This window comes from Actinokineospora globicatena (assembly GCF_024171945.1).
In the GTDB taxonomy this organism is placed as follows: Bacteria; Actinomycetota; Actinomycetes; order Mycobacteriales; family Pseudonocardiaceae; genus Actinokineospora; species Actinokineospora globicatena.
The window spans coordinates 424,211-538,329 of record NZ_JAMTCR010000003.1 but is presented as its reverse complement, the minus strand read 5'-3'; the positions used below and the strand labels follow the sequence as shown (position 1 = coordinate 538,329).

Genomic DNA, 114,119 nt, shown 5'->3' with positions numbered 1-114,119 from the left:
TGCCGCGGGCCCGGATGACCTCCTGGTTGGCCAGGGTGGCGCGGGTGACCGTGGTGCCGCCGACGAACACCGGCGCCAAGTGCGCGACCGGGGCGATCTTGCCGGTCTTGCCCACGTCCCAGACCACGTCCTCCAGGATCGTGGTGCGCTCCTCGGCGGCGAACTTGTACGCCAGCGCTCCGCGCGGGGAGTTCGACCTGGTCCCGGCGGCGGCGTAGGCGACGCGGTCGGCCAGCCGCAGCACGGCGCCGTCGAGGTCGTAGTCCAGCTCGTCGCGCCGCTGCTCGATCCCGGCGATGACCTGCGCGGCGGCGTCGGCGTCCTGGCAGTGCCGCATGTCGGCGCCGCTGAAGCCCAGCGTCCGCAGCGCGCGCTCGAGGTCGGCGTCCGCGCTGTCGGGGGTGGAGGTGTCGAGGTCGAAGGCGAAGAAGAACAGGCGCCGCTCGGCGACCGTGGCCGGGTCCTTGGCGCGCAGGGTGCCCGCGGCGGCGTTGCGCGGGTTGATCAACGGCTTGTCCGCGTGTGCCTGGTTGTAGGCGGCGAAGGTGGACCGCAACATGACCGCCTCGCCGCGCACCTCCACCCGGCCCGGCGCGTCGATCCGCTCGGGCAGCCCGTCGGTCAGCGCCCGGACCAGGGGGGTCACGTCGTCACCCGTCGTGCCGTCACCGCGGGTGACCGCGCGGACCAGCCGCCCGTCCTCGTAGACCAGCGCCAGCGACAGCCCGTCCAGCTTCGGCATCACCACGACCGACTGGCCGGGGAACCGCCCGAAGAACGCCGCGACCTGCTCCGCCGTGGTCGCCTTCTCCAGCGACAGCATCGGCCGCGAGTGCCGGACCGGGGCGTGCAGCACTGTGGGCGCGCCCACCTGGTCCAGCGGGTTCGGGTCCGGCGCCAGCTCCGGGTTGGTCGCGACCAGCTCCCGCAGCTCGTCCTCGACGGCGTCGTACTCGGCGTCGGCCACCCTCGGTGAGCCCCGGTAGTAGGCGTCGCGCAACGCCACGACCTGGTCGGCGAGCTCCCGGATGCGTTCCTCCACGTTCACGACGCGGACGTTACCCGCAGCCACTGACAGTGCGATCGCTCGCGCGGCGGCGCATGACCGGCGCGGGCCCGGGGTATCCCTCCGGGCGAGTGGACCGAGCAGAGCGGAGGACGGCGATGCCGCAGGCGTGGAGCAACAAGCGGGAACGGCAGTACGAGCACATCAAGGACTCCGCCGAGGACCAAGGCGCCTCCGAGAAGGAGGCCAAGGAGATCGCCGCACGGACGGTCAACAAGAACCGCGCCCAGGCGGGTGAGGCGAAGCAGGCCAGCCGGTCCTCCGTGAACGACATGTCCCCGCAGCGCCGTGGCGGATTGCGGTCCGGCCGCAAGGGACCCAAGGGGCCGACCAAGGACCAGCTGTACAACGAGGCGAGGCAGCGCGGCGTCAAGGGGCGCTCGACCATGACCAAGAAGGAGCTGGAGAAGGCCCTCGGCAGGTGAGTGCGAGCTGGGCCCGGTGGACGAGATCGCGGTAGCTTGGGCTGACTCGACGGAGTGGAGGGCGTGACCGTGAGCCAGCAGGGGTTCGTCATCGTCGGCGCGGGGATGGCGGGCGCGAAAGCCGCCGAGGGGCTGCGGGGGAGTGGCTTCGACGGGACGATCACGGTGCTCGGGGACGAGGCGCACCGGCCGTACGAGCGACCGCCGTTGTCCAAGGACCTCCTGCTGGGCAAGGGGGAACGCGACGACATCTTCGTGCACGCCGAGGAGTGGTATCGCGAGCACGATGTCGACCTGCAGCTGGGGACCGAGGTCACCGCCATCGACCGTGGCGGCAGGCTGGTCGAGATCGCGGGCGGCGGGGTCCGGTACGACAAGCTGCTGCTGACCACCGGCGCGCGCCCCCGGACACTCCACATCCCCGGCGCCACGGCGGACGGAGTGCTCTACCTGCGGCAGCTCGCCGACTCCGAGCGCGTCAAGGAGACGCTTGACCGCGTGTCCCGGCTGGTGGTGATCGGCTCGGGCTGGATCGGCCTGGAGGTCGCCGCGGCGGCGAGGCAGGCGGATGTGGCCGTCACCGTGCTGGGCACGTCCGAACTCCCCTTGCTGCGTGCGCTCGGCCCCGAACTCGGCGCGATCTTCGCCGACCTGCACCGCTCGCACGACGTCGACCTGCGGGGTGGCGTGTCCGTCAGCGAGATCACCACCGCCGACGGGAAGGTCACCGGCGTCCGCTTGGCCGACGGCACGGAGATCGCCGCCGAGGCCGTCCTCGTGGCCGTCGGGGCCGAACCCAACACGCGGCTCGCCGAGCAAGCGGGGCTGCGGGTGGACAACGGCATCGTGGTCGACGCCGGTTTGCGCACCGACGACCCGAACGTGTTCGCCGCGGGGGACGTCGCCAGCGCCTTCCACCCGTTGCTGGGCAAGCACATCCGGGTCGAACACTGGGCCAACGCCCTCAACCAGCCCACCGTCGCCGCCGCGAACATGCTCGGCAACCAGACCGAGTACGACGAGTTGCCGTACTTCTTCACCGACCAGTACGACCTCGGCATGGAGTACCACGGCTACGTCGACCCCGGCCGCCCACACGAGGTCGTCTTCCGAGGCGACGTAGCCGCCCGCGAGTTCATCGCCTTCTGGCTGGCCGACGGCAAGGTCAACGCCGCCATCAACGTCAACACCTGGGACGTCGGCGACCCCATCAAGTCCCTCATCCGCTCCACCGGGCCGATCGACCCCGCAGTCCTGGCCGACCCCGACCACCCGTTGGACAGCCTCGCCTGACGGCCCAGGCCTTCGTTGCGACGAGGCGCTGGGTCAGTCTTCGTCTTCGAGGATCCAGGGGCCGTCGGGGTGTTGGTCGCGGGGGAGCCAGAGTTGGGGCTGGAGGTGGGCCAGGTGCTCGGCGAACTCGGCGTGCCCGGGGTGGTGGCCGTCGGGGTCGGGCCAGGTCAGTTGGAGGAAGGGGACGTCGGGGGTGGCTCGGTAGAAGCCGAGGGCGGTGCCGAAGAAGTCGCCGTGCCAGATCGGGTCGGTGGGGTGGACCGCCACGACGTGGTCGTCGATGACCTGGTCGAGTTCGTCGCCGGGCTTGAGCTGCTGGCCCGCGGCCACCAGGGCGCCGACGGAGTTGAGGAAGGTGATCGAGTCCTCGACGTCGAGGCCGAAGAGGGCGAGTTCGGGGGAGCGGTAGCTGTGCCACAGGCCGACGGTGAACGCCCAGCCCGCGCTGATCTCGTCCTCCGGGATCGCCAGGACGCCCCAGCCCGGGTCGGCCACGTGGCCGATCAAGCCGGTGTCGATGCTGTCGAGCTGGTCGCGGTCGCCGTAGTCCCGGCACACGAAGCACAGGCAGGCGGTGTCATCGGAGGACATGGGGCGAGACGGTACTGGGCGGGTCAGGCACCGTCCTTGTCGGCGTCGACGGCGAGGACCTTCGCGGCCAGGTAGGAGTCGCCCGCCTGCTGGACGGTGAGGAGCATCGAGTCGTTGTAGATGGTGTCGTCGCCGTTGGTGGTGTCGCGGCCGGTGTGCGTCGCGTAGGGCGCGGTGGTGAAGACCTCGTCGTTGAGGGCCTCGTCGAACATGAGCTGGGTGGTGAGGGCCTTGGTGTTGGCGAGGTGCACCATCGCGTGGACGTGGACGGTGCGGCCCCGGTACCAGCCGGGCCAGACGGTCGTGAAGCGGACGAGGCCCTGCGCGTCGGTGACCTGGGCGCCGCGCAGGTAGCGCTTGTCGTCGGTCGGCACGAGGTCGGCCACGTTGCCCGCCCCGCCACCACCCGGCGGGCCACCCCCACCAGGCCTACCACCGCTGGGCGGGGCGAGACCGGCCGGAGGCGCCCCGCTGGGCATGCCCTCACCGCCACCACCGGTCGACTGCGACTCCGCGCCGGAGTACAGACCCGCCGCGTCGCAGTGCCAGATCTCGACCACGACGTCCTTGAGCGGCCCGCACCCCTCGCTGTCGACCACCTTCAGCGCGAGGTCCAGCCGCATGCCCTGCCGGTTTTCACGGATGTCGCCGCGCACCTTGTCGGCGTCGAAGTAGTACGGCCCCTGCGTCGTGGTCGGCGACAGCGTGCACGTCGTCGCCTCCGTCAGCAGCACGGCCGGATCAGCGCCCGCGGCCGCCGTGGTCGACGCGCCGCTCGTCGACGACTCCTCGCCCCCGCACGCCGCGACCACCCCGGCCAGCGTCAGGCTCCCGAACACCAGCGTCCGCCTGCTGACCCGCTTGCCCTCTTCGTGATCCAGCGCCTGGGAACCCATTGCCACCCTCCTGGCAGTCGACCCAGCCGATGCTACGGCCGTGCCGACGAACCAGCAGTCCAGAATGGAGTGTCACCGGATAGCGTGAGCCTCGTCGGGAAACGCCCTTGTGGAGGCAGCCCGCGAAAGCCACCTCCACGAGGACTCATGCCGAGAACAGCCGACCGTAGCCTGCGACATCGCGCGGAGACGTACCCGCGGTGCGGAGGCTGTGCCACAGGCAGGCCTGGTTGGACGTCACCACCGGCACGCCCAGGTCCGCCTCCAGCGACTCCACCGCGTCGGCGCAGCGGAAACCGTTGCCCGCCAACAGGACACCATCGGCGGACGAGGGGAAGTCGGCGCGCACCTGGCGGTACACGTCAGCGGGGCGGACCTCCCACTGCGCGCCCGCGTCCCAGGTCTCCCAGGGCTTGAGCGCGTCCCACCCCCGACCGAGGCGGAACCGCTGGATGTCCACCGGGGGGTGGCCCGCCGCGGTGAAGTACGACTGGCCCACGGCGACGATCTCGTCCTTGAACCACGGCGGCACCACCACATAGGGCCGCGAAACGCCCACAGCGGACAAAGCGGCGGCCGAGGACTGCGCGGCCGTCACCACCGGGATGCCACCCGCCGCCGCACTCGCCCTGGCGGCGAACGACACGTCGAAATCGGGCCCGCCGAACAGGCTCGACGTCGTGAAGCACACGCAGATCGCGTCCAGCTGCATGCCGCCGAAGAACTCAAGGCCACGGGCCACATCCGGGGACGACGCGACCAGTTCGGCCGGGTCGTCGCCGTAGTCCGAGGTGCCCGGCTTGCGCGGGCTCTCGAACCGGGCAGCCACGATGGACACCCCTGGTGGGGCCATGGACCAGAACTCCGACTCCGCCACCGGGTCCTTGTCGATCACCAGGACGCCGATCGCCGCGCGCCACCCCCACCGGTCCGACCGCATGTCAGGTCCTGGCCGGGGCGAGGGCGGGCACCCGGTTCTCCGCGAAGGCGAGCGCCGCCAGCACCACCAGGGTGCCGACGATCATGTTCCAGGTGATCGACTCGCCCAGGGTGATCAGGCTGACCAGCACCGCGGTGATCGGCACCAGGTAGTTCACCGCGGACGCGTTCGCCGCGCCCATGTCGCCGATCAGCCGGAAGTAGATGAGGTACGCCAGGCCGGTGCCGACGATGCCCAGCAGCAGCATGCTGACCACCACGCCGACGCCGAAGTGCGGGGTCTTCCAGGTGAAGAACGGGGTGACGATCGCCTGCAGCACCGTCGCGGTGATGACCTGCGTCGTCGCCGACACCAGCGGCGGCACGCCCTTGGACGCCAGCATCTTCTTCACGTACACCGTCTGCAGGGCGTAGCACAGCGCCGCGCCGAGCACCGCGAGCTGACCGGCCAGCGAGCCCGACGAGGCCGACCACGGGCCGATCACCAGCACCACGCCGACGAAGCCGACCGCGAAGCCGACGCCCTTGCGCCAGGTCGCGCGTTCGGCGGGCAGCGCGGTGGTCACCGCGGCCAGGGTGAGCAGCGGGGTCGCGGCGATCAGCACACCGGCCATCGCCGCGCTGGTCCGCTGCTCACCCCAGGCCAGCAGCAGGAACGGCACGACCATGCCGAGCAACGCCGTCACGACGGTGTGGCCCCACACCGCCGCGTTCCGTGGCAGCTTGCCCTTGGTGGCGGTCAGCACCGCGAACAGCACGATCGCGCCCAGCACGACCCGCCCCAGCACCAGTTGCGCCGGGGTGAGGCCGTCGACGGCGATCTTGATGAACGTGTAGCTGCTGCCCCAGATGAAGGCCAACAGGATGAACAGGGCGACGTTGACTCGACTCATGAGCGTGCGGTTTCCCTAACGGGTGTCAGACGAGAACGGGGGAGGGGATGCTGTCGAGGCCATCTTGCAGTGCCTCGTCGGAGAGCGCGTCGTCCGACAGGGTGCCCGCCAGGTACTTCTGGTAGGCCACCAGGTCGAAGTCGCCGTGCCCGGACAGGCCGAGCAGGATCGTCTTGCCGACCCCCTCCTCCCGGCAGCGCAGTGCCTCGTTGACCGCGCCCCGGATGGCGTGGGTCGACTCCGGGGCGGGCACGATGCCCTCGGCCCGCGCGAACAGCACGCCCGCCTCGAAGCAGTCATTCTGTCGGACCGCGACCGCTTCCATAAGACCGTCCTCCACCGCGCGGCTGACCACCTGGGCGATGTTGTGCGCGCGCAGGCCACCGGCGTGCACGGCGGGCGGGATGAACTTGTGCCCGAGGGTGTGCATCCGGAACAGCGGGGTCAGCCCGGCGGAGTCGGCGTGGTCGTAGGCGATCCGGCCCCTGGTCAGCGTCGGGCACGCGGCGGGTTCGACCGCGATCAACCGGACATCCCGCCCACCGGCCAGCTTCTTGCGCAGGAACGGGAACGCCAACCCGGCCAGGTTGGACCCACCGCCCGCGGCACCGACCACGATGTCGGGGTAGTCGTCGGCCAGTTCGAACTGCTTGACCGCCTCCTGCCCGATGACGCTCTGGTGCGCGCACACGTGGTTGAGACCGCTGCCCCGGGTGTAGCCGTACTCCGGGTTGGCGAAGGCGAACTGCAGCGCCTCGGACTTGGCCACGCCCAGGCTGCCCGGGTGGTCCGGCCGCTCGGCCAGCACGGCAAGCCCGGACTCGGTCTCGGTGCTCGGCGACGCGGTGCAGACCGACCCGTAGGTCTCCATCAGCGTGCGGCGGTAGGGCTTCTGCTCGAAGCTGACCCGCACCATGAACACCTTGGTCTTCATGTCGAACAGCGCGCCTGCCAACGCGACCGCGCTGCCCCACTGGCCCGCGCCGGTCTCCCCGACCAGCCCGGTCTTGCCCGCCAGCTTGTTGTAGTACGCCTGCGCGAGTGCGGTGTTGGGCTTGAAGCTGCCCGTCGGGGCGACGCCCTCGAACTTGTAGTAGATGCGCGCCGGGGTGTCGAGCGCCTTCTCCAGCCGCCGCGCCCGGAACAGCGGGGTGGACCGCCACTGCGCGTAGAGCTGGCGGACCGGTTCGGGGATCTCGAACTCCGGCTCCTGGCTCAGCTCCTGCTCGACCAGCGCGGGCGGCATCGAGCGCGCCAGCGCCTCGCGGCTGACCGGCTCGCGGGTCGCCGCGTCCAGGATCGGCGCGATGCCGCCGACGTCGTAGGCCGGGTTGTACCAGGTGTGCGGGATGTCGGACTCGGTCAGCTCGTACTTGATGTTGTCCATGCTCTGGCGCTCCTAGCTGGCCTCGCCGGTGAGGGAACCCTCGGCCAGCTCGTCGTCGGATCGGAACAGCTTCGGGTGCGCGGCGCGGATGCCGTCCACCACGGTCTCGTACGGGAAGTCGTCGAACTCGCCGCGCATCCGCAGGAACTCCATGTGCCTGCGGCCGTTCTCGTCGTAGGGGTGGTACAGGCTGTCGGCGCTGCCGTCGAACTCGAGCGGCGCGATCTTGTACAGCTTGCACAGCAGCTTGTTGAACACCGGGGTCGCTTTCACCCACTTGCCGTCCAGGTGCACGGAGGTGAGGCTGTGGAAGCAGAACACGTCCCCGCCGACCAGCTCGCGCAGCCGCTCGGAGGACAGGTGGTTGCGCACGTCGCCGTAGACGATCCGGCTCGGCACGCCGACGGCGCGCACGGCCGCCGCGTACACAATGGACTTGTGCACGCAGAACCCGCGCTTGTGCTTGATGATCGCGCTCGCGGTGAACTCCCCGCGCGTCATCCGGCTGCCGTAGACCTCGTAGTTGATGCCGTCGCGCACGGCGTAGTAGAGCCGCACGGCCTTCTCGGTGTCGGTCAGCCCCTCGCCTGCTTGCCCCTCGCCGGGCAGCGCCTTGGCGACGAACTCCCGCACAGTGTCCGAGTTGTAGTCCAAGAACTCGGTCTCCGCGGTCAGTGCCTTCAGGTCGGCTGGCTCAACGGCCTGCTCTGAACTCATCCCAGTCCCATCATGGCGGCAACCCGTTGCCGTTGGATCTCCGTGGTGCCTGAGTAGATCGTCCCGGCCACCGCGTTGCGCACGTCCTTCTCGACTCCGTACTCGGTCATGTACCCGTACCCGCCGAACACCTGGACCGCGGCCAGCGCCGAGGCCACGTTGGCCTCGCTGACCACGAGCTTGGTGATGGCGATGTCCGTGGTGACGGCCTTGCGCGCCACCAGCTTCTCGGCGGTGTCGTAGAGCCACTTGCGCGAGGTCTCCACCCCGATCCGCATGTCCACGAGCTTGTTCGACACCGACTGGTAGGAGCCGATCGGCCGGCCGAACTGCTTGCGCGAGCGCGCGTGCCGCACGCACTCGGCCAGCCGGTGCTCCATCTCGCCGAGGTTGACCACGAAGGAGAGCAGGATCTCCCACTTCATCACGTGGTCGAGCACCAGGAACCCGGCGCCGACCTTGCCGACCACGCGGGAGGTGGGCACCCGGACCCCGTCGAGGAACAACTCGCTGAGCGGGGAGGTCTTGAGGCCCATCTTGCCCATCGGCTGCCCGACGTGCAGGCCGGGGGAGTCCCGCTCCACCAGGAACGTGGTGATGGCGTCCGGCGCGCCCGACTTGCCGGTGCGGGCGTACACCATGAACGTGTCGGCGATCGGCCCGTTGCTGACGAACGACTTCGACCCGCTCAGGACGTAGTCGTCGCCGTCGAGCACCGCCGTCGTGCGCATCGCCATCATGTCCGAGCCCGCGTCCGGCTCGCTGATCGCGTGCGCCCCGATGGCCGAACCCGAGCAGACCCCCGGCAGGTACCGCTGCTTGAGCTCGTCAGACCCGAAGCGCTGCAGCGGGACCCCGGTGCTGACCACGTGCGTGGTCACCGAGAACGGGAAACCACCGTCCCGGCAGGACTCGCCCAACCCCTCCAGCACGTACATCGTGGTCAACAGGTCCGCGTCGAGCCCGCCGTACTCGGCCCCGAAGGGCAACCCGAGCAGACCGGACTCGCGCACCAGCGCCCACCCCTGCTCGGAGAACGTGCCGGTGGCATCGCGCTCCAGGTGGTCCTTGCCCACCACGGCGCCGAGTTCGGCCGCCGCGGCGCGCAGGGTGCGCTGCTCGTCGGTCCACTTGATCACGGTGCGGACTCGTAGTGGGAGAAGCCGTCGACGTCGAGGTTGTGCCGCTCGTCGCCGCGCAGCGCCGGGGAGAAGATGGAGACCAGCTCCAGGTCCTGGTCGGGACCGGCGATCAGGAAGTGCGCGTCGTTCTGGTCGAGCGCGTAGAGCACCCCCGGTTCGAGCCGGTGCACCGCCCCGTCCGGGGTCTGGACCTCACCGGACCCGGCGATGCAGTAGCACGCCTCCAGGTGCTGGCGGTACTGCAAACGGGACTTGGTCCCCGCGCGCACGGTGGTGTGCGCGACGGAGAACCCCATGTTGTCCGGTCTCAACAGGAAGCGGTAGCTCAACCCGTTGCCCCAGTCGACGCAGGCGACCTCGGAGCGGCTGCGGACGATCATAACGCGGGCCCTTTCACGAGAGCGGACTCAACGAAGGCGTCGACGGCCCGCACCGACCGGAACTGCTCCGGGGCCAGGTCGATGTCGTCGACGGGCAGGTCGTAGCGCTCGCCGAGCCAGCCGATCAGCCGCAACAGGCCGAGGCTGTCGACGACGCCGTTGTCCAGCAGGTCGTAGTCGGCGTCGAGCTCGTCGGCCCGGATGTCCGGCGCGAACTCGGCGACGATGTAGCGGGTGATCTCATCGATGCGGGACATCCGCTCCAGATCCCTTCCGTGCTAGACCCGTTCGGCCAGCAGCTTCTTGCGGTCGACCTTGCCGGTGGTGGTGCGGGGGAACTCGTCGGCGGTGAGCTCGAGCGAGGACGGGACGGCGGTGCGCGGCAGCAACCGCGCGCAGTGCGAACGCAGGGTGAGGCTGTTGGGCCGGGTGCCGTCGACCGCCCGGACCACCGCGTGCAGCCGGTACCCGGCCTCGTCGTCGGGCACCGCGAGCACCACGACGTCGGCGACCTCGGCGTGCGATTGCAGCGCTTGCTCCACTTGCTGCACGTTGGTCCGAACGCCGCGGACCTTGACCTGGTAGTCCGCGCGGCCGTCCAGGTGGAAGACGCCGTCGGCGTCCTGGCGGACCAGGTCGCCGGTGCGCAGCCACGTCTCGCCGTCGACCTCGACCCACTTGTCGGCGATCGCGGTGTCGAGGTAGCGGCCCGCCTGGAACGGGGTCCGCACCAGGAGTTCACCGCCGTCCAGCCGCACCTGGACGCCGTCGATGGGGCGGCCGATGGGCACCGGGTCGGCGCTGGTGGGGTCCGAGTCGTGGATGAGGCTGTCGTTGGTCTCGGTGCAGCCGTACACGTTGCGCAGCCGGGCGTTCGGGAAGAACTCGGGCAGCCTGGCCAGCAACGCGGGCGGCATGGCGTCGCCGGTGTGCACGAGCTCGCGCACGTCGGGGAACGGGCCGTCGGCGACCTCCAGCAACCGCCGGTAGAACAGCGGCACCGCCTGCACGACCTCCACCCGGGCGTGGGTGAAGGCGCGCAGCAGGTAGCGGGCGTCCACGGCGCGCTCCTGGTCGGCGAGCACCACGTGGCCACCGCGGCGCAGCGTGGTCCAGATGTCGAGCAGGCACAGGTCGAAGTTCAGCGGCGCGTAGTTGAACACCACGCTGCCCCCGGTGATGCCGAACGCCCCGGCCGCCCAGTCGGTGAACCGGTCGATGCCGTCGTGGGGGAGCGGCACGACCTTGGGCAGCCCGGTGGACCCCGAGGTGGTGAGCATGGGGCCGACGCCGTCGAGCTCGGGCACCTCGTCGGCAGGCTCCCCGGTGTCCACCGTGGTCAGGTCGGCGTGCAGGACGTGCCCGCAGCCAGCTTGCCGGTACAGCGCCGCCCTGGCGTCGGTGCCCAGGTCCGCCGGGGGCAGCAGGAACGGCCGCCGCTGCGCCCAGCAGGCGAGCACCAGCGCGACCGACTCGGGGGACTTGCGCACGTGCAGCGCGACCGGACGGCCCGCGGGCAGCCCGTCGAGCACCCGCAGCGCGTCCGCCACCAGCGCGCGCAGCTCGCGATAGGACACATCGGCCCCATTGAACGACACCGCGGTGCCTTTAGCGTGGCTGTCGATGAGACCGGATAAATGGTCTCCCATAAAGGCCCCCGATTGATAAGCATTCTGCCTTTCCGAGACGCTAGCGACGACCGGTCGGACCACGCAAACCGCCGAACGGGTGACGGGCTCGTGTATCCGATCCCAGATTGAACTACCTCGGGCTAGTGGCCACTGCTCCATACGTGCCAACGCAACCACCCGCACCGCGCAACCCCGTTTGGCAACAGTGTTCTGTTCACTGTGGAATTAGGGGCAGGGTGTTAACGCATTGGTGCGCTTCGCGGCTATACGCACGCCGCCGCGTGGTGTAGACCCGATTCCGTTCTCATCGGCCGGGAGGTATTGACACCCCACGACCGTCCCCCGTGGATGGTCCGCAGTGTGGCGATCGGACTACCACGACGCGTCCAGCCCGGTGCTCCGGTGGCTCAAGGCACCTGGGCGGCGGGTGGGCGCACTGCTCCCGCTTCGCAGGCGCGCGGTCGGACCAGTGGGGTTGCGAGATCCTCTCGCGTGTCAGGGCGCTCGCGACGTTCGCATGTGCGGAGTACCGTCCGCGGGCGATCGCTCAGCACCAGCGTCCGCGAGTGCGCCGCGTGGTCCTCAGTGGACCGGGCAGCTCACTTGGCGGCGGCCTGCCCCGACGCGAACTCGCTCCCAGGCGATTGCTCGCCCTCGCCGACCGGGTCCTCGGAGCGCTGGGCGATCCAGTCCAGCGTCTCCGGCGAGATCACGCCGTGCTCGGCGTCCGCGTTGCGCGTGGCCAGCCTGCGCGACAGCTCGGACCGCTCGACCTGGAAGTGCACCAACCGCCAGTGGCCGCCGTGCTCGACGACCAGGCGCTTGTACGCGTCCCGTTCGGCCTTGGTGCCGAGGCCGTGGTCCAGGACCACCGACACCCCGTCGCGGACGAGCTCGACCAACCGGGCCCGGACCTCGTCGGTGACCGGGCCCAAGAGGGCGAGGTGGTCCGACTCGGGGTAGTCCTTGCCGAGCCTGCCGTGCCGAGCGGTCATGACCTCGTCCACCGACAACCGGACGACACCACGGGCTTCGAGGGCCTTGGCGAAGGTGGTCTTGCCCGCGCCGGGAAGCCCGACGAGCAGGTGGACAGCTGGCCGCTGATCTAGCACGCCGACCACCGTACGGTCCGTCGACCTCGTTCCACAAAGGGCTAGTCCGCGGTCGGGTCGGTTCGGCCGAGGGAGCGGTGGACGCGGGCGATGTCGGCGTGGCTGGGGTTGTTCTGGGTGGGGCGGGAGCGGCGGCCCCGGGTGAGGTGGGCGAGGATGACCCCGGCCATCACCTCGGCCTCGCGTTCCTCGGTGGCGGTGTAGCTCTGGCGGGCGAGCAGAGCGGTGGGGTCGATGTCGGGGAAGAGCAGTTCCAGCGCCGTGCCGTCGAGGTTGTCGCCGATGTGGCCGCACAGCAGGTGCCCGAGTTCGTGGGCGATGATGTGCTCCTGGTGCGGTGTACTGGTTTCCGATTCGTATACGATGTAATCACCGCCGCGGGTGGAGAGCCAGACGCCGGTGGGGTCGGTGCTGCGCAGGGCCATCGGGATCAGGTCGATGTCGCGGCCGAGGCGGGCGCCGACCTGGGCGCAGAAGTGGTGGATGTCGCCGTCGGCGGGGATGTCGAAGTCGGCGAGCAGCCGGGCGCAGTCCCGGCGCAGCCGCTTGAGCGGAACCGGGCCGAGGCGTCTCAGGCGGAGCCAGTCCGGGACCGGGATTCCCACGTCGTCTCTCCCGCGAGTTCGGTCGACCAGGGCGTGGCGGCCGGACCACCTGGCCAAGGGTAACCGACGAAGCACTCGCTGACGCGGACCAACCAGGCGATCTCACTGTGCAGACTGTCGATGCTGGGGCTGTAGAAGGACAGGTCCTCGGTGCCGACCGGGGCGCGCAGCGCGGCCCGGATCTGGCTCGCGGCGACGACCCCCTCCGCGTCCCCGCCCAATGCCCGCACCTCGTCTCCCGTCCGCGTGGCCTGGGTGAGCGCCACGCTGGTCAACCGGGACCGCAGCACCAGCAGGCCGTCGCGGATCTCGATGACCCGGCGGTAGAGGCGGTGGCTCAACTCGGTGGTCTGCACGAGGTCATGTGCTGCGGACCGCGGCGGTGGCTCTAGAGCGATGTGCGGGACCGCGCGATAGATGGCTACCCACAACGGGTAGAGCGTCCGGTAGGTCCGATAAGAGCGCACCCATACCGCCAACCGAGGTCCCCACGAAGGCAGCGTAAGACCCACCGCGATGAACAGGATCGCGCTGCCGCACCCGGCGGGAGTGAGCCATTCCCACCGCAGTGGATCGAGCCCGAGGTGCGCCAGGACAATCCCACTGATCCGGTTGACGCACATGCTCAGGTAGCACAACGCCCCCAGCGCCGTAAGACGCAATCCCCGCCGTAGCCACGGTTCCTCGGTGCGGCGGGCGCAGGACACGCACATCCGGAAGATCTCGATGAGTCCCGCGCCGAACGTGACAACGTAGACCAGCGTGTAGAGGGCGACCGGCGGCCGGGTGTAGTTCTGTGGCAGGTACGTTTCCGCGTGCTGCTCGACCGCCGCATAGACCCACAGGGCGACAAGAGCCGCAGACACCGCTACCGCGTAAGCGATGCGTCGGCGCGCGCGTGGCCATGCCTGCTCCGGTGGGTGCGACCAGTACACGAGCAACACCAGCATGCTCGGCGTGAACAGACCCACCGCGAGGACGTGCATCAACAGCACCGCGAGGTTGGGGACCCCGGTGGCGTCGTCGAACGCGGCGGCGACATTGGGCACCGCCAAGACCCAGCCCAGGCCCTCGGCCAGCAACGCCACGATGAGCGCTACGACGGCTGGGTCACGGCGGTTGCGCCAAGAGGCGGTGATCCGGTAGCCGAGCGCGGTGAAGCACAGCACCGCGCACGACGAGTAGACCACCGTCTTGACGACGAACATGTTCACGCCGTGACTGTGTTCGGCGTTCGCTCCACGCGGTAAGACAACCACCCGGATGCCACCGCTAGAACCCCTACCAGCCCGCCGACCACACCCAGCCAGACAGGGCCAACGAGAGAGAGGGTCGCCCCACCCAGCGCGCCACCCACCGCGATACCCAGGTACAGCGCGGAAGAGTTGAGCGACACTGTGAACGGCCCGGACGCGGTAGACAGCTCCAACAGGCGATGCTGCTGCGGCACCAGGTACATCCACGAGGCGATACCCCACACCAGGACCGCGACCACGGCGGCAGGGAGCGTGTGTGTGGTGAGCGGTAGCAGCAACAGATCAGCCGCCATCACCGCGAGGGCTATGAACAGCACGGACTTGTTCCCCCACCGGTCGACGGCAGGGCCGGCGATGGCGTTACCGATCACGGCGCCGATACCGAAGATGAGCAGCAGCACCGACAACGTCTTCCCGTTGCCGCCAGTGGCCTCGTCGAACACCGCGCTGATGTAGGTGTAAACCAGGTGCTCTGACACCAACGCCAAGAACGTCGTGGCCAGCACTAGAGCGACAATCCCACTGCGCAACGGGGCAAGCCGTTCGCGCAAGGTGTGCCGTGCGGGCGCCTTGACCTCTCCGAGCAGCAACGGTGCCAGCAGCGCGAACACGCCCAGCACCACGACCAGCCACAGCGTCGCGCGCCACCCCAGCGTCGAGCCGACGAAGGTCCCGATCGGCACACCCAGCGCGGTCGCGACGGTCAACCCGCCGACGACGATGGACAACGCCGTGCCGCGGCGGCCCTCCGGCGCGTTCTCCGAGGCGATCGCGATGGCGTGCGGGGTGAACGACGACGCCCCGGCCGCCGCGATGATCCGCCCGAGCACCATGACCTCGAACGACCCCGACAGCGCCGACACCACGTTGCCCGCGATGAAGGTGAGCAGCGCGAGGGTGATGATCCGCTTGCGCGGCCACGACGAGGTGATGCTCGCGCTGATCGGCGCCAGCACCGCGTAGGCGAAGGAGAACACGGTCACCAGTTGGCCCGCGGTCTCGACCTCGATCCCCAGATCCGAGCTGACCTCGGGCAACAGCCCCGCGAAGATGAACGCGTCCGTGCCGATGGCGAACGTCCCCACGGCGAGCAGATAGAGCACAACGGGCATGACAGTCCCCTCCCCGATCCCCTTGACCCACCTGCCGCCGGGTGCCTCGTCCATCTCGGCTGACGGCAGGGGTTGGCGCAACCCGGCCCACCATGTGGGCCCCACGCGGTGCGTGGTGGAACTCTCACCCGCTGCTGTCAGCGCCCGGTTCGCCGGTGTCCGGCTCGCTGTCGCTCGAGCGCGCCCGCTGCAGCCTGCTGACCTCTTGCATGATCCGCACGATCGAGCGCCGCGCGTCCGGGTCGAGGTGGCTGGCGCGCAGGGCGATGTCGCGCACGTCGGCGTCGCGCATGGCGGCGGCCAGCGCGAGCTGGGAGTCGACCCGCTCGGTCGTCTCCTCTTCGAAGAAGTAGCTGACCGGGACCTGGAAGAACGCCGCGATGGCTTCCAGGTGCCGCTTGGTCGGGTTGTCCCGCTGGCCGGTGCGCAGCTGCCAGACGTAGGTCTTGGAGAACGTCCCGCCAGCGACCTCGGCGCACCCCCTGGCGACCTCGTCGTAGCTGTACTCGCGGCCCCCGGGGCGGATGGTCTTGAACAGGTGGTCGATCTTCGCCGCGAGGGTCGACGACGGGGGCATCGACGCACCTCCGTTCGCTGTCGTGGACGTTCGCTGGGATGAACGTTCGTGAGATCCGGGCCCAGTCTAGTTGACGGTCAACTCGCGGTCTCCCTACGATCGCGTTAGCTCAGATGGACGCGGTGCCCTTCTTTTCGTTGTTTCAGCTAACACGGAGAACCATGACGACCATCGGCGAGTTCGTCGACCTGTCCGCGCGGGCCACCGGCCTGCCGACCGGCACCGTCGCGGTGCTCGGCGCCGGTGCGATGGGGCAGGGGATCGCCCAGCTCGCGCTCGCCGCCGGGCACCGGGTGCTGTGGCACAACCGCACCGCCGACCGGCTCGACCGCTCGGGCGATGTCGTGCGCGGGCGGCTGGAGCGCCTGGTGCACAAGGGGAAGCTGACCGAGGCGGTCTACCAGGACGCCGTCACCGCGCTGGAGCTGACCACCGACCTCGGCGCGCTCGCCGACGCCGACCTGGTGATCGAGTCGATCGCCGAGGACTTCGACCTCAAGTCCGAGGTGTTCGCCGAGCTGGAGCGGGTGCTGCGCGCCGACGCGGTCCTGGCGACCAACACCTCGTCGCTGTCGGTCAACGCGCTCTCGGCCCGGCTGACCCACCCCGGGCGCTTCCTGGGGCTGCACTTCTTCAACCCCGCCCCGCTGCTGCCGCTCGTCGAGGTCGTCCCGGGTGCGCGGACGGCGAGGGAGACCACCGACGCCGCGTTCGCCCTGATGCGGGCCTGGGGGCGGCGTCCCGTGGTGTCCCGGCCGACGCCCGGGTTCATCGTCAACCGCGTGGCGCGGCCGTTCTACACCGAGGGGCTGCGGATCGTCGACGAGATCGGGGCCGACCCGAGGGTGGTCGACGCCGCGATCACCGGCAGCGGCGGGTTCCGGATGGGGCCGCTGGAGCTCACCGACCTGATCGGGCAGGACGTCAACATCGAGGTCACCCGCCAGATCTGGAGCGCTATGGGGTTCGACCCGCGCTACAGCCCGTCCGCCGCGCAACAGGCGCTGGTCGACTCCGGGCTGCTGGGACGTAAGACCGGGCAGGGGTTCTATAGCTACCCGGACGACAAGCCCGAGGTCGGCACCGCGGTTGAGACGACTCCTGGGCAGGTGACCGCGTACGGCGATCTAGGACCGGCCGAGCCCGTTGTCGGGTTGCTGGAGGCGGCTGGTTGGACTGTCACGCGCGCTGAGGGTCCTGGCCATCTAGCGCTACCCAGCGGTGTAGTGCTCGCGCTGACCGATGGCCGCACCGCGGCGGTGCAGGAACGGGAACTAGACGCGCCGGTGGTGCTGTTCGACCTCGCGCTGGACTTCGCCCGCGTCGCGCACACCGTGGTCGCCGCAGGCCCCAGGGCTCGGGCGGCTGGCCTCGATGAGGCGCTGTCGCTGGTGGCCGCGTTCAGCTCGCGGGTCAGCGTGTTCGCCGACTCGCCGGGCCTGGTCGTGGCGCGGACGGTGAGCATGCTGGTCAACCAGGCGGTGGAGGTCGTCGCCGAGGGGGTGTGCGCGGCCGCTGACGTCGAGGTCGCCGTGCGGACCGGGGTGAACTACCCGCGCGGCCTGCTGGAGTGGGGGGACAGCGTCGGGCCGGACTGGTTGTGCCGCGTGCTGGACAACATCGCCGCGGTCATCCACCCGACCCGGTACCGGGTCACGCCGTCGTTGCGGTTGGCCTCGGCGGCCGGGAGTGCGTTGTCGGAGACGGTGTAGGGCGGGGAGGACGGTCATGGACATCTTGGGCAAGCTCGCGAACGACCTGGAGCTGGTGCGGGCACAGGGGCGCTACCGGGAGTACCTGAACCTGGAGCGGCGTGTGGACCTCGCTCCAGGCGCTATCGCGCACGGGGAGGACGGTCCGAGCGACCTGGTTGTGTGGTGCTCTAACGACTACCTGTCGATGAGCCACCACCCGGTGGTCTTATCCGCGGTGGTAGAGGCTGTCGAGCGCGTTGGGCTCGGCACCGGTGGCGCGCGCAGCATCTCCGGTAACAGCATCTACCACCAGCAGTTGGAGACCGAACTCGCCGACCTGTACGGCAAACCCAAGGCGCTGCTGTTCAGCACCGGGTTCACCGCGAACGACTCGGCGCTGAGCGCGCTCGGGGCCCGGCTGCCCGGGTTGATCTACTTCTCCGACGAGCTCAACCACGCCTCGATCATCCGCGGTGTGCGGACCTCCGGCGCGGTCAAGCGGATCTTCCGGCACAACGACACCGGGCACCTGCGGGAACTGCTGGCCGCCGCCGACCCGGCCGCGCCGAAGATCATCGTGTTCGAGTCGCTGTACTCGATGGAGGGCGACTTCGCGCCGATCGAGGAGATCATCGCGCTGGCGGCGGAGTTCGGCGCGCTGACCTATGTGGACGAGGTGCACGCGGCGGGCAGCTACGGCGCCACCGGGTCCGGGTACGCGGAGGAGCTGGGGCTGGCCGACCAGATCACCGTCTTCCACGGCGGCTTCGGCAAGGGCTACGGCGGTGCGGGCGGCTACCTGGCGGGTCCAGTGGAGATCGTCGACACGGTCCGCTCGTTCGCGGTGCCGTTCGTCTTCAGCACCTCCTCGCCCGCCCCGGTCGTCGCCGGTGCGCTGGCCAGCGTGCGCTACCTGCGCGACAACGCCGACCAGCGCGAGGTCCTGCACGCCCGCTGCCGCCAACTGCGCGAGGCCCTGGCGGAGCTGCGGATCCCGGTGCTGTCGCAGGACAGCCACATCCTCCCGGTGCTGGTCGGCGACCCGCACAAGAACAAGGAGGTCAGCGCCCGCCTCCGGCGCGACCACCAGATCTACGTGCAGCCGGTCAACGCGCCCACCGTCCCGGCAGGCACGGAACGACTGCGGGTCACGCCGACCTCACGGCACACCGAGGACGACGTGGTGGCCTTCGGCAAGGCCATAGACCAGGTCTGGTCCTCAGTCGACCTGCCCCGGCTACCCCGCTGACCCCGCGGCCGGTGCCGTCCACTGGGGGGTGGCGGCACCGGCCACGGGCGTCGTCCCGCTGGGTAGGGTCGCGGGCATGACCGGCTACCTGAGCGGCATCGCCGCGATCACGGTGGACTGCGCGGACCCGGTGTCCCTGGCCCACTTCTGGCGCGGCCTCCTCGGCGGCGAGATCTCCGGCCCGGACGAGGACGGCGTCATCACCGTCGCTGTCGCTGGGGGGCCGAATCTGGATTTCGCGCCGGTGCCTGAGTCGCGGACGGTCAAGAACCGGCTGCATCTTGACCTGCGCAGCACCGATTTCGACGGGGCGGTAGCCCAGGCCATCGCCCTTGGTGCCACACGCGCCCCCGATCTCTACGACGGTGACGACTGGCAGGTCCTCCGCGACCCGGAAGGCAACGAGTTCTGCGTCCTCCGTCCCTGACCCCGTGGCATCCTGGACCGCGAGTGGGTCGGGGAGAACATGTGGGGGCGTGCGGGGTGGAGTGGGCGGTGGAGCTCGTCGAATGTGGTGACCTGGTGCAGGACGCCGACGAGTCGGGTTCGCAGGAAGAGGCTGAGCGGCGCTGGAATCGCTATGTCGAGTTGGTGGACGCGGTGACCGGGGCCGAAGGACCGGCAGGTGCCGCTGCCTTGGTTGCGTCACTGCGGGCCGCCCAGGACTACGGCGCCTATCAAGCCACTTACGCCGCCCTGCAGCAGTTTCCCCCGCAGGTCCTAGGCGAGGGAATCGCCGGTGCGGCGCAACAGCTGCTGACGATTCCGAGTGACAACGCGGGCATCGTCCTGATGCTCCTGGCCAAGACGGGCGAGGGTGCGGTGAGTGCGTTCGACGCGGCACTCGCGGCTGATGTGCGGGAGCGGGTGCGCGATCTGGTGGCCGAGCACGAGGCTGGGGAGTGGCTGAGCGAGGATCGTGGCGTTGTCACGGTTTCGGGAGGTCCGGCATGAGCGGCAAGGGCGAGTTGCACCAGATCGCGCTGAAGGGGACGGCGGAGCAGGCGGCGGCGGTGGTCGCGGCCGGGGGCGACGCCGGGCTGGCCGACTCGCACGGGTTCACGCCGTTGCACCTCGCGGCGCAGGTGCGCAATGTTGCGGTGGCCGAGGTGCTGTTGGCGGCTGGGGCGCCGGTGGACGCGGTGAACGAGTACGGGAACACCCCGTTGTTCGTCGCGGTGTTCAACTCGCGCGGTCACGGTGAGGCGATCGCACTGTTGCGCGCCCACGGCGCCGACCCGGCGAAAGTGAACAACGCGGGCCAGACCCCACTCGGCCTGGCCCGCCTGATCGCGAACTACGACGTCCGGCGGTTCTTCGCCGACATCGACTGAGGGAGACAGTGTGACTGGGGGAGTGCGACCAACATCGAACGGGTTCATCCCACACGGATCGCTCCTGGCGGCGGTGGGTGGGGCGTGAGCGAGGAGATCAGCGAGGCCGTGCTGGCGGCTGAACCGCGGATGGTGGCGGTGTTCGTGGCTGGGTGCGCGGAGCGCGTGTACCGGCGGTTCACCATGTCGCGCGGGGATCGGGCGAGGGATGTGGGGGTTCTCGTCGAGGCGGTAGACCGGCTGTGGGATCTGGACGCGCCCGCTGAGTCCTTCGCCGGGATGGTGACAGTGCTGAGGGGCTTTCGGGAACTCCGCGGCGACGAGGACATCAAAGACCTCGGCGCGTTCGAGGCGGTCGTGGCGACCCTGCACGCGACCGAGTACCGCGCCACCGGTGATCCGACCGCTGCCCTCGCCTGCGCCCACGCGGTCCGCACCGCGATGTGGCTGGCGGGCAGCGAGGAACTCGGCGACGTCGAGACCGCGCGGCAGCAGAAGGTGCTCGGCCTGGGCGACGTACCGCTGGCGCAGGTCCGCGCGGAGGACGCCGCCCTCGGCCGAGCATGGGCGGCGACATGAGGCGGCGCGCCACGTGGCTGGTTGTGTGCCTGCTGGCCACCCTTGTCGCGTGCGGTCAGGGGCATCGGCCCGAGTGCGACGGGCAGCAGGCGGTCGTGGATGACCTCCGCGCCGATCAGGTGCTCACCAAGGCCCCGCCCGGCGTCACCCGACAGAGCTACTACGACCAGCGGCCCTGCGACGACGAGGACGCGATCGGCACCGTGGGCTGGCACGGCGCGCTGCCCACCGCGGACCGCCCCGCGGTGCTCGACTTCTACCGCACCGAGGTCGTCGCGTCCGGCTGGCGGTTGGTGACGGACACCGAGGGGCCGACCACCTCGATCTCGAGCCTGGTGACCTCCGAGTTGTGCTTCGCCAACAACACCACCACGCCGCTGCGGGTCACCGTCGAGGGCAACCCGCGCGAGTCGACGTCGGAGATCTGGGTGGAGTTCCGGCCGGGCTCGGCGGGCTGCCAGTAGCCGCCACCCGAACGAGGGACTCGCTGCGCGCACCCCGCCAACTCGGGTAACGCTGGGAACAGACCACTGTGGACCCGGTGTGGCCGGGCGGATCCAAGCGCGGTGACCCCCTGGCTGGCGCCACCGCGGGCGAAGGCGCGGGTGGCTGTCATGGCGGTACTGCTCTATCGGCTCGGCTTGTCCTCGGTGCGGCGGCGCGTGCTGGTGGCGCTGGTCTGGCTGCTGGTGTTCGTGGCCACCGGCGTCGGCGCGTTCACCCTGTCCGGGGCGACCGTGTCCACGTTCCGCATCCCGGGCCAGGAGTCCACGACGGCGCTGGAACTGATGGGGGAGCGGTTCGGCGCCGCGTCCAGTGGTGCGTCCGCGCAGGTGGTCGTCGAGGCGCCGCCGGGGCGGACGCTGGTGGAGACCGAGGTCGCCGAGGACGTCAGTGCCGTGGTCGGCGACCTGCGGGCACTACCGGGCGTCGCGGCCGCCACCAATCCGGTGGACCCGTCCACCCCGGTCGTGTCGGCTGACCGGCGCATCGGTTACAGCACGGTGTCCTACCTGGTGCCCGCGCCGGAGATCACCGAGGCGCAGAAGGAAGCCTTGCGCGCCGTGGTCGAGAAGTCCCGGCCGGACGGGCTGACCGTCGAGGTCCGCGGTGACGTGTTGCAACCCACCGGCCAGGTGGGCGGTCCGGCCGAGGCGATCGGCGTGGTGATCGCGATGGTCGTGCTGGCCATCACCTACGGGTCGCTGGTCAGCGCCGGGATGAACCTGCTGACCGCCGTCGTCGGGGTCGGTATCGGCGCGCTGGGGATCGTGACGCTGACCGGGTTCATGGACCTGCAGGCGACCACCCCGGTGCTGGCGGTGATGCTGGGCCTGGCGGTCGGCATCGACTACGCGTTGTTCATCGTCACCCGGTTCCGGCACGAGTTGTTGGCCGGTCGACCAGTGGAGGAGGCCGCCGCGATGGCGGTCGGCACCGCTGGGTCGGCAGTGGTCACCGCCGGGTTGACCGTGGTGATCGCGCTGGCCGGGCTGTCGGTCGCCGGTATCCCGTTCCTGACCGAGATGGGCCTGGCGGCGGCGGGCACGATCGTGGTGGCGGTGCTGATCGCGGTCACCCTCGTACCCGCGATGCTCGGGTTCGTCGGCCGCAGGGCGCTGCCGCGCAAGTCCCGGGAGGAGGGTTCGCCGGTCCACGTCGACCACGGCTTCTACCGGCGGTGGGCGCACGGGGTCACCCGGCACCCGTGGCTGACGCTGGTCGCGGCCGTCGTGGCGCTGCTGGTGATCGCGATCCCCGTGCTGTCGCTGCGCACGTCGCTGGTGCAGCACCCGGACCGCGACAGCACCCAGGCGCGGGCGGAGAAGCTTGTGGAGGCCGGGTTCGGCCCCGGGTTCAGCGCGCCGCTGCTGGTGCTGGTCGATGGTCCCGACGCCGTCACCCGGGCGCCGGTGATCCGGGACGAGGTCGCCGCCCAGGCCGACATCGCCGTGGTGGCCGAGCCCCGCCCGAACCAGGCCGGCACCGCCGCGCTGATCACTGTCATCCCCGCGTCCGGGCCGGACTCGACGGAGACGAACGACCTGGTCCACGCGCTGCGGGACAACATCGCCGACACCCCGGGCGCCACCGTCTACGTCACGGGCACCACGGCGATCAGCATCGACATCTCGCACAAACTCGACCAGGCGCTCCCGCTCTACCTGGCGCTGGTGGTCGGCCTCGCGTTCATCCTGCTGATCCTGGTGTTCCGCTCGATCCTGGTGCCGGTGGTCGGGGTGCTCGGGTTCCTGCTGACCATCGGCGCGGTGCTGGGCGCCACCACGGCGGTCTTCCAGTGGGGCTGGCTGTCGGCGGTGGTCAACAGCAACTCCACCGGGCCGTTGATGAGCTTGTCGCCGATCATCATCGTCGGCATCCTGTTCGGGCTTGCCATGGACTACCAGGTCTTCCTGGTGTCGCGCATGCATGAGGCCTACGCGCACGGCGCTGATCCGCGCCGGGCCATCACCACAGGGTTCGGCCAGTCCGCCCCGGTCGTGGTCGCGGCGGCCACCATCATGTTCGCCGTGTTCGCGGGCTTCGTCCCCGAGGGCGACGCCACGATCAAACCCATCGGCTTCGCCCTGGCCATGGGCATCCTCTTCGACGCCATCATCGTCCGGATGGTCGCCGTCCCCGCCGCCCTGACCCTGCTCGGCCACACGGCGTGGTCCCTCCCGTCCTGGCTGCGCTGGCTCCCCGAACTCGACGTCGAAGGCGCCGCCCTGGAACGCGACATCCCGGCCCAGGCCACGACGTCCCCCACGCCCACCGCCCGGCACCCGCAGCCGCACTGAGTGCCAGGTCGCGTTTGCCGGACGGGTGAGCGAGGCATCCTGCGGGTGACACCGATCCCCGGCGGAGGAGAAGTCCATGGTGGACGTCGAGCGCAGCTTCACTGTCCATGCCGAGCCTGAGGCGGTCGTCGACTACCTCAAGGACTTCGCGCGCACCGAGGAGTGGGACCCGGGCACCGTGTCCTGCCGCCGGGTGGACGAGGGGCCGATCCGGGTGGGCTCGACGTGGCACAACGTGTCGAAGTTCCTCGGGTCGGAGACGGAGCTGACCTACCAGCTGACGGTCTCGGAGCCGAGAAGACTCCAGTTCGTCGGCAAGAACGACACGGCGACCTCCACCGACGACATCCGGGTCGGGCCGGGGGAACGACCCGGGGAGACCCAGCTGGTCTACCACGCGCACATCGAGTTCCACGGCGCGGCGAAGCTCGCGACACCCGTGGCCAAGATCGCGCTCGAGAAGCTGGGCAACGACACCGAGAAGAACCTGGTCCGGCTCTTCGGCGGCGCCCGCGCCTAGCTCGCGATGTCGTCGCTCGGGATCAGGCAGAACGGGTGCCCGGCGGGGTCGAGGAAGACGCGGAAGCCACCCTCCGGGTGCGGGGTGGTGACCCTGACGGCCCCGAGCGCCAGGACCTGGCGTTCCGCGTCGTCGATGTCATCGACCAGCACGTCCAGGTGCACCTGCTGCGAGCCCGTCGAGTCCGGGAACCGGGGCGCCTCGTGCTCGGCGGACAACTGGCACGCGATCCGCCTGCCGTCCGGATCGGTCACGACGTACCAGTCGTGCTCCTCCGTGGTGATCTCCCCGCCGAGCAACCCCGCGTAGAAGGCCGCCAGGCGCTGGGGCTCCCTGGTGTCGAACACAATGCTCCGCAACCGTCCAATCACACCCCCAGTCTGACACCCGTGCGCGTGGACGGCCGGGGCATATCCCGTGATCACGGTAGGCGAGATGGTCTGGGTCGGGTGGTGGTGGCTGTCGGAGTGACGGAGCGGCAGCTTCGTAGGCGTAAGCGGAGAAAGCTTCTGAGGGCGTGTTGTCATCGAGGGGTGGATGCGACTTCGCCCAAGGTGGCGATCACGGGGGTCAGTGCGGTTGTGCCGGGGTACGGGGCGGTGGGGGCTGAATTCGGGGAGCTCGTACCTTCCGAGGAGATCGTGGCGGGGGTGCGGCCTGCGCGGGGAGGGGACCTGCCTGCCACGTTCCTGAGGGACAAGCTGGGGATCGCGTCGGTGGCGACGACACACGCGACCGCGCGGTTCGCCAGGACGGCGATCGACCGGGGGCTGGACTGGGCGAAAGCCGACGAGTTGCCGAGACCGGCGACCAACCCCGACGTGCTGACCATGCTGACCAGGGCGATGGAGATCGCCCTGGTCCGGCACGAGGAGGTCGTCGGGGGACCGGTCGACCGCGCTGGGGCGATCGCAGGCCACCTGCACGTGGCCTCCGGGGCCGACAACGCCGCGGCGTACGGGTTGCCGGTGTGCCGCAGAGCGGTGGGGTGCCACAAACCGGGCCTCCCGATGGAGTTCATGGTCTCCGGCTGCGCGGGCCTGTTCTACGCGCTGCGGCACGCCGGTTTCCTGCTCCAGCACACCGACGCGCGGCACGACCCGGACGCCTACGTGCTGATCACCGCCGCCAACGACATGCTGCCGCTCGCCCACGGCCGGGCCAAGGCACCCGACGAGCGGCGCGAGGAGCTCGACGACTGGCTGTTCCCGACGATCTTCGGTGAGGCGGTCGGCGCCCTGGTGGTCGGGCACGCCACCGACCGCGCCGGGTGGGCCGTGGTGGACATGGCCTGGCAGACCGCCGCCGACGACTGGCGGGTCACCTTCGACCACGCCGACACCCCGCGCATGGTCATCCGCGCCCGCGGCGTCGGGTCCACCTTCCGCGAGAACGTGCCGGACGCGGCCCGCCGGGGATTGCGCGCCCTGGGCCTCACCGAGTTCGACGAGCTGCACCGCCTGTGCGTGCACGAGTCGAACCCCAACCTGGTCGCCGCCGCTGCCCAGGAACTCGACGTCCCGGCCGGACTGGTCCACAGCGTCAGCGCGGAAGTCGGCACCCTGGCGGGCGTTTCGGCGTTCTCCCTCCTGGAAGAGGCGTTCGCCAGCCACCACCCCGACGGGAAGGACGGCGTCGTCGCCGCACTGATCGGAGAGACAGGCCACGCCGTCGTCGTCGGCCACTTGGCCCTGCGCCACCACGCCTAGCCGCCCCCGCGTCCTGTTCGCCGTCGGGTAGCGACCTCGGCGAGCAGAACCGCACCGACAGCCAGGATCGCGGTCTCCAAGGGAGGTCGGTCGACTGGGGTCAGACCCAGACGACGGTGTTGTCGGCGGCTTTGTTGCCCATGACGCTGACGATGCCCGCGCGGCCGTCGGCGAAGAAGCGGGTGAAGATGCCCGCGGGGCGGCCGCCGAAGAGGAGGGGGCCGAGGACGGGGGCTACGTCGACCTCGTGGGGGTCGTCGGAGTCGTCGGAGACCATGGTGACTCGGCAGGTGGCGGGGGTGATGAACCGCTGGACGATGCTGGTGCCCGTGGTGGCTGCGGCGACTACGGCGGTCTCCCACTCGGCCGGGGAGGTCTCCTCGCCGATGAGGACCTGCTTGCCGCTCATCCCGAGGCCTTCCTTGAGCACCAACCGCTCCCGGTTGTCCACAGTGAACCGGAGCAGGTCGACCGGCTCATCGGCGTGGGTCGTCTTGCGGTCCGACAACACGCGGGTCCACGGCAGGTACTTGGCCACCAGGGCGCGCTCGGCCGCGCTCATCCACGGCCGCCCCTCCGACAGCAGACCCATGGTCAGCTTGCTGGCCAGGAACGTCGAGGTCTGGGTGCCCACCAGCAGCACGCCGTTGTCCAGCGCCTCCTGCACCGGCGCGGTGTCGATGCCCAACTCGTCCCAGTCCGGGATCGTGAAGTTCCGCAGCCCCAACGGGTACCGCTCCGGACCGGACCACGCCTCGTGCAGGTCCTCGGGTTCGAAGAACCGCGCGCGCAGGCCGTGGGCGGCGTAGTAGTCGGCCTCGATGTCGAAGTACCTGGTCGACGCGATGCCCTGGTCCCGCGCGCTGCCCACCAACGCCACCCGGGGCGCCACGCCCAACTCCGCCGCCAAGTCCCGGAACATGCGTTCCCGCACCGCGAACGGCGAGTGGAACCCGAACGGCACACGACCGTCGGCGTCGCCGTGCAGCGCCCGCCACACCAGCATCCGGCAGTGCGTCTCCACCGGGCCGCCGAGCGCGCCGCTGACGTTGAACTCCAGGAACTGCGGCCCGTCCGGCCCGATCACCACGTCCGGTCGCACCACGCAGTCGGCGTAGCGCTCCTCGGTGAACTGGTCGGCGACGAACAGCTGGTTCTCGCTCGCAGGCATCCCGTACGCGGCCAGCCGACCCGCCGTCGTGCCCGCGGTCTCCAGCGCGACCCGGCGCACCAGGTCCAGCAGCGCCACCGTCGCCCGGTACAGCTCGGCGTAGGACGCGCGCGGTAAGGCGATCGGCGCGGCGGGCAGCAGCGGCTGGTGCGGCCAGCCGGTGTCGCGGATCTCGTGCCGCAGCATGTCGCGGATCGTCGCGCTGGCGGCCGCGGGGGCGATCCGGTGCGTACCGAACCACGGGTGGTTGCCGGACATCAGAATTCCTTCGAGTCTACTGTGGACAGGGTACGGTTCCAGGCGGGAACACCACGAGAGGGAGACCGATGACGCTGCGCCAGGTGGGGGACAACGAGTTCGTGGAGGAGCACGGGGGTGACTACGAGGACTTCACCCCCGGCATGGTGATCCGGCACTGGCCGGGCCGCACGATCTCCGAGACCGACAACACCTGGCTGACGCTGCTCACCATGAACCAGCACCCGCTGCACTTCGACACCGCCTACGGCGCGCGGGCCGAGTACGGCCAGGTGCTGGTCAACAGCGGCATCACCCTGTGCCTGGTCGGCGGGATGACCGTGCAGGCGCTCTCGGCGCGCGCGGTGGCCAACCTGGGCTGGGACAAGGTGCGGCTCAAGGACCCGGTGTTCGTCGGCGACACCCTCTACGCCACCAGCCGGATCCTGGACAAGCGGCTGTCGAAGTCCCGCCCGGGCAACGGGATCATCACCGTCGAGACCACCGGCACCAAGTCCACCGGCGAGGCGGTGATCACCTTCGAGCGGGCGTTCCTGGTCCGCTGCCGCGAGGGCTGACACCGGTCTACCCGACCACGGCGGCCGCGGCGGCGGTGTCCTCGATGGCCATCCCCACGCCACGGAACACCGTCGTCCGGCCGTCCGGGACGTACCCGCTGTTCACCAGCGCGCCCAACTCGATCAGGTCGCACGGCGCCACCAGCCCGGCGTCGATCGCGACCCGGACCTCACCGGCGTCCTCCACCGCCGCGTCGCGCTCCTCGACGACGACCAGAGCCGACCCGAGCAACGCGGGCTCGACCTCGATGGCCTCCTCGTCGGTCCCGCCGATGATGTTGACGTGCGCGCCCCGCGCCACCCAGTCAGCCGCGACCACCGGGTCCGGGCCACTGGTCGACGTCGCCGTGCAGATCACCGCGGCGTCGGCCACCGCGGACCGAGCCGTGTCGTGCACCGACACCTCGTGCCCGAACTCGGCCCGCACCCACTCGGCGAACTCCTCCGACCGCGCCCGGGTCCGCGAGAACACCCGCACCGCTCGGATCGGCCGCACCGCTGACACGGCCCGCACCAACGCCCTGCCCTGCACGCCCGCGCCCACGATCGCCAACTCCGAGGCGTCCGGCGCCGCGCACAACCGGGTCGCCAGCGCCGCCACCGCGCCCGTGCGGACCGCGGTCAGCTCGGCGCCGTCGAGCAGCGCCGTCACCTGCCCGGTCGCCAGGTCGGTCACCACGACGACGCCGTGGATCAGCGGCAGCCCGCGCCCCGGGTTGTCCGGCGTCAACGTGGTGATCTTGACGCTGCCCACCCCGCGCCGCTCCCAGATCGCGGTCCCGGCCAGCAGCTGCCGCGCGGGCCCGTGCTCGACGATGGTCCGCGACGGCGACTTGACCTCACCGGCCGCCAGGTCGGCGAACACCTCGGCCAGCGCGTCGACCACCCGCACCACGACCTCGGTCCCGGCCATCTCGGCGGCGCTGACGAACCGCATCAGACCGCCACCTCCCGCTGCCCCAACTCCGCCACGACATCGACGATCAGGTCCTCTTGACCCGCGATCGCCTGCCGCCGCCCCAGCTCGAAGAAGACGTCCCGGGGGTCCACCCCGGCGCGGCTGGACGCGTCGAGCACCTGGTGCTTGAACCCGGAGAACACCCCGGCCAGACCGCTGACGATGCTCAGCGTCCCGGTGGTCGGCGGCGCGGGCATCAGCTCCCGCTCCGCGAACTCCGCCGCGTCGAGCAGCCCGTACAGGTCGATCCCGGTGCTGAACCCGGTGCGCTCGAGGACCGGGACCAGCACCTCCAGCTGCGTGTTGCCCGCTCCGGCGCCGAACCCGCGCGCGCAGCCGTCGATGATCGTGGCACCGGCCTGCGCGGCGGCCACCGAGTTCGCCACCGCCATGCCCAGGTTGTTGTGCCCGTGGAAGATCACCGGCACGTCGACGGCCGCGGTGATCGCACCGATGCGCTCGCTGACGTCCTGCGGCAGGAAGTACCCGGCGGAGTCCATCAGCCCGACGGCCTTCGCGCCGTAGCCGACAGCGGCGGCGGCGTGCTCGGCGAGCTGGGCCGCCGTGGCCATGTGGCTCATCATCAGCACGCAGTGCCCGTCGGCGCCCTGTTCGGCCAGCCAACCGAGGTGCCGCTCGGCCAGCGACGGCTCGGTGCAGTGCACCCCGATGCGGATGACGTCCGCGCCGTGCGCGATGGCCTTGCGCAGATCGCTCGACGTGCCCCAGCCGGGCAGCATGAACACGCCCATCTTGCTGCGCCGCAACGCCTCCCGCACGGTCGCCAGCATGAGGTCGTCGCTGACCGCCGCCCGCCCGACCTGCAGCGACGACGCGCCGAGCCCGTTGCCGTGGCCGACCTCCACCACCGGCACCCCGGCGGCGTCGGCGGCCTCGGCGTACCCGCGCAGCGCGGCGACCCCGAGCTGGTGGCGCACCGCGTGCTGGCCGTCGCGCAAGGTCGGGTCGTGGACCACCACCGCTGTCATGCCCGTGCCCCCGTTCCGCCAGCCGGGCTGAGCCGGGCCGCGTGCTGCTCGGCGACCAGGATGGCGGCCGAGTTGATGATGTCGAGGTTGCCCGCGTAGGGCGGTAGGACGTCGCTGGTCGCGGTGACCTCCACCGACACCACGACCCGGTCGCCGTTGACCGCGCAGGCGATGACCTGGTAGCCGGGGGCGAACGCCCGCACCCGCGCGGCGACCTCGTCGACCACGGCGCGCACCGCGCCCGCGTCCGCGCCCGGGATCACCGCGTGCACGGCGGTGCGGAAGGTCGCGGGCGGCACCGCCGGGCTGATGTTGAGGATCGCCTTGGTGTCGGCGACGTCGGTGAACGTGGTGACCGCGTGCTGGGTGGTCGCCACGTACTCGTCGAGGTTGAGCCGGGTCGCCCGACCGGCGATGGTGCTCGCCACGGTGGAGACGACCTCGAGGTAGTCGACCGCGAACCGCTCGGCCAGCGCGTGCGCGACCGGGATGGACGCCTGACCCCCGCAGCTGATCAAGCTCACGTCGCGGCCGGTGGTGCCGTGGGTGCCGGTCACCGTCGGCACCACCATCTGCCCGATCTTGCTCGGGGTCAGGTCGACCAGCAGCGTGGGCTCGTCGGCCAGCAGCCGCCAGTGCTCCAGGTGCGCGGCGGCGCTGGTGGCGTCGAACAGCACGTCGAACGGGCGCTCGGCGGCCAGGACCGCGTCGATCCCGCCGTCGCTGGTCGGGTAGCCCAACCGCGCGGCGTGCGCCAGACCGGCCGACGCGGCGTTGCGGCCGACGGCGAGCGCGAGGTCGAGCACGGGGGAGCGGTGCACCTTGCTGACCAGGTCCTGCCCGATCGCCCCGGTGCCGATCACCGCGACCCGGATCCGCCCGCCGCGACCGGTCTCGGTCGCCATTTCGGAGATGCTCATCGTGTTCCCCCGTTCTGGCCGAACCGCTCGGACCAGGCGTCGCCGAGCGCGACGGTGGCGCGGGCCAGGCGCGCGAACGGCGGGCCGACCATGTTCCCGTCGAGCACGGCGATCCCGCCGTCGGCGGCGCTGACCGCGTCGGTGACCCGGCGCGCGGCCCGCACCTGCTCCGGGTCGGGCCGCAGGGCGCCGTTGATGGTGTCGAGTTCGCTGGGGTGCACGGTGGCCTTGCCGTGGAAGCCCAGTTCGCGGACCCGCTCGATCTCCTCGGCGAGCACGTCGGGCTCGCCGAGGCGGAAGTTCGCGGTGTCCACGCAGCCGCGCTCGTGGCGCGCGCAGGCCAGCGCCATCTCCTGGCGGGCGGCGAGCATCCCGGCCCAGGTGATCGGCACCCCCAGCGTCGCGGCCAGGTCGGCGGAGCCGAGCACCAGCCCGTCGGCGGCGGCCGCGATCGCGTCCAGCTCCCGCAGCGCCGCGACCGTCTCCACGGTGACGTAGATCTGCGGGTGCGCGTCCGCCTCGGCGAGGGTGGCGCGCAGCAGGGCCACCTCCACCGGCGACTCGACCATCGTCATCACCACGAACCCGGGCTTGACCGGAGCCTCGGCCAGCATGACCAGGTCGAGGACGGCGGCGAGGGTGCCGAGCTGGTTGACCCGCACCGCCGCGTTGTCCGGTCGCGGCGCCTGCTCCAGCGCCGCCCGGCACACCAGCCGCGCCGCCGCCTTCTCCGGCGGCGGGACGGCGTCCTCGAGGTCGATCAGGTGCACGTCGGCGTCGTAGGACCACGCCTTGACCACGCGCTCCAGCGACAACGCGGGCGTGTAGAGGATGCTGCGCGGGATGGCTCTCACGGTAACGCCTTAGCGGCTGGGGCTCCCACCTCGACCAGCACCTCGCCGAGCCGCCGGATCTGCGCCTCGGTCTGGCCCGCGCGCAGCATGACCCGCAATCCCGCGGTGCCCCTGGCGACGATCGGGAAGAACACCGGCGAGACGTAGAACCCGGCCTCGTACACCTGTCGCCCGGAGTCGATCACGGTGTCGTCGGTCATCGGCACCACCCGGATCGGGTAGCTCGTCCCGGCCTGCTCGGTGGCGATGAGCGAGTCGAACAGCTCGATGTTGGTGTTGAGCCGCCCCTGCAGCTCCACCAGCTCCGGGCCGCGGTGGATCTCGGCCGAGGCCAGCGACGCGCCGACGGCGGCGGTGTTCATCGGCTGCGAGTAGCACAGCGCGCCCGCGAACCGCTCGATGACGCGGTGCGCGTGCTTGCCGTAGCCGTCGAGCACGATCGCCGCGCCGCTGGTGCCGAACGCCTTGTTCAACGTCGCCACGGTGATGGTGCGCTCGTCGCGGATCGGGTTGTGCGCGCGGATGTAGCCCATGCCGCGCTCGCCGTAGGCCGACACCGAGTGCGAGTCGTCGTAGTAGACGAGCATCCCGTACTTGTCCTGCAGCACCGCCAGCTCCTGCACCGGCGCGTACCCGCCGAGGCTGTCCGCGCCGTCGACGACGTAGCAGACCCGCTCGTACCTGCGGCACAGGTCTTCCAGGTAGTCCACGTCGTGGTGCGGGGCGGTGAGCACCTCGGTCTCGTCCGCGCAGGACGGCTTGGCGCCCGCCATCGACACGTGGCAGTTCTTGTCGAACGCCATCACCGGCCGGGTCCCGTTGCCCAGGTGGCCGGAGGCGATCAGCGGCAGCAGCCCGGCGCTGGCCACCCCGGCGGAGATCGCGGTGACCACGTCGCCGCCCCACAGCTCGCCCAGCGAGGCCTCCAGCTCCAGCAGCGCCGGGATCTGCACCCGGCTGCGCGGGATGCAGTGGTCGAGCACCCCGAAGCGGCGCAGCGCGGTCACCGCGCCCTCGATGACCTCGGCGTGGGAGTCGAGGTCGAGATAGGAGCAGCAGGTGAAGTTGATGAACTCGTGGCCCTCGGCGGTGCGCAGCACCCCGTTGTCGAGCTCGGCGACGATCCCGGCGACCCCCTCCTGCTCGGAGCGGTCCCAGAACGCGTTGCCGACCCCGACGGCCTTGTCGTTGTTGCGGTACCGGTGCGTCGGGGTGATGGCCTGGCGCGCGGGCACGTCCGCGATGTCGGTCATGACGCGCTCCCGGCGGCGGGCTGGTAGTTGTAGACGCCCTTGAGCTTGCGGAACAGCATCGTGTACAGCGCGACGCCGAGCACGTACGGGCGGCGCAGGATCTTGGGGTCCTTGAGCCAGAAGTTCATGTTGATGTTCATGTCCTCCAGCGACTCCGCCTGGTGCCACCAGCCCAGCGGCAGGTACAGCATCTGGCCCGGCTCCAGGATCAGCTCGCGGCGCTCGGCGAGCTTGGCGACCAGCCGCGGGAACTTCTTGGCGTCGACGTTGTCGAAGTCGAAGGCCTGCGACTTGTCGCCGAAGCCCTGGCGGACCGAGCGCGGGTAGTACTCCCAGAACCCGGGCGGGGCCAGCACGAACCGCTTGCGGCCCTGCAGCGCGATGTTGAAGTTCTCCAGCTCGTCGAAGTGGCTCTGGGTGAACACGCCCTTGTGGCTGATCCACAGGTTGGCCGCGTTGAGCGAGCGCCGGTAGTCGAACAGGTCCTCGGCGTCGAAGCCGAGGATGGCGTTGACGTCGGCCGGGCTGTCGCGGATGTTGGACACGATCCGGTTCCAGGCGCCCGGGTCGGTCAGGTACCTCTCGTCGGCGAAGAACTCGCTGAGCTGGATCTCCGTGGTGGTCCAGCGCTCGGAGTTCTGCTTGTTGCTCGGCTCGGTGAACAGCGTCACCCGCATCCCGCCGAGCCGCTCGGCGACCCCCTCGCGGCCGAGGCCGCGCACGCTGTCCGGGAGGTTGATGATGACCGGGACGTCGGCGCGGATCAGCGCCTCCCGCCCGAAGGCGAGGAACTCGTCGAAGTCCATCCGGGGGACCGGCAGGCCCCCGAGCTCGACCGGTTGTGTGCTCACTGGTTCCCTCACTGTTCTCGTGCCGCCATTCCCGGTTCCCGCACCGGCCGCCTCCTGCGCAGCGCGGGCTGCCCGGCGGCGCTCAGCGCCACCGCGACCGCCCCGCCACCCACCGCGGCCCACGCCGCCGCGTCGAACCCACCGGACTCCGCGAGCCAGCCGCCCGCGCCGGTGCCCAGCGCGATGCCCAACGCGCCCGCGCTGGAGAGCCAGGAGAACCCCTCCGACAGCGACCCCTTGGGCGCCAACGCCTCCAGCAGCGTGCTGCCCGCGATCAGCCCCGGCGCGATGGCGATCCCGGCGACCACCGCGAGCCCGGCCATCACCAGCGACGACCCGGCGAACGCCAGCGGGACCGCGCCGAGCACCAGCACGGTGGTCGTGGCCACCAGCAACTTCTCCTGGGGCAGCTTCCAGTCCACCGCGCCGAACACCGCGCCCGCCGCGAGGCTGCCCACCGCCGTCAGCGACAGGAACACCCCGCCCATGCCGGGCGTCCCCTGCTCGCGGGCGAACGCCACCATGGTCACGTCGATGGCGCCGAGCAGGAACCCCATGCCCGCGTACGCCACCATCAGCACCTGGACCCCGGTCACCGAGATCGCCCGCTGACCGCCACCCTCGTCCAGCGGTTCGACGACCGGCTCGGAGCGGGTGTGCAGGGCGACCGCGATCGAGCCGACCGTGGTGAACGCGACGCACGCGACCAGCCCGGCGGCCGGGTGCACGGCGGTCGCGAGCACGGTGACCAGCAGCGGGCCCAGCAAGAAGATCGTCTCGTCGAGCACCGACTCCAGCGCGTACGCGGTGCGCAGCGTGCCCTGCTCGACCAGCGCGGCCCAGCGGGCGCGCATGAACGAGGTGAACGACACCGACGCGCAGCCGGTGGCCACGGCGGCCAGCACGAGCAGCGGCAGCGGGGCGCCCAGCATGATCGCGGTGACCAGCGTGCTCAGCGCGACGGCGTGCACGGCGCAGGTGGTCAGCAGCACCTTGCGCTGCCCGACCCGGTCGGCGAGCCTGCCCAGGACCGGGCTGGCCAGTCCCTGCGAGATCAGCATCGCCGCGGCGACGACCCCGGCACCGGCCAGCGACCCGCTGATCGCGGCGACCAGCAGCAGGCAGCCCAGCGAGCGCATCGCGATCGGGAACCGACCGACCACCCCGTAGAGGCCCAGGGTGAGCGCCCCCGGCTCCCTCAGCAGTCGCGGATACGCCCCGAACCCGGATTTAGCGGGCACTGACACAATGCTCCTGTCGGTCTGAATGAGCCCGTGGAATGTGATCGCCGACGGAAATACCCGGATCGGAGAATACCGTCGAACACCGGTCCCCGCCGAAATGCGCACCCCGGCCACCGGCGCCCGACAACCGGGCCCCGGGTGGCGATTGGCCATGTTAGGTGGGCCATCACCGGGTGTCAATTCCGCCGAACGCGACCGGATATGCGGCTGAACGGCCCAAGCCGACTCACCCGCACCGGGGATTTCCGGCCGGTACCCGAAACCGATTTCCTGGGGAAAGTCCGGTCTTGTCCACGCCCATTCCCTTTCCGTTCGCCCGCCCGTCGCGCGCACCCCACCCGGGTAGGAGATCGCACCCACCGTGACGGCCGTTAGGGGGACACCCGCGGTCGTGGTCGACGACCTGCGCCGGAGCGGAGGTGGCCGGGCGCACGCCGGATATCCGTTGACGCCGCCGGTCGCGGTGGGTGACGATGGCGCCATCGCACGACCGAGCCGAGAGGAGCCGCCATGTCGGCCGTCACCCACCGCCGCGGGCGCGGCGAACGCCGGTCGCGGCGATTCGACGGACGGGGCCTCCTGTGCTGACCTGAGCGGTCGCACACCTGGAGCCACCCGTCGGCGCGCCGACCCGGGTGGCTTTTGTTTTTCCCCCGCCCCGATACCCCTAGTGGTTCACTTAACGGTTCACCCCGGCTCCCATAGCTCAGTGGAGAGAGCGCCGCGCTACGAACGCGGAGGTCCCAGGTTCAAGTCCTGGTGGGAGCACTCCAGAAAACGGCAAGAGGACACCGATGACCAGCGAGACCACCCTGCGAACCCGCCTCATCCAGCGGACCCTGCGCGTCGCGCGGGCGGGCGGACCCGGCGGCGACAGCTCCCCGGTCGCCCGCCAGCTCGACATCGCCCTGATGAGCGCCGGGTTCAAGGCGTCGCGGGAGCTCGTCGAGCACGTCTCGTCGTTGGCGAAAGAGCAGGCCGTGTCCCTGTCGACGGGGGTCGTCGTCGCCGTGCGCGCGTTGGTCGGTGACCAGGTCGCGCACAACCCGTACTTCCGCCGGTTCCCGCGCGGGGTCCCCGACACCGTGGAGTTCTGGCTGCGCGAGCTGCGCTCGGCCGCGGGCTCCGGCGAGCAGCCAGAGGTCCGGTTCGGCGTGATCAACCTGCTCTCGCTGCCCCGCTACGGCCGCGTCCAGCACACCTACGAGGAGATGCTGGCCGAGCACGACGAGTTGCTGCCGTCCCTCAAGGACCGCGTCACCGTCGTGCACCTGGGCGGCGACTTGGACGAGGAGATCACCACGACCTTCCTCGCGCTGGCCGGGTCGACCACGCCGCTGGAGTCCTCGGACCTGCGGCTGTTCGCTACGCTCGCCGCGCTGCGGGTCGACCTGGTGCCCGAGTCCATCCCGGTGCGGGAGAGCCGCGGGGTGCTGAACGCGGCCCGACTGGCGGCGGGCCTGCCGCTGGTGGCGGTCGACACCGTTGTCGACGTGCTGCGGGTGGCGTGCCAGGCCAGCGGCGGTGACGTGACCCTGCTAGAGCCCACCCGGTTCCGCGGGTTCCGCCGTGCCGAGCGACGCGTGCTGATGGGCGCGCTCGACCAGGTCATCGCGGGCAACGAGGGCAAGCTCGGCGACGTCAACCGCTACTCCGGCCGCTTCAAGCGCCTGGGGGAGCGGCTGCACCCGCACGAGTACCCGGCGTTCCCGCACGCCCAGGACGTGTTCGCTGTCGCGCGTGGTGAGCGGGTCGCTCGGACCATGGCTGGTCGCGCGGAGGTCGCGCTGGCCGCGGGCGAGGTCGCGCAGGCGGCACGGGTGCTCGCGGCCGCGCCGGGTCTGCTGTTCCGGTCGTTGGACCGGCTGCTGCGGTCGGCGAGCGGTCCCGAGGAGGCTGACAAGGTGTTGGCCACCGCGGGTTCCGTGGTGGAGTCGGTGTCGGGCCGAGTGCTGTGCTCGGTTCGCGAACACCTCGGCAACCGGACGCAGCACGACTTCGCGCGCTTGTTCGTCAACCGTTCCGGCCGTCCGTGGATCACGGCGGACACGCGGCGCAGGCTGGCCCCGGAGGTCGTGTACTCGGCCACCACGATGCTGGACGAGGAACTGCTCAGGCGCCTGCCCGCCTACGACCGACTGGTGGTCGACCCGGAAGTGCTCCCGGTAGCGCTGCCGTTGTCGGGTAAGGCAACCGCAGATGGTCTCGATGTCCTCCCGCGTGGTACTCGCACACCGGTCGACGGTGACCTGCTGAGGTTCTTCACCTATTGGCGGCAGAGCAAGCAGCGCACCGACTACGACCTGTCCGTTTCGCTGCTGGACGAGAACTTCGACCTGCAAGACCAGGTGTCGTGGACGAACTACCACGCTGACGGCGCTGTCTACTCCGGTGACCTCACCGGTGCGCCTGACGGCGCCACCGAGTTCATCGACCTCCCGCTGCGCGCTGTCTCCGCCCGCTATGTCGTCCCCCAGGTCGACATCTACTCGGGGGAGGGCTTCACGGAGGTCGTGGAGTCGATGTTCGGCTGGATGGTGCGTGACGGGGAGCAGCAGGGCGCGCCGTTCGAGCCGCGCACGGTCCGCATGCGCTCCGAGTTGCGCGGTACCGGCCGGGTGGCGCTACCGGTGATGTTCGAACGTGACCACACGGGGAAGTGGACCGCGATCTGGCTGCACGTGTACCTGTCCGGGTCGCCCAAGTTCAACCAGGTGGCGGCCACCACGTCCACGGTCGGCACGGTGGCGGCGACGATCGGCCAGCGCCACTACCTGACCGTGGAGCACGTGGTGGACATGCTGGCTGGCAAGGCGGGATCGGTCACCACCTGGGTGCCGGGCCTGCGCCTCGACGGTCCGGTGACCTTCATCGGCCTGCACCGCCCGGACGGATTGCCCGAGGGCTCGACCGCCATCACGCTGGACCGGTTGTCGGACCTGGTTCCGAACTGACTAAGATGCTGACCGCGAGGCCATGAAGGCGCTTCCTCCTCACTCGCTCAGGACGAACCAGCGCGTTCCCCCTCCTCGTGCCCGGCAGGCCATGAGCGGACTTCCTTCTCCACTGGTCGTAGTCCGCTCCCTTTCCTGGCCGGACCCCAGGTGCGTGTAGCCTCGATCGCGGAGGACCACGCCCTGGGGGGACGCCTTGGATTCCAACACCTCGGATTCCGCTGCCTTGGATTCGACCGCATGTGATTCCACTGTGGACTCGACGGTGATCGGTGCCTACCTCGATCGCCTCGGGATCACCGGTTCGCGCGCGCCGGACGCCGAGTTCCTGCGTGAGCTGCAGGAACGGCACCTGCTCGTGATCCCGTTCGAGAACATCGACGTGCACCTGGGCGTGCCGATCCGGGTCGGCCCGGCGGCGGTCGCGAAGGTCGCAGGCGGGCGGGGTGGCACCTGCCGCGAACTCAACGGCTCGGCGTTCCCCGCGCTGCTCACCGCCCTGGGCTACCGGCCGGTCCTGCTGGGCAGCCAGGTGTTCGTCGACGGCACCCCCAACTTCCCGTTGGCGCACACCGTGATCCGCGTCGACTGCCCCGACCCGTGGCTGGTGGACGTGGGTTTCGGCCGCGACGCCCCGCGTTTCCCGCTGCGGCTGAACGTGCGCGGCCCGCGGACCGACCCGAACGGCGTGTACGAGTTCGTCGACGGCCCCGACGGCCAGGTGGACCTGCTGCGCGACTCCGCGCCCATGCTGCGCGTCGACCCACGTCCGCGCGCGTTGGCCGAGTTCCTGCCGGTGCTGCGGTGGTTCGAGACCGCGCCGCAATCGCCGTTCCGCACGAGCCTGTTCTGCACCCGGCTGACCGAACACGGCCGGGTCACCCTGCGCGGCGACCGCCTGTCGTGGACCGACGGCGAACACCGCGACTCGGTGACCCTCGGCTCCGACGCGGAGATCACGGCCGCGTACGCCGAGCACTTCGGCATCACCCTGGAGCGACTACCACGCATCCCCGACCGACCGGAGGACACATGAGCACGCCGGTACCCGAGTCCCACCACGACATCCTCGCCGCCAAGGGCCTGGCGTTCCTGGCGACGGTCCGCGACCAACGGCCCAACGTGAGCCCCACCTGGTACCTGTGGGACGCCGAACAGGGCCACCTGCTGATCAGCCTCACCGACCGCAGGCAGAAGTACCGCAACCTGGTTCGCGAACCGCACGTCGCGGCCTGCCTCATCCCGCCGGACGACCAGTACCGCTACATCGAGATCCGCGGCCGCGTCGAGTTCACCCCCGACACCGACCACGAGGTGGTCGACGCGCTCGCCCTGAAGTACCTGGGCCGCGAGTCCTACGAGCACAACCCCGAGGAGGGCAACCGCGTGGTGGCCAGGGTGGTGCCCGACTACGTGCGTTGCCGCTAGGCGGCACAGGAACGCCACAGCGACCGCACAGCTGTCTCATCTGGTCCGACCCGCGCCGACGCCGATGCACCGGACGTCAGCCGAGCCGGAAGGACCACACCATGTCGCAGACCCCCGAGCAGCAGCCCGAGTCGACCCCCGAGACCGTCGCCTCCGACGCCGCCACCCCTGAGACTGTCGCTCCTGAGGCCGTCGCCCCAGTGGCGGAGCAGGCCACCAGCGGGTGGACGCCCGTCGTGCCACAGGAGCGGGCGCCGCGCCGGTTCGGTCGTGCGGTGGTCGCCGCTGTCGCCGCAGGTCTCCTCGTGGTGGGTGGCGCCGCCGGGTTCGCCCTCGGTCACGGCACCGCCGACCGTGGCCCGAACACCGCCATCAGCCGTGAACTCCCGAACGACGGCCAGCGGCCCGACACCGGTGAGCGGGGCTCTGCCGGTGACCAGGGCCGTGGGACGCCGCCGGGCATGACCGATGGCGAACATGGCCGCCCGGGTCGCGGTCAGGGCGAGCGGACGCGCCAGGACGACAGCGGTAACTGAGCGGGTGACAAACGAGCGCGGTGGGACCACCTGGACGCCAGGGGGCCCGCCGCCCCGGTGATCTAGCCGCGTTGGAACACCTTGCGGCCCGCGAACCAGGTCTCGACGACGCCGGTGTTGGCGACCTCGGAGATCGGGGACTTGAACGGGTCGCGGTCCAGCACGATGAAGTCAGCGGACTTGCCCGGGGTAAGAGACCCGGTGACGTCGTCGACGCCCATCGCGCGGGCGCCGGAGAGGGTGAACGCCTCGATGGCCTCGCCGAGGGAGATGGCCTGCTCGGCCCACAGCGAGCCGCCGAACACCCCGTTCGGGTCCTGCCGGGTCACCAGGCCCTGGATGCCCTCCCAGGCGTTGGGCGACTCGCTGACCGGCCAGTCCGACCCGCCCGCGACCAGCGCCCCCGTGTCCAGCAGGGACCGGTTGGGCTGCATCCGGGCGGCGCGCTCGGCGGGCAGCACGTTGGCGATCGCGGTCGGGATGACCCCGGGCACCCACAGGAACGGCGAGATGTCGGCCGACACCCCGAGCGCGCCGAAGCGGGCCAGGTCGTCGGCGTGCACGAACTGCCCGTGCGCGACCTGGAACTTCGTGTCGGCGAACCCGGCGGCGCGCACCTCGGCCACCGCGTCCAGGGTGGCCCGCACGGCCGCGTCCCCGGTGCAGTGGATCTTCGCGGACAGGCCTGCCTCGGCCGCCGTGCGCAGCCAGCCCGCGAGTTCGGCGGGCGGCATCGTGGTCGTGCCGTGGAAGCACGCGCCGTGGGCCTCGTCGGGCAGGTAGGGCTCGAGGAACGCGGCGGTGCGGGTGGGCGGCACCCCGTCGAGGAAGATCTTGACGAAGTCCGGCCGGTGGTGCTCGCTGCGGTAGCGCTGGGCCAGCTCGATCAGCGGCAGGCCGATCGGGTCGAACCCGAAGATCGGGTCGTTGATCAGCAGCGACGACACCACCCAGGCGTCGAGCTGCCCGGCGTCGTCCAGGGTCTTGAGCGCGGTCAGGATGTCGACCGACACCCCGGCGTCCTGGAACGCGGTGATCCCGTAGGAGTGCAGGATCTCGATCCCGTGCCGCGACGCGCGCGCGTGCTGCTCGCCGGTGAGCTTGCGGCTGTCCTGCGTCGCGCGCTCCACCAGCACGCCCGCGGCCTCTAGGAGCACTCCGGTAAGAGCGCCGGTGGCTGGGTCACGCACGATGACGCCACCGTCGGGGTCCGGTGTGTTCTCGGTGATCCCGGCCAGCTCCAGCGCGCGGGTGTTGACCCACTTGTTGTGCCTGCTGTCGTCCGACAGCGACACCGGCCGCCCACCTGCTGCCTCGTCCAGCGCCTGCCGGGCCGACTCCCGGGACAGCGCGTCGACCAGCGTGGACGCCCACGCGCCGCCGACGACCCACTCGTCCGCTCCGAGCCCGCGCGCCCAGCGGCGGACGGCGTCGAGGATGCCCGCGAAGTCCAGCTCGCCGCCGAAGGTCAGCTCGAACAGCTCGGCGCGACCGGCCAGCGCGTGGTGGTTGTGCACGTCGACCAGGCCCGGCATGACGAACGCGCCGCCGAGGTCCCTGACCTCGGTGTCCGGTCCCCGCTCGGCGTCGTCGAAGCCGGTGACCCGCCCGCCGGTGATGGCCAGGGCGGTCGCCAGCGGCCGCGTCGCGTCCACCGTGTGGACGGTCGCGTTCGTCAGGATCAGGTCAGCGGCCAAGGTGTGCACTCCTGGTCAGCGGTTCCACGGGTCCCGCCAGTGTTCGGGTGGCCGGACCCGGGCAGAACGCCTGCGTGCGTGGTCGTGCCGCACCGGACAACAAGGGTGCGCTGAGGGCCAACTGCCTGCCCACCCGGTCCACACTGGACTTGATTGGCCCCGCGCGCCCGTCGCGGGCATGCTTCTGCGCCGTGGAGCACCTGGATGTGGTGATCGTCGGCGCCGGGCTGTCAGGGATCGGGATGGCCTGCCACCTGCGGGTCCGGCGGCCGGGGACGACCTACGCGCTGCTGGAGGCGCGGGCGGAGACGGGCGGCACGTGGAGCCTGTTCCGCTACCCGGGCGTGCGGTCGGACTCGGACATGCACACCCTGGGCTACCGGTTCCGGCCGTGGGCGCGGGCGGAGACGATGCCCGGGGGAGCGGAGATCCTGGACTACCTGCGTGACACCGCGCGCGAGTACGGGGTGCTCGACCACGTCCGGCTGCGGCACCGGGTGATCGCGGCGAACTGGGACTCCGCGCGGTCCCGCTGGGAACTACGGGTGTCGCGCGGCGGCGACGAGGTAGAGCTGACCTGCTCGTTCCTGCTGATGTGCGGCGGCTACTACCGCAACGACGGTGGGTTCCGGCCTGAGCTGCCCGGCGTCGAGTCGTTCGACGGACCGGTCGTGCACCCGCAGGACTGGCCCCAGGACCTCGACTACACGGGTAAGCGCGTCGTGGTGCTGGGCAGCGGCGCGACCGCGGTGACCCTGGTGCCCGCGCTGGCCCGCGACGCCGCGCACGTGACGATGGTGCAGCGCTCACCCAGCTACGTCCTGTCCCTGCCCTCGGCCGACGCGCTGGCCCCGAAGCTCGCCCGGCTACCCGGCGGGATCGGCCACCGGCTCACCCGGTGGCGCAACATCGCCACCGCCATGGCGTTCTACCAGCTCAGCCAGCGGTATCCCCGGCTCGTGCGGCGGGTCCTGCGCAAGGCGACCGCGGCCGCGCTGCCGCCGGGCTATCCGGTGGACGTGCACTTCAACCCGCGCTACGGGCCGTGGGACCAGCGGATGTGCATGGTCCCCGACGGCGACTTCTTCACGGCCGTGAGCTCCGGCCGGGCCAGCGTGGTGACCGACACGATCGCCGGGTTCACCGCCGACGCGGTCCGGCTGACCTCCGGCGAGTCGGTGCCCGCCGACATCCTGGTGACCGCGACCGGGTTCAACCTGGGCCTGTTCGGCGGGGCGGAACTGTCGGTGGACGGCAGGCCGGTGCGCACCACGGAGACGATGACCTACCTGGGCATGATGCTGGCCGGGGTGCCGAACATGGTCTACGTGCTGGGGTACACCAACGCCACCTGGACGCTGAAGCTCGACCTGGTCGCCAACTACCTGGTCCGGCTGCTGCGGCACATGTCCGACAAGGGGTTCGACGTCGCCACGCCCGCCGCGCCGCCGCCGGAGGTCACCGAGGAGCCGTTCGTGAACCTGACCGCCGGGTACGTCCAGCGCGGGGCCGCCGAGCTGCCCAGGCAGGGATCGCGGCTGCCGTGGCGGCCGACGATGAACTACGTGCTCGACACCATCACGCTGCGCCGCACGCCGATCACCCGGGCGATGACCTTCAGCCGCGCCCGGACGCCGGATCAGGCGCTGCCGCCACCAGTTCCTCGGGGGCGGTGAGGCGCCACGCCTCGAAGACCAGCTCGGCCAGCTCGTCGTGGTCGATCCCGGCGAGGTCGACCACGACCCAGCCGAAGCCCCCGGCGGTGAACTGGACCTCGAACACCTCCGGGCGTTCGGCGACCAGGGCCAACTGCTCGGACAGGGTCTGCTTGAGGCCGACGGTCTGGGTGCGCGGCCAGTGGTAGCCGAACTTGCGACCCACCACGCCGAACGAGCTGTAGGTCGACCCCTCCGACCTGGTCACCTCGGGCAGGGCACCGACGATCGCGAAGAACTCCTCCCCGGTGACGCCCGTGCGGCGGGTCTTCCTGCCGCGCTGCGGCGATGTACCGCCTTGTGCCGATGTCTTGCGCTGTGCCGATGTACCGCGCTGTGCCGACGTACCTTGCTGTGCTGACGTACCGCGTGCCGCCATGGACCACTCCCTCACTCGCGGGCGGGAGTATAGGGAGGCGCACCGACAGCCAAGGCCCGCTCGAGCCCGTCGAGGATGAGGTCGAGGCCGAAGGTGAACTCCTGGACGTAGGCGTAACCGGTGTCCTCGGCGTAGCGGGCGGTCAGCTCGGCCAGGTACGGGTACTGGTTGGTGGGGAACTGGGCGAGGATCGCGGTGGCCAGCTCGGTGGGTGCTTCCTCGCTGTCGAAGGGCAGTGCCTGCTCCTGCACCGCGAAGCCGTAGATGTAGGCGTCGAGCACCGAGAACGCGTGCGCGGCCAGGGCCAGCGGGAAGCCTGCGCGACGCAGGGTTCCGAGGACGGCGTCGTGGTGGCGCACGGTGGCGTCGCCGGGGGAGGTGCGCGAGCCGACCAGGCGCAGCGCCCAGGGGTGGCGGTTGAGGGTGTCGCGCAGCGAGTGGGCGCGGACCTGCATCGCGGTGCGCCAGTCGGTGTCCTGGGGGAGCTGGATCTCGGTGTAGACGAGGTCGGTCATGCCGTCGAGGAGTTGCTCTTTGTTGGCCACGTGGTGGTAGAGCGACATGGCCTCCACGCAGAGCGCCTGGCCGAGCTTGCGCATGGTCACGCCGTCGATGCCGACCGCGTCCGCGAGCTCGACACCCGCGGCCAGTACCTGCTCACGGGTGAGCCTTGTCCGTTTGTCTGCCACCGTCGCACTCACTTCCGGGTGTCACCGCTGGTCACGCTTGACATTCTTACACCGTAAGGCGCACTCTTACATCGTAAGTTTACAACGTAAGGGTTCGCGGCGGTGTGCTGTGAGGTGCGGTTCCGCGGTGAGGAGAGAGTCATGCGAGCGGTCGTCCAGGACGAGTACGGCGAGGCCCACGACGTCCTGCGCGTCGCCGAGATCGAGCCACCCGCCATCGGCGATGACGAGGTGCTGCTGCGGGTGCACGCGGCGGGGGTGGAGCGTGGCACCTGGCACCTGATGGCGGGGTTGCCGTACCCGGTGCGCGCCGCGACTGGTCTGCGCGCGCCCAAGACGCCGGTGCGCGGTCGCGAGGTCGCGGGCCGGGTCGAGTCGGTCGGGGCTCGGGTGGAGACGTTAAAGCCAGGCGACGAGGTGTTCGGCATCTGCGAGGGCGCCTTCGCCGAGTTCGCCCCGGCCAAGGCGGCCAAGGTGGTGCTGCGCCCGGACAACGTGACCCCGGTGCGGGCCGCCGCGACGACGATCTCGGCCCTGACCGCCCTGCAGGGCTTGCGTGACAGCGCGAAGCTCGAGTCGGGTCAGCACGTCCTGGTCATCGGCGCCTCGGGTGGGGTGGGCAGCTTCGCGGTGCAGATCGCCAAGGCCTGGGGCGCGCACGTCACCGGCATGTGCACCACCGGCAAGGTCGACCTCGTCCGCGACCTGGGCGCCGACGACGTCCTCGACCACACCAAACAGGACATCACCGACGGCGGCCGCCACTACGACGCCATCATCGACACCGGCGGCCACCGCACCCTCCGCCACCTCCGCCGCGCCCTCACCCCCCGAGGCTGCGCCGTCATCGTCGGCAGCGAAACCGGCGGCCGCCTCCTCGGCGGCTTCCAACGCGCCCTGTGGACCCCCTTCATGTCCCTGATCACCTCCCAGCGCTTCACCGGCCTCATCAGCTCCGAGAACACCGCCGACCTCCAGGAACTAGCCACCCTGCTGTCCGCGGGCACCATCACCCCCACCATCGACCAAACCTTCCCCCTGGACCGCACCGCCGACGCCATCCAGCACCTCCAAGACGGCCGAGCCCGCGGAAAGGTCGTGGTAGTCATCTGACTCCCCACCCACCCCGCACCCGCGCGCTCACGGCCCAGGGGTCGCCGCAGTACCCGAAAATCGGGCAGATATCCCTGACCTGCGGGTTCCGTGTCAGCCGTGACCGGGCTGGTGCTCGCCGTCTGCCGGATCCGGCTGGGATGGTGTGCCGAAGACGAGTTCGTCGTGGCGTCCGCACAGAAGGCGGATCTTGTGGCGGCGGCCGGGGAGCTTCTCGCCGCTGACGGCGGTCATGCCGCAGATCCAGCACCGTCCGCCGCCTCCGATGACTCGTACGACTCCGGCCACTGGTCCCTCCTTGCGCGCGGCTGACTCTCGTGTCGATCGTGACCTGCGGCCGGGCGGCGGTGCACGCCGAGTACTCGGCGCGGACGGGTGACAGGCTGGGCTTTTTGTGGGCATCGTGCTTCACTCGACCCATGCCCACAAAAAGCCCACTTGAGGACGAGGTTGTGGACGCAGTCGCGCGGCTGCTGCGACGCGGGTTGCCGGTAACCCTGGCGGTGGTGGATCCGGTGCTGCTGGAGCTGCGCGGCGTGCTCGCGCGAGCGGCGGATCCCGGTGACGAGGCCAGCCGGATCGCGGCGCTGGACGGCACGCTGCGGGGTCTGCTGGCCCGGTTCCCGGATGCCCGGTACGCGGCAGCGGCGCGGGCGTTGTTCGGCCTGCCGCCTGCCATCGCGGGGATGAACCTGACGGTGCGGCGCGCGCTGGCGGCAAAGCAGGCCGGGCACGAGGTGCACCACTTCCGCAAGCGGGTCGAGCCCAAGCTGCTCACGACGCTGGCCGCGGAACTGCTGGCCGATGCGGACCGGTTCACCCGCTCGCCACTGATCGCGCCCCGGCTCGCGCCCGTCTTGGCCCGACAGCCGGTGCTCGCCGACCCGTTCGCTTGGGAAGTCGCCGAGCAGGAGGAACAGCTCAGCCTGTTGTGGTCGGCGGTCTACGCTGCCCGCGCCGAACTGCTCGCGGTGGAACGGCTGATCAGCCTGCGCGCGGAACACGTTGACGTCATCCGCGCGGCAGTGACCGCCGCCTGGCGCTGGGCAGGCGCCCGCGCGGAGGCGATCAGCTACACCACGGCGTTCGCCCCGGACCTCGCCGTCGACGAGCTGGTGGCGCTGGCCGGGTGGACCCCGGTGCTGACCCCCGCGCAGGCCTCGCGGCTGACCGAGGCCGCCGCCGGTGGCATGAGTCGCGAGGAGTTCGTCGCGCACCTGCACGGCGAGACCGGCCTGGGCAACACCTGGACCGAAGGCTTCCTGGCCGAACTCCCATCCCCCGGGCAGGCCAGGACTGTCGCACGCACCTCCTGTTCCGACTGAACCCGACCAGAACGGATGACCGTGACCAGCATCATTCCCGACCTGTCCCACGCGCTCGCCGCCGCGGCGGCCGGGCCACCGCGCCGCTACGTCATCACCGGCGGCCCGTCCTCGGGCAAGGACGACCTGATCACCGCGGTGCACGCCGCTGGAATCCCGTGCATGGTCGACGAGCCGGGCCGCGAGATCTACCGCAAGCACCGCGAGCGCCTCGGCCGCCACTTGCTCCGCGAGGACCGGCACGAGTACTCGCTGGAGGTACTGGAGGCGTTCGTCGCCGAGTACACCGCGCACGTCCACGGGATCCGCTTCTACAACCGGGGTATCCCGGACGGCTACGGCTGGGAGGGTTTTTTCGGCCTCAAGCCCACCCCGGAGCTGGAGGAGGCCACGGCGCGCTTCCGCTACAACGCGATCTTCGTGCTGGACCCGTTGGACACCTTTGAGGACCCGGACGACATTGTGTGGGCCAAGGACCGGGAAATCCGCCGGGTGCACGAATTGGTCGTGCAGGGCTACTACGACGCAGGGTACGAGCCGGTGTTCGTCGCCGCTGACGCGGCGGCGGCGCGGCTGGACTTCATCTGCGCCAACCTGCGTTTGCCCAAACCCGGCCGAGGGGTGTGAACCCTCTGTCGCGCAACGGAAATCCCGCGCTGCTCGTCTCTCCGAACAGCATCCTGGCGAACGCGCTGCTGCGCTCGATCGACTTGCTCCGGCCGCGTGTGCTCGCCGCCCGGCCGAAGCGGATCGAGTTCGTAGTGGGCACGCAGATCAACGGCGCCCCGCACCTCGGGACGAACCTCGTCCAGACCGCCGCGTTCCTGCTCGCCAAGATTGCCCGCCGGGAGTTCTCCATCGACACCGTGGTGCGGTTCGGCGCGCTGGACAACGCCCCGCACACCGTCGACCTGGACCCGGAAACCCACCACGCCTATCAGAAGACCTACTTCCATGCCCTGGGCGAAGACCAGATCGGCGAGCTGATCGAGGGCTACTACCAGGCGTTCTTCCGCTCGCTGTCAGACGCCACCGACACCGAGTACGCGGTGGAGACCTACACCGACCAGCAGGCCAGGCCCGGCTTCCGGGCGGAGTTCCTGCGCACGCTGGAACGGCTGGAGGACATCCGCTGGTGGATGGCACCGTCGCACGGGGTGGTGCACATCCGGGTGCCGTGCCCGGACTGCGGATGGGCCGAGAAACGCGCCGACCGCACCAAGCTCGCCCACCTCGACGAGGATGGCGCCACCTTCACCGCGGTGTGCATGGACCACGGCGGCTACGAGGTGCACATCGACCCCGAGGACGACGCGCCCTACCTCGACCTGGCCACGCTGTACCGGAATCTGGTCAAGGAACGCGCGTTCGGCCGGGATACCGATGTGCTGCACGTGATGCTCAAGGGCGGTGACTGGGCGTTTGGCTGCCAGCTCGTCGACGGAGCCCTTGGCGCGCTTGGGACGCCAGCCGCGCAGATGCCGATCCGGGTGTTCACCCCGCAGGTGCTCGCTCCGACCGGCGCGAAGCTGTCAAAATCGCTGCTGCGCGAGCAGGGGCGAGCGGCGCTGCCGCCCGACGTCGAACCGTGGATGCTCGACACCACCGCCTGGCCCGGCAGCGTGGACGACTACGCCGACACGCTGGTGTGGCTGGTCGGTGAACTTCTCAAGGACCCCAAGCACTTCTTCCGCTCGTTCACCGTCAAGGAACTCGGCCGACTCATGACCCAGCGCCCCGCCGAACCCCTCGTCCGCGCCCACGAGATGGGCATCTACAAGCGGTACTTCGACCTCATCGCCACCGGCCGCAAGACCACCGAGATCCGCGTCAACGACTCCAGTCGCCGCAACATCAAACCCGGCTCGTTGATCCGCTTCAACTGCCAGGGCGACAACGTGTTGACCCGTGTCACCAAGGTCGCCCGCTACACCTCGTTCGAGGAGATGTTCGACTACGAGCCGGTCACCGCGGTCAACCCCACCGCTACCCGTGAGGACCAGCTCGCCAACATCCGCCAGATCTACCCGCCCGAACGCGAAGCACTCGGCGTCGTCGCGATCGGCATCGAGCTCGTCGATCCCCCACGGCCCGCCTGACCAGCATCAGGTGCCACCGATCACCGACCCTGCGAGGCACGTAGGTGCCGTTGGGGTGATCTGTCCAGTGTGGACTGCGGGATGCCGCAGGATCGTGGTGCCGAGTCGTTCGATGCGGCCGACACCGGCCGTTTGGGCATCTCTGGGTGAGGCTCCGATGGCCACACCTCGCGGGGGTGGGGGTTGCGCTTCGGGTGGGTCGTGGCTAACGTACAACCGTGTGGTTGTAGATCAGTTCGGTGGGGATGCGGCGGATCGGGTGTTTCACGGTTTGGCCGATGCCACGCGGCGGGACATCGTCGAGCGGGTGCTCCGGGAGGAGCAGTCGGTGTCGGCGTTGGCTCGTCGGTACGCGATGAGCTTCGCGGCGGTGCAGAAGCACGTCGCCGTGCTTGAGCGGGCCGGGCTGGTGAGCAAGACGCGGCGTGGGAGGGAGCAACTCGTGCGGGGTAACCCGGACATCCTGCGCACGGTGGCCAGGCTGCTGGAGTCCTACGAGCAGATCTGGCGGCACCGTGCCCGGGCCATCGACGACATCCTGGCCGAAGACGACGATCCCGAGAGGACCTGACAATGGCTGTGATCAGCACCAACAAGGACACCGAGGCGTTGACGATGACCTTCGTCGCGGAGTTCGGCGCGCCGGTGAAGCGGGTTTGGCAGGTGTGGGCGGACCCGCGTCAGCTGGAGCGCTGGTGGGGGCCGCCGACGTGGCCCGCGACGTTCACCGAGCACGAGTTCACCGAGGGCGGCCGCTCGGCGTACTTCATGACCGGCCCCGAAGGTGAGAAGGCCGCGGGCTGGTGGCGCATCACCACCCTGGACGCGCCGAACCGCCTGGAGTTCGAGGACGGCTTCGCTGACGACGACGGCAACCCGGTCTCCGCCATGCCGTCCACCACCTCGGCCATCACCCTGGAGGCCATCGACTCCGGCACCCGGATGACCTCGGTGACCACCTTCGCCACCCTGGCCGACCTGCAGAAGCTCTCCGAGATGGGCATGGAGGAGGGCATGCGCTCGGCCATGGCCCAGATCGACACCCTGCTCGCCGAGGACTGACCCGGGCCGCGGGTCCCTCCCTGCCACGCGGGGAGGGACCCGGCCAGCAGGGCGGGCGATCAGTCGCCGCCGCCACCACCGCCGCAGGACGAGCCGCTGCTGCACGAGGACCCGCCGCCGCTGCTGCACGAACTGCCACCGCCGCACGAGGAACCGCTCCCGCACGACGAGCCGCTGCCGCAGGACGAGCCACCGCAGGACAGGCCCGCGCCGCAGCCGCCACCACAACTTGACCCCGAGCGGGTGCGGGATCGGCGCGGACGCTGCTTCAACGTCGAGATCACCGTCCCCGGCAGACCCAGGACCTTCCACACGCGACGGCCGCTCAGGGTCCCCAGGAGGCCGTGCCGCGCCACCAGTTCGATCCGGTTCGACTTCGTCGCCATCGCGTCCAGCTCGCGCAGCGCCAGCCGACCGGTGCTCGTCAACGGCCGGGCCCGGCGTCCCAACCAGACCGCCAGCCCGATCCCGGCCACGACCCCGACCGCGCCCAGCCAGAACGGCAGCCATCCGGCCACGGCCGCGACGAACACGGCGACCACCCCCGCCAGCGCCAGCAGCCGGGACCACCGAGCCGCCGAGCGTGCCGCCGGTGAACGCAGGTAGCCGCGGGCGATCAACCCGTCCCGCAGGTCCCGCGCCGCCGAGCTGTCCGCTGCCACCGTGATCAAGCCGCGCAAGGGCATCGGCGCGGCCCCCAGCACGACGTCCTCCAGTGCCGTCGCCGGGCGCCGCATACCCGACACCGGGCTCAGCACTCCGTCCCGCGAATCCCGTAGCGCGCCGGACCCGAGCAGTGACACGACCGCTACCTGTACCGCCCGCGCGGGTCCCGCCGCGAGGACGCCCAGCTCCTCGGCCCGCAACTCAGCGACCACCATGCCCCCCTCGGCCGCGAGTCAGCGGCCCGTGCTGCCGTCAATCAGTTCACGGAGGATATCCGCGTGCCCCGCGTGCCGGGCCGTTTCCTCGACCATGTGCGTCAGGGCCCACCGCACGCTGGGGGCAGCACGGCTCGACCGCGGCCGGGGGACCGGTGCGTCGAGGTCGTCGCAGCGGTCGAGCACGGCGTTGGCCTCCTCGATCGACGACCGGTAGCGGGCCACGACGTCGGCCACGGTGTCGGTCGGCGCGGCCTGGAACGTCGCCTGCCAGTCGGTGACCTCCTCGCCGAGGAACAGCGAACGCTCGACGTGGGTCAGGTGGTTGAGCAGGCCGAGCAGGTTCGTCCCCGAGGGCACCAGCGCTGTCCGCACGTGCGGCTCGGGCGCTCCCACGACCTTCGCGGCGACCGAGGTCCGCAGGTAGTCGAGGAAATCGCGCAAGCCCGCGGTCCGGGGTGGTCTGGTGTCGCGGCGGGGCATCTCGGCTCTCCGATCACTTGTGGACGGTCAGTGTCGCCGTCCCCGCGCTGAACCGGCACGGGATCTTGCGGTTCTGGCAAGATGGCCGGGGTGGACCGCACAACGGACGACGTGCTCGGCGCGGTCGGGCCCCGGCTGCGCGCGTTGCGGCGGGATCGCGGGATCACCCTGGTCGACCTCGCGGCGCGGACCGGTGTCTCCGAGAGCACCCTGTCGCGCCTGGAGAGTGGGCAGCGCCGCGCGACCCTGGAGTTGCTGCTGCCGTTGTCGCTCACCTACGACGTCCCGCTCGACGACCTCGTCGGCGCCCCGCGCACCGGTGACCCCCGCATCCACCTCAAACCGATCCACCGCTTCGGCCTCACGTTCATCCCCCTGTCGCGGCGACCCGGCGGCGTGCAGGCGTTCAAGATGCTCATCCCGGCCCACCCGGAACCGCTGGAGCCGACCCCGCAGACCCACGACGGCTTCGAGTGGCTCTACGTCCTCAACGGACAGCTGCGGCTGGTGCACGGCGAACGCGACCTGCGGTTGCCGCCCGGTGAGGCCGCCGAGTTCGACACGTCCCTCCCGCACTGGCTCGGCAGCGCCGATGGTGGAGCCGTCGAACTCCTCATCCTGTTCGGACAGCACGGAGTACGCGCGCACGTGCACCGCTGAACCCCGGGACCGAAGGCCCTGGTCCCCGTAGCCCTCGGGCTCTGTGGGCGTGCGCGGGCGAGGGTCACTGTGGTGGTAGGCAGGAGAGGAGCCGACATGACCACCACATCGCACTGCGAGGACACCGGCCACCGCAGCGACCAGGACATCCTGGACGAGATCGAAGACGTCGCCCTCCCCTCGATCGCGGGCGTGGACACCAGCCTCGTCCGGGCCGCTGTGGACAACGGCAGGGTCCTGCTCGTCGGCAGGCTCGATTGGGACAGCCAGGCACCCCTGGTCGGCCACGTGGTCGCGGGCGTGCCCGGGGTGGTCGCGGTAGCCAATCGGATCCGGTGCACCTGGGACGACGTCACCCGGTTCCCCCGCCACCCCCACCTGCCCCGCCTGTGGCCGTGGCGCTGCTGAAGCCGGTCCCCACCTGCACATCCTTGGCTGTTGCGCCGTTGTCGCGTGCGCACATGAGCACCTATATTCGCCGGGAAGCCAGGGGAGGGAGCGGCCGTGTCCGTGCTGTCGAACCGCACCTACCGGCGGTTGCTCGGCGCCCAGGTGATCGCGCTGGTGGGGACCGGCCTGGCGACCGTCGCGCTGGGGCTGCTGGCCTATGAGCTCGCCGGGGTGGGCGCGGGCGTCGTGCTGGGCGTGGTCCTGGCGGTGAAGATGATCGCCAACGTCCTGGTGGCTCCCTTGGCGGCGGCGGTGGCCGACCGGGTGGGGCGACGGACGTTGCTCGTGTCGATGGACCTGGTGCGGTGCGCGGTCGCGGTCGCGCTGCCGTGGGTGGACGCGGTGTGGCAGGTGGTCGTGCTGGTCGCGGTGCTGCAGGTGGCCGCGGCGACGTTCACCCCGGCGTTCCAGGCCGTCATCCCCACGGTACTGACCGACGAACGCGACTACACCCGCGCGCTGTCCTTCTCGCGGATGGCTTACGACGTCGAGGGCGTGGTCAGCCCGGTCCTCGCGGCCGCCTTGCTGACGATGATTAGCTTCTCGTGGCTGTTCGTCGGGACCGCCGCGGGGTTCCTGATCTCGGCCGCGCTTGTCCTGTCTCTCACGCTGCCCGCTCGCGATGCTGACTCGACCTCGTTCGCCGAGCGCGCGCTCAAGGGCGTCCGCGTCTACCTGCGCACCCCGCGCCTGCGTGCCCAACTCGGCCTCAACCTGGCCGCGGCCGCTGGTGGCGCGATGGTGCTGGTGAACACAGTCGTCCTCGTCCGCGCCGAACTGCACCTGGGGCCGTCCGCCGTCGCGGTCGCCCTCGCGGTCTTCGCCACGGGCTCGATGACCGCCGCACTCGCCCTACCCCGGGTACTCGACCGCCGTCCGGAACGCGCAGTCATGATCCGTGCCTGCGCGGCCCTCGTGGCTCTGATGGCGGTCGGCGCCGCGACGTTCTGGCTGGTCGGCGTGCGCTGGGTGCCACTACTCGGCCTGTGGGCACTGCTCGGTGTCGCGTACTCGGCCGTGCTCACCCCGGTCGGCAGGCTGATCCGGATATCCGCGCACCCCGGCGACCTACCAGCCCTCTTCGCCGCCCAGTACGCCCTGTCCCACGCGCAATGGCTCGGCACCTACCTGCTCGCGGGCCTACTCGGCACCCTGCTCGGCCCCGCCCTCACCCTGGCCACCCTCACAGCCCTAGCCGCCGCAGGTCTCCTCCAAGCCACCCGAACCTGGCATGGCCCCGACACCGTCGAACACACCCACGCCGATCTCCCCGTTCATCACCCCCACCTCACCAACGCCACCCCGTGCTCCACCGGCTGGCGCCACACCCACCGCTTCGTCATCGATCGCACCCACCACCGCTGGCCCACACCCGCCAGGTAGCCCTACCGACCGCAGCACGACGGCCCTGTGGGAGCCGCAGGTCCTGAGTGGACCTGCGGCCTCGCGGTCTACAGGTGGACGGGGGAGTGCGCGGTCGCGGCTTGGGCCGTGCTGCGGGGCATGAACAGGAACGTGAGCACCGCGCCGAGGAGCGAGATGGCGGCGCAGGTGATGAGGACGATGTTCATGCCGTCGATGTAGGCGGTGTTGGCGCTCTCGGCCAGGTTCGGGAGACCGAGGCGTTGGGCGACGGCCAAGGCGCCACCGAGGGAGTCGTGGGCAGCGGTGGCGGCGGCCGGGGGGAGGCCGGTGGTGTTGACCTTGTCGATGTAGATGCCGGACAGGAGGCTGCCGAGGAGGGCCACCCCCAGGGCGCCGCCCGCCTGGCGCAGGGTCATGGTGATGGCCGTTCCCGAGCCCGCGCGTTCCGGCGGGAGTACCGCCAGGACGGCGTCCATAGACGGGGTGAGCGCCGAGCCGATCCCCAGGCCCGCGATGACGAACCAGGTGGCCGCGTGGCCGAAGCCGCTGCCGATGTCCGTGGTGGCGCCGAGGCCGAGGCCGACGGCGGTCAGCGCGAGGCCGACGGTGATGGGGATCCGGTGGCCGATCTTGTTCGCCACCCGGGTGCCGACGCCGACCCCCACCACGAAGCCGCCGATGAGCGGCAGCAGGCGCAGGCCGGTGTTGAACGCGTCGTGCCCGAGGACGAACTGCAGGTACAGCGGGACCACGAACAGCAGACCGAACAGCGCGAAGCTGACCAGCGTGGCGTTGGCGTTGCCCCAGCTGAACTGCCGGTCGCGGAACAGCGCCAGGTCGATCATCGGGTGCTCGACCCGGTTCTCCCACCACAGGAACCCGACCAGCACGACCACGGCGCCCAGCAGCGCGGTCAGCACGAGCGGGTCGGTCCACCCCCGGTCCGGTGCCTCGATCGCGCCCCAGACGAACGCCAGCAGGCCGACGATGGACAGCAGGCCGCCGACCAGGTCGGCGCGGCGCGGTTCGGGGTCGCGCGACTCGGGCAGCAGGACCGCGACCGCGGCGAGCGCGGCGACGATGATCGGGACGTTGACCAGGAAGATCGAGCCCCACCAGAAGTGGTTGAGCAGGTAACCGCCGATGATCGGGCCGAGCGGGATGCCCGCGCCCATGCCCATCACCACGATGGACAGCGCCTTGCCGCGCTCGGCCGGGTCGAACAGCACGGCGATGGCGGCGAGCGTGGTCGGCATGATCATCGCGGCGCCCACGCCGAGCGCGGCCCTGGCGATCACCACCCAGGTGACGTCGTCGGCCCAGGCGGCGAGCAGCGAGGCGCAGGCGAAGACCACCAGGCCCGCCAGCAGCACCGCCTTGCGCCCGTAGCGGTCGGCCACCGCGCCGATGGGCAGCATCAGGCTGGCGAACATCAGGATGTAGGCGTTGACGATCCACTGCAGCCCGTCGGTGCCGGTGGCCAGCGCGGTGCTCAGCGTCGGCAGCGCGACGTTCATGATCGTGATGTCGAACCCGATGGTGAGCACCGCGAGGGTCAGCGCCCCCAACGCCCACCACCGCGCGCCGCTGGCCGATCTGGCCATGGTCGAACCCCTTCCCCTTGGTGCGCGCCGGACGCCGCACAGTCATATCCACGCTAATCGATATGTCGAAACATGCATATGACCCGGTCGGGTCAGCCGGTCTCGAGGTGCGCCTTGAGCCGGTCGAGCGTCACCCGCATGGCCGCCCGGTTGTGCGTCGCGCGGTCGGCGATCCCGGACACGACCACGGCGATGCCGCGCATGAGGGCGCCCCGGTTGTCGTGCCACACCTCGGTGACCACCGTGCCGCGCCCGTCCCGGACCGGCTCGAGCCGGTAGCTCCACGAGGCGATGGGCAGGCCGATGGCGCCGCTGTCGAAGGCGAACGCGGTGTCGGGCACCAGTTCGGTGACCACGCAGTGCGTCGTCCACCGCCGCACGCCGCGCCGGTTGTGCCCGGAGAACCGGCTGCCCGGCGCCAGCGAGCCGTCGCGCAGCACCGTCGCCCCGGTGCACTCCGGGCTGAACCGGCCCCACGCGGCCACATCGATGATGGTGGCGAACACGACCGGTGGTGGTGCGGCGATCTCGACCGTCTCCTCGACGTGGACCTCGCGTGGCATGTCCTTCTCCTGACTCAGAGCAGCGTCCGGTAGCGGCCGGTGTGGCGCACGAGTGGCGGCGCGGTGCCGACCTCGGTGTGCCGCACGGCGCCGATCACGATGGCGTGGTCGCCCTCGTCGTGTCGGCGGTGCGGGGTGCAGGTGATCCAGGCGGACGCGCCCGCGACGACGGGCACGCCGTCGACCTCGGCGGTCAACGCCTCGAGGGACCGTTCGGTGCGGGGGCCCGCGAACAGGTCGGCGAGGTGGTGCTGGTCCGCGCCGAGCACGCTGATGGCGAAGGGCCCGCTGATCATGGCAGGCGCGGTGATCATGGAGGGCGCGGTGAGGTGGCGCAGCATGGGGGAGCCCAGGCGCAGGCAGAACAGCACCAGGGGCGGCTCGAGCGAGAGGGAGGTGAGGGTGCCGATCGTGGTGGCCCAGCGCTGTGCGCCCGAACCGGCGGAGACGATGCTGACGCCGGTGGGCAGCGAGCCGATGGCCGCGCGGAAGGCGGGGGCCGGGGCGGCGTGGGTGGATCTCATCACCACCACCACGGGCAGAGGTCGATCATCCAGTTGAGGGTCAGGGCGAGCGCCGGGATGACCGGGAGGGCGGCGCCGCCGAGCTGGATCGCGCGCGAGCAGAGCTTGTTGCAACATCGGGATGGGCCGCGCAGGGCGGCCAACCGCACCGCGAGCGCGGTACCGCCCGCGGGCATGCCGGTCACCGGTGTGGGGATGTCGCCGAACTCGGTCAGCGCCATCAGCGTGGCGGGCGCCCCGGCCCTGCGCCGGGCGGAGCAGTCCGCGCACAGCTCGAGGAACTCGCTGACGCGGGTGGACAGCACCGCCGCGCAGGTGGTCGGGAACGAGCGGGCCATGGCGGTCCCGAGCTGGGCGACCAGGTGGTGCCGTTCGCGCAGGTGCGCCTGCTCGTGGGCGATCACCGCGCGCAACGAGTGCTCGTCGAGGGCGTCGATGGCGCCCTGCGACATCACGATCCGCCCGGAGAAGACGCACGGGACGCTGTAGGCGAACAGGCGCTGGTCCGGGATGACCGCCACCCCTGGTTGCCCGGCGTGCTCGGTGGCGAACAGGTCGATCAGCATCTCGTGCCGTCGCCGCCGCCGCCGCGCGACCCGGTTGATCGCCCAGAGCTCGCGCCCGACCCGCGCGCTCGCCCACAGCGCCAGCGCCGCGCCCAGCACCGCGGCCGCGGTGACCGGCAGCAGTTCCGCCGTCGACGAGTGCGGGTCGGCCGCGAGCATCACCAGCGCGCCGACGGCGGCCAGCGGGACCGCGAGCACGGCGCCGACCCACAGGGCCAGCGCGCCGCACGGTTCCCGGCGCACCCAGTGCAACCGCGTGGTGATGACCGTTGTCGCCAGGCACGCCACGACCATCGTCGCGGCAACCAGAAGCAGCGCTCCCATATCCCCCTCGGACCCCTCTTCGTTGAGGCGGGCCCCCGCTCCGCCGTGCGCGCTCAGTCGTCCAGCGCCTCCCGCAGCGCCGCCCTGTCGTCCGCCCCGAGCTGGTCGACGAAGCGGACCAGCACTCCCGTGTCGCCCGCCGCCACCCCGAGGGCGTCGGACAGGAGCTCGGCGAACAGTTCGTCCCTGGTGGCGACCGCGCGGAACCGGTGCGCCCGTTCAGCCCGTTCCTGCGTGACCAGCCCCTTGCGGGCCAGTCGTTGCAGGGTGGTGAGCGCGGTGGTGTACGCGATCGTTCTCGCGGTCTCCAGCGCCTCGTGGACCTCGCGGACCGTCAGTGGGCGCCCCGCGTCCCACAGGCAGGTCATCACCGCTCGTTCAAGATCGCCCAGTCGAACCACCCGGTCATCGTAAAACACCACGACGATCTTGACTACCGTGATAGTACTACTGCGGTAGTTGTCGTGGGCCGTTTCGGGGGGTTCCCACGACCGGTGCTCACAACCAGTGCCCGCACGAGGGGGAGATCCATGCAGTTGGCGACGATGCTTGGCGCGCCGGGGACGGCGATGCGCCTGCCGCAGCAGGAGTGGGACAGCGCGGTGACCGCCGCGCTGGTCGACTCGTTCACCGTCCACCATGTGGGCAACCGCTTCTTCCGGGCCCAGTGCGACGCGGTCGGGGTGAGCCCGGGCGACATCCGCTCGCGGGCGGACCTGGCCAAGATCCCGCTGATCCCGGTGAGCATGTTCAAGAGCCCGGACGCGCACGTCCTGCTCACCGCCTCGCTCAACGACATCGAGCTCGACATCCGCTCCACCGGCACCGGCGGGGTCCCCAGCGTCGCCCGCCGCGACACCGCCACGCTGACCCGCGCGGTCACCGGGATCATGGGCACCTACCGGGACCTGTTCGCGGTGTCGCGCGGCGCGGGCCTGTTCCTGTGCCCGTCGACCGCCGAGGCGCCCGAGATGGGCATGGTCAAGGTCTTCAACCTGCTCAACGGCCTGTTCGACGACCACACCTACCTGGTGCGCGACTACGCGTTCGACCCGGAGGAGGCGGTGGCCTACCTCAACCGCTGGGCCGGGGAGACGACCAGGCACGTGGTGGGGCCGCCGTTCCTGGTCAACCGGCTGCTGCGGTTCCTGGAGCTGGAGGAGACGCCGCTCCAGCTCGACCCGGAGTCGCTGGTGATCACCCTGGGCGGCTGGAAGCGCTACACCGGCGAGTCGATCGGCCGCGACGAGTTCGACGCGAAGGTCGGCACCTGGCTCGGGGTCGCCCCGGACCGGGTGCGCGACATGTACGGGATGATCGAGTCGAACATGCTCGCCGTCGAGTGCGAGCACCACCGCAAGCACGTCCCGCCGTGGTGCTACATCTCCATCCGCGACGTCACCGACTCCGCCGTCGAGCTGGCGCCCGGGCAGACCGGCGGCATCGCCATCCTCGACGCCACCAACAGCGGCTACCCCGGGTTCCTGATGTCCGACGACATCGGCGAGGTCGACGAGTCCGGGTGCCCGTGCGGCCGCACCGGCCAGACCGTCACCTTCCGCCGCCGCAGGCAGGGCGCCGAGCTGGGCTGCTGCGCGGTCAGCATCGAGAAGTTCATCGAGTCCAACGAGCTGGTCGCCGAGTGCGCGGTGCCCGAGGCGGTGCGGTGATGGGCCGGTTCAGCCCCACCGTGGTCGACCACTTCACCAACCCCCGCAACAGCGGGCAGGTGGCCGACGCGTCGGTGCGCGCGTTCGTCGGCAACCCCGTCTGCGGTGACCAGATCCTGCTCACCGCCGCGGTGGCCGACGGCGTCGTCACCGACATCCGCTTCCAGGCGTTCGGCTGCTCGGCGTCGCTGGCCGTGGCGAGCCTGCTGACCGAGGTGGTCAAGGGCAAGGGACTCGACGAGGTGGCCGCGCTCGACGCCGACCGCGTCGTCGAGTTGGCCGGTGGCCTCACGCCCGACCAGCGGCACGTGGCGGGACTGGCAGCCGATGTCGCGCACCGGCTCGTCGACAACTTCCACCAGGGGGTGAACGATGATGACCCGATCAGCTGCGGGGCCTGATCCCGCCGAGATCTACCTCGACCACGCCGCGACCACACCGGTCGCACCGGAGGCCGTCGCGGCCCTGGGGCGCGGGGTCGCCCTGCACGGCAACCCGTCGAGCAGGCACAGCGCCGGGCAGGCCGCCCGCGAGGCGGTGGACGGGGCGCGTGCCGCCGTCGCCCGGTTGCTCGGGTGCGCCCACGACGGGGTCGTGTTCACCGGCGGCGGTTCCGAGGCGATCAACCTGGCCCTGCTGGGCACCTTCGCCGCCGCCGAGTGGCGCGGGCACCTGGTGACCACCCGGATCGAGCACGCGGCCGTGCTCGGCGCGGCGGGCGCGGCCGCCACCCACGGGGTCGCGGTCACCGTGGTGCCGCCAGACCCGAGCGGCCACGTCGACCCCGAGCGGATCGCCGAGGCCATCCGACCGGACACGCTGCTGGTGTCGGTGATGCACGCCAACAACGAAACCGGCGCCATCCAGCCGGTCGAGCGGATCACCGAGATCGCCCACGCCGCGGGGGCCCTGGTCCACGTCGACGCGGTGCAGACGGCGGGCAAGCTCCCGATCGCGCCGCTGCGCGCGGACCTCGTCTCGGTGTCGGCGCACAAGTTCGGCGGCGTCAAGGGCGTCGGCGCCCTGCGCGTCCCGGCCGGGCACGAGCTCACCGCGCTGATCCACGGCGGCGGCCAGGAATCCGGCTACCGGGCGGGCACCGAGAACGTCCCCGGCATCCTGGCGATGGCGGCAGCGGCCGAGGTCGCGGTCACCGCCAGCGCCGACCCGGTGGTGCGCGCGCACCGCGAGCACCTGCGCGCCCGGTTGCTCGCGGGATTGGCGGAGCTGGACGGGATCCGGGTGCACGTGGACAGCCGCGTGATGGCCGAGACGGTGAGCGTCGCGTTCCCCGGCGTCCGCGGGGACACCCTCGCCGACCTGCTCGACCTGCGGGGCGTGCACGTGTCCACCGGGTCGGCCTGCCACGCGGGGTCCGAGTCGCCCTCGCACGTGCTCACCGCGATGGGGGTGCCCGCGGACCTGGCCCGCTCGACGGCCCGGTTCTCCTTCGGCTCGACCACCACCGAGCAGGCCGTCGTCGCGGCCGCCGAGGTGACGGTCGACTCGGTGCGGGGCCTGCGCCGGTCGTGGGGCGCCACCCCGGCCGCGGTGGCCGTCGGTGCGGGCTGAGCCCCGCGCCGGGCAGCCGTGCGTGCCCCCGGCGGAACCAGGAACCCGAGCCCAGCACAAGACCGGAGCAGAGCACAGGGTCGCGCTCAACACCCCCGTGCGGTCGATGAAGATGCTGGAGCTCCAGCTCGCCGCGGGCGCCACCGAGGTGTACCTGGCCTTGGCCTCCGGCGCGCCGGTGAGCTGGGACGCGCTACCCGCCAACCGAGACGGTGAACCTACCCAGGTGGCCAGTCGGGCCACGCTCACCGCGCTGGTCTCCGCTGCCCACGACGCGGGTGTGCTGGTGCACTTCTGCGCCGACGCACCGGTCGTTCCCCCCGACATGTCCGACGAGTACCGCCGCCACGTCGACCTGGGCGTCACGGCGGGAGCCGACACGGTCGTCGTCGGGTCGCTCGCCGCGTGCGCGTGGCTGGCGGGATCGGTCCCGGCGCTCGTCGCGGGTGACGCGGTGGGCGTCAGCTCCGTCAGTCTGGCCCGCCACCTGCGCGACCAGTACGGGGTGCGCCGCGTCGTGCTGCCGCACACCCTCGCCCTGGCCGAGATCGCGCTGTTCTGCACTGAACCTCAACTGGAGGTCGAGACTCCGGTGCAGACCGGCGCGGGCCTCGACTGCGGCCGGTGCAGGCTCGCCGACACCGCGGGGATCGGGTTGGGCTGCCGGGCCGGGTACCGCGACACCGACGGCGTCGACCTGGGCGCGTTCCTCGACGGGGCCTCCGACTGCGCCCTGTGCGACGTGCCCGCCCTGGTCGAGATCGGGGTCGCCGCGCTCCGGCTGCCCGGTCGGGAGAGCCCGAACGTCCGGCAGAACGCCAAGGTCACCCAGATGTACCGGCGGGCCCTGGCCGGGCACGCCGCGCGGGTACCGATCACCGAGGTCATCGCCGAGATCGACCGGGTCGAGCTGATGTGGCAGATGGGCTGGTTGCCCCGGCTGTGCGACCAGCAGCGCTGCCGGTTCCGCGACACACCGCAACTGCGCGCCTATGTGTGAGGTGAGGGCATGACCACCGAGATCCGGCTCTCCACAGTGGACGACCTGGCCGAGGTGCTCCGGTTGCCCGTCGACGCCGTCGGTCTCGGCCAGGAGGGGTGCCTGACCAAGGCACCCGACCTCGACGTGCTGCGCCGAGCCGCCGACGCCGTGCGGGACGCGGGCAAGCAGGTCGTCGTCGTGTCGCCGATCGCCTGGCCGCGCACCGCCGACACCGTCGTCGAACGGGCGATGGCGGTGCTAGGCGACGGCCCGACGACGGTCACCGTGAACGACCTCGGCACCGCGATCGCCCTGTCCGGCAGCGGGTGCACGCTCGTCGCGGGACTGGGCCTGACCCGGCAGCGCGCGCACAACGGTGCCGTGGCCGCCACCGGCCCGGTCGCCCCGGTGATCGACGTCGCGCTGGTCGACACCCTCGGCATCGACCAGGTCGAAGTGGACCTGGACATGCAGTTGGCGGGCATCGCGGCCCACCGCGTGCGTCAGGTGCTCGACGCGGTCCCGGTCGCGTTTGGACGGTCCTGCCCGACCGCCCGGCACGCGCGCACCGGTCCACCGGACTGCCGACCGCTGTGCGACGCGCCGCGCACCATCACCGCCGCGTCTCGCTGGAAGCTCGTGCACGGGCACCGCGAACCGCTGCCCACCGGAACGCGCGCACTCGAGCTGACCGTCTGGGGCAACGGCGTATACCAGCGCACGACCGGCTCACCGGTCACCGACTACCAGATCATCGACGCCCGTTGGCACCCCGGCGCGGCGCTCGCCGAGCGGGTCACCGCCCTGCGCGCCGCGCGACCCTAGGAGGGACCCGTGGTCGACTTCACCCTCGACCCCCACCAGCAAGACATCGTCGACCAGGCCCGCGCCGCCGCCAAGCGGATCCTCGCCCCCCGCGCGGCCGAGCACGACCGCACCGGCGAGTTCCCCGCGGCGAACTTCACCGACCTCGCGGACACCGGGCTGCTCGGGTTGCTCATCCCGAGCGAGCACGGCGGAGTCGGCGCGGACATGGTCGGGTACGCGCTGGCCATCGCCGAGTTGGCCGAGGCCTGCGGGTCGACCGCGTTGATCCTCGCCATGCACTGCGGCGCCACCCGGCTGCTGGCTGCGGCGGGCGACGAGACCTCTCGCGAGGTGCTCACCGGTGTGCTCACCCGGGGCGAGCTGATCTCGTGGGGGTTCTCCGAGCCCGGCACCGGCGGCAACATCCTCAACCCCCGGCTGCGCGCCGTCCCGCACGAGGGCGGGTTCGGCCTGATCGGCACCAAGGCGTTCTGCACCGGCGCGGGCCACGTCGACCACTACCTGGTCAACACCAACTCCGGCGAGCCGGACTTCCGCCGCGCCCAGTCGATGTTCCTGCTGCCCGCCGACACCCCGGGTCTCACGGTGAAAGAGACCTGGGACGCCATGGGGATGCGGGCCAACAGCGCCAACACCGTCCTGCTGGACTGCTCGGTGCCCGACCGGCTGTGCGTCGGCGGTCCGGGCGGGGGCATGCCGCTGCTCGGCCACGCCCTGCCCGCGCTGGTGCTCGGTCTCGCCGCCGCGTCCCTCGGTGTCGCCCGCGCCGCCTACGGCTTCGCGACCACGCACGTCGGCGCTCGGGTGCACGCCGACACCGGAGCCAACCTCGCCGCCTACCAAGGGGTCCGCTTCCAGGTCGCGGAGATGACCACGACCGTCCACGCGGCCCACCTGGCCCTGCTGCACGCGGCGGCCACGGCGGAGGCGGACCCGATGGAGGCGCTGCCCGCGATGAACATGGCCAAGTACCTGTGCAACACCGCCGCCATCGCCGTCGCCGACACCGCGATGCAGGTGACCGGCGGGCAGGGGTTCCTGCGCTCGAACCCGATGGAGCGCCACTACCGCGACGCCAGGGCCGGGGCGGTCATGGGCGCCAACCTCGGCGCGCTGCGTGACCTGATCGGCAAGGCCGCGCTCGGCATGGACATCCGCTCGACCTGACACCGGAGGACCACGGACATGACCAGCACGATCCCGACCGCCGAGGCCGTCGTCGACGAACTGCGCGCGGTGCTGCCGCGGGTGCTCGCCCCGGCGGACCTGGCCAAGGTCGACCTGGCCGCGGTGGACCTGACCACGCCGCTGCTGAGCCTGCCGATCGACTCGGCCGCACTGCTGGAGCTGATGACCCGGATCGAGGACCGGTTCCGCGTGTTCATCTCCGACGAGCAGGCCTTCGCGTTCACCACCGTCGGCGAGGTCGTCGACCACGTGCGCGCCAAGGCGCTGGCCAAGCAGGAGCGGAAGCGGGCCGCGGGGTGATCGTCGACTACCGCGCGATCGGCCGCACGACCCGGTCCCGGGTCGGCCTGCTCGACTCGGTCAGCCCACTGGCCGCCACGACCGGGCAGGACCTGTTCGACGACGCCCGCGCGGTCGCCGGTGCCCTGGCGGAGCGGGGGTTGGGGCCGGGGGACCGGGCGGTGCTGGTCGTCCCGACCGGTCTCGACCACCTCGTCGTGCTGGTGGGCTGCCTGCTGGCCGGGGTCGCGCCGTGCACGGTGGCCGCGCCGACCAACCCGGCGGACCCGAACTCGGCCGGGACCCGCCACGTCCGCGCGGCGATCGAGGTGATCCGCCCGGGGCTTGTGGTGGCCACGTCCGCGCACATCGACAACGCGGTCACGGTCGCCGATCTGCGACGTGGACCGACGCCGCGGTGGGACGACTTCCCCGAGCCGGCTCCCGAGCAGACCCACCACATCCAGCTCACCTCGGGATCGACCTCCGCGCCCAAGGCCGTGGTCCTCACCCACGCCAACGTCGCCGCCAACCTGGGGGCGCTGCGCACGACCTCCGGCGCTGAGGCGGGGCGCGACCGGGTCCTGAGCTGGCTCCCGCTGTACCACGACATGGGCCTGGTCCAGGTGCTGCTCGCGCTCAGCACCGATCTCGACCTGGACTTGATGGCGCCGACGGCGTTCCTGCGCGATCCGACGTCGTGGCCGCGCCACATGGCCGCCCGGCGGGCCACCCTCACCGCCGCCCCGCCGTTCGCCTACCGGACCGCGGCCGACCGGCACATCGCGCGGCCTGATCCGGGGCTGGACCTCTCCGCGCTGCGCCAGGCCTACGTGGGTGCGGAACCGATCCCGGTGTCGGCGCTGCGCTCGTTCCGCGACGCGTTCACCGGCGCCGGGTTGGCCGACGACGTGCTGGTCCCGTGCTACGGCATGGCCGAGACCGTGCTGGCCACCACCGTGGCGCTGCGGTCGTCCGAGCGCAACGACTTCGGCCGGGTGCGGACGACCCCGTTCGAGGGCAGGCGGCTCGTCTCGTGCGGGCGCCCGGTGCCGGGGACGGAACTCCGGCTGCTCGACGCGGGAGGCGCACCTGTCGCGCCGGGCGCGGTCGGGACCATCCACGTGCGCGGGGACTCGGTGATGGCCGGGTACCTGACCGTCGAGGGACCACGGGCGCCGGTGGACGGGTGGCACGACACGGGCGACCTCGGCCTGCTCGACGACGGGGACCTGTTCGTGGTCGGCCGGGTCAAGGAACTGCTGATCGTGCGGGGCCGCAACCTGCCGCCCTACGACGTGGAGGAGGTCGTCGAGCAGCACCCGCTCGTCGGTCCCGGCTCCAGCGCCGTCTTCTCCTACGCCACCGACGACGGCGTCACGGAGTCGGTGGTGGCGGTGGTCGAGACCCGCGCCCGGGATGAGCAGTGGCCGGGGTTGCGGACCGAGGTCGCCACCGCTGTCCGGCAGGCGTTCGGGCTCTCGCTCGCCGACGTGGTCATCCGGCGGCGGCTGCCGAGGACGTCGAGCGGGAAACGCCAGCGCTCGGCACTGCGGGCGGCGTACCTGGCCGAACTCGGGTGAGCCCGCGCTGAACCCGCGCGGACATATCAACGCCAGTTAGGATGTTGACATGACTGGCGACTCCTGCGACCTGCTGTGCCTGGACCTCCCGCAAGCCGAGGAGATCCGCGCTGGCCTGCTGCCCCTGCCCGCCGTGGAGACGGCCGCGGTGGGTGCGCGGGCGCTGGGCGACCCGACCCGGTTGACCATCGCCGCCGCTCTCGCGTCCGGGCACGAGCTGTGCGTGTGCGACATCGCGTGGGTGGTGGGGCACGCGCAGAACCTCGTGTCGCACCACCTGCGGCAGCTCAAGGTCGCCGGTCTGGTGGCGTCGCGCCGGGACGGCCGGATGGTGATGTACGCGCTGACCAGCAGGGGCAGTGCGTTGGTCGCCGTTGTGCTCGGCGATTCCGTGCCCGCGGAGGGGTGACGTGGCTGACGAGTGCTGCGGTCCGGAGCGGGACCGAGGCGAGGAGCCGGTACCGGAGCCGAGTCGGTGGTGGCACGTCCGCGACCTCCAGTTCGCGGCGGTGGCGGCGGTGCTGCTCGGGGTCGCCCTGCTCGTAGGGGATGGTCTGGTCGGCGACGGGTTGGGGCTCGCCTCCGCGGCCGTCGGCGCGGCCACGTTCGTACCGGGGGTGTTGCGCGGTCTCGCCCGGGGGCGGATCGGCGTGGGCACCCTGATGACCATCGCGGCCATCGGTGCCGTCGCACTCGGGCAGTACACCGAGGCCGCCATGTTGGGCGTGCTGTTCTCCGTCGCCGAGGGCTTGGAGCACCACGCGGTCGCCAGAACCCGGCGCGGTCTGCGTGCCTTGCTGGATCTCGTCCCGTCGACCGCGTCGGTGTTGCGTGGCGGCGCCGAGGTGGAGATCGCCCCGGCTGACCTGGTCGTGGGGGACCGGCTGGTGCTGCGCCCGGGGGAGCGCGTGGCCACCGACGGGGTGATCCGGGCCGGGCGCACCAGCCTGGACCTGTCCGCGATCACCGGCGAGTCCGTGCCGGTCGAGGCAGGCGTCGGCGCGGTCGTGCACGCGGGCGCCATCAACGGGGGCGGCGCGGTCGAGGTGGAGGTGACCGCGCGGGCCGCGGAGTCGTCGCTGGCGCGGATCGTGCACGTCGTCGAGCAGGCGCAGGAGCGCAAGGGCGTCGGTCAGCGCCTGGCCGACCGGATCGCCCGGCCGCTCGTCCCCGCGATCATGGTGCTGGCCGCCGTTGTCGCGGGTATCGGGTCGCTGCTCGGCGATCCGGCGGTGTGGGTGGAGCGGGCGTTGGTGGTGCTGGTCGCCGCGTCTCCGTGTGCGTTGGCCATCTCGGTGCCGCTGACCGTCGTCGCGGCCGTGGGTGCGGCGAGCAGGCACGGCGCGTTGGTCAAGGGCGGTGCCGCGCTGGGGGAACTGGGCCGGATCGGCGCGATCGCCTTGGACAAGACCGGCACGTTGACCCGCAACGAGCCGCGGGTCATCGAGATCATCGCCGTGGACGGCGCCGACGTGCTGGCCACGGCCGCCGCCCTCGAGGCCCGCAGCGAACACCCGTTGGCGCGGGCCATCCTGGCCGCCGCCGATGGGGCACGGCCTGCCACCGACGTCACCGCGATCCCCGGCCACGGTCTGCGCGGCACGCGCGATGGTCACGCCGTGCGGCTGGGGAAGCCCGGTTGGATCGCGCCGGGCGCGTTGAGTGGAGAGGTCGATCGACTCCAGGCGGCAGGTGCGACCGTCGTCCTCGTCGAACGCGACGACACCCTGCTCGGCGCCATCGCCATCCGCGACGAACTGCGCCCCGAGGCACCCGAGGTCATCACCCGACTCCACGACCTCGGCCTCACCACCACGATGCTCACCGGCGACAACACCCGCACGGCGACAGCACTGGCCAGATCCGCCGGGATCTCCACGGTGCACGCCGATCTGCTGCCCGAGGCCAAGGCAGCCCTGATCACCGACCTCCGCCCCGTGGCCATGGTCGGCGACGGCGTCAACGACGCCCCCGCCCTGGCCACCGCCGACGTCGGCATCGCCATGGGCGCCATGGGCACCGACGTCGCCATCGAGACCGCCGACATCGCCCTCATGGGCACCGACCTGCGCCACCTACCCCAAGTGGTCACCCACGCCCGCCAGGCCCGGCGCATCATGCTGCAGAACATCACCCTCTCCCTGGCGATCATCACCGTCCTCATCCCCATCGCCGCCCTGGGCACCCTCGGCCTGGCCTCAGTCGTCCTCATCCACGAACTGGCCGAAGTCCTGGTCATCCTCAACGCCATCCGCGCCGCCCGAACCACCCCACTCCCTGCCATCACCCCCACCTGCTGCGGCACCTGCTGACCGCCGGTCCGGGACCGCCCGAGCGGCACGCGACGAGCTCGTCGTAGCCCTGCCTTGATTTCCCCGGTTAGCGGAATCCCCGGCGTGCGCGCGCTCCAGCTGTCACATCCGAGGGTGGCGGTGGCTCAAGTCGGTGAGTCGTGACGATGGGACGGTGTGACCGGTGGACGAGAACGAGTGGCTGGCCGAGCGCTTCGAGCGGGAGCGGCCCCGGTTGCGTGCCGTGGCGTATCGAATGCTGGGGTCGGTGACCGAGGCCGATGACGCGGTGCAGGACGCCTGGGTGCGGTTGAGCCGGACCGGATCGTCGGGGATCGACAACCTCGGCGGGTGGTTGACCACCGTCGTCGCGCGGGAGTGCCTGCACCAGTTGAGGTCCCGTCGGCGTCGCCGCGAGGTCCCGTTCGACGCACACCTGCCGGAGCTGATCGTCTCCGACGCCGATCTGGATCCCGAACAGGAAGTGCTGCTCGCCGAGGCGCTCGGGGTGGCGCTGCTGGTGGTGCTGGAGCGGCTCGCGCCTGCTGAGCGGGTGGCGTTCGTGCTGCACGACATGTTCGACCTGCCCTTCGCCGACATCGCCGACGTCGTCGGTCGCACTCCGGCCGCCGCACGGCAGCTCGCCAGCCGTGCGCGGCGCCGCGTGAACGGAGCCGAGGTCCCGCGACCCGATTCGGATCTAGCGCGGCAGCGGAAGGTCGTCGACGCCTTCTACGCGGCCGCTCGACAGGCCGATTTCGACGGCCTGCTCCAGGTCCTCGATCCCGACATCACGCTGCGCACCGAGCACGGCGCAGACCGACCGGCGAGCGTCGTCCGCGGTGCGGCGGCTGTGGCGGACCAGGTGCGGGTCCCCGGCGGCGGCAGGCTGCGTCCCATCCTGGTCAACGGGGCGATCGGCGCGCTGATCACCCGCGACGAGCAGCCCTACTCGGTGCTGGTCTTCACCGTCGCCGACGACCGGATCGCGAGGATCGACGTCCTCCGCGACACCGACCGCGTCCACCAGGTCGCTGCCGCTGTCGTCGGCCAGCCGAACTGATCTACCGGTGGTCCGGGGCCCGGCGCGGACGCACCGGGCCCCATCCCCTCAGTAGTACTTGACCGACGGCCGCACCTCGACCGCGCCACCCATCCGCGCCTGCGGGACGCGGGCGGCGATCGCGATCGCGGCATCCAGGTCCTCGGCCTCGACCACCGCGAACCCGCCGACCGCGTGCCTGAGGCCGAGCCACGGGCCCTCAGTGCGCACGGCCGCACCGTCGGTCACCGTGACCGTCGTCGCGTCCTTCGGCAAACCCAACGGCGGCGCACCAGTCCAGTTCTCCATCTCGTTCAGCGCGACGTAGTCGGCGTAGGCGGCCTTCTTGTCCGCCTCGGACACCCGTCCCGCTTCCGGCGTACCCGGCAACAGGGTCGTGCCGTGGTAGATCACCAACACAAACTGCATCCAGTCCTCCTCATAGACCTGTGCGTCGCTCGCACACACCCATGAGCCCCGACCCGACCCCGATGTGACCACCTCCCACAGGGAGACCCCACTCGACTACCTCGCGGTCAAAGCGGCAGCCAACCGCAGACGCGACCACCGCCCGGCCTGCTACTTCCCGCCAGACCTGGTCACGAGCGCGCCCGGGGCATTTCCCGAGCCCTACGAAGACCCCAGGTACGCCGCTCGAACGCTTCGCAGCAGCCTGACCAGCTCTACACCCGAACCTCAGGTCTCGGACGAGGCCCAGCACCCAGGCCCCGGAACACTTCGCGGCCCCCAACCAAGAACCACACCCCGTGCCCAGGTCTCGGCCGAAGCCCGGAATCCCACTCCCGCCCACCAGACCCCGGATCGCGCCTCCGTCACGCAGACCCAGGACCGCGCTCTTACCCCCACAACCCCGCTTCGCGCCCGCGCGCGGTCCCACCCCTGCCCAGCCCCCACCCTCTCCGGGGGGCGGCCCTGGTCCAGTCTACAAGGACCCCCCGACAGTCGATCTTGAACCGACCCCTGCGGAGATCCACATGTGGATAACTTCTGTCACCCAGAAGACGGAATTTCGACGAGTGCAGCCAAAGTCAGTCCGGAGAAGGCAGCGAGTGCCAGTAGTCCACGGCCCCCTGCAGAACTGTCCTAAATAGAGCGAAGTTCACCGGCTTGTAGATGTAGCTGTCCGCACCAGCCGCGTAGCAGCGTTCGATGTCTGCGGAAGTCGTCGACGAGGTCAGCACGATGATGGTCAGCGCGGCGAAGGCGGGGTCCGCGCGAACAGACGACAGGACGCCGTAGCCGTCCACCCCGGGCATCGACAAGTCCAGGAACATGAGGGCCGGGCGGGGTCGGGTCGGGTCGCGGAGGCGGTCGAGGACGGCGTTGCCGTTGGGGAGGAACTCGAGTTGGAGTTCCGGGTGCGAGCGGGACAGGGCGCGGTCGATGGCCTCGCGGTCGACCTCGCTGTCCTCGACGACCAGGACGAGGTTGGCGTCGGTCACGCTGTCAGTTCGGTCCACGCGGTTCCTCCGTTGGGGTCCACGGCGGTCAGCTCGATCCGCGCCCACGTCGCGTCGCCTGCCACCTTCGCCCGGATGTCGGTCGGGCCCGTGGCGAACCGGGCCAGGTGGTCGGGCAGGGCCGCGCGGTCGAGCAGGGCGCTGCCGTGCGAGAGCTCCCGGAGGGCGAGGTCGACGGCGGGGGACACCTCGTGCGGCGGCAGCACGCGGTCGAGGACCGTGGTGCCGTGGTTGCGGACGACGAGCACCGCGACGTCGTCGTTGACGTGGTACCGGTCGGACCCGCCCAGCAGCGCCCCGACCAGCTCCGCCAGCGGCAGCTCCCGCGACCGGGTCAACGTCCGCGCCAGCTCGACGTCGCCGTAGAAGCCGCCGTCGGCGTCGCGGGCCTCGATCAGGCCGTCGGAGAACATCACCAGCAGCTCACCGGGGAGCAGCCGGTCGGTCGCGGGACGCAGGCCCAGGTCCCGCAGCACACCCACGAGACGCCCCCGGCACCCCGACTCCACCACCGACCCGTCCCGGCGGACGAACAGCGGCGGCGGGTGCCCGGCTGACTGCGTCTCCACCCACCACTCCCCGCCCGCGCCCGGTGTGAGCGTCGCGGTCGCGATCGTCAGGAACCGCGAGATCCGGTCGCGCAGCATCTTGCGGTTGAGGATCCCCAGGGCGTGCGGCGCGGGACCGCCCTCGGCGAGCACGGTCTCCAGCGTGTGCCGCGCCAACCCGGTCAACGCCGTCGCCGGGGCACCTCGACCGCACACGTCACCCACCAGCGCCACCACGGCACCGTCGGGCTGGTCGACCACGCCGTAGAAGTCGCCCCCGACCTCCAGCGCGTGGTCGGCGGCGTTGTACCCGGCCGCGAACTCCAGTCCCGGCACCGTCGGCAGCACCGCGGGCAACAGGTGCTGCTGCAGCGACGCGACGTCGTGGCGGCGCTGCTCGTAGAGCGTCGCGTTGTCGATCGCCAGTGCCGCGCGGCTGGCCAGGTCGTGCAGGACCCGCATGGTGACCCGCTTGCCCGGCTCGCCCCGGTGGAAGAACGTCAGCAGCCCGACGTCACGCCCCCGCGCCCGCAGGACACCCATCGTCATCGTGTCCAGGCCGACCTCGTCGGGCAGCCCCGCCGGCAACGGCCCGTCGACCGCCGTGGACGTGTCCGTGACGACCGGCTCACCAGCCCACCGCCCAGCCCGCAGGTGGTCGGCGAGCACCTGCTCCCGCCGGGCGTCGACGTGCGCGGCGGCGACCTGCACCATGCGCTCGTCGCGCCGGATGTGCACCGCGGCGCCGTCGGCCAACGCGGGCACGACCATCCGCAGCACCGCGCGCAGCGTGTCGGTGATGTCGAGCGAGGCGTCCATCCGCAGCGACGCCTCGGCCAGCAGCGCGTCGACGGCCTGGTGGTCCTCGAGGGCGCGCTGCTCGCTGATCCGGTGGTCCGCCGCCACGACGACCTCGATGACCTGCGTCAACGCCGTGGTGAGCCGCTCGGTGTCACTCGCGTCCGCGACCGTCGCCAGTCCGAGCACGCCCCGGCCGCGCTCGGCGACGCCGAAGGCGATCACCAGCATCCCGTCGCCCCCGGACGCCACCGTCCGCGCCGCGAGACCGGGGGAGCAGCGGGCCAACACCGGTAGCGGCAGCACGGCCCCGTCGTGGGGGAGGTCGGTGACGAGCGCGGCGATGTCGGCGGCCAACCCGTCGGGACCGGTGCGCAGCCCGGCCGCGTCGGCCCACCGGGTGACCATGACCTCGTCCTCGGGCGAGAGCCGGGCGCCGAACACCGCCTGGACGCCGGGCAGGTCGAGCAGGCCGGAGTACAGCTCGTCGGCGAACTGCCTGGTGCTCACCGACGCGAACGCCGACTGCCACAACCGGTGCAGTCGGTCCGGCCAGTGACCGTGTCGGTTCGGGTGCACGCTTCCACTTCGCTCGATCGGGGACGCCGCCCCAACTGTAGGGTCTGCTGCGACGCATGGCCCCACCGCGCGGGTCGACTGGGCGAACGGGGTGGGTCTGTGGGCACCGGCGAGGACGACCTGTGGCAGCCCGACGACCGGTCGCGGGCCGCCGAGGTGGAGTCCGGCACCCCGTTCGACCTGTCGCTCTGCCTCAACGAGCCGATCCACCGGCTGGGCGGCATCCAGTCCTACGGCGCCTTGGTGGCCATCGACGCCGACGGTCGCGTCGCCGTCGCCAGCTCCAACTGCGAGCCGCTGCTGGGCGTCCCGACCGCCTCGGTGATCGGGATGTCCGCCGAGGTGCTGCTCGGGTCGGCCGGGCTGGCCGCCGTGCACGCCACCCTCGACGCGCCGACCGGTGATCGCGGCGTCCTCGCCCTCACCCTGGCCGACCGCGAGTTCGACGCCACCGTCTACCGGGCCGACGGGCACGTCGTCGTCGAGCTGGAACCGGCCACCGCCGAGCGCCCCTTCGTCTTCTCGCACTTCTACCCCGCCGTCCGCGCCGCGCTGGTCAAGCTCCAGCACGGCCGCACCGTGGTCGACGTGTGCGCCGCCGCCGTCGCCGAGATCCGCGCGCTGACCGGCTACGACCGGGTGGTCGCCTACCGCTTCGAGGGATCGACCGGGCCGGGCGAGGTGATCGCCGAGTCCGTCGCCGACGAGCTGGAGCCGTGGCTGGGCCTGTGGTTCCCGGCCACCGACATCCCGCCGCAGGCGCGCAGGCTCTACGAGCGCAACTGGATCCGGGTCATCCACGACGTCGACGACGACACGGCGCTGCTCGCGGGCTCGACCGACCCGCTGGACCTGTCGGACTCGACCCTGCGCACCGTGTCCGGGTTCCACCTGGAGTACCTGCGCAACATCGGCGTCCGCTCGTCGATGTCGGTGTCGCTGCTCAACGGCGGCCGGTTGTGGGGCCTCATCGCCTGCCACGGCCTTGCCCCGCGCAAGCTCAGCGCCGAGGTCCGGGCGGCCTGCGAGTTCTTCGGCGTCACCCTGTCCCTGCAGCTGGCCGCGTTGCAGGAGAGCGAGGCCACCACCGCCCGGCAGCACGCCCGCACAGCACTGTTCAGCCTGCTCATCGGCCCGCACACGGCGGCGCCCGAGACGCTGCTGGCCAGCACCGGCGAGCTGGCCGCCCTGGTCGCCTGCGACGCGGTCGTGGTCAGGCTCGACGGGCAGTCCACCGTCACCGGCGCGCCGCTCGACGAGGTCGCGCTGGCCGAGCTGTGGCAGCACGTGCCCGCGTTGGACAGCGGTCAGGTGTGGAGCTGCGAAAGCCTCGCCGAGCTGGACCCGGCCTTCGCGGCGCACGCGACCGAGTTCAGCGGCGTGCTGGTGTTGGCACTGGACGGCACGGGCAATCAGGTGGCGTGGGTCCGCCGGGAGCGCCGCGCCGCTCGCACGTGGGCGACTGACCCTGACCTGCCGGTACGCCTAGGGCCGCACGGCCAGCGTCTTACCCCGCGCGGGTCGTCGGCGGTGTACCAGGCGGTCGTCCGTGGGCGCTGCCTGCCGTGGATGACCGGGGACGCGACGGTAGCCGAAGAGTTCGGACACGCCGTACGCACTGCTGCGCTGCGCCGCGCTACCCAGCTAACCACCCTCAACGACGAACTGCGCCGCGCCAACGACGACCTCGACACGTTCACCCACGTCGCCGCGCACGAGATGAAGGAACCGCTGCGCGGGATCTCGACCACCGCCGCGTTCATCACCGAGGACGCGCCCGACCTCGACGCCACCACCGCGCGCAGGCTCGGCACCATCCAGAAGCTCGCCCACCGGATGGACGAGCTGATCAACAGCCTGCTGCACTTCGCCCAACTCGGCCAGGGCGCGCTGCACCGCACCGAGGTGGACCTGCGGGAGGCCACCGAACAGGCGCTGGAGGTCGCGGGCATCCGGCTCGCCGAGCACGACGTGGCGGTGACGCTGCCGGAGCCGGGACTGACCGTGTCGGCCGACGCCGAGCGGTTGCAGGAGATCCTGGTGAACCTGCTGGTCAACGCCGCCAAGTACGCCAAACCGTCGCTGCCTCGCACGGTTGTCGTCGGTGTCGTCCCGGGCACGCCGCCGACGGTGTTCGTGCGCGACAACGGCATCGGGATCCCGGAGGCGCACCAGGAGGACGTGTTCCGGCTCTTCCGCCGTCTGCACCCGCGCGACTCCCACGGCGGCGGACACGGCGCGGGCCTGGCGATCGTCGACCGGATCGTCGAGCGCCACGGCGGTCACCTGTGGCTGGAGTCGACTCCGGGGGAGGGCACCACGGTGTGGTTCACGCTCGGCGAGTGAGGTAGGCGTCGAGCTGGGCCGCGCCCGCGAGGAGGGCTCGGCTGCGGGCGGTGATGCGGTCCTGCCAGGCGTCGAGGAAGGCGCTCAACTCGTCCGCGCCGCCTGCTTCCCGTAGCGACTCGACGAACTTCGCGACCTGGCGCAGGGGATACCCGCCCCGGCGAAGCTGACGGGCGACCTCTGCGTCGCGTACGGCAGCGGGCCCGTACTCGCGGTGGCCCGTCGGGCGGTCGGGGCGCAGGATGCCCTCCGTTTCCCAGGTGCGCAGGGTCGCCGGGTGCACGCCGAGCCTGCGGGCGAGTTCGCCGACGGTCAGCGGCTGGCCGGTGACGCGAGTCGGGGTTGTGGCGGAGAGAGCGGCGGCGACCTCGGCTCGAGTGTCGCGCTCGGCGAGCAGGGCGACGTGCGAGGCGTCGATGAGCCGGTAGGCGGATTCGGTGTCGCCGTGGTGGATCGCGCGCATGATCTCGACCGCGTGCTGATGGCCGTGACCGGTGCGCAGTGCGAGGAACGCGCGTAGGGCTTGGGCGTGCAGGGGTGTGTAGTGGCGGTAGCCGGTCTCGCTGCGTTCGGCGGGTGGAAGGGCGCCCGCGTCCTCGTAGTTGCGGATCGCCTGGACGGACAGTCCGTGCTCCCTGGCGAGGTCGACGGGGCGCAGTGCTCTCACCTCCTGTTTGAAGGTTTGACTCGTGGTTGCCTGGTGAGCCTCTTCCAAGTCTCAACCGATTCTTCAACGATAGCGTTGTGGGCGGTTGCTTCTGGAAGGGGAGTTCATGGCACTGCTCGGCCGCCAACTCGAGGACGCGGCAGCGTTGGGGCAGGCGGTCGACGACCTGCTCGTCGACCCGCCGACCTTGCTCGCCCTCGGCGAACCCACCCACGGGATCGCCGCGTTCCCCCTGCTGCGCAACGAACTCCTCGGCCACCTCGTCGACCGCGGGTACCGATCGATCGTGCTGGAGATCGACTTCTTCGCCGCGTCCCTGGTGGACGACTACGTCAACGGAGCCGAGGCCGACCTCGACGTCGTGCTCGCTTCGGGGTTCTCGCACGGCTTCGGCGCCATACCGGGCAACCGCGAGCTCGTCGACTGGCTCCGCGCGCACAACGCTGGGCGGGCGCCCCAGGATCGGGTCCACTTCTATGGCTTCGACGCCCCAGTGGAGTATTCGGGTGCGCCGAGCCCACGCCACTCGCTGTCGACGGCCATCGAGTACCTGCCCGCGGCTCTGCGGCCAGACCTCGATCTTGAGCCACTGCTTGGTGATGACGCTGCCTGGACGAACCCGGCCGCCATGTACGACCCGTCGGCGTCCATCGGCTTGTCCGACCGCGCCCGATCACTACGCGTCGTCGCCGACGATGTAGCCAGCACCTTGCGCCGCGCGGCTCCCCGTCTCCAGCCCGCCGGTTACGCCACCGCGGCCGCCCACGCGCGCACTGCCCTCGGCCTCTTGCGGTTCCACGCGGCGATGGCCACTCCGACCCCCGACCGCATGGCGCTCCTGCTCGGCGTCCGCTCCGAGATGATGGCCGACAACCTGCTGGCCATCGTCGCCCGGGAACAACACCGCGGCCCCAGCCTGGTCTTCGCTCACAACGTCCACCTGCATCGGACCGAGGACACCAGCGCGGGTGCCCTTGTCGCGCTCGCCTTGGGGGATCGCTACGCGGTGATCACATCCGACGCCAACCCCGCGAGCACGCCCGGCACCCTCCAGGCCGTTCTGGCTGAGGCAACCACTCGCCGCGCGCTGTTCCCGGTGCCCGCCCTGCTCGCCGCCCTCGGTCCGGTGGTCGCGGGGGAGCCGATCGTGCCCGGCCACCTGCCCTTGAACCCAGCCGACCTCACCGGCGCCGACGCGGTCATCTTCATCGCCGACACTGACGGTGTCCGCCACCAGTACTGGTGACCCGGCTCCTGCTTGAAGCTGGGCGGCTCCGTTGACGTGCAGCTGTCGCCCTGTGCTCCCTGCTGTTGACCTGATCCCGTGGGCCAGCGGAACTTGACCATCGGATCGATTCTGTTCGCGCGCAGCAGTCTGATTTTGACGGAGAGACCTAGATCAATTTCGTCACGGTGACGTAGTAGTGGGTGGTGGGGTGAGGGCTTCCTGGAGGCGCTGGATGCGGGCGGGGAGGGTCGTGGGGTCGGGGTGGGCGAGGAGGTGGATCAGTTCGGACCGGAGGTGCTGCCGGAGGGCGTCGTGGCTGGTGGTGGCGGTGATCGCCGTGGTGATGTGGCGTTCCAGGGCTTGGGCGTGTTCCCGGTGCAGGGACTGGAGTTGGGTGTCGGCGTGACGCTGGGCTTCGGTGAGGGCGGCCTGGGCTTGGTCATGGGCGGCGCGGGCGGTGGCGAGCTCGGCCTGGAGGGACTCGACGCGGGCCGCGGTGGCTTGAGCGGTCGTTAGTTGGGCTCGGAGGGCGTCGGCTTGGGCGTGGGACTGGTCCAGGTCGTGGCGGGCCTGGTCGCGGGCGCGGGTGGTGTCGCGTTCGGCGGTGTCGGCCCGGGTGGTCTCGGTGGAGAGGCGGTGCCAGAGGTCGCGGCGTTCGGTGGTGAGGGAACGGACGCGGGCGGCGAGCCGGGTCGCGCGGTCGTCAGCTGACTCGGCGCGGGCTCGGTCCTGGGCGGCGGCCGCGTCTGCCCGGTCCGCGCGGGCGGACTCCAGCCGACGGGCCTCCACGGCGGCGGCGAGGTCCCGGCGGGCGGCGACGGACTCGCTCTCGGCGGCGTGCCGGTCCCCGATGGCCTCGCCGGTCACCCGCTCGGCCTCGATCGCCTTCGCGAGGGCGGCGTCGCGTTCGACGACCATCCGGGCGGCGAGGTCCTTGGCCTCCGCGGTCTCGGCCTCGGCTCGTTGGGCGCGGGCCTCGGCGTCGGCTACCCGCGCGGTGGCGGCGGTGTCGAGTTCGGTGAAGCCCGCGACCACGGTGGCGAGCGCGGTGGTCAGTTCGGTCGCCGCTGCCGTGATCTCCGCGGCTCGCGGTTGGAGTGCGGTCAGGGTGTCGTGCCCCAGTTGCCGCAGCGCCCCCAGGTAGTCCTCGACGCCCAGATCCTCCGCGGTCCGCCGCAGCGCCCGACCCTCGGCCGCGTGCTCGGGCGTGCAGTACCGCTGCCGGTTGCTCCGCGGCGTGAACCGGCTGCCGCACCCGGTCAGAGCGCACTCCCGGATCTCCGAACCCATCCCCAGCCCCCTTAAACTTGACGCCTAACCGAACATATTCAGGTTAGCACGCCACTTCTAAGGTTGAATATTAGAGGTTACCGACAGAACACTCCTTTTGTCGGTAACCTAACGGCATGGACCCGAGGACCCTTCCCGCTCGCACCACGGACCTCGCCGAAGGCACCCTCTGGCCTGGGGTGGGGGACCCGATCCGGCTGCTCACCGAGATCACCGCCTGGCTCCGGTCGTACGGCGCGACGTCCACCCGCCGCACCTACGCCGAGGGCTTGGGCCTGCCCACGAGCGTCGCAGACCTGCGCGACTGGCTCAGCCGCGCCGACCACACCTGGGTCCACGCGCTCCGCGCCTACGCCGACACCCTCGACCTCACCGCCGCGCTCCACGCCGACATCACCGACCCCGACCGAAACCGCCCCCCGACCCGCCCCGGTCGTTTCCGCCCCCTGCACTGGCTCCGCTGGTGCGTCTCAAACGGCCTCGACCCCGTCACGGCAGCCTCTATCGACGTCCTGAACTGGCAAGACGCCCTCCGCGCCGCCGGTGCCGCCCCCGCGACCCGCACCCGCATGCTCGCCACCGTCCGTACCCTCTACCAACACCTCGCCGCCGCGGGCCTCGTCACCGCCAACCCCGCCGACCTCGACCGCCGCCGCCTCGGCCTGCGCGACCCTCAACCGGCCAAGACGATCCTCACCCTCACCCCCGCGGAGGTCGCGGCCCTGCTCAACGCCGCCGCCAGGCCCCGCCCCGGCGCATCACCCCGAGACCGCCTCCGCGCCCGCGCCGTCGTCGCCCTGTTCACCCTCGGCCTGCGCGTGTCCGAGCTGTGCGACCTCGACCACCCCGACCTGCACACCACCCGCGGCCGCCGCGCCCTGCGTGTCACCGGCAAGGGCGGCAAGATCCGCACCGTCTACCTCACCGACCTGGCCGAGTCCGCCCTCACCGACTACTTCGACGCCCTACCCACCGGCCCGACCACCACGGTCACCAGGGCAACCGCGTCCGGCCGCGCCCCGCTCCTGATCACCCGAACCGGCACCCGCTGCGACCGCCGCGACATCTGGAGCCTCCTGCGCCGCCTCGCCACCGCCGCCGACCTGCACGAACTCGCGGGCGCCATGCACCCCCACGCCCTGCGCCACTTCTACGTCACCACCGCGATGGAACAGGGCGCCCACATCACCGACGTCCAATCCGACGTCGGCCACGCCCGCGTCGACACCACCCAGCGCGTCTACAACCACGCCACCCGCGACCCCTCCCGCACCGCCGCCACCCACGTCGGCGACACCATCACCCGCCACCTGGAGCAGACCCCGTGACCCCCGACGACCTCGACACCGCCATCACCTGCGTCACGACCGCGCTAACCCCCATGACCAGCCGGAACTGGTCCGAAGCACCCGGCACAGGGGAGTGGACCGCCTGGCACACCGCCGAACACATCGGCGACTGCCTCCTGTCCTACGCCGCCCAGGTGGTCGCCCAACCCACCACCCACTACGTCCGCTTCCTCGCCAAGGCCGACGAGGACGCCACACCCGCCGATCTGCTGGAGTTCGCCACCGCAGGCGCGGGCATCCTCTCCGCCACCCTCCACACCACCTCCCCAACCACCCGCGCCTACCACCCCTCCGGCCTCTCCGACCCCGAAGGCTTCACCGCCATGGCCAGCGTCGAGATCCTGATCCACGGCACAGACATCGCCCGCGGCCTGGGAACCTCGATAACCCCACCCAGCGACCTGTGCACCCGCATCCTCTTGCGACTGTTCCCGCACGTAGACGTAAGAGGCATCGACCCATGGACAGCCCTGTTGTGGGCGACCAACCGGATAGACCTACCAGGCAAGCCCCGCCAAACCGCCTGGCACTGGCAGGGCACTCCTCTCACCTGACCAGCAGCGGAGCCGTAGGTGCGATGCTTCCCGCATGGGCGAGTTGCGTGTGGTGGTGGACGACCTGTCAGGTGCGGAGGTGGCGCGGTTCCTGGAGGAGCACGTCGAGCAACTGCGGGCCGTGACACCGCCGGGGAGTTCGCACGCGTTGGATCTTGAGGGGTTGCGGAAGCCCGAGGTGACGTTCTGGGCGGTCCGCGACGGGGACGTGCTCGCCGGGTGCGGTGCGCTCAAGGAGTTGGCGCCGGGGCATGGGGAGGTCAAGTCGATGCGGACGGCGGGGGAGTACCGCAAGCGCGGGGTGGCGTCGTTGGTGTTGCGGCACATCGTCGGGGTCGCGACCGAGCGCGGGTACGAGCGGCTGAGCCTGGAGACGGGGTCGTTCGAGTTCTTCGCCCCGGCGCGGGCCCTCTACGCGAAGTACGGGTTCACCTTCTGCGGCCCTTTCCCGCCCTACGTGGAAGACCCCAACAGCGTGTTCATGACCAAAGCGCTGGCCTGAGCGACGAACACGAACTCCTTGCCCGGCCGGTCCGGCGCCTCACGGACGTCGAGCACGCGGTACCCGTGCGCGGCGAGATCCCGCGAGATCTCGTCCAGGTCACGGAAGCGCAGGGTTGTGCTCGAGGAGATCACCGCGCCGTCCGGGAACCGATAGGTCGAGCGGAAGGACACCAGCGGCAGCCGCACCTCGGTGACCTCCCGCCGCTGCGAGACCGCCCCGATCCCCGGCACGTCCAGCACCACCTGGCCGTCCCACTCCTCCCACGCCCGCCGCTGCGGCCGCCGGGTCTCGAACACCAGGTACCCGCCCGGCCGCGTCGCCGCCCGACAGCCCGCAAGCACCTCAGTCCACTCCGCGTCTGTCAGGAACACCTGCGCGACGTTGCCCGTCATCACGACCAGGTCAACGTCCAAGCCCGCCGCCGAGCCGACGTCCCCGTGCACCCACCGCACCCGTTCTTCCCTGCCGCGCGCCACCGCCAGCGACGCCTCCGCAGGGTCGACCCCGATCACGTCGATCCCGCGTTCCGCGAGCCGAACGCCCAGGTTGCCGGTGCCGCAGCCCAGGTCGAGCACCCGCCGCGCGTCGAGTTCGGCGACGAGGGCCACGTACGCGTCGAGGTCGTCGCGCGGGGCGTCGAAGGTGTCGTAGACGGCCACCAGGCGCGGGTCGGCGAAGACCGAGTCGGGCGTCAGGGGGCCACGACCTTGTGCAGTGCGCGCAGGCACGAGTCGAGGGCCTGGTGGCGGGACGCGACCCCGGTCCGGGACTGCTGCCAGGCGGCGTAGAGCAGGGCCCAGAGGATGTCGCGGATCCAGGGGCCGGTCAGGGTGGAGTCGATGCTGCCGTCGCGGTGGCCCCGGGTGATGAGGTCGAGGACGGACTGGCTGTCGGGGTCGCAGTCCCAGGTGACGTCGCCGTCGGGGGCGGAGTAGTTGAACACCAGCATCAGCACGTTGCCGAGTTCGAAGTACTCCTGGCAGAGCCGGTCCAGCCCGTCCGCGCCGGTCCCCTCGGTGAGCCGCGCCCGCCGGGTCGCCTGGACCACGTGCTCCCAGCCCATCTGCTGCAGCGCGGTGGTCAGGTCGGCGCGCTCTGGGAAGTACCGGTGCACGGTGGTGCGCCCGACCCCGGCCGCGGCGGCGATGTCGCCCAGGCTCGCGGCCGGATCGGCGGTGAGCACGGTGACCGCGGCGTCGAGGATCGCGCGGCGGGTGCGGGCCTTGGTCCCGGTGTCGGCTGCGGTGCGGAGATCCACCGGCCCAGCCTAGGTCGCCGCGGCCCACAGCGGTATTCCACTTGACCGCTGTGGAACATCGATGTTCCACTATCGAGCATGAGCGTTCCGAAAAGTGGGCGGCTTCGCGTCCTCTGGTCCTTCGCCCGTCCCCACCGCGCCCGACTCGCTCTCGGGCTGGTGCTCGCCCTCGCCGGGTCCGGCGTCGGCCTGGCCACCCCGCTGGCCACCAAGTGGGTCCTCGACTCCCTGGGCGCCGACGGCGGCCTGCGCGGCCCCATCGTGCTGATGGCCGTGCTGCTCGTGGTCGGCGCCGTGATGTGGACCTGGCAGTCGGTCGTGCTGGGCACCCTCGGCGAACGCATCGTCCTCGCCGCCCGCCAGGGCATGGTCGACCGGTTCTTCCGCGCCACCGTCCCCGCCATCAGCACCCGCGCGCCCGGCGAGCTCGTCACCCGGGTCACCTCCGACACCCTCCTGCTGCGCGACGCGGCCGCCGCCAGCGTCATCGGCCTGATCAACGGCGTGGTCATGCTGGTCGGCACGCTCGTGCTGATGGCGGCACTGGACCTGGTCCTATTCCTGACCACGGTCGCCTCCGTGATCGCCATCGCCATCCTGTTCGGACTGCTCATGCCCGCGATCGCCGTCGCCAAGGAGAAGGCGCAGGCCCACGTCGGCGCGCTCGGTGGGACCCTCGAAGGCGCGCTGCGAGCAGTGCGCACAGTCAAGGCCAGCCGCGCCGAGCAGCGGCAGACCGCCACGATCATCACCGACGCACGCGGCGCGGCCGAGCAGGGTATCCGCGCGATCCGGCGGGAGGCGATCGCCTGGGCCATCTCGTGGAGCGGCATCCAGCTCGCGATCATCCTGATCCTCGGGATCGGCGCGTGGCGGGTGTCCGACGGGGACATGGCGGTGTCGACGCTGATCGCGTTCCTGCTCTACTCGTTCGGCCTGATGGGGCCGGTGACCACGCTGAGCCAGAACGTCACCGCGCTGCAGAACGGCATCGCCGCCGCGGGGCGCATCCGGGAGGTCGACGACCTACCGGTCGAGACCTCGGGCGTCAGCACCAACGCCACCGTTCGCACTACCGGGCCGGTGTTGGAACTTCGGGGCATCACCGCCGCCTACGGGCCCGACTCCCCGCCAGCAGTGCGCGGCATCGACTTGGACGTGCCGCGCGTGGGGCATACCGCCATCGTGGGGCCCTCCGGCGCGGGTAAGACCACCTTGTTCTCCCTGATCCTGCGGTTCCTAGAGCCCCAGGAAGGCTCGCTGCTCGTCAACGGTGTTCCTTATCGGGACCTCACCCACGCCGACATCCGAGCCCACCTCGCCTACGTAGAGCAAGAGACACCGGTTGTCCCCGGCACGATCCGCGACAACCTGCTGTTCTCCCACCCCGACGCCACCGACGACCAACTCCAGAGCGCGCTGGCCGCCGTCCGGCTCGACACCCTCGCCGACACGCTGCCCGAGGGCCTGGACACCCCGCTGTCAGGCACGTCTGTCTCGGGCGGTCAACGCCAACGCATCGCCCTTGCCCGCGCAGTGCTGACCGACCCGGACGTCCTGCTGCTGGACGAGGCCACCGCCCAGGTCGACGGCCTGACCGAGGCCGCCCTGCACGACGTCATCCGTGCCCACGCCTTCCACGCCGCCGTGGTCACCATCGCGCACCGGCTCTCCACGGTCGTCGACGCCGACACGATCATCGTCATGGCCGAGGGCCGGATCCGAGCCCGCGGCACCCACGCCGAACTCCTGGCCACCGACTCCCTGTACCGCGACCTGGTCGAGTCCCTCCGCATCCCGGACTCGGTGGCTAAGGTGGGTTCCATGGGCCATTGACCTCGCGCACCGCCGCCGCCTCCTTCGCCTTGTCCACTCACGCGAAGGAGGATCCAGCCGTGCCCATCCCTGTGCCTGACGCCCTTGCCGCGTACTACGCGAAGCAGAGCCCTGAACACCTGCCGTGGCTGCGCGCCCTGCCCACGCTGGCCGACACAATGCTCGAGCGGTGGTCCCTGAAGGTAGACGGCCCCGCGCGCCACGGCATGGTCGCTTTGGTAATCCCCGTTGTCCGTCCTGACAGGACACCCGCCGTCCTGAAGCTCCAGCCCCGCGACGAGGAAAACGACGGCGAGCCACTTGCATTGCGCCACTGGGCAGGCAACGCGGCGGTCCACCTACTCGACCACGACGAACCAACCGGCGCCATGCTCCTAGAGCGCCTCGACGCCTCGCGCCCCCTGAGCGCCCTCCCAGCGTCAGAGGGCATCGCCGTCATCGCAGACCTTCTATCCCACCTACACGTCCCCGCCCCACCAGGGATCCGCACCCTAACCGACATCGCCACCGCAATGCTCGCCGAGCGCCCTCTGTTGAACCGCCTAATCAACCCCACCGAACGCACCCTGGCCATCACCTGCGCCGACGCAACCGCCGCAGCCCTCAGCGAACCCGGCAACCGCCTACTCCACTGGGACCTCCACTACGACAACGTCCTCGCCAGCTCCCGCACCCCCTGGCTAGCCATAGACCCCAAACCCATCTCCGGCCACCCCGCCTTCGACCTAATGCCCGCCCTAGACAACGCCTACCTCACCCCCACCGCCCTACTCCACCGCTTCGACCTCCTCACTGAATCCCTCTCCCTAGACCGCCCTACTGCGGTGGCCTGGACCCTCGCCCGCACTCTCCAAAACACCCTCTGGTCCCTCCACGACGGCGAAACCACCCTCGACCCAATCCAAGCCGCCATCGCCAGCACCTTGCTCGCGCGTTGACCACTACCGTGTCAAAGTTGCCAAACCAGGTGCTGACCAGGGAAGACTCGGTTTTCCCTGGTCAGCACCTGGTTGTGACGGGTGGTGCGAGAACTGCTATGGACGCTACCGCTTGACCCGTGCGCGCACGGCAAGAGCTGCGAGTGCGAGTAGCAGCGGGCCAAGGTAGCGAAGCACCAGGACAGCCCACTCCCCCGCCGTTGTAACCGGCTTGCTCGGCGCCCGGATGAGCGACGTGGCCGACTCAAGCGCGATCAGCAGTCCTTGCCCCCACCGGGAGATGTAAGCAGCACCAGCCGCGGGCAGACCTGCGGGGATACCGCACCAGGCGAAGTAGAACGATGCCAGCAGCACGAGGACGCCGAAGATCGCCAGTGCCCGCCAGGCGCGCAGGCCGTAGCCGGAGACAAGCCAGTACAGGGTCAGCAGCCCGTACTCAACGCGGGCTGAGCGACGTGTCTGGCGCTGTGTCGCTACACGTTCCTTCGCGTCAAGACGCACCTTGAGCGCAGCGCGCCGCATCTCCATCTCGCCGTAGTAGAAGTCGGCGGCGCCAGGCTCGTCCTTGGCGTCTTCACGTGACTTCCGCAGACTGCGGTAGGTCTCGGCGATGCGCTCTGGCGAGGTCGGTGGGTGGGGGTTGCTGAAGTCCGTGTTCTCCCATGGGTGTGGTTGCGTCGGTGCGCCAAACCAGTCGCGTTGCCGACGACCGTGGTGGTGCTTTGCCCGCCACTCATGCTCTTCCGAGATGGTCAGCCGACTCGTCCACAGTCTGTTCGCTGGAGTGCGAGCAAGCAGGTCGGCACCTTCAAGCCGGAGCTTGTCCAGGTTGTGTGCCTCGGTCAGGCAGCAGGCAGCGATCGAGACGTCGGCGATGGTCAACTTGTCGACGTTCGCACCGATCAACGAGACGATGCGTGGCTCGCACGTCATCAAGTCAGGCTTGTCAGCCCAGTGTGGCTGGAAGTCAATGGCGTTGCGTCGCCGTGAGATGGTGCTGGGCTCGCCGAAGGTGGCATGACTGAGGACGGCGTTCGCGCCCGCCAGCCGCAGCCGGACGTCAGCACGCCAGTTCGTCGCTACCGCTGCCAAGTGTCGGGTAGTGATCTCTGCTTCAAGGGGGTCGTTGAAGACAGCACTGCTGAGGTTGACCATCTGGATAGCGGTGAGGTCTGCCCACGCAGATGGCCCAGCCACGTGCCCCTTCGTGAGATCAAACCTGCCCTTAACAGCACAGTGCTCTATCGTCAGTCCATCCTCAAAGCGCCCTGAGGAAAAGTCGAGATTTCCTCCAACTTCCACAAGCTGCAAGTAGACGCTGGCCTCAAACTTGCCGTATGCGAACCTCGCATCCTTTTGCACCTTGGTTCCGTTGAGCACTAGCGGCCCACTGAAGGTCGCGGCATCGAAGCGGGCATCATCGTCAAAGTCAGCACTCTTGAAGAAGGCCCTACCGGCGAACTCAGCGCGACTGAAGTCCGCACCACGCGTAAAGGTGGTCGCACCAAACAGCGCATCGTTCGGGAACGAACTCCCTTGAAACGATGCGCCAGCCGCGAAGGTGGCATCGGCAAAACTGACCATTGAGCCGGTGAACGCAACACCGGACCAGTCGGCATAGTCGGTAAATACCGCACCAGTAGCGTCGAGGCTCTGAAATTCTTCTCGCCCGCGTCTGTCCGTGCCAGCGACGCCCCGGATCTGCTGGAGCAGTTCGTTGTCGATCTGAACGCCACGAAGACAGTCCCAACGGTTACTTGCATTGGCGGCCTGAAGCGCGCGGGCGCGGCCTTCGTTGTCGACATGGCGAAGACACCGATCGCTGTCCCCGATAGCGACCCCACGACAATCAGGGGTTGCCGAGCAGCTCTGCCAGTCCGCAGTGAACTCCTCGTCCGCCTGGGGTGAGGATGCGCCCACGTCGTTGCCAGTCATCGTCTTCTCCGAGAGGCCCTGGCAGGGTTCGGTTCGCTCGTCCCCTGCTCGTACAAGGTGGGTGGCGCTACACGACTGCCGACTTCGACCTGCCGCATCGCCGCCAAGCAGACCGCGATCGACAGCAGCCTGTGCAACCCGGCCATCGGCTCCCGCAGCCCCGCGCTAGCCGAGGACGGCAGCCTGGCCTACTTCACTTACCGCCGCCTCGGCCCGCTTCGAGCTGGACGCCCACGGCCCCACCGGAGACCAGCTCGCCGCACGGCTGTGTCCCAGATCCGCAGTTGGGACAACGACCGCACCCTCCATCCCAAATCCACGCCCGTCCCGCCAACATCCAGACGGTCCCCCTGCCCGCCGGGCATGTCATCACCAAGCGCGACAGCACACTGGCGCTCCTACCGTGGCACCAGCTACCGCTGGGGAGAGGAACGGGGCTGGCCCGGCAGCCGAAGCCTGGCAGAGGAAGGCGTCCACTGCCTGGTGATCAGAGGTCGGACTGATGGCACCTCACGCTGTCGGTGAACGCCGCCCACCTCACCGAAGAAAAGGCCAAGGTGGGGCTGTTCGCGCCGAGCTTGGTGTCTCGGACTCCCACGAGGCCGGGTACGGAGCCGACTTCGACGCAGCCTCCGTTCTGGCCTCCGCTGTAGGTGGACTTGTGCCAGTTGGCCGCGGCGGCGAGGGCGGTTACTGCGTCCTCGTACCTCATGGTGATCACAGATCCTTTATCAGTCGGTGGATGTACTCCGGTGACTCTGTCGGGTTGATCGCCAGGACCCGGAGCCGGGTCAGGGCGTTGCGGTAGGTGGTGATCTGCTCCACCTCCTCGTAGTAGTGGCCCTTGATGCGGTCTTCGACGTACGCACACCCAGCGTAGTTCTCCAGCTCGGGCGGGGCCGAGAGCAGTGTGAACGTGCCTTCGGTTCCAGTGTGCGCGCCTGCCGCCAACGGCAGAACCTGCACCTCGACGTAGGATCTGGTGGTGAGGTCGGCCAGGTGTTCGAGCTGCCCGCGCACGACGTCGGAGCCGCCTACCTGCCAGGACAGCGCCGACTCGGCGATGACCGACCACACCAGGGGCGGATTGTCTCGATCAAGGACTTGGCGCTGGCGAGCCATCCGGAGTTCGACGAGCCGGTCGACCTCGGCCGCGGGCAGCTCGGGGCGCCCGGCCTTGATGGTCGCGTGGGCGTACTCCGGTGTCTGGAAGAGGCCGGGCACCAGGTTGGCGTCCCAGCTCTCGATCTGGATCGCGCTGGACTCCAGGCCAAGGAAGAGGTTCAGGTGGGAGGGGACCGAACCGCTGAAGCCGATCCACCAGTCCTTGCCTCGCTTCGCGCGGACACGCAGGTCTTGGAAGAACTCGGCGCGTTCCGGCACGCCGTAGATCTCCAGCAGCTTGTCCAGCTCCAGCGGCTTGGGCAGGGACTTCATGGTCTCGATGTGCCCGACACCTTGAACGCTGCCCTTGATGGCGGCGGCCGCCTCTTCGCGCGTCAAGTCTGCCTTCTCGCGGAGACGGCGCATCTCCACCGCGAACCACCACTTGAGTGCCGTGGGGCTGCTGCTTGCCGAGGCAACCACCGGGTTCCTCCTGGTTGTTGACGTGTGCAGTTGTCTACTTCACTCGAATGGCGTACCGCAAACTGAGCGTGCTCAGTTATACAGTGCTCACTATGAGGGTGGACACTGTGAGTCTGGAACGTCAGGGTAGCGATGGGCAGGTCGAGCGGTGTTGGAGCGGGTGCTGGCAGGGCTGCACGGCCTGTAGCCGCGGTCTGGCCGGAAATCACGATCATCGCGTCAGCCGGACCGGTGATGATCTCTGACCCATCGGCGCGTACTGCCGAGGCATCGAAAGTCGACTGGAAGAGTGACCGAGTGAACACACTACGAGACAACGACACCACCACCCCGGACGCCGCCGCGCTCAGGACGGCGATGGTGGAGCAGTTGCGGAGCGAGGGGGAACTGCGCACAGATCCCGTTATCCGAGCCTTCGCCACAGTGCCGCGTGAGTTGTTCGCGCCGGAGGCGCCGCTGGAGCAGGTGTATGACCGCGATGATGTGGTGATCACCAAGCGGGACGAGAACGGGCTCGCGGTCAGCTCGGTGTCCGCTCCGCGGATTCAGGCGTCGATGCTGGAGCAGGCCGAGGTCCGGCCCGGGATGCGGGTGCTGGAGATCGGGTCCGGTGGCTACAACGCGGCGCTCATCGCCGAGCTGGTCGGGCCGGACGGCGAGGTCACCACGGTGGACATCGACCAGTTCGTGGTCGACCGCGCGCGGGCCTGCCTCGCTGAGGCCGGCTACGACCGCGTTCGTGTTCTGCTGGTCGACGCTGAGGGGGGCGTGCCTGAGCACGCCCCGTTCGACCGGATCATCGTCACCGCCGGGGCCTGGGACATCCCGCCCGCCTGGATCGACCAGCTCGCTCCCGACGGGGTGCTGGTGGTTCCGCTACGGATGCGCGGGCTCACCCGGTCAGTGGCATTCGTCCGCGAGCAGGGACGCCTGGTCAGCCGGGGCTACGAGCTGTGCGGGTTCGTTCCTATCCAGGGCTCTGGCGCCAACGCCGAACGGCTGGTGCTGCTACACGGGGAGGACGTCGCCCTGCGGCTGGACGGCGACCAGGCCGCCGACGCCGACGCGTTGAGCGCTGCCCTGACCTCCGAGCGCGTCGTGCGGCCGTCTGGGGTCGAGGTGGGCGGGTTCGAGCCGTTCGATGAGCTGGACCTGTACCTGGCCACCGAGCTGGATGGATTCGGGCTGCTGGTGGCCACACCAGCGGCGATCGAGGCCGGGCTAGCCGAACGCTCGGCGCGCATGGGCGCCAAGACCGCGCTCGACGGTGTCAGCTTCGCCTACCGCGCCTCACAGGCCACCACCAAGGAGCGCACCGCCTTCGAGTTTGTCGTCTACGGCCACGGACCTGATGCCGACGCCGTGGCCTTCCGGTACGTCGAGCTGATCCGCGAATGGGACCGCACCCACCGCGGCGGACCTGGCGCCCGCATCGAGGTCCACCCGACCGGCACCCCCGACACCGAGATCGGTGAGGGGCGCTTGATCGACAAGAAGCACACGCGCGTCCTGATCTCCTGGCCGACCTCGTCTTGACGGTCTGGCCAGGTAGTCCCCATCGAAGGATTCACCAGTTCCCGAAGGAGCTCCACCATGCTCAACTCCACGCAGTCGGCGCCCGTCCAGGCGGTCGCGTCAGGTGGTGAGTTCGACCTCGACCTGACCATCGTGTCCTCCGGGCCCGTGGTGCCCGACCTGATGCGCAGCACCGACGACAACTGCGGCGCGACCTGTCAGAGCGCCTGCTCCAACAGCACCTGCTGATCCAAGGCGTCGACCGGTGGTGGCCTGGCGGCAAGGGGCAGCGGACCTCCCGCCAGGCCACCATCCATGTTGAGGGGGTGTTCAAGGTGTTCACCGTCGTGGACGCGGCCATGCTCCGAATGGCGACCCAGCCGGTGACAGCAGGGGAGTGGCCAGACGTGGCAGGCGATGTGCCGCAATGGCGAGGATGGCTTGCGCGAGCCTGGGCCGACGAACAGTTCGCCAACGCCGTGGGCGCAGCAAGCCCGGATCTGGCTCGCCGCGTCGCCGCGGTGTGCGCCGGGAAGGAAGTACGACCTCGGCAAGTCCGTGGCGCGGTGCTGTCGCTACTGCGCTACCGGCTACGGGCCTCCAGCCGGGCTACCCCGTTCGGGCTGTTCGCGGGGGTGGCACCCGTCAGGTTCGGTCCGACCACGCTCGTTCACGTCGGTGATCAGCACCACTTGACCGAGCGGGTTGACGCAGTGTGGTTGTCCAGTCTGGTCAGCGAACTGGAGCGATGCGACGAACTGATCACGCGGCTGCCGGTAGTCCTGAACAACACGGCTGTCGAGCGAGACGGCAGGCTGATCATCAACCTGCGCCAGCACCCGAACCCCGATGCCGCCCGGACCGACCCCGCCGAGGTCACCGTCCGCTACACCCGCGCCATTGCCCTCGTCGTGCGCAACGCGCGCACACCGATCCTCATGTCCGACCTGGTTGATCGACTCTCCAACGAGTTCCCCGATGTGCCGCCAACGACGATCGCCTCGATGGTGGCCACGCTCGTCGAACAGCGAGTGCTGCTCACCGGCCTACGCCCACCCATGACCTCCGTCGACCCAGTCCGACACGTCCTGACTGCTTTGGCCCAAGTGGACGCCGATCAGGTCCCGGCCACGTCCGGCATCGTGGCCCGGCTCCACGAGCGCCCCGCAGTTGTTGCGGACGGCGGAACGGACATGCGAGTCGACGCACAGGTAGTTCTTCCCGAGACGGTCGCCAGAGAAGTCGAGCACGCCGCGAACGTGCTGGCGCGCTTGACGCCCCATCCCTTCGGCGCGCCACGGTGGTTGGACTTCCACGCACGATTCCTGGAGCGGTACGGCATCGGCGCCGCCGTACCGCTGCTGGAACTGGCCGACCCCGATCTAGGCCTTGGCTATCCAGCCGGATACCGGGACTCCCTCCTCGACGTTCCCGCACCGGCAACCAACGATCGGGACGTGGCCCTGCTGAGATTGGCCCAGACAGCGGCCATGAACCGGAGAGTCGAGGTCATCCTCGACGAGTCCGCGATCACCGAGCTGGAGGCTCCCAACTTCGGTCAAGCCCAACTATTCGCCCATGCTGAACTCGCCGTTCGGCTGCACGCGCCCAGCCCTGCCGCGCTTGGCCGCGGTGACTTCAGCCTGGTCGTGACCGGAGCGTTCCGGGCGGCGGGCACCACGGCGGGCCGTTTCCTCGACATGCTCGACGAGTCCGATCGGGACCGCATGGTCCGCGCCTACACCGACTTGCCGTCCGTCAACGCCGATGGGCAGCGCGTTCAAGTGTCTTGCCCACCGCTCTACACCGAGACGGAGAACGTCTCCCGTCATCCGCAGGTTCTGCCCAACCTGATTCCGATCGGGGAGTACCGGCCTGCCTTCGAGAGGGAGTTTGCGCCAGAGGACTTGGTGGTCATCGGGGACGCGCACCGATTCACTCTCTGGTCACGCTCGACAGCACGACCGTTGGAACCGGAAGTGTTCAGCGCTGTCGAGTTCACCAACTTCTCCCACCCGCTACTGCGTCTGGTCTGCGAGCTCACCACCGGCAGAGCCGCAACTTGGGGACCGTTCTCCTGGGGTATCGCCACACAGCTACCGTTCCTGCCTCGCTTGACCTACCGACGCACCGTCTTGGCTCCGGCCCGCTGGACCCTTAATGCCGCAGACCTGCCCGCCAAGTCCGCTCCGTGGGCGGAATGGAACGCGGCGATCGACGCGTGGCGGGAATCGGCGATGGCGCCCGCCATGATCTACCTCGGCGGAAACGACCAGCGCTTGCGCCTGAACCTCGATGAAGCTGCTCACCTGTACCTGTTGCGCGCCCAGCTTGATCGACACGGGCACGCCACCATGCAGGAAGCTCCCCGTGACGACGCATTCGGCTGGATCGGTGAGCACGCCCACGAGATCATCGTGCCGCTCGCCTCCACGAAACCCCGAGCTTGGCCAGCTTTGCCGCCTCGTGCGACTCCCCTCCACGCGACCACGGCGCACGACGGGCATCTACCCGGCGCCGGCGAGTGGTTGTATTGCAAGCTCTACGGCCACCCAGACCGACACTCCGCCGTGCTCGCCAGCTACCTCACCGAACTACTGCCCACACTGGACGAAACGGTGCAGTGGTGGTTCCTGCCCTACCGCGATCCCGACAACCACCTGCGCCTGCGCATCCGGCTCACCGACCCCGCACAATTCGGCCCGGTCGCCGCTGAACTCGGCGCGTGGGCAATGCGACTGCGCCAACGTGGGCTGATCGCGACCATGCAGATGGACACCTACCTCCCGGAGACCGGCCGCTTCGGGCACGGCCCGACCATGGCCGCAGCGGAAGATGTGTTCGCTGCGGACTCAGTCGTCGCGCTCGCCCAACGAACACACCTGACAAGCCCCGGCGCCGTTGACGACCGCGCGCTTGTCACCGCGAGCTTGGTCGACCTCGCAACCGGCTTCACCGGCGACCAGGCTGCGGCTGCGACGTGGTTGATCGAACACATCACCACCGGCTCAGCTTCCGCACACGACCGCCGGGTCTACGACCAAGCGCTTCACCTGTCAGATCCGCGAGCTGAGCAGGCGGCAATCCGGAACTTGCCCGGCGGTGAGCAGATTGCCACCGCGTGGACAGCACGGCGGACCGCGGTAGCGAACTACCGTGCGGCGCTCACCCAAGCAGGAGGCCCCCCGCCGAACGCGGTGCTGGGCTCGCTGCTGCACCTGCACAGCGTCCGCACCCTGGGCATCTCACCAGACGCCGAGCGAACCAGCCACCGCTTGGCCCGCGCCGCCGCATTGAGTCAGACCAGTTACCGGAAGGGCCGCCGATGCGAAACCTCCACGCACTAGCCAGCTTGGCCGAGGAAATCGCGGTCGAACTGGGTGAACCCGGCAGTCCAGCCACCCACGTCGGCAACCACACTCCACGACCGCAGTCACTCGCCGGAGGAAGCGCCGGTATCGCCCTTCTGCACATCGAACGCGCATTCACCCAGCCTGAACACCGCGCAGTGGCGCACACCTGGCTGTCGACAGCCGCCTGCGACGACCTTGACGGAAGCCCGAGTTCCTGCTTGTTCTATGGAGTGCCCGCCCTCGCCTTCCTTACTCACGCCGCCGCCGAGGCCACCGGCGGCTACCAGCACGCTCAAGCCGACCTGGCGACCGCCACCCGACAGGTCACTCGCGCCCGTCTCACCGCCGCACACGCCCGCATCGACCGCGGCGAACGCCCCGCACTGGCCGAGTTCGACCTCATCCGCGGCCTGACTGGTCTAGGCGCCTACCTCCTGCTTCGCTCGCCCGATCACCGCATCACCCGGGACGTGCTGATCTACCTTGTCCGGCTCACGGAATCGCTGCCCGGCGACGACCTGCCAGGGTGGTGGACCGAACACGGCCCGACTGGGCAGGCACCAACTGACTACCCTGGCGGACACGGCAACTTCGGGATGGCGCACGGCATCACCGGCCCCTTGACCCTGCTCGCTCTCGCGTTACGCCAAGGAGTCGCAGTCCCCGGTCACGCCGAGGCGATCGCTCGGATCTGCGCCTGGTTGGATGCCTGGCAACAGCCACATGACGCGGGATCTTGGTGGCCTCGCACGATCACACTGGCCGAAGCGCGAACCGGGTGCTGTGATCAACCAGGCCCTGCCCAACCATCGTGGTGCTATGGCACACCCGGCATCGTCCGGGCCCTGCAAGTCGCCGCATTGGCCACTCACGACACCACACGACAACACACGGCCGAGGCCGCGCTGTTGAATTGCTTGAACGACCCCGACCAGCTCGCCCGTATCATCGACCCGAGCCTGTGCCACGGTGCGGCAGGGCTGCTGTACACCACATGGCGAGTCGCGCGCGACGCCGCCACCGACGAACTCAACAACCACCTGCCTATGCTTGCCACGTTGCTGACAGATCAACTGGTGACCTCGCAACGAAACGGCGAACTACTCGAAGGCAGCACCGGGGCTGCGCTGGCCATCCACGCTGTTGTCACCGACACGCGCCCCAGTTCGCAATGGGACGCTTGCCTTCTCCTCTCGTGACACCCCGACCACGAACGGAAGAAGCCAGTCGATGGATCCAGAGTGGCTGCAAATCAGTGTCGAGTTCACCGACTACTCAAAAGCCGAGCTGATCACAGCCGACCGGCTGCTGCCGGTCATGGAACGGGCCGCGTCATGGTGGTTCATCCGCAAGGCACCTTGCTGGCGTCTGCGCTACCTCCCGACCGATCCCACTCAAGCCAACGAACTCCGCAAGACCGTCAGCGAATCTCTCAACAGCCTCCACTCCGCCGGAGAGATCACCGACTGGGTCGAGACGATCTACGAACCTGAGATTCACGCCTTCGGCGGCACCAACGCCATGGCCGCAGCGCACCGACTCTTCCACCACGACAGCCAACAGATCCTCAGCCGCCCCAACGAACTCAACCACCGTCGCGAACACAGCATCCTGCTATGCAGCGAACTCCTCAGAGCAGCAGGACAAGACTGGTACGAACAAGGCGACGTGTGGGCGCGGGTCGCCAGCAACCGACCTGGACAATCCCCAGCGCCAGATGAACAACGGACGTTGGCCACCGACCTCCAACGCCTCATGGCAGTTGATATGGGCCGAGACAGCGCACTTGTCCGCCCTGGTGGTCAGCTAGCCCACCTTGCTGGGTGGGTTGAATCGTTCCGCGTCGCTGGCGAGAGCTTGATCGTCTTTGCTCGACGAGGCCAGCTCACCCGAGGTCTTCGAGCCACGCTGGCCCACCACGTGATCTTTCACTGGAACCGGCTTGGGCTCTCCTACGAGACCCAGAGTCGCCTCGCCGCCGCAGCACGAGAGGCCGTGTTCGGAACTCACGACCAGGAGAGGAGGTGAGAACTAGTCGATGAGGATGGAACTCAGCGCTCCGAGAGCGAGCGCTGGTCCGAGCGGGATATGGGCAAGTGGGCCGAGTCTTAGGCGGAGCCGGAGGTACTGGCTGTACATCGCGCCGATGATCAGGCCAATCATGATGCTGCGGGCTGCCGCGCTCCAGCCTGTCCAGCCGAGAGCTAGTACGAGCAGCGCCGCAAGTCGGATGTCTCCGCCTCCGATGAACCCTGAAGTGATCAGGTAGGTGATGACCAACAGGAGCACGCATGTACCTGAGCTGGCGAGGGCGCGGAGAAGAGGTCCTGGCTCGTGGTCAACTGCGGCGAAGGCGATGAACATGATCGTGGTGGTAGCAGCGGCCACGATCATGGGCTTGGTGGGCAGTCGCTGGTCGCGGGCGTCAATGACGACCAAGGGGGCGAGGAGTGCGGCCAGAGCGGAGTAGGCCGCCAGGGCGGGGCCTACTGGGAGGCGCTGCGTCAAGCTGTGACCGCGCAGCTCAACGACCGGGTCATCGCAGATGACGCGGTCGGTCGACCGGCGATAACCCAGTCCGAGCGCCGCGCGCTTGCTGCGGTGCCAGTGCAGGAGGCCGCGGACACCTACGCCAACGGCGAGCTGGGGCGCGGCGACACACTGCTGTCTCCGGAGGTCGAGGCCCGTGTCACGGCCGCGGTGGTGGACGACTTGGTGGGGATGGGTGGTCGTCAGCCGCACGAGTCGATCGAGAACATCAACGTCAATGGGGACCGGGTGTTCGTCCACCCGCTTGCTGGCCATCGCACGAGCCCTAGAGGCCAAAGCCGCAGGGCGCTTTGACGACTCGCCTGCACGCAGCAAGTTCCGCACCACGGCCTGTGAAGTCTGTCAGTCGCGACGTGTGTTGTGGAGGATCATGGCTAGGTCGACTCGGAACCTGTCGAGGGCGTCGGCCATCTCGATCATCCGTCGTTCGATGGCTGCTAGTCGCGCTGCCACGTGATCGTTCTCCTCGGGCTTGGCCGCAGGTGATGGCAGCGGTACTTGGCCGAGAAGAACCATGGAGAGGTGGTCGGGGTGGAGTTGTGAGTCTCCACCTGGCTACGGCGCCCGAACCGCCCCCGCCACGACGAATGCACGGTTTCGCAGGGGGCAGGGAATCAGTGGGTCAGCAGGAAACTGTCAACCAGTCCGGTGGTGCTGGAGATGGGTGTGCCGAACGAGCACCCGATCACGCTGCCGAGGTAGCTGGTGCCCGAGGTGACCTTGGTGGCGGTGTCTCCCGCGTGGCGGCCAGCGCTCACTGTCCCGGTGTAGACCACGGTCTGTCCGGTGATGACCGGGGACGCCCAGTCGATCGTGCTGGTGCCGCCCGTGGTGTCCTGCCAAGTGATTGTCTCCGCGGCGGCGGGGCCTACCGTCACCGGGACACAGCCCAGCGACAACGACCCGGTGCCGGTCGAGGGAGATCCCACGGGACACGTGGCGTAGTCGAATGTGCTGGCCACGGTGACGGTCTGCGGGGTGAGCGTGACCGGAGGGGAGAAGCTCCGCGAGAAGGTACCCAAGCTCTCGACGTCGACACTGGCCGCGCTCGCGGGCGTGACCAGGACGAAGATCGCCAGCACGGCTTGGACGAGGGCAGCAGGCGCCACCGGCCATCGGGTGCGGATGTCGCGGCGCGGGGACGGCGCGGCTGATCCCGGGGTGGACGACGTCACGTCATTCCTCTTAGGACCTTGGGTGGCGTGCTGCCGTGGTGTGGAGTGCCAGACCGAATGAAGGGAAAGCACGCGACCATCCGGGGTCGCGGCCGCAACGTCTTCTTCGGTGCGTCCGTCGGCGCGCGCCGACGCTTGGTCTGGGGTGAGGCTCTCCTGCCTGGCGAGTGATGGTGCCCGGGTCCGCCGCGCGGTGTCGGCACCGCGCGGCGGACCGGGTGTCAGCAGCTGGTCTTGGTGTCGCCGGTGTCGGCGGAGCAGGTGTCGCTGCCCAGGCCACCGTTGGCAGTGTCGCCGCCGGTGCCGTCCAGGACGTCGATGGTGTCGTTGCCGTTGGAGCCGCTCATGATGTCGGTGCCGTCGTGGTCGACGATGGTGTCGTTGCCGTTCTGGCCATCGAGGTCGTCGTTGCCGGGGCCGCCGTAGATGACGTCGTTGCCGTTGTCGAACAGGTACAGCAGCGAGCCCCAGAAGGTTTCGCCGTAGTTCGTGTCGTTGCCCGCGTCACCGTAGATGGTGTCCGCGCCGTTGCCACCGCCGACCACGTCGTCGCCATCGCCCCCGTGGACGATGTCGTTCCCGTTGCCGCCATCGGTCACGTCATCGCCCGCACCCGCGTAGATGGTGTCGTCGTTGTTGCCGCCGTTGATGACGTCGTCACCGCCGAGGCCGCAGATCACGTCATTGCCGTTGCCCCCGTTGAGGACGTCGTTGCCGCTGGTGCCCACGATCGTGCAGCCGAGAGCGTTGTTGACGGTGGTGGACTCGGTGTCGGTGTTGTTGCCCGGCACGGAGTCGGGCTCGGTGGCCGAGACCGAGGAGGAGGCGGTGACCGTGCCCGTCGCCGACGGTGTCACCGAGATAGCCACGTTCGCGGACCCGGCGGCGGCGACCGAACCGACCGAGCACGAGACGGTGAGCGAGCTGATCGAGCACGTCCCCTGCGACGCCGTGACCAAGTTGATCGTCACGGCTCCGGTCAGCGTGGTGGATAGCGTCACGCCGGTGGCGTTGGTGGGTCCGGCGTTGGCCGCGGTGACCGTGTAGGTGTACGGGTCACCGCCCAAGGCCACCGGGTCGGTGGAGTCGGCCACCGTGACCGACAGGTCGGCGTCCAGATATGTGTACCGGTCCGCGGTGGTGGACGCGCTCGTGCCGCCGACGGTGGTGACGGTGACGTCCACCGTGCCCGCGACGTGCGCGGGCGCGATCGCGGCGATGGAGGTGGAGTTGGTGACCGTGAACGATGTCGCGGCGGTGGTGCCGAACCGAACGGCGGTCGCGCCGGTGAAGCCGGTGCCGGTGATCGTGACGTTGGTGCCGCCCGCGATGGGGCCGCTGGTCGGGCTGACGCCGGTGACGACCGGTGCGGCCAGGTAGGTGTACTGGTCGGCGGAGCTGGTGGTGCTGGTGCCGCCGATGGTGGTGACGGTGACGTCGACCGTACCCGCCGAGCCCGGGGGTGCGGTGGCGGTGATGCTGGTGTCGCTGGTGACGGTGAAGGACGCCGTGGTCGCGCCGAAGTGGACGGCGGTGGCCCCGGTCAGCGCGGTGCCGCTGATGGTGACCGTGCCCCCGCCGCCGAGCGGGCCCGCGTTCGGGCTCACGGCGGTGACCGTGGGTGCGGCGACGTAGGTGTAGTCGTCGGCCGTGGTGGTGGCACTGACACCGGCCGGGGTGGTGACCGTGACGTCGACCGTGCCCGCGGTGCCGGTGGGGGCGGTGGCGGTGATGCTGGTGTCACTGTTGACGGTGAACGAGACCGCCGCAGTGCTGCCGAAGGTGACCGCGGTGGCACCGGTGAAGTAGGTGCCGGTGATGGTCACCAGGGTGCCACCCGCGGCGGGGCCGGTGGCCGGGTTGATCGCGGTGATGGTGGGGGTGGGGTCGAGGTAGGTGTACTGGTCGGCGGCCGTGATGGTGCTGGTACCCGTCGGGGTGGCGACGGTGACATCGACCGTGCCCGCGGCGTGGGCCGGGGCGGTGGCGATGACGGTGGTGTTGTTGACGACGGTGAACGACGCCGACGTCGCGCCGAAGCGGACCGACGTGGCGGCGGCGAGGTCGGTGCCGGTGACGGTAACCGAGGTGCCGCCGGTGAGCGGACCGCTCGTGGGACTCAGCGCGGTGACGCGAGGCTGGCTCACGAGTGCGGTGGTCACGCCGTAGGGGCCGGAGCCGACGCCGAAGGTCGTGGTGACGGTGTTGGTCGCGGCGTCGATCCGCGACACCGAACTCGCCCCGTTGTTGGTGGCGTAGACCGTCGAGCCGTCCCCGCTGACGGCGACCCGGCTCGGGTTGCTCCCGACCGAGACGGTCGCGGTGACGGTGTTGGTGGCGGTGTCGATGACCGAGACGGTGTCGGGGCCGATGTTGCTGACATAGGCACGCGCACCGTCGGGGGTGACGGCCACACCCGAGGGGATGGCGCCCACGGCGATCGTGCCGGTCACCGTGTTGGTGGCGGTGTCGATGACCGCGACCGTGCCGTTGCCGTACTGCGCGACGTACACCGTGGACCCGTCGGGGGTGGCGGCCACGCCGATGGGCTGGTGCAGGCCCAGGTTGATCGTGGCGATCACCGCGGCGGCGGCGAGGTCGACGACCGAGACCGTGCCCGAGGCGTCGTTGGTCACGTACGCGGTGGCCCCGCTGGGACTGATGGCCACCCCGGTCGGGTGTGAACCGACCGGGACGGTCGCGGTCACCGTGTTCGTGGCCGTGGCGATCAGCGACACCGTGTTCGAGCCGGAGTTCGCGACCACGACCCGCGCGCCATCGGGGGTGATCGCGATCCCGTTCGGCTGCGAACCCACTCCGATGGAGGCCACGACGGCCGCGGTGGCGGTGTCGATGACCGACACCCCACCGCTGTTCTTCGTGACGTAGACGCGGGCGCCGTCCGGTGTGGCGACCAGGTCCAGCGGGGTCGTACCCACCACGATCGTCGACACGACAGCGGAGGTCACCGAGTCGTACGCGGTCACCGTGTTGCCGCCGCTGTTGGCCACGTAGGCGAACGGATGCGTCACCACCGCCGCGGCGGCGGGCTGTGCCCCCACCGCCAGCAACCCCACTGACGCCAGCGACGCGCTCACCGCCAACGCCACCCCGCGCCGCCAACCACCTCGTCGTCGCGGCACCCGCGACAGTCCGATACCCATCCGAGGTCCATCCCTTTCAGACAGCCCGCGACATCCCCGAACTACCCTGCGCGGCGCGACAGGACGCGCGAACACGACCGCACCACCGAAACGCCCGAGACCACGAGCGATCGGCGACCGGATCGACGGCGACCACACAAGACACCCACGCTTGAAGTCAACGCGACGACTCCTATCGCCACAGTGGGGAAATGGTGGGCGACTAATACGCAATACTCCGAAGACCCGGTCCCGCGGCAGGCAGGCCATGTCGCCGCCCACCGCACGCTTCATTGTGGACAACGGTGAAGACGAGCGTCAAGACAGCACCCGACAGCAAGAGAGTGACCCGACTTGGCAAAGGAGTGACAGGCGCGACAGGGCAGAAGTGAGCATTCGTCGACATGGCGTAATCCAACCGAAAGGCGGCCTATTCGTATTCCCCATCAGCTGGATTTACCTCAAGAATGCCGGAATTCCCAGCCGGTCCCTGCCGTGACGTCCGAGCGGCGTCGGACTGAACTAGAAATGAAACAATTGGCCGCAACACGATCGGCGCAGTTGTTGCCGCTGAGTGTCGCGGCGTTCTACGACGTTCCGTGGGCGAGGTTCATGCTGACGCACAGGTGGATACCCGCGCCGGAGGTCAGGTGGGTTGACGCGTCGTGGCGATCGAGTCGGAAGGTGTCGGGGTCGTCGGACTGGGCGGGGGCGCGGTTGGCGGGCGGCCACCGCTACGAACAGCTTGCTCATCTCGGCTACCTCGATGCCTTGTACCGGGGCTGGCGCCAGGCAGCGGCGCCATAGGCCGAGCACCGGGCCGTCGTGGCGCCGTCTCCCCACGGCACCGGAACCCGCTACTGACGATCGCCGGTCGCGACCCCCGGTGGCGCCATGCCCCATGTCAAAACCCAACGCCCCCACGCGTTGGGGCGTGGGGGCGTTGGGAACGGTGGGGCGCGGTACTAGGGCAGGTTGGGGATGGGGAGCTCCGGGGCGTAGAGGGTGCGGAAGTACCAACCCGTCGGGAGCTGGGAGGTGCTCCGGTGCTGGCACTCGCTGGCCCAGGCCGCGCGGCCGGTCTCCGAGTCGCGCCAGGCCTGGGCCTGGGTCTCGCACTCGGTGACGGTGGGGTAGGGGCCGTGGTGGATGACCGGCGGTGGTGCCGCGGCGGCGGGGGTGAGGGCCCCCGCGACACCCGCGGTGGCGAGGCAGACGGCCAAGAGCAGACGGCGCATGGTGGGACCTTTCGATGATCGGGACCGGACGGGCGAGAACGTACAACGACCCGACAAGCCTTTGGCAGCCTTGACGCCAGAGTGGGGCTGACCGGATCAGTGGAGGCGACCAACCGGTCGGGGATGGCCCGATCCGACGTCGCGCCATTCGGCCCTTGAATCGGATTTGAGGTCGACCTCCCGTGCCGAAGCCGGGTCATCGAAATATTCGGCCCGCCACCGTAACGTTCAGGGCGCCCGCGACGATTATGCTCTATTTCATAGACCCCAAATAAGCCAGGACTGCTTTTGCGGTCGCCGAGCACATACCGGTCGAGGCCGGTCTCGATAACTCGCCGCGGAACTCCGGGAGGGCGGGGAAGAGGGGGTCGGGGGGATCCATGCCGGGGTGAGGACGCAGGAGCGTCCGCGCCAGGCGGTGTAGGGCTGATGATCACGACTAGAAGGCGAGGAGTGGCAGATCCTGCTCAAGACGACCAGCGGGCGCTTCGCCGACCTGCGGGACCACCTCGTCTCCGAGCACGAGTGGGACAACCCCGAGGTCACTGCCACCCCGGTCACGGAAGGGTCCGCGGTCTACTTCGACTGGCTCACCCGCGCCGTGTCACCGGACGTCACGCAAAGCTGAGCGCAGGTGGGGGTACCAGCCTGATCGTGAAGGTGGCGAACCGCTGGGCGAGGGTGTGCAGCGTGTCTATCGCGACGATGGCGCCGAACTGGCCGTTCGAGGCGATCTTCAGCCCCACGGTGTCCCGTGGGCCGTCGAGCCGAGTTCCACGACCAGAACACCCTTGTCGGCGGAGGTCGGCCAGGATCGTTTGTGGGCCAACGAGGTCAGCCGGTGGGCGAGGCGGCGTGGAGGACGAAGAAGAGGAAGCTGGGGGCGGTGGTGAGCAACGGGTAGCCGTCGGGGTAGAGGGGGGCGGCGGTGAGGAGGGGTTGGGGTTCGCTGAGGGTGGTGAGGCGGAAGCCTGCGGTGGTGAAGGCGTCGGTCATGGCGTGGAGGGGGCGGTTCCAGAAGGTGACTTTGATGGTCTGGCCGCCGGTGGTCCATTCGGCGGGGGAGGAGTAGGTGGTGAAGTAGTTGGGTCTGCGGCCGGAGAGGCGTTCCAGGCAGTAGTCGGCGGTGGGGTGGTTTACCGAGGCGATGAGGCGGCCGCCGGGTTTGAGGATGCGGTGGAGTTCGGCCAGGGGTGGGGCCCAGTCTTGGAGGTAGTGCAGCACTAGGGAGGCGATGACGTCGTCGAAGGTGTCGTCGGCGTAAGGCAACGGTGAGGCGAGGTCGGCGACGCGTAGGTCCACATCGGATCCGAGGCGGCGGCGGGCGAGTGCCAGCATCTCGGCGCTTTGGTCGAACCCGGACACATCGGCGCCTCGGGAGAGCAGTTCCGCAGACAGTGGGCCAGCGCCGCACCCGGCGTCGAGGATTCGCCTGCCCGCTACATCCCCGGCGAGGGCCAGGGTCGCGGGACGTTCGTAGTAGGCGTTCTCGAGGCTGGTCTCGTTGCCTGCCGCGTATGCCTCGGCGAAGCCGTCGTAGTCGGACACGCACCCCATCGTGGCATAGGCGCACGCGATGCCCCCGCCCCCTCCAACGGGTGACGTACCGCCAGTGGTTGAGGTCGTCGAGGTGAGTCGGGGCGCCATGGCGTGATACGAGACGGGCTCTGGGCGCACGCGGGCCCCCGCGCGGTGGGGGTGGGCCACCGCGCGGGGAAAGGGGTTAGGTGGCGGGGCCGAACCAGCGGGAGAGGTGGGTGGTGAGGTCTTCTTGGGAGTCGCCGGTCCAGGCCACGTGGCCGTCGGGGCGGAGGAGGACTGCGGGGGTGTCTAGTTCTTCGCTGATGTCGACGACGTGGTCGACGCGGTCGGACCAGCCTGTGGGGGAGAGGGTGCCGGTTTGGTCGAGGAGGAGGCCTCGGGCGGTGTGGGTGAGGGAGTAGAGGCGGCCTTGCTTGAGGGCGATGTCGCGTAGGCGGCGGCCCTGGAGGGGGTGGCCGTCGCCGAGGGGGTAGCGGATGTCGATGGCGACGATCTTGGCGATGAGGTGGCGGTTGACCTCCTCGATGTCCATGAGTTCGGTGATCAGGGCGCGGACGGCCTGGGCGCCGGGTTCGGTGGACAGCAGGTGGGCTTGGGCGCGGGTGTTGGTGAGGACGTCGGCGGCGACGGGGTGGCGTTCGGACTCGTAGGTGTCGAGCAGGTCCGCCGGGGCCCAGCCGTTGACCGTGGCGGCGAGTTTCCAGCCGAGGTTGGCGGCGTCCTGGATGCCGAGGTTGAGGCCCTGGCCGCCCATCGGGGGGTGGACGTGGGCGGCGTCGCCCGCGAGGAACACCCGGTTGACGCGGTAGCGCTCGGCTTGGCGGGTGGCGTCGCCGAAACGGGTGACCCAGCGGGGGCTGTGGATGCCGAGGTCGGTGCCGGTGAGGTCGCGTAGGCGCTGGGTGAGGTCGTCGAAGGTCGGGGTGGTGGCGCGGTCCTCGATGGCCCGGTCGGTGCGCACGACGAACCGGTAGAGCCCGTCGGTGTTGGGTGAGGGCCCGAACCGGATGTAGCTCTCGGGCGCCAGCGCGGCCGCGGCGGTCATCTCCTCCGTGCTCAGGCTGACCTCCACCTCCCCCAGCAACCACTCCACCGTCGCGGCCTGACCGGGGAAGTCGACCCCGAGCAGCTTGCGGACCGTGCTGCGCCCGCCGTCGCACCCGACCAGCCACCGGGCGCGCAGTCGGGCTCCGTCGGCGAGGTCGACGTCAACCCCGGTGTCGTCCTGGCTCAGCCCGACGAGTTCGCGGCCGCGCTGGATCTCGGCGCCCAAGCCGGTGGCGTGTTCGGTGAGCAGCCGTTCGACGGTCGGTTGTGGGATGCCCAGGATGTAGTTGTGGGCGGTGTCGAGCCGTTCCGGCGCGGGCTTGGCGATCCCGGCGAAGAACCCCCGCAGCGGGTACTGGGTGCCCTCGGCGAGGAACCGGTCGAGCAGGCCGCGCTGGTCCATCAGTTCGATGCTGCGCACGTGCAGGCCGAGCGCGCGGACGTGCTCGGTGGGCGCGGGCTCGCGGTCGAGCACCACGACCCGCACGCCGTGCAGCCGCAGTTCCGCGGCCAGCATCAGACCGGTCGGTCCGGCGCCGGCGATGATCACGTCTATCAAGGCTAACCCCCGTGTTGTGCGATGTCCGACGAGAACACACCCGCGTCGTTTCCGCAGGTTCTCGCGTCGGCCGCCAGATTCTGGGGCACCACCGGGGTCTTGCCGCAAGCCCCCCTGTGCGTTATAAGTTGAAGGGGGAGGGAAATAGTGCGTTCCCCTTGCCCTTCCTCATGCCCCCGGTCGGCGCCCCAGCAGGTCGAGTAGCCGGTCCTGCAGCGGGCTGGTCTCGTCCAGGGTGCCGCTGGGTCCGGTGCCGAAGATGCCGAGCGTGCCGATCACCGCCGCCATGCCGTGCAGGGTCTGCCAGGTGTGTTCGACCAGTGCCGGGTCGAGGGTGTCGTCGAGGTCGAGCGCGCGGGCGAGGTCCCAGGCGTGCACGAGGTGCTCGGTGACGCGGAAGGTCACCGCCTGGTGCCCGGGCACGGGTCCGACGGGGTGCGGCACGACGGCGTCGAGCGCTCCGGGGACCGCGATGGCCCGGTCGAGTTCGGTGCCCGCACTGGTGAACGCGGCGAGCGGGTCGTCGCCCAGCCACTGGGCGCGCAACGTGGCGACGGCGGCTTCGGCGGTGGCGCCGTCGAGCAGGTCGGCGGCCATCCGGTCTCCGGCGACGACGTGGTTGACCAGGTCGAGCGCGGTCCACTCCGGACAGGGTGTGGCGGCCCCGGAGTTGTCGGGAGTGAGGTGGACGAGGCGGCGCTGGAACTCGGCGCGGGCGGCGTTGAGCACGGGGGTTCTCCTAGCGGGTGATGGGCCAACAGACCTCGGTGCGCCGGTCGGCGACGTCGAGGTGGGGGTCGAGGTAGATCTCGCGCAGTGGTCCGGGCGTGCTGAGGCCGAGCGCGGTGATGTGGGTGCCGAGTGGACCGTAGGTCTCGTCGAGGTCCTCGTAGCGGCCGTGGTGCATGGCGACGGCGAACTCACCGCCGGGGACGAGCAGCGTCGGCGCCAGCCGGGTGACCGGCCGGAACACCGTCACCTCGCCCTCCCCCTCGGTGAACAACTCCTCCGGGAACAGCGCGGCCAGCGGGCCGGTGCCGTCGTCGGGCAGCGCGGCGAACGCCTCCGCGCAGAACTCGCCGACGCTGGTGCGCTCGATGTGCCGGGTGATCGCGACGGCCGGGGTGTCGGGGACGTCGCGGTAGCGCACGGGCGTCTCGCCCGCGGGGTCCTCGAGGAGCCTGCGCAGCCCGGCGATCGCGACGCGGGTCCGGTCGAGTTCGTCCTCGAGCCGCGTGAGGTGTGTCAGCAGGACCCGGTCGCGGTCGAGGGCGCCGGGGGCACCGAGCAGCGCCTTGATGTCGGCGAGCGGCATGTCCAGCTCGCGCAGTCGCCGGATGGTCCGGGCGGCCCGCACCTGGCCGGGGTCGTAGCCGCGCAGCCCGGTGCGCGGGTCGACGTGGCCGGGGGCGAGCAGCCCGAGGCGGTGGTAGTGGCGCAGTGCCTTGACCGTCAGGTGCGTCATCTTGGCGAACTCGCCGATGGGGATCGTGCCGGGCATGGGCTGAAGCATCCCCGCTCCCCCAGGGGGAGGCACAAGCGACGCGCGGGATCAGACCCCGACCGGACGGTCCCCGCGCAGGGTGATCCGGTGCATGACGCGCTGCTGGTCGCCGTAGTCGTCGACGGCGTAGTGCGCGGTGCTGCGGTTGTCCCACACGACGACGTCGCCGGGGCTCCAGCGGTGCCGGACGGTGAACTCCGGGCGGCCGATGGCGGCGAAGAACACCGCCAGCAGCGCGCGGCTCTCGGGCTCGGTGACCTCCACCAGCCGGGTGGTGAACCCGGGGTTGACGAACAGGCTCCGCCGACCGGTCTCCGGGTGCACGCGCACGACCGGGTGCGGCACCGGTTCCAGTGACCGCACCTGCTGGCCTTCCCAGGTGTTGCCCTCGCCGCCGAGCCGGTCGCGGAGGTACTCGTCGAAGTCCTCGCGGCCGTCGTGCAGCGCGGTGAGCCTGTCGGCCAGGTCCCGCAGCACCGGCGAGAGGAACAGGTACGCGGCCTCCAGGTCCGTCCAGCAGGTATCGCCACCGGTCGGAGGTAGCGTCACCGCGCGCAACACCGACCCCAGCGGCGGGTGCGCCATGAACGTGACGTCGGTGTGCCACACCGGGGCCTTGCCGCCGTCGCCGCTGTCGAGCACGTAGATCTCGGGGTGCTCGGCGTCGAGACCGGGCACGACGGGATGCGCGCGGGTGGTCTCACCGAGGGCGGCGGCGAAATCGCGGTGCGCGGTCGGGGTCAGCGACTGGCCGGGGAACACCAGCAGCTTGTGCTCAGCCAACGCGGCCCGCAACGGCGCCCCGTCGGCCCTGGTGCGCACGTCGTTGAGGTCGACGCCGGTGACCGTGGCGCCGATGGTCGGGGTGAGTCGGTCCAGTGTCGTCATGCTCGCCTCCTGCTGTCCTAGGCCGCGACGGCGCGCACGGCCGAGGCCACCTCGCCGCGCAACGCCGCGTACTGCGCGGACCCGCGCAGCTCGTCGGCCGAGAGCCCGGCGCCGCGCGGCAGCGGGACGGGCAGGTCGAGCGCGATCCGGCCGGGCCGGTCGGTGAGCACGACGATGCGGCTGGCCAGGAACACGGCCTCGTCGACGCTGTGGGTGACGAACACGACGCCGCGGGTGCCGTCGTCGGTGAGGGTGCGGACGTCCTCCTGCAGCCGTTCCCTGGTCATCGCGTCGAGCGCGGCGAAGGGCTCGTCCATGAGCAGCAGCCGGGGCTGGGCGGCCAGCGCGCGGGCGATCGCGACGCGTTGTTGCTGGCCGCCGGAGATCTCCCAGGTGCGGCGGGGTCCGAGGGCGCCGAGGCCGACCTGCTCGAGCAGCTCCACTATCCGCTGTGGACGGTCGGCGCGGGGGACACCGGCCCAGCGCAGCGAGGTGCCGATGTTGGCGCCGACGCTCTGCCACGGGAACAGCCGGGGTTGCTGGAAGACGACGCCGACGTCGCGGCCGGGGACCGGGGTGCGGCCCAGCAGCCGGACCGCGCCACCGGAGGGGTGTTCGAACCCGGACACGACCCGCAGGAACGTGCTCTTGCCCGATCCGGAGGGCCCGACGACCACGACGAACTCGCCCGGGTCGACCCGCAGGTCCAGCGGCCCGAGCGCCGGAACGGGGCCGCCCTTGGACTTGTAGCTGTGTTCGACGCCGACGAGCTCGACGAGGGCCTCAGCCACGCGGCACCCGCAGCGCCGCTTGGAAGGTGGCGAGGTCGGGGACGGCCTCGACCTTCTTCTGGGCCTTGAGGAACTCCGCGGCCGAGCGCAGCTGCTCGGCGAGCTTGCCGGGTGCCTCGGGGGTGCCGAAGTACTCGGGGGTGCGCTGCTGGGCGTGGTCGAGGTAGATGTTCTGGGTCAGCTGCGAGAGCGCGTCCTCGACGGAGGCGCCGAGTTGGCGGGCGACGGCCTCGGCGACCGGCTTGGGGTCGGTGTTGATCTGCTTGAGCGCGGCGTCGGTCGCGGCCAGCCACTTGTCGATGACGACGCCGTTGCGGTCGATGAACTCCTTGCGCGCCACGGTGAACGTCAGGGTCGGCTTGCCCGCCTTGGCCAGCTTGGCGCTGTCGGTGAGGGTCAGGCCGTCCTTCTGCAGGACGCTGAGCACCGGGGTCCACACGTAGGCGCCGTCGATGTCGCCGCGCTGCCAGGCGGCCTGGATGTTCTGCGGTTCCAGGTCGACCAGGGTCACCGACGCCGGGTCGACGCCGCCCTGCTCGAGGGCGGCCAGCAGGCTGTAGTGCGCGGTGGAGCTGAACGGGGCGGCGACCTTGCGCCCGGCGAGTCCCTTGATGTCGGTGACGCCGCTGGCCTTGCGCACCACCAGCGCCTCGCTGTCGCCGATGACGTTGAGCAGCTCGATGACCTGGTAGGGGATGCTCAGCGGCGGGCAGAGCGCGGCGGCGGCGGGGCTGCTGCCGATGACGGCGATGTCGATGGCGCCGCCGAGGAACGCGGTGTTGATGCTGGCGCCGGAATCGAACGCGGTCCAGGCGATGTCGTGGTCGGGCAGCGCGTTCTCCAGGGTGCGCTGGTCCTTGAGCAGCAGGGTGCTGTCGGCGAAGCTCTGGTAGGCGATACGCACCTTGGTGCGCTCACCCGACCCGGACGAGGAGCTCCCGCCCACCCCGCACGCGGCCAGCAGTGGCGCGGCGGCGAACAGGGACAGCACGGATCTGCGGCTGACGGACATGCGGTTCTCCTGGGTGTTCATGCCAGTCCCCGCCACGGCGAGAGCGCGCGCTGGACCGCGAGGATGGCGGAATCGATGATCAGACCGGTGACCCCGATGACGATGAGGCCGAGCAGCACCACCGCGGTCTGGTTGTAGCGCTGGGCGTTGAGGACCATGCCGCCGATGCCGTCGGCGCCGTTGACGGTCTCGGCGGCGACCACCGAGCTGTAGGCGATGCCCACGGCGAGCCGGATGCCGGTGAGGATCTCCGGCGCGGACGCGGGCAGCACCACGGTGGTGACGACCCGCAGGCGGCTGGCGCCGAGGGCGGCGGCGGCCTCCACGTACTGCTTGTTGACGCCGGTGACAGCGGCGGCGGTGGCCACCGCGACGGGCGGGAACGCGGCCACCATCAGCAGGTACACCTTGGGTTCCTCGTCGATGCCGAACCAGATGACCAGCAGGCTCAGGTAGGCCAGTGGCGGCAGCGCGCGCAGGAACGTGACGAACGGCTCGGTGATCGCCCTGATCAGCGGGACCAAGCCCATGAGCAGGCCGAGACCGACGCCGAGCAGCACCCCGTAGGCGGAGCCGTAGCCGACGCGGCGCAGGCTCACGCCGAGCCGTTCGACCACAGTGGACCCGGCGTAGCCGCCCTGGCCGTTGCCCGCGTCGGCGGTGGCGAGCAGTTGGTCCCACACGGCGGCGGGGCCGGGGAGCACGGCGGGTGGCCAGAACTCGGCCAGTACCAACAGCTCCCAGATCGCGAGCAGCACGGCGACGGCCGCGACGCGCACCAGGACGGCGTGCGTCCCGGACAGCGGACGTGCCCTGGTGCGGGATTCGGCCATGCTGGGAACTCCGTGCGAGAGTGGGGACAAGTGATCTCGGCGAGGAATGTACAGACGTACACTCGGGGTTCGGCCGCGTTCCGCTGGGTGGACGGTGGCGGGTGGAGCCCTTGCGCGGGAGGAGATTTCATGGCACCGCGCAGGCGCGATCCCGATCGCCGGGACCGGATCGTGGCGGCGGCGGTGGAGGTGATCACCGAGTCCGGTCCACACGCGTTGACTCACCGCGCGGCGGCGGCGCGGGCGGGGGTGCCGTTGGGGTCGACGACGTACCACTTCGCGGACTTGGAGGAGTTGCTGGGGGCGGCGCTGCTCGCGGTGGCGGAGCGCAACGTGGCCCGGTTGCGGCGGTGGGCGTCGTCGTTGGCGCCAGATGCCGATCTGGCGGTGGAACTCGCGGACCTCCTGGTGCTGCTCTCGACCCGGCACCGGCAGTCCAGCGTCGTCGCCTACGAGCTCTACAGCGCGGCGTTGCGGCGTCCGGGTTTGCGCGCGGCCAGCACGACGTGGGACGCGATGCTCACCGAGGTCTTCGCCCCACACGTCCCCGACCCAGCGGCCCTGACCGCGATGTTCGACGGGCTACTCCACCAGGCCCTGGTATCCCCGACCCGCGTCACCCGAGACACCTTCGAACCCCCACTACGCCGCGTCCTCACCGGCTGACCTCGAGGCACCACAACGTTCCCGTCAAGACCGCCGAGGCTCAGGCCGGGTGTGGGCGGCCATCGGGGGTGGCGCCGAAGAGGCTCAGCGGGATGGTGTCCTCGGTGAGCAGGTCGGCATTGGTCGAGTGTTCGACGTGGTGGTGATAAGGGATGCCCGAGTCCGTGTCGACCGGCTCCGCGGAGGCCTCGACGATCTCGGCGAGGGTGTCGAGGTGGTGTTGTGGGCCGGTGAAGGTCACGGTGCGGTCGTGGACGGTGACGCGAGCCAGCGGGGTGTCGGCGGTGTGGATCGTGGCTGTGGCGCCGGTGATGTCGTGGTGGGGAGCCTCGTAGGTCGGGTCGAGGGGCAGGGTTCCAGTGCCGCTGCGCAGGAGGGCGGCGAGGTGGTGGAAGTCCTGGGGTGTCCCGTGGAGGGCAGCTTCGGGGTGGCGGCCGGTGGTCCACACGATGATCACGGCGGCGACGGTATCAGCGCGCCGCGGTGAGCGGGCTGGTCAGGCGGGGTGGTGGGTGCGGGACAGGGCGTTGATCAGGGCGTCGATGGTGATCATTCCGGCGAGGGCGCCGCTGTCGTGGATGACCGGGAGGGCCGCGTCGGTGGTGGTGACCAGGTGTCGGGCGGCGTCGGCGCAGGTGGTGTGGGTGGAGATGGGGTCGGCGGGGTTCATGACGTCGGCGGCGGTCTCGGCGACGGGGGCGGATCTGATCCGTTCGCGCAGCAGGTCGGTGGCGGAGACCACGCCGACGAGGCGGTCGTCGGTGATGACCGGGACGAGGCGGTGGGTGGTCGCCAGGACGGCGGCGTGGACCTCGGCCAGGGGCGTGTCGGGTCGCACGGTGGCCACCCGCTGGTCCATGACGTCGCGGACCAGCAGCGGGGTGGCCCGGGGTCGCACTTGGGCGTGGACGCGTCCGTTGTGCTGTCGGGGGATGACACCGGCGCTCATCGGCCCGCCCTTCGTCGCCGTGCGTGGTCCCACGACTGTGAACCCCGTTCATGGCCGCGGTCCAGGGACCAAAGCACCGTCCGACCAGGGACCCCCGGTCGTCGTGGTGCCGGACAACGTTCTCCGGCACCACGGCGGCGGGCTACCAGGCGCTGGACTCGACGGTGATGATCGGGACGAGGCCGTTGCCGAGGGTTTCGAGGAAGCTGATGATCTCGGCGGCCACGGAGCGGTGCTGGCGGTCGTTGAGCACGTCGTGGTGGGCGTCGCGGACGGTGGACAGGCGCGATCTGGGGGAGGCGTGGACGGCGGCGGTGAGGCCGGGGCGGTCGGCGAGTGGGTCTTGGTCGCCGATGAGGATGAGCCTGGGCAGGTCGGTGGGGGTCGGGGTGGTCAGTTCGGGCGGGAGCGGGGTGCGCAGGCTGCCGCGTTCGAAGGCGGTGTCGTCGGTGAGGACGGCGCGGTGGGCGGGGCAGGTGGTGCGGATGTCGAGTTCGGCCGCCCAGTCCGCCGCGTCCGCGCCCACCGGCGAGGGCAGCCCGGCGAGGACGACGGCCTCCGGCCACCAGGGCGCTGTGGTGTCGCCGCGCTGCAGCAGCGCCGAGACGAGCGCGGCACCGGAGTCGGCGCCGATCAACACCAGCGGCCGGGCGAGCACGACGGTGTCGAGCGCGGCGGTCAGGTCGGCGGCCAGGTGCTCCAGCGACCCGGCGACGTCACCGGGGGCGACGCGGGGAGCGTCGAGAACCCGGACGCGGTAGGCGTCGGCGGCCAGGCGGGTGCCGAGGCGGGTGTAGGTGGCCTGGGTCTCGCCGCGGCCGGGGACGACGAGCACGGTCCCCCGGACGCGCAGCCCCTCGGGTTCGTGGAAGTCGGTGTACCGACTCACCTCACACTCCTTCCTGTCGGGGCTTCCAGCCCAGCGCGGGGGCGACCTCGGTCGCGATGAGTTCCAGTGCCCGGATGGCGTTGTCCTGGTCCGGGACGGCGGGGTTGAACTGGGTGATCAGGTCGGTCGCCACCGGCAGCACCAGCTCCTGGCGCAGCGCGGTGACGATCTCGTCGGGGTGGCCGTAGAACGAGTGGAACCGCCGCAGCGCCTCGTCGACGTCGAGGTTCGGGGGGAAGCCGGGGAAGCGCAGGGCGGCGCGGTGCACGTCGTCGCCGATCTGGGCGAGGGCGGTGCGCCGGTCCTTGGCGGGGTAGACGAACCGCGAGAGCCCGACGCGGGGTGCGCGCGAGGTGTCCCACGCCGCCAGGTACGCGTCGACCCAGGGGCGTTGGACCTCGTCGGTGGGTTCCTCGTAGCCGTAGGCGGCGCGGTTGATCAGCAGGTTGGAGCCCGCGGCGGCGGCGTGGGCGGCTCCGGCGCCGCTGAACACGCCCTGCCAGATCCGGTCGGTGAACTCGCCGGGTGGTGGCTGGATGGTGAAGCCGGGTGTGCCGACCTCGCCGCCCGCCAGTGCCGTGCGCAGCACCGCGAGTCCCTCGGTGGTGAGTTCGCGTCGGCGGGCGACATCGCGGCCGAACGCGGCGTACTCCACGTCGCTGCCGCCGCTGCCGACACCGACCTCGACGCGGCCGCCGCTGAGGGTGTCGACCACCGAGATGTCCTCGGCCAACCGCACCGGGTCCTCCAGCGGCAGAATCGTGATCGCCGTGCCGAGCCGGATCCGCTTGGTGCGGGCGGCGGCGTGCGCGAGGAACGTCCACGGCGAGGGCAGTCCGCCGCCGCCGAGCGGGACGTGGTGCTGGGCGACCCAGCCGACGTCGAAGCCCAGTTCGTCGGCGACGACGAACAGTTCCTGGGCGTCGCGGTAGGTCTGGGCGAGGTCGGCGCCCCGGCCTTGGACGTGGGTGAGGAACCCCAGACGCAGGCTCATCGCGCACCCACCAGTGCCCGGCGCGGCACGCCCAGGGTCCGGTCGAGCACCGCACCCGCCCCGCCGAGCGGGAGTTCGGTGCCGCGCCAGGCGATGTGCTGGTCTGGCCGCACCAGCACGGTCCCGGTGCCGTAGAGCTCGCGGGCGGCGGGGTCGGTGAGGTGGATGACCGTCAGCGGCAGTGCCCGCGCGGTGGCCTCGGCGACGAAGGCGTGTTCGACGTCGCGGTCCTCGGTGAGCACGAGCAGTGCCAGGTCGGCGCCGACGCGGTCGTAGAGGGTGCCGCCGTAGGGGTCGACCAGGCCGTTGGGCGCGCGGTGCCCGGGTCGGGGGTCGTCGGTGTAGACGTCGGCTTGCCAGGGCCATTCGGCGTCGAGTTGCCCGTCCTCGTACCAGATCGCGGTGGACTCGTCGTAGCGCTCGTCGAAGGTGACCCCGTCGGCGCCGGTGCGGCCCTCGGCGATGCGCGCACCGATCGCGGCGCGCCGCGCCTGGGCCTCGGCGCTGAGGTCGTCGTCGGCGGGGACACCGATCTGGCGGATGGCCGCGAGGGTGACCTGGGATCGGCGGGACCGTTCGAGGGCGTGGTCGGCGACGCGCCAGTTGTGCTTGCGGCGTTCCTGGTCGTAGGAGTCGAGCAGGTCCGCCGCGGCGTGCCCGGCGAGGACGGCGGCGAGTTTCCACCCCAGGTTGACCACGTCGCCGAAGCCCTCGCCGAGGTTGCCGCCCGGGGTCCGCACGTGCGCGGCGTCCCCGGCGAGCAGGACGCGGCCCGAGCGGAAGGTCGTGGCGATGCGGGTGGCGTGGTAGAAGGTCGTGGCGGACACCAGTTCCAGGTCCAGGTCGAACCCGAACGCGGCCCGCGCGGTGGCCAGCAACTCGGCCTCGGTGGGCTCGTGCTCGAGCGGGAACGGCCCGGCGTAGACGCGCCAGTCGCGGGCGCTGACGGCGGCGAGGAACCCGTCGGCGTGCTGGTTGAACACGATGTTGGTGCCGCTGGGCGCGGGGCCGACGGTGGCGGAGATGTCGCCGGTGCGCACGATCAGCCGCAGCCGCTTCTCTTGGGCGTGCTCGCCTTCGCGGGTGATGCCCGCCAGGGCGCGCACGGTGCTGCTGCCGCCGTCGGCGCCGATGACGTACTGGGCGCGGATGACCTGCCCGTCCTCGCTGACGGCGTCGATCCCGTCGGTGTCCTGGCGCAGCTCGGCCAGCGGCCACCCGCCGGTGACGGGGACGCCGCGGTGGGCGAGGTGACGCAGGAACACCTGCTGCAGCGCGCTCTGCGGGCGGCGCAGCGCTTCCTCGGTGGAGTGGCGGGCGGCGCCGGTGAACTCGGGGCGCCGGTTGGGGACCAGTTCGTGCCCGACCAGGGAGGTGACCAGCCGGATGCCCTGGTTCCACTCGGGCGGGAACGTCCACTCGTCGCGCACCGACTGCAGCACGCCCCAGCGGCGGAAGTGCTCGACGACGCGCGGGGTGTGGCCCATGGCCCCGGCGCGGACCAGGGTGGCGCTGGTGGCTCGGTCGACCACGGCGACGTCGACGCCCCGGCCGCTCAGTTCCAGCGCGGCGGCGAGCCCGACGGGTCCGGCGCCGACGACGAGGACCTGCACCCGGTCCGGTGGGGTGGTGGTGGGGAAGTGCACGGTGTGCACGTCGCGGCCGCCGGTCATCGCGCGTCCACGAGGGTGTCGCTGTCGGCGGGGATGGTGTCGCTGTCGGCGGGGATGGTGTCGCTGTCGGCGGGGATGGTGTCG

115 protein-coding genes, 1 tRNA gene and 1 pseudogene (1 of these 117 cut by a window edge) are annotated in these 114,119 nt (G+C 70.6%); 54 read left to right on the top strand and 63 right to left on the bottom strand.

Features of this window, described 5'->3' with window-relative positions; all coding sequences use genetic code 11:
• Positions 1–1,048: the 5' portion of an NAD-dependent DNA ligase LigA gene (ligA, locus tag LV79_RS15830; RefSeq protein ID WP_253837249.1), read on the bottom strand. It extends 947 nt beyond the left edge of the window; only the first 1,048 of its 1,995 coding nucleotides appear in the window; its start codon is at positions 1,046–1,048; its stop codon lies off the left edge, out of view.
• A gap of 116 nt (positions 1,049–1,164) precedes the next feature.
• Here ligA and LV79_RS15825 point away from each other — a divergent pair, with 116 nt between their 5' ends.
• Both LV79_RS15825 and LV79_RS15820 read left to right on the top strand, forming a co-directional pair.
• The gene (locus LV79_RS15825; RefSeq protein ID WP_253837243.1) at positions 1,165–1,491 is read left to right on the top strand and encodes a plasmid stabilization protein; all 327 of its coding nucleotides are present in this window, start codon (positions 1,165–1,167) and stop codon (positions 1,489–1,491) included.
• Between the two features lie 63 nt (positions 1,492–1,554).
• Entirely contained in the window at positions 1,555–2,784 is a 1,230-nt protein-coding gene (locus tag LV79_RS15820; protein WP_425547594.1) for an NAD(P)/FAD-dependent oxidoreductase, read from the top strand.
• Positions 2,785–2,817: 33 nt separating this feature from the next.
• On the opposite strand, the gene LV79_RS15815 is transcribed toward LV79_RS15820, so the two are convergent.
• The 15 genes from LV79_RS15815 to LV79_RS15745 all read right to left on the bottom strand — a co-directional run bounded on the left by LV79_RS15815 (position 2,818) and on the right by LV79_RS15745 (position 16,022).
• Positions 2,818–3,375 carry a DUF4262 domain-containing protein gene (locus LV79_RS15815; RefSeq protein ID WP_253837242.1) on the bottom strand — a complete coding sequence of 186 codons (558 nt, stop codon included), beginning with the start codon at positions 3,373–3,375 and terminating at the stop codon, positions 2,818–2,820.
• Between the two features lie 23 nt (positions 3,376–3,398).
• Positions 3,399–4,271, bottom strand: a complete 873-nt coding sequence (locus LV79_RS15810; RefSeq protein ID WP_253837240.1) for an intradiol ring-cleavage dioxygenase — start codon at positions 4,269–4,271, stop codon at positions 3,399–3,401.
• Between the two features lie 145 nt (positions 4,272–4,416).
• Complete coding sequence (locus LV79_RS15805) at positions 4,417–5,211, bottom strand: maleate cis-trans isomerase family protein (protein ID WP_253837238.1); 795 nt, start codon at positions 5,209–5,211, stop codon at positions 4,417–4,419.
• A 1-nt stretch (position 5,212) separates the two neighbouring features.
• Positions 5,213–6,103, bottom strand: coding sequence for a DMT family transporter (locus LV79_RS15800; protein WP_253837236.1), 891 nt, complete (start codon positions 6,101–6,103; stop codon positions 5,213–5,215).
• A gap of 25 nt (positions 6,104–6,128) precedes the next feature.
• Positions 6,129–7,490, bottom strand: coding sequence for a TrpB-like pyridoxal phosphate-dependent enzyme (locus LV79_RS15795; protein WP_253837234.1), 1,362 nt, complete (start codon positions 7,488–7,490; stop codon positions 6,129–6,131).
• A gap of 12 nt (positions 7,491–7,502) precedes the next feature.
• Positions 7,503–8,207, bottom strand: coding sequence for a transglutaminase-like domain-containing protein (locus LV79_RS15790; protein WP_253837232.1), 705 nt, complete (start codon positions 8,205–8,207; stop codon positions 7,503–7,505).
• Positions 8,204–9,346 (bottom strand): acyl-CoA dehydrogenase family protein, encoded by a 1,143-nt coding sequence (locus LV79_RS34480; protein ID WP_253837230.1) that lies wholly within the window; start codon positions 9,344–9,346, stop codon positions 8,204–8,206. Before LV79_RS34480 ends, LV79_RS15790 begins: the two co-directional genes overlap by 4 nt.
• The gene (locus LV79_RS15780) at positions 9,343–9,729 is read right to left on the bottom strand and encodes an ectoine synthase (protein ID WP_253837221.1); all 387 of its coding nucleotides are present in this window, start codon (positions 9,727–9,729) and stop codon (positions 9,343–9,345) included. The genes LV79_RS34480 and LV79_RS15780 overlap by 4 nt, the downstream gene beginning before the upstream one ends.
• Positions 9,726–9,986 (bottom strand): phosphopantetheine-binding protein, encoded by a 261-nt coding sequence (locus LV79_RS15775; protein WP_253837219.1) that lies wholly within the window; start codon positions 9,984–9,986, stop codon positions 9,726–9,728. Before LV79_RS15775 ends, LV79_RS15780 begins: the two co-directional genes overlap by 4 nt.
• 21 nt (positions 9,987–10,007) lie before the next feature.
• A complete protein-coding gene (locus LV79_RS15770) occupies positions 10,008–11,327 on the bottom strand; it encodes an AMP-binding protein (RefSeq protein WP_253837217.1) in 1,320 nt (439 codons plus the stop codon).
• A gap of 632 nt (positions 11,328–11,959) precedes the next feature.
• A complete protein-coding gene (locus tag LV79_RS15765) occupies positions 11,960–12,472 on the bottom strand; it encodes a P-loop nucleotide/nucleoside kinase family protein (RefSeq protein WP_253837215.1) in 513 nt (170 codons plus the stop codon).
• Between the two features lie 41 nt (positions 12,473–12,513).
• Positions 12,514–13,077, bottom strand: a complete 564-nt coding sequence (locus tag LV79_RS15760; RefSeq protein WP_253837212.1) for an ImmA/IrrE family metallo-endopeptidase — start codon at positions 13,075–13,077, stop codon at positions 12,514–12,516.
• Positions 13,044–14,285 (bottom strand): MAB_1171c family putative transporter, encoded by a 1,242-nt coding sequence (locus tag LV79_RS15755; RefSeq protein ID WP_308208946.1) that lies wholly within the window; start codon positions 14,283–14,285, stop codon positions 13,044–13,046. Before LV79_RS15755 ends, LV79_RS15760 begins: the two co-directional genes overlap by 34 nt.
• Before the next feature lie 2 nt (positions 14,286–14,287).
• Positions 14,288–15,445 (bottom strand): MFS transporter, encoded by a 1,158-nt coding sequence (locus LV79_RS15750; RefSeq protein WP_253837208.1) that lies wholly within the window; start codon positions 15,443–15,445, stop codon positions 14,288–14,290.
• A 124-nt stretch (positions 15,446–15,569) separates the two neighbouring features.
• Positions 15,570–16,022, bottom strand: a complete 453-nt coding sequence (locus LV79_RS15745; RefSeq protein WP_253837206.1) for an XRE family transcriptional regulator — start codon at positions 16,020–16,022, stop codon at positions 15,570–15,572.
• 161 nt (positions 16,023–16,183) lie between these two features.
• On the opposite strand from LV79_RS15745, the gene LV79_RS15740 reads away from it, so the two are divergent.
• The 9 genes from LV79_RS15740 to LV79_RS15700 all read left to right on the top strand — a co-directional run bounded on the left by LV79_RS15740 (position 16,184) and on the right by LV79_RS15700 (position 24,199).
• Positions 16,184–17,734 (top strand): 3-hydroxyacyl-CoA dehydrogenase, encoded by a 1,551-nt coding sequence (locus LV79_RS15740; RefSeq protein WP_253837205.1) that lies wholly within the window; start codon positions 16,184–16,186, stop codon positions 17,732–17,734.
• Between the two features lie 16 nt (positions 17,735–17,750).
• A complete protein-coding gene (gene hemA, locus LV79_RS15735) occupies positions 17,751–18,965 on the top strand; it encodes a 5-aminolevulinate synthase (RefSeq protein ID WP_253837202.1) in 1,215 nt (404 codons plus the stop codon).
• Between the two features lie 76 nt (positions 18,966–19,041).
• A complete protein-coding gene (locus LV79_RS15730) occupies positions 19,042–19,392 on the top strand; it encodes a VOC family protein (protein WP_253837200.1) in 351 nt (116 codons plus the stop codon).
• A gap of 68 nt (positions 19,393–19,460) precedes the next feature.
• Positions 19,461–19,919: a hypothetical protein gene (locus LV79_RS15725; RefSeq protein WP_253837198.1), complete on the top strand. Its 459-nt coding sequence runs from the start codon at positions 19,461–19,463 to the stop codon at positions 19,917–19,919.
• Positions 19,916–20,299 carry an ankyrin repeat domain-containing protein gene (locus LV79_RS15720; RefSeq protein ID WP_253837195.1) on the top strand — a complete coding sequence of 128 codons (384 nt, stop codon included), beginning with the start codon at positions 19,916–19,918 and terminating at the stop codon, positions 20,297–20,299. Before LV79_RS15725 ends, LV79_RS15720 begins: the two co-directional genes overlap by 4 nt.
• An 84-nt stretch (positions 20,300–20,383) precedes the next feature.
• Positions 20,384–20,878: a hypothetical protein gene (locus LV79_RS15715; RefSeq protein WP_253837193.1), complete on the top strand. Its 495-nt coding sequence runs from the start codon at positions 20,384–20,386 to the stop codon at positions 20,876–20,878.
• Positions 20,875–21,342, top strand: a complete 468-nt coding sequence (locus LV79_RS15710) for a hypothetical protein (protein ID WP_253837191.1) — start codon at positions 20,875–20,877, stop codon at positions 21,340–21,342. The genes LV79_RS15715 and LV79_RS15710 overlap by 4 nt, the downstream gene beginning before the upstream one ends.
• Before the next feature lie 150 nt (positions 21,343–21,492).
• On the top strand, positions 21,493–23,679 hold the full coding sequence (locus LV79_RS15705; protein ID WP_253837189.1) for an MMPL family transporter: 2,187 nt from the start codon (positions 21,493–21,495) through the stop codon (positions 23,677–23,679).
• Positions 23,680–23,755: 76 nt separating this feature from the next.
• Positions 23,756–24,199: an SRPBCC family protein gene (locus LV79_RS15700; protein ID WP_253837187.1), complete on the top strand. Its 444-nt coding sequence runs from the start codon at positions 23,756–23,758 to the stop codon at positions 24,197–24,199.
• Here LV79_RS15700 and LV79_RS15695 read toward each other — a convergent pair.
• The gene (locus LV79_RS15695) at positions 24,196–24,570 is read right to left on the bottom strand and encodes a VOC family protein (protein ID WP_253837185.1); all 375 of its coding nucleotides are present in this window, start codon (positions 24,568–24,570) and stop codon (positions 24,196–24,198) included. The genes LV79_RS15700 and LV79_RS15695 overlap by 4 nt on opposite strands.
• Before the next feature lie 345 nt (positions 24,571–24,915).
• Between LV79_RS15695 and LV79_RS15690 the strand changes: the two genes are divergently transcribed.
• On the top strand, positions 24,916–25,908 hold the full coding sequence (locus tag LV79_RS15690; protein ID WP_253837183.1) for a beta-ketoacyl-[acyl-carrier-protein] synthase family protein: 993 nt from the start codon (positions 24,916–24,918) through the stop codon (positions 25,906–25,908).
• Between the two features lie 100 nt (positions 25,909–26,008).
• Here LV79_RS15690 and LV79_RS15685 read toward each other — a convergent pair whose 3' ends face one another.
• Positions 26,009–27,337: a hypothetical protein gene (locus LV79_RS15685; RefSeq protein ID WP_253837181.1), complete on the bottom strand. Its 1,329-nt coding sequence runs from the start codon at positions 27,335–27,337 to the stop codon at positions 26,009–26,011.
• Between the two features lie 68 nt (positions 27,338–27,405).
• Between LV79_RS15685 and LV79_RS15680 the strand changes: the two genes are divergently transcribed.
• Positions 27,406–27,894 (top strand): MaoC family dehydratase, encoded by a 489-nt coding sequence (locus LV79_RS15680; protein WP_253837179.1) that lies wholly within the window; start codon positions 27,406–27,408, stop codon positions 27,892–27,894.
• 7 nt (positions 27,895–27,901) lie between these two features.
• Here the strand turns inward: LV79_RS15680 and LV79_RS15675 are convergent, their stop codons facing one another.
• Genes LV79_RS15675 through LV79_RS34475 form a run of 7 tightly spaced genes read right to left on the bottom strand, consistent with a single transcriptional unit; the run spans position 27,902 to position 34,960 of the window.
• A complete protein-coding gene (locus tag LV79_RS15675; protein ID WP_253837177.1) occupies positions 27,902–28,831 on the bottom strand; it encodes an ornithine cyclodeaminase family protein in 930 nt (309 codons plus the stop codon).
• Entirely contained in the window at positions 28,831–29,841 is a 1,011-nt protein-coding gene (gene dmpG / locus LV79_RS15670; protein ID WP_253837175.1) for a 4-hydroxy-2-oxovalerate aldolase, read from the bottom strand. The genes LV79_RS15675 and dmpG overlap by 1 nt, the downstream gene beginning before the upstream one ends.
• Positions 29,838–30,761: an acetaldehyde dehydrogenase (acetylating) gene (locus LV79_RS15665; RefSeq protein WP_253837166.1), complete on the bottom strand. Its 924-nt coding sequence runs from the start codon at positions 30,759–30,761 to the stop codon at positions 29,838–29,840. The genes dmpG and LV79_RS15665 overlap by 4 nt, the downstream gene beginning before the upstream one ends.
• Positions 30,758–31,615 carry an HpcH/HpaI aldolase/citrate lyase family protein gene (locus tag LV79_RS15660; protein WP_253837164.1) on the bottom strand — a complete coding sequence of 286 codons (858 nt, stop codon included), beginning with the start codon at positions 31,613–31,615 and terminating at the stop codon, positions 30,758–30,760. The genes LV79_RS15665 and LV79_RS15660 overlap by 4 nt, the downstream gene beginning before the upstream one ends.
• Positions 31,612–32,868: an 8-amino-7-oxononanoate synthase family protein gene (locus LV79_RS15655; RefSeq protein WP_253837155.1), complete on the bottom strand. Its 1,257-nt coding sequence runs from the start codon at positions 32,866–32,868 to the stop codon at positions 31,612–31,614. The genes LV79_RS15660 and LV79_RS15655 overlap by 4 nt, the downstream gene beginning before the upstream one ends.
• Entirely contained in the window at positions 32,865–33,719 is an 855-nt protein-coding gene (locus LV79_RS15650) for a cupin-like domain-containing protein (RefSeq protein WP_253837146.1), read from the bottom strand. Before LV79_RS15650 ends, LV79_RS15655 begins: the two co-directional genes overlap by 4 nt.
• Before the next feature lie 8 nt (positions 33,720–33,727).
• Positions 33,728–34,960, bottom strand: coding sequence for an MFS transporter (locus LV79_RS34475; protein WP_253837144.1), 1,233 nt, complete (start codon positions 34,958–34,960; stop codon positions 33,728–33,730).
• A gap of 698 nt (positions 34,961–35,658) precedes the next feature.
• Here LV79_RS34475 and LV79_RS15640 point away from each other — a divergent pair.
• The 5 genes from LV79_RS15640 to LV79_RS15620 all read left to right on the top strand — a co-directional run bounded on the left by LV79_RS15640 (position 35,659) and on the right by LV79_RS15620 (position 39,881).
• Positions 35,659–35,731: transfer RNA gene (locus LV79_RS15640), tRNA-Arg, on the top strand.
• Between the two features lie 26 nt (positions 35,732–35,757).
• The gene (locus LV79_RS15635; protein WP_253837142.1) at positions 35,758–37,917 is read left to right on the top strand and encodes a TerD family protein; all 2,160 of its coding nucleotides are present in this window, start codon (positions 35,758–35,760) and stop codon (positions 37,915–37,917) included.
• Positions 37,918–38,170: 253 nt separating this feature from the next.
• A complete protein-coding gene (locus LV79_RS15630) occupies positions 38,171–38,953 on the top strand; it encodes an arylamine N-acetyltransferase family protein (RefSeq protein WP_253837133.1) in 783 nt (260 codons plus the stop codon).
• Positions 38,950–39,345, top strand: a complete 396-nt coding sequence (locus LV79_RS15625) for a PPOX class F420-dependent oxidoreductase (RefSeq protein WP_253837131.1) — start codon at positions 38,950–38,952, stop codon at positions 39,343–39,345. Before LV79_RS15630 ends, LV79_RS15625 begins: the two co-directional genes overlap by 4 nt.
• Before the next feature lie 101 nt (positions 39,346–39,446).
• Positions 39,447–39,881 (top strand): hypothetical protein, encoded by a 435-nt coding sequence (locus LV79_RS15620; protein WP_253837129.1) that lies wholly within the window; start codon positions 39,447–39,449, stop codon positions 39,879–39,881.
• Between the two features lie 62 nt (positions 39,882–39,943).
• Here LV79_RS15620 and LV79_RS15615 read toward each other — a convergent pair whose 3' ends face one another.
• The gene (locus LV79_RS15615; protein WP_253837127.1) at positions 39,944–41,578 is read right to left on the bottom strand and encodes an amidohydrolase; all 1,635 of its coding nucleotides are present in this window, start codon (positions 41,576–41,578) and stop codon (positions 39,944–39,946) included.
• Positions 41,579–41,769: 191 nt separating this feature from the next.
• On the opposite strand from LV79_RS15615, the gene LV79_RS15610 reads away from it, so the two are divergent.
• A complete protein-coding gene (locus LV79_RS15610; protein ID WP_285470118.1) occupies positions 41,770–43,254 on the top strand; it encodes a flavin-containing monooxygenase in 1,485 nt (494 codons plus the stop codon).
• Here the strand turns inward: LV79_RS15610 and LV79_RS15605 are convergent.
• On the bottom strand, positions 43,196–43,522 hold the full coding sequence (locus tag LV79_RS15605) for an MmcQ/YjbR family DNA-binding protein (RefSeq protein WP_253838518.1): 327 nt from the start codon (positions 43,520–43,522) through the stop codon (positions 43,196–43,198). The genes LV79_RS15610 and LV79_RS15605 overlap by 59 nt on opposite strands.
• Positions 43,523–43,683: 161 nt before the next feature.
• Entirely contained in the window at positions 43,684–44,361 is a 678-nt protein-coding gene (locus LV79_RS15600) for a TetR/AcrR family transcriptional regulator (protein ID WP_253837125.1), read from the bottom strand.
• Between the two features lie 141 nt (positions 44,362–44,502).
• Between LV79_RS15600 and LV79_RS15595 the strand changes: the two genes are divergently transcribed.
• The 7 genes from LV79_RS15595 to LV79_RS15565 all read left to right on the top strand — a co-directional run bounded on the left by LV79_RS15595 (position 44,503) and on the right by LV79_RS15565 (position 49,960).
• On the top strand, positions 44,503–45,474 hold the full coding sequence (locus LV79_RS15595; RefSeq protein WP_253837123.1) for an NAD(P)-dependent alcohol dehydrogenase: 972 nt from the start codon (positions 44,503–44,505) through the stop codon (positions 45,472–45,474).
• 99 nt (positions 45,475–45,573) lie between these two features.
• Entirely contained in the window at positions 45,574–45,786 is a 213-nt protein-coding gene (locus LV79_RS15590; protein ID WP_253837121.1) for a hypothetical protein, read from the top strand.
• A 140-nt stretch (positions 45,787–45,926) separates the two neighbouring features.
• A complete protein-coding gene (locus tag LV79_RS15585) occupies positions 45,927–46,799 on the top strand; it encodes a hypothetical protein (protein WP_253837119.1) in 873 nt (290 codons plus the stop codon).
• A gap of 21 nt (positions 46,800–46,820) precedes the next feature.
• The gene (locus tag LV79_RS15580; protein ID WP_253837117.1) at positions 46,821–47,426 is read left to right on the top strand and encodes an AAA family ATPase; all 606 of its coding nucleotides are present in this window, start codon (positions 46,821–46,823) and stop codon (positions 47,424–47,426) included.
• Entirely contained in the window at positions 47,423–48,898 is a 1,476-nt protein-coding gene (locus LV79_RS15575) for an ASCH domain-containing protein (protein WP_253837115.1), read from the top strand. The genes LV79_RS15580 and LV79_RS15575 overlap by 4 nt, the downstream gene beginning before the upstream one ends.
• Before the next feature lie 220 nt (positions 48,899–49,118).
• Entirely contained in the window at positions 49,119–49,469 is a 351-nt protein-coding gene (locus tag LV79_RS15570; protein WP_253837113.1) for an ArsR/SmtB family transcription factor, read from the top strand.
• A 2-nt stretch (positions 49,470–49,471) separates the two neighbouring features.
• Positions 49,472–49,960 (top strand): SRPBCC family protein, encoded by a 489-nt coding sequence (locus LV79_RS15565; RefSeq protein ID WP_253837111.1) that lies wholly within the window; start codon positions 49,472–49,474, stop codon positions 49,958–49,960.
• A 59-nt stretch (positions 49,961–50,019) separates the two neighbouring features.
• On the opposite strand, the gene LV79_RS15560 is transcribed toward LV79_RS15565, so the two are convergent.
• A complete protein-coding gene (locus LV79_RS15560; protein ID WP_253837109.1) occupies positions 50,020–50,838 on the bottom strand; it encodes a TIGR04222 domain-containing membrane protein in 819 nt (272 codons plus the stop codon).
• Between the two features lie 21 nt (positions 50,839–50,859).
• Positions 50,860–51,324, bottom strand: a complete 465-nt coding sequence (locus tag LV79_RS15555; protein WP_253837107.1) for a DinB family protein — start codon at positions 51,322–51,324, stop codon at positions 50,860–50,862.
• 90 nt (positions 51,325–51,414) lie between these two features.
• Between LV79_RS15555 and LV79_RS15550 the strand changes: the two genes are divergently transcribed.
• From LV79_RS15550 to LV79_RS15540, 3 genes are all read left to right on the top strand, one after another.
• On the top strand, positions 51,415–51,984 hold the full coding sequence (locus LV79_RS15550) for a helix-turn-helix domain-containing protein (RefSeq protein ID WP_253837105.1): 570 nt from the start codon (positions 51,415–51,417) through the stop codon (positions 51,982–51,984).
• A gap of 96 nt (positions 51,985–52,080) precedes the next feature.
• Positions 52,081–52,392 (top strand): BON domain-containing protein, encoded by a 312-nt coding sequence (locus LV79_RS15545; protein WP_253837103.1) that lies wholly within the window; start codon positions 52,081–52,083, stop codon positions 52,390–52,392.
• Between the two features lie 96 nt (positions 52,393–52,488).
• Entirely contained in the window at positions 52,489–53,817 is a 1,329-nt protein-coding gene (locus tag LV79_RS15540) for an MFS transporter (protein WP_253837101.1), read from the top strand.
• Positions 53,818–53,885: 68 nt separating this feature from the next.
• Here LV79_RS15540 and LV79_RS15535 read toward each other — a convergent pair whose 3' ends face one another.
• The 5 genes from LV79_RS15535 to LV79_RS15515 form a co-directional block, all read right to left on the bottom strand.
• On the bottom strand, positions 53,886–55,403 hold the full coding sequence (locus LV79_RS15535) for a DHA2 family efflux MFS transporter permease subunit (RefSeq protein WP_253837099.1): 1,518 nt from the start codon (positions 55,401–55,403) through the stop codon (positions 53,886–53,888).
• A gap of 92 nt (positions 55,404–55,495) precedes the next feature.
• Positions 55,496–55,966, bottom strand: coding sequence for an SRPBCC family protein (locus tag LV79_RS15530; RefSeq protein ID WP_253837097.1), 471 nt, complete (start codon positions 55,964–55,966; stop codon positions 55,496–55,498).
• A gap of 14 nt (positions 55,967–55,980) precedes the next feature.
• Complete coding sequence (locus LV79_RS15525) at positions 55,981–56,490, bottom strand: flavin reductase family protein (protein ID WP_253837095.1); 510 nt, start codon at positions 56,488–56,490, stop codon at positions 55,981–55,983.
• The gene (locus LV79_RS15520; protein WP_253837093.1) at positions 56,490–57,380 is read right to left on the bottom strand and encodes a M56 family metallopeptidase; all 891 of its coding nucleotides are present in this window, start codon (positions 57,378–57,380) and stop codon (positions 56,490–56,492) included. Before LV79_RS15520 ends, LV79_RS15525 begins: the two co-directional genes overlap by 1 nt.
• Before the next feature lie 53 nt (positions 57,381–57,433).
• Positions 57,434–57,781 carry a BlaI/MecI/CopY family transcriptional regulator gene (locus LV79_RS15515; RefSeq protein WP_285470126.1) on the bottom strand — a complete coding sequence of 116 codons (348 nt, stop codon included), beginning with the start codon at positions 57,779–57,781 and terminating at the stop codon, positions 57,434–57,436.
• Positions 57,782–57,910: 129 nt separating this feature from the next.
• On the opposite strand from LV79_RS15515, the gene LV79_RS15510 reads away from it, so the two are divergent.
• The 11 genes from LV79_RS15510 (at position 57,911) to LV79_RS15460 (ending at position 68,836) form a co-directional block, all read left to right on the top strand.
• Positions 57,911–59,050 (top strand): LuxE/PaaK family acyltransferase, encoded by a 1,140-nt coding sequence (locus LV79_RS15510; protein WP_253837091.1) that lies wholly within the window; start codon positions 57,911–57,913, stop codon positions 59,048–59,050.
• Complete coding sequence (locus LV79_RS15505; protein ID WP_253837089.1) at positions 59,050–59,451, top strand: iron-sulfur cluster assembly scaffold protein; 402 nt, start codon at positions 59,050–59,052, stop codon at positions 59,449–59,451. Before LV79_RS15510 ends, LV79_RS15505 begins: the two co-directional genes overlap by 1 nt.
• On the top strand, positions 59,426–60,622 hold the full coding sequence (locus LV79_RS15500; protein WP_253837087.1) for a cysteine desulfurase family protein: 1,197 nt from the start codon (positions 59,426–59,428) through the stop codon (positions 60,620–60,622). Before LV79_RS15505 ends, LV79_RS15500 begins: the two co-directional genes overlap by 26 nt.
• Positions 60,612–61,622 (top strand): U32 family peptidase, encoded by a 1,011-nt coding sequence (locus tag LV79_RS15495; RefSeq protein WP_253837085.1) that lies wholly within the window; start codon positions 60,612–60,614, stop codon positions 61,620–61,622. The genes LV79_RS15500 and LV79_RS15495 overlap by 11 nt, the downstream gene beginning before the upstream one ends.
• Before the next feature lie 9 nt (positions 61,623–61,631).
• The gene (locus LV79_RS15490; RefSeq protein WP_253837083.1) at positions 61,632–62,429 is read left to right on the top strand and encodes a hypothetical protein; all 798 of its coding nucleotides are present in this window, start codon (positions 61,632–61,634) and stop codon (positions 62,427–62,429) included.
• Positions 62,430–62,438: 9 nt separating this feature from the next.
• Positions 62,439–63,599 carry an acyl-CoA dehydrogenase family protein gene (locus LV79_RS34470; protein WP_253837074.1) on the top strand — a complete coding sequence of 387 codons (1,161 nt, stop codon included), beginning with the start codon at positions 62,439–62,441 and terminating at the stop codon, positions 63,597–63,599.
• Positions 63,600–63,617: 18 nt separating this feature from the next.
• On the top strand, positions 63,618–63,920 hold the full coding sequence (locus tag LV79_RS15480) for an acyl carrier protein (protein WP_253837072.1): 303 nt from the start codon (positions 63,618–63,620) through the stop codon (positions 63,918–63,920).
• Positions 63,917–65,482, top strand: coding sequence for an AMP-binding protein (locus LV79_RS15475; RefSeq protein ID WP_253837064.1), 1,566 nt, complete (start codon positions 63,917–63,919; stop codon positions 65,480–65,482). Before LV79_RS15480 ends, LV79_RS15475 begins: the two co-directional genes overlap by 4 nt.
• Before the next feature lie 49 nt (positions 65,483–65,531).
• Positions 65,532–65,891 carry an ArsR/SmtB family transcription factor gene (locus LV79_RS15470; RefSeq protein ID WP_253837062.1) on the top strand — a complete coding sequence of 120 codons (360 nt, stop codon included), beginning with the start codon at positions 65,532–65,534 and terminating at the stop codon, positions 65,889–65,891.
• A gap of 1 nt (position 65,892) precedes the next feature.
• Positions 65,893–67,794: a heavy metal translocating P-type ATPase gene (locus LV79_RS15465; protein WP_253837061.1), complete on the top strand. Its 1,902-nt coding sequence runs from the start codon at positions 65,893–65,895 to the stop codon at positions 67,792–67,794.
• 163 nt (positions 67,795–67,957) lie between these two features.
• On the top strand, positions 67,958–68,836 hold the full coding sequence (locus LV79_RS15460) for a sigma-70 family RNA polymerase sigma factor (RefSeq protein ID WP_253837059.1): 879 nt from the start codon (positions 67,958–67,960) through the stop codon (positions 68,834–68,836).
• Positions 68,837–68,884: 48 nt separating this feature from the next.
• Here the strand turns inward: LV79_RS15460 and LV79_RS15455 are convergent, their stop codons facing one another.
• From LV79_RS15455 to LV79_RS15445, 3 genes are all read right to left on the bottom strand, one after another.
• Positions 68,885–69,244: a YciI family protein gene (locus tag LV79_RS15455; RefSeq protein WP_253837057.1), complete on the bottom strand. Its 360-nt coding sequence runs from the start codon at positions 69,242–69,244 to the stop codon at positions 68,885–68,887.
• Positions 69,245–69,864: 620 nt separating this feature from the next.
• Positions 69,865–70,296 (bottom strand): response regulator, encoded by a 432-nt coding sequence (locus tag LV79_RS15450; protein ID WP_253837055.1) that lies wholly within the window; start codon positions 70,294–70,296, stop codon positions 69,865–69,867.
• Positions 70,275–72,221 (bottom strand): PP2C family protein-serine/threonine phosphatase, encoded by a 1,947-nt coding sequence (locus LV79_RS15445; RefSeq protein WP_253837053.1) that lies wholly within the window; start codon positions 72,219–72,221, stop codon positions 70,275–70,277. Before LV79_RS15445 ends, LV79_RS15450 begins: the two co-directional genes overlap by 22 nt.
• Before the next feature lie 99 nt (positions 72,222–72,320).
• Here LV79_RS15445 and LV79_RS15440 point away from each other — a divergent pair, with 99 nt between their 5' ends.
• Positions 72,321–74,567, top strand: a complete 2,247-nt coding sequence (locus tag LV79_RS15440; RefSeq protein ID WP_253837051.1) for an ATP-binding protein — start codon at positions 72,321–72,323, stop codon at positions 74,565–74,567.
• On the opposite strand, the gene LV79_RS15435 is transcribed toward LV79_RS15440, so the two are convergent.
• Positions 74,551–75,225 (bottom strand): MerR family transcriptional regulator, encoded by a 675-nt coding sequence (locus LV79_RS15435; protein WP_253838516.1) that lies wholly within the window; start codon positions 75,223–75,225, stop codon positions 74,551–74,553. The genes LV79_RS15440 and LV79_RS15435 overlap by 17 nt on opposite strands.
• A 115-nt stretch (positions 75,226–75,340) precedes the next feature.
• Here LV79_RS15435 and LV79_RS15430 point away from each other — a divergent pair, with 115 nt between their 5' ends.
• On the top strand, positions 75,341–76,480 hold the full coding sequence (locus LV79_RS15430) for an erythromycin esterase family protein (protein ID WP_253837049.1): 1,140 nt from the start codon (positions 75,341–75,343) through the stop codon (positions 76,478–76,480).
• A gap of 162 nt (positions 76,481–76,642) precedes the next feature.
• Here LV79_RS15430 and LV79_RS15425 read toward each other — a convergent pair whose 3' ends face one another.
• Complete coding sequence (locus LV79_RS15425) at positions 76,643–77,752, bottom strand: coiled-coil domain-containing protein (RefSeq protein ID WP_253837047.1); 1,110 nt, start codon at positions 77,750–77,752, stop codon at positions 76,643–76,645.
• Positions 77,753–77,868: 116 nt separating this feature from the next.
• Here LV79_RS15425 and LV79_RS15420 point away from each other — a divergent pair, with 116 nt between their 5' ends.
• From LV79_RS15420 to LV79_RS15410, 3 genes are read left to right on the top strand one after another with little or no spacing between them, the layout of a single operon-like run.
• Complete coding sequence (locus tag LV79_RS15420) at positions 77,869–79,080, top strand: tyrosine-type recombinase/integrase (RefSeq protein WP_253837045.1); 1,212 nt, start codon at positions 77,869–77,871, stop codon at positions 79,078–79,080.
• Complete coding sequence (locus LV79_RS15415; RefSeq protein ID WP_253837035.1) at positions 79,077–79,655, top strand: maleylpyruvate isomerase mycothiol-dependent enzyme family protein; 579 nt, start codon at positions 79,077–79,079, stop codon at positions 79,653–79,655. Before LV79_RS15420 ends, LV79_RS15415 begins: the two co-directional genes overlap by 4 nt.
• A gap of 34 nt (positions 79,656–79,689) precedes the next feature.
• Positions 79,690–80,157: a GNAT family N-acetyltransferase gene (locus LV79_RS15410; protein ID WP_253837032.1), complete on the top strand. Its 468-nt coding sequence runs from the start codon at positions 79,690–79,692 to the stop codon at positions 80,155–80,157.
• Here the strand turns inward: LV79_RS15410 and LV79_RS15405 are convergent.
• Positions 80,109–80,819 carry a class I SAM-dependent DNA methyltransferase gene (locus LV79_RS15405; protein ID WP_253837030.1) on the bottom strand — a complete coding sequence of 237 codons (711 nt, stop codon included), beginning with the start codon at positions 80,817–80,819 and terminating at the stop codon, positions 80,109–80,111. The genes LV79_RS15410 and LV79_RS15405 overlap by 49 nt on opposite strands.
• Before the next feature lie 32 nt (positions 80,820–80,851).
• Complete coding sequence (locus tag LV79_RS15400) at positions 80,852–81,418, bottom strand: TetR/AcrR family transcriptional regulator (RefSeq protein ID WP_253837028.1); 567 nt, start codon at positions 81,416–81,418, stop codon at positions 80,852–80,854.
• A gap of 78 nt (positions 81,419–81,496) precedes the next feature.
• Between LV79_RS15400 and LV79_RS15395 the strand changes: the two genes are divergently transcribed.
• Entirely contained in the window at positions 81,497–83,254 is a 1,758-nt protein-coding gene (locus LV79_RS15395; protein WP_253837026.1) for an ABC transporter ATP-binding protein, read from the top strand.
• A 59-nt stretch (positions 83,255–83,313) separates the two neighbouring features.
• The gene (locus LV79_RS15390) at positions 83,314–84,192 is read left to right on the top strand and encodes an aminoglycoside phosphotransferase family protein (RefSeq protein WP_253837024.1); all 879 of its coding nucleotides are present in this window, start codon (positions 83,314–83,316) and stop codon (positions 84,190–84,192) included.
• Between the two features lie 105 nt (positions 84,193–84,297).
• Here the strand turns inward: LV79_RS15390 and LV79_RS15385 are convergent, their stop codons facing one another.
• From LV79_RS15385 to LV79_RS15375, 3 genes are all read right to left on the bottom strand, one after another.
• Positions 84,298–86,127 (bottom strand): pentapeptide repeat-containing protein, encoded by a 1,830-nt coding sequence (locus tag LV79_RS15385; protein WP_253837022.1) that lies wholly within the window; start codon positions 86,125–86,127, stop codon positions 84,298–84,300.
• A gap of 487 nt (positions 86,128–86,614) precedes the next feature.
• On the bottom strand, positions 86,615–86,839 hold the full coding sequence (locus LV79_RS15380; protein WP_253837020.1) for a DUF397 domain-containing protein: 225 nt from the start codon (positions 86,837–86,839) through the stop codon (positions 86,615–86,617).
• 5 nt (positions 86,840–86,844) lie between these two features.
• Entirely contained in the window at positions 86,845–87,714 is an 870-nt protein-coding gene (locus LV79_RS15375) for a helix-turn-helix domain-containing protein (protein ID WP_253837012.1), read from the bottom strand.
• Between the two features lie 297 nt (positions 87,715–88,011).
• Here LV79_RS15375 and fxlM point away from each other — a divergent pair, with 297 nt between their 5' ends.
• The 5 genes from fxlM to LV79_RS15350 all read left to right on the top strand — a co-directional run bounded on the left by fxlM (position 88,012) and on the right by LV79_RS15350 (position 94,610).
• Positions 88,012–89,250: a methyltransferase, FxLD system gene (gene fxlM, locus LV79_RS15370; RefSeq protein ID WP_253837010.1), complete on the top strand. Its 1,239-nt coding sequence runs from the start codon at positions 88,012–88,014 to the stop codon at positions 89,248–89,250.
• A 57-nt stretch (positions 89,251–89,307) separates the two neighbouring features.
• Entirely contained in the window at positions 89,308–89,478 is a 171-nt protein-coding gene (locus LV79_RS15365) for an FxLD family lanthipeptide (RefSeq protein WP_253837008.1), read from the top strand.
• Positions 89,479–89,555: 77 nt separating this feature from the next.
• A complete protein-coding gene (locus tag LV79_RS15360) occupies positions 89,556–92,576 on the top strand; it encodes a lantibiotic dehydratase (RefSeq protein WP_253837006.1) in 3,021 nt (1,006 codons plus the stop codon).
• Between the two features lie 5 nt (positions 92,577–92,581).
• On the top strand, positions 92,582–93,781 hold the full coding sequence (locus LV79_RS15355) for a lanthionine synthetase C family protein (protein WP_253837004.1): 1,200 nt from the start codon (positions 92,582–92,584) through the stop codon (positions 93,779–93,781).
• 31 nt (positions 93,782–93,812) lie between these two features.
• Positions 93,813–94,610 carry a thiopeptide-type bacteriocin biosynthesis protein gene (locus tag LV79_RS15350; RefSeq protein WP_253837002.1) on the top strand — a complete coding sequence of 266 codons (798 nt, stop codon included), beginning with the start codon at positions 93,813–93,815 and terminating at the stop codon, positions 94,608–94,610.
• A 3-nt stretch (positions 94,611–94,613) separates the two neighbouring features.
• On the opposite strand, the gene LV79_RS15345 is transcribed toward LV79_RS15350, so the two are convergent.
• The 4 genes from LV79_RS15345 to LV79_RS15330 form a co-directional block, all read right to left on the bottom strand.
• The gene (locus LV79_RS15345; protein ID WP_253837000.1) at positions 94,614–95,387 is read right to left on the bottom strand and encodes a prepilin peptidase; all 774 of its coding nucleotides are present in this window, start codon (positions 95,385–95,387) and stop codon (positions 94,614–94,616) included.
• Positions 95,388–95,746: 359 nt separating this feature from the next.
• Positions 95,747–96,307: a hypothetical protein gene (locus tag LV79_RS15340; protein WP_253836998.1), complete on the bottom strand. Its 561-nt coding sequence runs from the start codon at positions 96,305–96,307 to the stop codon at positions 95,747–95,749.
• Between the two features lie 221 nt (positions 96,308–96,528).
• Entirely contained in the window at positions 96,529–99,471 is a 2,943-nt protein-coding gene (locus LV79_RS15335) for an IPT/TIG domain-containing protein (RefSeq protein ID WP_253836996.1), read from the bottom strand.
• A 944-nt stretch (positions 99,472–100,415) separates the two neighbouring features.
• Positions 100,416–100,688, bottom strand: a complete 273-nt coding sequence (locus LV79_RS15330; protein ID WP_253836989.1) for a hypothetical protein — start codon at positions 100,686–100,688, stop codon at positions 100,416–100,418.
• A gap of 454 nt (positions 100,689–101,142) precedes the next feature.
• On the opposite strand from LV79_RS15330, the pseudogene cutA reads away from it, so the two are divergent.
• Positions 101,143–101,316: pseudogene (cutA, locus tag LV79_RS34795) on the top strand (divalent cation tolerance protein CutA); the annotation flags it as partial.
• Here the strand turns inward: cutA and LV79_RS33900 are convergent.
• From LV79_RS33900 to LV79_RS15290, 9 genes are all read right to left on the bottom strand, one after another.
• Positions 101,303–101,434 carry a hypothetical protein gene (locus tag LV79_RS33900; RefSeq protein WP_285470135.1) on the bottom strand — a complete coding sequence of 44 codons (132 nt, stop codon included), beginning with the start codon at positions 101,432–101,434 and terminating at the stop codon, positions 101,303–101,305. The pseudogene cutA and the gene LV79_RS33900 overlap by 14 nt on opposite strands.
• A gap of 88 nt (positions 101,435–101,522) precedes the next feature.
• A complete protein-coding gene (locus LV79_RS15325) occupies positions 101,523–102,245 on the bottom strand; it encodes a class I SAM-dependent methyltransferase (protein ID WP_253836987.1) in 723 nt (240 codons plus the stop codon).
• A gap of 166 nt (positions 102,246–102,411) precedes the next feature.
• Complete coding sequence (gene rox, locus LV79_RS15320; protein WP_253836985.1) at positions 102,412–103,836, bottom strand: rifampin monooxygenase; 1,425 nt, start codon at positions 103,834–103,836, stop codon at positions 102,412–102,414.
• A gap of 168 nt (positions 103,837–104,004) precedes the next feature.
• The gene (locus tag LV79_RS15315) at positions 104,005–104,565 is read right to left on the bottom strand and encodes a TIGR03086 family metal-binding protein (RefSeq protein ID WP_253836983.1); all 561 of its coding nucleotides are present in this window, start codon (positions 104,563–104,565) and stop codon (positions 104,005–104,007) included.
• Between the two features lie 10 nt (positions 104,566–104,575).
• On the bottom strand, positions 104,576–105,337 hold the full coding sequence (locus LV79_RS15310; RefSeq protein ID WP_253836981.1) for a MerR family transcriptional regulator: 762 nt from the start codon (positions 105,335–105,337) through the stop codon (positions 104,576–104,578).
• 51 nt (positions 105,338–105,388) lie between these two features.
• Entirely contained in the window at positions 105,389–106,228 is an 840-nt protein-coding gene (locus LV79_RS15305; RefSeq protein ID WP_253836979.1) for a TauD/TfdA dioxygenase family protein, read from the bottom strand.
• A 17-nt stretch (positions 106,229–106,245) separates the two neighbouring features.
• Complete coding sequence (locus LV79_RS15300) at positions 106,246–107,019, bottom strand: ABC transporter ATP-binding protein (RefSeq protein ID WP_253836977.1); 774 nt, start codon at positions 107,017–107,019, stop codon at positions 106,246–106,248.
• Entirely contained in the window at positions 107,012–108,031 is a 1,020-nt protein-coding gene (locus tag LV79_RS15295) for a taurine ABC transporter substrate-binding protein (protein WP_253836975.1), read from the bottom strand. Before LV79_RS15295 ends, LV79_RS15300 begins: the two co-directional genes overlap by 8 nt.
• A gap of 17 nt (positions 108,032–108,048) precedes the next feature.
• Positions 108,049–108,864 carry an ABC transporter permease gene (locus tag LV79_RS15290; RefSeq protein ID WP_253836973.1) on the bottom strand — a complete coding sequence of 272 codons (816 nt, stop codon included), beginning with the start codon at positions 108,862–108,864 and terminating at the stop codon, positions 108,049–108,051.
• Positions 108,865–108,993: 129 nt separating this feature from the next.
• Between LV79_RS15290 and LV79_RS15285 the strand changes: the two genes are divergently transcribed.
• Positions 108,994–109,530 carry a TetR/AcrR family transcriptional regulator gene (locus tag LV79_RS15285; RefSeq protein ID WP_253836971.1) on the top strand — a complete coding sequence of 179 codons (537 nt, stop codon included), beginning with the start codon at positions 108,994–108,996 and terminating at the stop codon, positions 109,528–109,530.
• 40 nt (positions 109,531–109,570) lie between these two features.
• Here the strand turns inward: LV79_RS15285 and LV79_RS15280 are convergent, their stop codons facing one another.
• From LV79_RS15280 to LV79_RS15260, 5 genes are all read right to left on the bottom strand, one after another.
• Complete coding sequence (locus LV79_RS15280) at positions 109,571–109,987, bottom strand: hypothetical protein (protein ID WP_253836969.1); 417 nt, start codon at positions 109,985–109,987, stop codon at positions 109,571–109,573.
• A 39-nt stretch (positions 109,988–110,026) separates the two neighbouring features.
• Positions 110,027–110,479 (bottom strand): CBS domain-containing protein, encoded by a 453-nt coding sequence (locus LV79_RS15275; protein WP_253836967.1) that lies wholly within the window; start codon positions 110,477–110,479, stop codon positions 110,027–110,029.
• A 142-nt stretch (positions 110,480–110,621) separates the two neighbouring features.
• Positions 110,622–111,368 (bottom strand): alpha/beta hydrolase, encoded by a 747-nt coding sequence (locus LV79_RS15270; RefSeq protein WP_253836949.1) that lies wholly within the window; start codon positions 111,366–111,368, stop codon positions 110,622–110,624.
• Between the two features lies 1 nt (position 111,369).
• A complete protein-coding gene (locus LV79_RS15265) occupies positions 111,370–112,362 on the bottom strand; it encodes an LLM class flavin-dependent oxidoreductase (RefSeq protein ID WP_253836947.1) in 993 nt (330 codons plus the stop codon).
• Positions 112,359–114,035 (bottom strand): FAD-dependent monooxygenase, encoded by a 1,677-nt coding sequence (locus tag LV79_RS15260; protein WP_253836944.1) that lies wholly within the window; start codon positions 114,033–114,035, stop codon positions 112,359–112,361. Before LV79_RS15260 ends, LV79_RS15265 begins: the two co-directional genes overlap by 4 nt.
• Between the last annotated feature and the right edge of the window lie 84 nt (positions 114,036–114,119).

Coding starts and splice junctions, on each gene's coding strand:
- LV79_RS15825 (WP_253837243.1), top strand. CDS start 1,165: ATGCCGCAGGCGTGGAGCAACAAGCGGGAACGGCAGTACGAGCACATC.
- LV79_RS15815 (WP_253837242.1), bottom strand. CDS start 3,375: ATGTCCTCCGATGACACCGCCTGCCTGTGCTTCGTGTGCCGGGACTAC.
- LV79_RS15810 (WP_253837240.1), bottom strand. CDS start 4,271: ATGGGTTCCCAGGCGCTGGATCACGAAGAGGGCAAGCGGGTCAGCAGG.
- LV79_RS15805 (WP_253837238.1), bottom strand. CDS start 5,211: ATGCGGTCGGACCGGTGGGGGTGGCGCGCGGCGATCGGCGTCCTGGTG.
- LV79_RS15800 (WP_253837236.1), bottom strand. CDS start 6,103: ATGAGTCGAGTCAACGTCGCCCTGTTCATCCTGTTGGCCTTCATCTGG.
- LV79_RS15795 (WP_253837234.1), bottom strand. CDS start 7,490: ATGGACAACATCAAGTACGAGCTGACCGAGTCCGACATCCCGCACACC.
- LV79_RS15790 (WP_253837232.1), bottom strand. CDS start 8,207: ATGAGTTCAGAGCAGGCCGTTGAGCCAGCCGACCTGAAGGCACTGACC.
- LV79_RS15780 (WP_253837221.1), bottom strand. CDS start 9,729: ATGATCGTCCGCAGCCGCTCCGAGGTCGCCTGCGTCGACTGGGGCAAC.
- LV79_RS15775 (WP_253837219.1), bottom strand. CDS start 9,986: ATGTCCCGCATCGATGAGATCACCCGCTACATCGTCGCCGAGTTCGCG.
- LV79_RS15755 (WP_308208946.1), bottom strand. CDS start 14,285: ATGTTCGTCGTCAAGACGGTGGTCTACTCGTCGTGCGCGGTGCTGTGC.
- LV79_RS15750 (WP_253837208.1), bottom strand. CDS start 15,445: ATGCCCGTTGTGCTCTATCTGCTCGCCGTGGGGACGTTCGCCATCGGC.
- LV79_RS15745 (WP_253837206.1), bottom strand. CDS start 16,022: ATGCCCCCGTCGTCGACCCTCGCGGCGAAGATCGACCACCTGTTCAAG.
- LV79_RS15740 (WP_253837205.1), top strand. CDS start 16,184: ATGACGACCATCGGCGAGTTCGTCGACCTGTCCGCGCGGGCCACCGGC.
- hemA (WP_253837202.1), top strand. CDS start 17,751: ATGGACATCTTGGGCAAGCTCGCGAACGACCTGGAGCTGGTGCGGGCA.
- LV79_RS15730 (WP_253837200.1), top strand. CDS start 19,042: ATGACCGGCTACCTGAGCGGCATCGCCGCGATCACGGTGGACTGCGCG.
- LV79_RS15720 (WP_253837195.1), top strand. CDS start 19,916: ATGAGCGGCAAGGGCGAGTTGCACCAGATCGCGCTGAAGGGGACGGCG.
- LV79_RS15710 (WP_253837191.1), top strand. CDS start 20,875: ATGAGGCGGCGCGCCACGTGGCTGGTTGTGTGCCTGCTGGCCACCCTT.
- LV79_RS15705 (WP_253837189.1), top strand. CDS start 21,493: ATGGCGGTACTGCTCTATCGGCTCGGCTTGTCCTCGGTGCGGCGGCGC.
- LV79_RS15700 (WP_253837187.1), top strand. CDS start 23,756: ATGGTGGACGTCGAGCGCAGCTTCACTGTCCATGCCGAGCCTGAGGCG.
- LV79_RS15685 (WP_253837181.1), bottom strand. CDS start 27,337: ATGTCCGGCAACCACCCGTGGTTCGGTACGCACCGGATCGCCCCCGCG.
- LV79_RS15680 (WP_253837179.1), top strand. CDS start 27,406: ATGACGCTGCGCCAGGTGGGGGACAACGAGTTCGTGGAGGAGCACGGG.
- LV79_RS15675 (WP_253837177.1), bottom strand. CDS start 28,831: ATGCGGTTCGTCAGCGCCGCCGAGATGGCCGGGACCGAGGTCGTGGTG.
- dmpG (WP_253837175.1), bottom strand. CDS start 29,841: ATGACAGCGGTGGTGGTCCACGACCCGACCTTGCGCGACGGCCAGCAC.
- LV79_RS15665 (WP_253837166.1), bottom strand. CDS start 30,761: ATGAGCATCTCCGAAATGGCGACCGAGACCGGTCGCGGCGGGCGGATC.
- LV79_RS15655 (WP_253837155.1), bottom strand. CDS start 32,868: ATGACCGACATCGCGGACGTGCCCGCGCGCCAGGCCATCACCCCGACG.
- LV79_RS15635 (WP_253837142.1), top strand. CDS start 35,758: ATGACCAGCGAGACCACCCTGCGAACCCGCCTCATCCAGCGGACCCTG.
- LV79_RS15625 (WP_253837131.1), top strand. CDS start 38,950: ATGAGCACGCCGGTACCCGAGTCCCACCACGACATCCTCGCCGCCAAG.
- LV79_RS15620 (WP_253837129.1), top strand. CDS start 39,447: ATGTCGCAGACCCCCGAGCAGCAGCCCGAGTCGACCCCCGAGACCGTC.
- LV79_RS15595 (WP_253837123.1), top strand. CDS start 44,503: ATGCGAGCGGTCGTCCAGGACGAGTACGGCGAGGCCCACGACGTCCTG.
- LV79_RS15565 (WP_253837111.1), top strand. CDS start 49,472: ATGGCTGTGATCAGCACCAACAAGGACACCGAGGCGTTGACGATGACC.
- LV79_RS15555 (WP_253837107.1), bottom strand. CDS start 51,324: ATGCCCCGCCGCGACACCAGACCACCCCGGACCGCGGGCTTGCGCGAT.
- LV79_RS15545 (WP_253837103.1), top strand. CDS start 52,081: ATGACCACCACATCGCACTGCGAGGACACCGGCCACCGCAGCGACCAG.
- LV79_RS15535 (WP_253837099.1), bottom strand. CDS start 55,403: ATGGCCAGATCGGCCAGCGGCGCGCGGTGGTGGGCGTTGGGGGCGCTG.
- LV79_RS15530 (WP_253837097.1), bottom strand. CDS start 55,966: ATGCCACGCGAGGTCCACGTCGAGGAGACGGTCGAGATCGCCGCACCA.
- LV79_RS15525 (WP_253837095.1), bottom strand. CDS start 56,490: ATGAGATCCACCCACGCCGCCCCGGCCCCCGCCTTCCGCGCGGCCATC.
- LV79_RS15520 (WP_253837093.1), bottom strand. CDS start 57,380: ATGGGAGCGCTGCTTCTGGTTGCCGCGACGATGGTCGTGGCGTGCCTG.
- LV79_RS15510 (WP_253837091.1), top strand. CDS start 57,911: ATGCAGTTGGCGACGATGCTTGGCGCGCCGGGGACGGCGATGCGCCTG.
- LV79_RS15505 (WP_253837089.1), top strand. CDS start 59,050: ATGGGCCGGTTCAGCCCCACCGTGGTCGACCACTTCACCAACCCCCGC.
- LV79_RS15500 (WP_253837087.1), top strand. CDS start 59,426: ATGACCCGATCAGCTGCGGGGCCTGATCCCGCCGAGATCTACCTCGAC.
- LV79_RS15490 (WP_253837083.1), top strand. CDS start 61,632: ATGACCACCGAGATCCGGCTCTCCACAGTGGACGACCTGGCCGAGGTG.
- LV79_RS15480 (WP_253837072.1), top strand. CDS start 63,618: ATGACCAGCACGATCCCGACCGCCGAGGCCGTCGTCGACGAACTGCGC.
- LV79_RS15470 (WP_253837062.1), top strand. CDS start 65,532: ATGACTGGCGACTCCTGCGACCTGCTGTGCCTGGACCTCCCGCAAGCC.
- LV79_RS15455 (WP_253837057.1), bottom strand. CDS start 69,244: ATGCAGTTTGTGTTGGTGATCTACCACGGCACGACCCTGTTGCCGGGT.
- LV79_RS15430 (WP_253837049.1), top strand. CDS start 75,341: ATGGCACTGCTCGGCCGCCAACTCGAGGACGCGGCAGCGTTGGGGCAG.
- LV79_RS15425 (WP_253837047.1), bottom strand. CDS start 77,752: ATGGGTTCGGAGATCCGGGAGTGCGCTCTGACCGGGTGCGGCAGCCGG.
- LV79_RS15420 (WP_253837045.1), top strand. CDS start 77,869: ATGGACCCGAGGACCCTTCCCGCTCGCACCACGGACCTCGCCGAAGGC.
- LV79_RS15410 (WP_253837032.1), top strand. CDS start 79,690: ATGGGCGAGTTGCGTGTGGTGGTGGACGACCTGTCAGGTGCGGAGGTG.
- LV79_RS15395 (WP_253837026.1), top strand. CDS start 81,497: ATGAGCGTTCCGAAAAGTGGGCGGCTTCGCGTCCTCTGGTCCTTCGCC.
- LV79_RS15385 (WP_253837022.1), bottom strand. CDS start 86,127: ATGACTGGCAACGACGTGGGCGCATCCTCACCCCAGGCGGACGAGGAG.
- LV79_RS15380 (WP_253837020.1), bottom strand. CDS start 86,839: ATGAGGTACGAGGACGCAGTAACCGCCCTCGCCGCCGCGGCCAACTGG.
- LV79_RS15365 (WP_253837008.1), top strand. CDS start 89,308: ATGCTCAACTCCACGCAGTCGGCGCCCGTCCAGGCGGTCGCGTCAGGT.
- LV79_RS15350 (WP_253837002.1), top strand. CDS start 93,813: ATGGATCCAGAGTGGCTGCAAATCAGTGTCGAGTTCACCGACTACTCA.
- LV79_RS15345 (WP_253837000.1), bottom strand. CDS start 95,387: ATGGCCAGCAAGCGGGTGGACGAACACCCGGTCCCCATTGACGTTGAT.
- LV79_RS15335 (WP_253836996.1), bottom strand. CDS start 99,471: ATGGGTATCGGACTGTCGCGGGTGCCGCGACGACGAGGTGGTTGGCGG.
- LV79_RS15330 (WP_253836989.1), bottom strand. CDS start 100,688: ATGCGCCGTCTGCTCTTGGCCGTCTGCCTCGCCACCGCGGGTGTCGCG.
- LV79_RS15325 (WP_253836987.1), bottom strand. CDS start 102,245: ATGGGGTGCGTGTCCGACTACGACGGCTTCGCCGAGGCATACGCGGCA.
- LV79_RS15310 (WP_253836981.1), bottom strand. CDS start 105,337: ATGCCCGGCACGATCCCCATCGGCGAGTTCGCCAAGATGACGCACCTG.
- LV79_RS15305 (WP_253836979.1), bottom strand. CDS start 106,228: ATGACGACACTGGACCGACTCACCCCGACCATCGGCGCCACGGTCACC.
- LV79_RS15295 (WP_253836975.1), bottom strand. CDS start 108,031: ATGTCCGTCAGCCGCAGATCCGTGCTGTCCCTGTTCGCCGCCGCGCCA.
- LV79_RS15290 (WP_253836973.1), bottom strand. CDS start 108,864: ATGGCCGAATCCCGCACCAGGGCACGTCCGCTGTCCGGGACGCACGCC.
- LV79_RS15285 (WP_253836971.1), top strand. CDS start 108,994: ATGGCACCGCGCAGGCGCGATCCCGATCGCCGGGACCGGATCGTGGCG.
- LV79_RS15275 (WP_253836967.1), bottom strand. CDS start 110,479: ATGAGCGCCGGTGTCATCCCCCGACAGCACAACGGACGCGTCCACGCC.
- LV79_RS15265 (WP_253836947.1), bottom strand. CDS start 112,362: ATGAGCCTGCGTCTGGGGTTCCTCACCCACGTCCAAGGCCGGGGCGCC.
- LV79_RS15260 (WP_253836944.1), bottom strand. CDS start 114,035: ATGACCGGCGGCCGCGACGTGCACACCGTGCACTTCCCCACCACCACC.